Consider the following 83,919-nt stretch of genomic DNA (forward strand, 5'->3'; position numbering starts at 1 on the left):
CGCCGTAGTAGCCGGAGCCGTAATAGCCGTAAGGGGCGCTCGCCGCGGCGCCGAGCGCGAGGCCGGTAGCCAGGCCAGCGACGCCCAACCCCACTCCAGCGCCGCCATAGCCCCAGCGACCCCAGCCCGGGCGCCGCCAACCGCCATAGCCCCAGTAGCCGGCGCCGCCCCATCCCGGACCCCAACCCCAACGGTGCCACGCAGAGGCGGGAGTGGAGACTGACAAGGCGCCGACAAGCATGGTTGCGGCGAGCGCCGTGGTGAGCAGCTTGCGTGAGCTTTTCATTTCGAAATCTCCAGGTTGCTGACAAGGCCCCCGGCCACCCCGTCTAACGCGAGCGTGATTTCCTTGTTCCGTCGACCGCTAAGCCGCGAAAGGGCGCGCTCCAGGTGTTTGCTTTGCAGTGGGAGAGACCGGCCGCCCGCCCGCGACACGGCATGGCCGGGAGTCGACGGCCCCTTGTCGGCTCAAAAAGCTGAGTGAATTCGCACAGACGCCGAAACGACAAAGGTTTTTTGAACTCAATCAGAAATTCAATTCGGAAAAAACAGCCAAGAACAAAATGCTCTCGTTCAGGGACAAAATAAAAAAGCGCCCAAGTCGCGATTTGTAGAGATTTCTCGATTTACGGGATGGCGAGAGAGAGGGGACTTGAACCCGCGACCTCCGGCGTGACAGTCCGGCGCATCGAAGGCCGCTTTTTCAACATAATCCAAGAACTACAATGCCCCTCCCAGAGCGCATGCGCCCAAGGAATGCCTGGATCGCTATGCCCAGCCGATGCAATCGCCGTTTGCGTTGCCTCTTCACGATCGCGCTTACTTGCCTTTACCTGTTCGTGGCGGCGGGCGTTTCGATCAATGGAGCGCACGCCCGCGTGCAAAGCGCCTGTCACGGTTATGGCGACGGCGTCGCCCGATTAACGAGCCTTCCCGACTCCGCGACGCCCGGACCCTCGAACAGCGCCGCAGTGCAAAGCCCTGATGGCGGCGCGGCTGACCACTTTGATTTTGGCTGCCAATTTTGTTCAGCGATCGTGAATCACACGAATGCGGTCGCGCCGCGTTTATTTATCGTCAGCACCCTCTTCCAAGACCGTAACTCTAGTTTGTTCGGTCAGTCTCGAGCGCGTCCCCCGCGACCTCCACAATCTTTTATCGCGTTCTAGTAGCTCGCCATCCCCGACGAATGTTCGTCGTGGCGCGTAATGCCGCCTCGCGATAAGGGTTGATTATGTTTATGGATTTATTCGCGCGCACCGCCATTTTCTGGCGGTTGCGAGCGACCCGAATAGCGCCGTGGGTGGCGCTCGCGTTTTTAGGCGCCTGCGCGCCGGGATCTGCGCCTGGCGTCGGGCCTGACCCGGTCGATCCAGCTGCGCCGGCGTCGAGAATGAAAGCGCATTCGTTCCTCGACTCCTATGTCTCGCGGCGCCCGGTCGAACCTTCGACGCGTTGGTCCAATGCGGCGCCGACGACTCTGCGTGGCTCGGAACAACCGCGATGACGCGGGTTCTCTCGCCAGCGCATCTCCACCTCGCGGCGGCTGCGGGGTTGAGCGTGCTGCTGTCGTCATGCGCGAGCTTTTCGCCTGACGGCGGGGTGACTGTCGCTGCGCAAGCGGCTCGCCACGAGTTTGGGATGGATGTCGTTGCGCTGAGAAGCGACGAGGACGTTGATTGGGCCAAGTCTCGCATGGCGCAGCTGCTGAGGCGCCCCTTAACGATCGACTCTGCTGTAGAGATCGCGCTCCTCAATAATCGAGGTCTGCAGTCTGCCTTCAACCGCCTTGGCGTCGCCGAAGCGATCATGGCGCGCGAGAAATTGCCGCCCAATCCGACTTTCTCTTTCTCGCGCCTTGCCGGCCCTCTGGGGTCGGAAGTTGAAGGCGCGATCGTCGCGAATATTTTGGCGCTCGCGACCTGGCCTGCTCGCGCCGAAATCGCTGAGGACAGGTTTCGTGCGGCGCAATTTGAGGCTGCCGCAGAAACATTACGCCTCGGCTATGAGGCGCGCCGGGCCTATTTCCGCGCGGTCGGCGCGCGCGAGATCGCCAACTCGATCGGCGAGGTCAACCAATCGACCCAAGCCGTCGCCGCGCTCGCACGGCGGCTTGGCGAGACTGGCGCGGCGAGCCGCCTCGATCAAGCCAAAGAGCAACTTTCCTCGGCGGAAACAGCGACGCGGCTGGCGAGCGCAAGGTTGCAGGCCAGCAACGAACGCGAACACTTGATCCGAGTTCTTGGACTCTGGGGAATGGAAGTCAATTTCGTTTTGCCAAATGCGCTTTCGCCGCCGCCGTCACGGCCGCGTAGCCTGCCATATTTGGAACAGGACGCCATCGACCGCCGTATTGAGCTAAGAACCGCACATGCGGAGTTGAGCGCTCTTGCAAAAACGCTTGGCCTCATCGAGGCGACTCGTTTCATCAACCTCTTCGAGTTGTCGGGCGGGCATAAGGTTAAGACCGAAAGCCTCCCTAATCCGGAGAGCGGACTGACGGAAACGACGCGCTTTCGCTTTTCAGGCGGCGCCGCGGCGATCCAAATACCGATTTTCGATTTCGGAGAGACGAAGGTCAGGCAAGCCGAACAAAGCTGGCTAGAAGCCGTCAATAGATTGACAAAAAAGGCGGTAGACGTCCGCTCGCAGGCGCGTCAGACGTATCGAAATTACCGCTATGCGCATGAGATCGCCCAATTCCGAAAACGGGAAATTCTGGCGCTCCAGGCAATCGTCTCCGAAGAGATGCTGCGCCGCTATAATGGCATGTTGGTCGACGCCTTCCCGCTGCTGGAGAATGCGCGCAAACGCGTATTGTTGCAGGCCGCCGCGATCGAAGCAAAGCGCGACTATTGGCTCGCCGAGACGGACCTGCGGGCGGCGATATCCGGACCCGCTGAGGCGATCGTCGGAATGGTCGGAGACGGCGCTGCTGAATTGGGAGTCGAACGCCCATGATCACGCATCATCGGTTGAGCCAGACGCTCATATCGAGACGCAATTTTCTAACGTCGTCGCTCGCCGCGGCAAGCGTCAGTCTCATCAGCGGACGCGCGCAGACGGCGTCGCTTCCTGAAGTGGTTCGCATGACGAGCGCGACGACCCAGCCGCCGCAGCATCCGACCAGCGGACCGCACTATCGACCGGTCGTCACGCTCAACGGATGGTCTCTGCCGTTTCGGATGAATGGCGATTGGAAGGAATTTCACCTTGTCGCCGAGCCCGTCGAGCGCGAAATCGCGCCCGGGATGAAGGCCCGGCTCTGGGGGTATAACGGCCAATCGCCCGGCCCAACGATTGAAGTTGTCGAAGGCGACAAAGTTCGCATCTTTGTAACGAACAATTTGCCGGAGCACACCTCGGTGCATTGGCATGGCGTTTTGCTGCCCGCGGGCATGGATGGCGTGGGCGGGGTCACCCAGCCTCATATCCCGCCGGGCCGGACATTTGTTTATGAATTCCAGCTCAAGGGAAGCGGGACATTCATGTATCACCCGCATTCCGATGAAATGGTTCAGTTGGCGATGGGCATGATGGGAATGTTCATCTCACATCCTCGCGACCCGCATGAACGCCACGCCGATCGCGACTACGCATTCGTTATGAGCGCTTATCGTTTCGATCCGGGAACATATCTTCCCAAGATATCGGAGATGACCGACTTCAACATCTGGGCATGGAACAGCAGGGTATTTCCCGGCATCGATCCGATGGTGGCGCGTATTAGCGACCGGGTCCGCATTCGCATGGCCAATCTGACGATGACCAATCACCCGATTCATATGCACGGCCATCATTTCTCGGTGACAGGCACGGACGCTGGCTGGATTCCAGAGATGGCCCGATGGCCGGAGTCGACGACGGACGTTGCGGTCGGCGTCACCCGAACGATCGAATTTGACGCCGCCTATCCCGGCGATTGGCCGATCCACTGCCACAAGTCGCATCACACGATGAACCCCATGGGACATGACGTGCGGAATTTTATCGGCGTAAAGACCGACCCGCGCTTGGCGAAGGCCATCCGCAAATTGGCGCCGGGCTATATGCCAATGGGCGCAACCGGCATGGCGGAGATGAGCGCGATGAAAATGCCGCTTCCCCCTAACACGTTGCCGATGATGACGGGCGAAGGCGCTTTCGGCCCCGCCGAGATGGGCGGCATGTTCAGCCTCGTTAAAATCCGCGAACAACTCGCGGATAACGATTATCGCGACCCGGGCCCCTATGATTATCCGCCCGGCACGGTCGCGCATGATGTTGAAGCGGCGCCGGTCAAAGGCCCAGCGCCGAAAGATTCGACGCCGCTAGCGCCAACAGGGGGAGGCAACGAACCTCATCACCATTGACAAACGAGGATTAGCACGATGGTGCTGAGCAGCCCGCGCAAGCCACAAGCGCGAGGCGCGCAATTGCCAAGAGCGGCTAAGCGGCGATTCGCAAATAATGCGGTAAACATTTGATTTTATGGCGAGAGAGACGGGACTTGAACCCGCGACCTCCGGCGTGACAGGCCGGCGCTCTAACCAACTGAGCTACTCCCCCGCGGCGCGCTTGCGAACGCGAGAGGCGCCAGATAGCGCAGGCGCATCTTGAGGTCAAGGAAGTTCGCTTCCTGGATCGCGAAAAGGCTTGACAGTCTAAGCGTTCAGACGCGTCTAAGCCGGGTAACGCGAGCGCCCAGCTACTTGGCGTCATCCCCTGACGTTCCTTTGCCTTTCCTTTGCGCCTGCATTAAGCCTCGCGCCATATAAGGAGACAGACGTTGGACGACGACATGCGCAGGCGGCGCATCCGGGTGCGCGCCTGGCGGCGAGGCATGCGCGAGATGGACATCCTGTTGGGAGGCTTCGTCGACGCGCGCGTCGAGACGCTTCCCGCGGAGGCGCTGGACGAACTCGAGGCGCTGCTCGACCTGCCCGACGCCGCGGTGTTCCGATGGCTGTCGGGGGCTGAACAGCCTCCAGCCGAGCATGACACGTTGGTTCTGCGGCAGATCATCGCCTTTCACCAACACGACGGGCCGATCCATTGAGCGCGGCTGCGACAAAGCTCAAGAAAGCGGCGGCGGGACTTCAAGCGGCGCGTAGCGGTCTCGTCAAAGGCCAAAGGCTGATTTTCGCCCATGCGCCGGACGGCTTCGACGCTTTCATCAGCGCCGATCTTGCGCGCGCGCTCGCGCGGGAGGCGGAAGGACACGCAGCGGTCTTCGTGCATGTCGCGCGTGACGGCGCGCGGTCGGCGGCCTTTCGCAACGCCCTGCGTTTCGCCAATCCCGACGTCGAAATCCTCGACATTCCAGGATGGGACTGCCAGCCCTACGATCGCGTGTCGCCGCACGCCGGCGTGGTGGCGCGGCGCATGACGGCGCTTTCGCGCCTAACGCGCGCAAAATCCTCGTTTGAGCGTCCGCGCGTCGTCACGACGACCGTCGACTGCCTGTTGCAGCGCGTTCCGCCGCAAAAGATGGTGGCCGCGGAAAGCTTCGCCGCAGCGCCGGGCAATGTGGTGAAGCTCGACGAATTGGCGCTTTGGCTCGAGTCGAACGGGTATTTACGCGCCAGCACGGTGCGTGAAACCGGCGAATATGCGCAACGCGGCGGCATTGTCGATCTTTATCCGCCGGGTCTGCCGGCCCCGATCCGTCTCGATTTCTTCGGCGAAACGCTCGAGTCGATCCGCTCGTTCGATCCCGATACGCAACGCGCCACGGGGCAGCTCCGTTCGCTCGACCTGACGCCCATGAGCGAATTGCGGCTGACGAGCGAGACGATGCGCCGCTTCCGGCAGTCCTACGCCGCGCGCTTTGGCGGGCAGACGCGCGGCGACGCGCTTTATGAGACTGTCAGCGAAGGCCGGCGCTTCCACGGCATGGAGCATTGGTTGCCGCTCTTCTACGAGCGGATGGATACGCTCTTCGATTATCTGGGCGAGGCGCCTGTCGTGCTCGATCCGCTTGTCGAGGACGCTGCGGCCGAGCGCGTCAAGCAGATCGAGGATTATTACGACGCACGCAAATATGCGCATGATCTCGATCCCGCCGCCTCAAACTATAAGCCGCTCGAACCGCGCGCGCTCTATCTGTCGCTTGACGAATGGCGCGCCGCCATCGAGGGACGCGCGGCGGCGCAATTCACGCCTTTCACGGCGCATGAGGGCCAGAAAGCCATCGACTGCGGCGCGCGGCCTGGTCGCGACTTTGCGCCCGAGCGCAACACGCCCGACGTCAACGTATTCCAGGCGGCCGCGGACCATGTCGAGGCGCTGCGCGACGCGGGCCGAACCGTCATCGTCACCGGCTGGTCCGAGGGCTCCTGCGAGCGGCTCGGCCATGTGCTCGTGGAACACGGCTTGCCCGACTTGCCGCGTGTCGCGTCGCTTCCGCAGGCGTTGTCGAAGGCCGTCTCCATAGCCGTTCTCGGGATCGAACACGGCTTCGAGACGGATGCTTACGCGGTTCTGGGCGAGCAGGACATTCTTGGCGATCGCTTCGTTCGTCGCCGCCGCAAACGCAAGCCCAACGAAAATCTCCTCGGCGAAGTCGCCGCGCTCGCCGCCGGCGATCTTGTCGTGCATGTCGATCACGGCATCGGCCGTTTCATCGGCCTCGAAACGATCTCCGCCGCCGGCGCGCCGCATGATTGCCTCGAGCTCCACTACGCTGGCGGCGACAAGCTCTATCTGCCGGTCGAAAACATCGAGCTCTTGACGCGCTATGGCGGCGAGGACGCCGAAGCGCAGCTCGATCGCCTCGGCGGCGCCGGCTGGCAGTCGCGCAAGTCGCGGATGAAGAATCGCATCCGCGAAATGGCGAAAGGGCTCATCGAAATTGCGGCGCAGCGGCAGCTGCGCGAGGCGCCCAAGCTCGCCCCGCCGGAAGGACTCTACGACGAATTCTGCGCGCGCTTTCCTTATGATGAAACCGAGGATCAGCTCGCCGCCATCGATGCGACGCTCGATGATCTCGCCGCCGGTCGGCCGATGGATCGACTCGTTTGCGGCGACGTTGGTTTTGGCAAAACCGAGGTCGCGCTGCGCGCCGCCTTCTGCGCCGCCATCAACGGCAAGCAGGTGGCCGTCGTCGCGCCGACTACTTTGCTCGCGCGTCAGCATTACAAGACCTTCACCGAGCGCTTTGCGGGCCTGCCGGTGCGCATCGGACGATTGTCGCGAATGGTCGGCGCCGCGGAAACGCGCGAGACCAAGAAGGACCTCGCCGAGGGCCGAATCGAAATCTTGGTCGGCACGCATGCCGTGCTCGGCAAGACCGTGAGCTTCAAGGATCTTGGACTCGTCATCATCGATGAGGAGCAGCATTTCGGCGTCGGCCATAAGGAGCGGCTGAAGGAGTTGCGCGCCGAGGTGCATGTTCTGACGCTCTCGGCGACGCCCATACCGCGCACGCTGCAGCTCGCGATGACGGGCGTGCGCGAGCTTTCGATCATCGCCACGCCGCCGATCGACCGGCTGGCGGTGCGCAGTTTCGTCTCGCCCTTCGATTCTCTCATCGTGCGTGAAGCGCTGCTGCGCGAGCGCTATCGCGGCGGCCAGGCCTTCTTCGTCTGTCCGCGCATCGAGGACCTCGAGGAAGCTGCTGCGTTTCTGCGCGAAAATGTGCCTGAGTCGAAATTTGTCCTGGCGCATGGGCAGATGAGCGCCAGCGAACTCGAGGACAAGATGTCGGCCTTCTGCGACGGCAAATTCGACATTCTGCTGTCGACGACGATCGTCGAGTCGGGCCTCGACATCCCACGCGCCAATACGCTGATCGTCTGGCGCGCCGATATGTTCGGCCTCGCGCAGCTCTATCAGCTGCGTGGCCGCGTCGGGCGCGCCAAATTGCGCGCTTATGCGCTGTTCACGACGCCCGCCAACCGCACGATCACGCCTCAGGCGCAAAAGCGTCTGGACGTGCTGCAGTCGCTGGATACGCTCGGCGCGGGCTTCCAACTCGCCAGTCACGATCTCGACATTCGCGGCGCCGGCAATCTGCTTGGCGAGGAGCAGTCGGGGCATATCAAGGAGGTGGGCTACGAGCTGTATCAGCAGATGCTCGCCGACGCGATCACGCTGCTGAAGGCTGGAGTCGAGGAGCCGCAGGAGGAAGCCTGGTCGCCGACGATCGCCATCGGCGCGCCGGTGACGATACCGGAAGACTATGTCGCCGACCTCACCCTGCGCCTGCAGCTCTATCGCCGTCTGTCGACGCTCGAAACGGATCAAGACATCGAAGCGTTCGCCGCCGAGATGATCGACCGTTTCGGTCCGATCCCGCCGGAAGTGGAGCAGCTCTTGGAGATCGTCGCGATCAAGGCGCTCTGCCGGCGGGCGCATGTCGAGAAGATCGACGCGGGCCCCAAGGGCGTCATCGTTGCGTTCCGTGAAGATAAATTCGCAAATCCCGCCGGGCTCGTGCGCTATGTCGCGGAGCAGAGGTCAAGCGCCAAAGTGCGTCCCGACATGCGCATCGTCTTCATCCGCGAATTCGAGAACACGAAACAGCGCCTCGCCGGCACGCGCCGAATTCTGCGCGCGCTCGTCGAGATCGCGGAGAAGAAGGCGGTTTAGCCTTGCCGAATTTCCTTCGCTGCGGCGCATTCTTTCGCAGCTGCGAAAACAAAACTGCGGCAAAACGGCGCAAACATTTACTGTAGAAATTGCGACACGAAAACCTAGCATTTTATACGCGCGCGTGAACGCGCGCCTTGCGTCGCCTGTTGGAGGAACGGACGACGGGAGAACTGCATCATCAGGGAGAGGAAACATGGCTTATAAGCTTTTTGCCGTCGTCGCCCTCGCTTTGGCAGCGGCCCTGACGAACCACGCCTTTGCCGGCGAGCAAACATCCACGGTCGAATGGAAGGCGCCTCAGGTAGTGGGCCAGCCTGGATACAAGGAAGAGGCAGCCAAACCTCGCGAGGCCGCGGCGCCGCGCCCCATTGGTCAGGATCCTTATGCGGCGCGCAATCTGAACCAATCGTCGCAGAATCGGTAGGAACCAAAACCTACTGATATTTAAGTGTCCTAAGGGCTGAACTCACCAGCGGCGGGCGCGAGTCCGCCGCGTTTTGCTGTGCAGTATCGCTTTGTAGAGTCGCAGGATCCTTTTTTGAATTTCATGCGCCCGCGTGACGATTCGTCCATCGCCTCACGGCTTGATCTGTGACAAAGTTGCAGACGTTCAACGGCGCCTGATGCTCGGTTAGGCGCTCAACATGCGCGAAACTCCACAATGATTCGTCGCGCCAGCGACGAGAGGAGCGCTCGCGACAAACATTTCAAGGGAGGGCGCCATGACGACGCGAAAACAAACATCGCGCGGAAAATTGCTTGCGGCGAGCGCCGCCGCTTTGCTCCTCGCAGCTGGACTCTCCATGGCGCAGGCGCAGCAGGGCGGCATGGACCATAGCAAGATGGACGGCGCCATGGACCACGGCGGCGCCAACGCCCCAGCGCAATGGGCGGACCCCGGCAAGGCGCAAGCAGGCGGCGCTGAGTCCGGCAAGACCGACGTGCAGAAGAGCGAAGCGGGCAAGGGCGACGAAGGTCACGCAGGCCATCACGGCATGTCGGGCATGGGCCAAGGCGGCGGCCAGAGCGGCGGCATGGGCGGGATGATGGGCGGCATGTCGGGCATGGGCCAGGGTGGCGGCCAAAGCGGCGGCATGGGCGGCGGCATGATGGGCGGCATGTCGGGCATGGGCCACGGCGGCGGCAAGGACGGCGGCAAGGGCGGCGACGGCATGAGCGGCATGTCGCATGCCGCCGGCGGGATGATGAACAAAATGGTCTGCGGCTTCGCCGATCATCTTGAGGGACGCCTCGCCTATCTCAGGGCCGAGTTGAAACTGACCGACGCGCAAACCGGCCCCTGGAACGCCTTCGCCGAGGCGTGGCGCGCCGCAGGGCAAAAGGCGAAACAAAAATGTGACGCCGCCGATATGCGCGCGGACCATTCCAAGCCGGAAGTTTTGAATAAGCTCACGATGATGGAGAACCATATGGTCGACCATCTCGAAGTGGTGCGCGCACAGAAGGCGGCGATCGAATCGCTCTTCACCAGTTTGAGCGAGGATCAGAAGAAGACCGCAAATGAGACGCTGACCGGCATCATGAAGGTCGGCAAGTCGATGGGCGATATGATGGGCGGCGGCATGATGGGCGGCGGCATGTCGCATTCCGGCGGCGGCATGGGCGGCATGGGCGGCATGCAGCACTAGTTTCGCGCAACAGCGCTCCCGGCGGGCGAAGGCCCGACCGGGAGCGCATTTAGACGAATTGCTTTCCAGATCTATTGCGCTTCACGGACGCCGCGCGTCTTGAGCCGCTCTACTCCACCGAGAACTCGCGCATCATGCCGGCGTCCTCATGTTCGAGGTTGTGGCAGTGATACATGAAGCGTCCCTTGAAATCGCCGAACGGCTTGATGATTCGCAGGCGCTCGCCCGGCGCAACGAGCACCGTGTCCTTTAGGCCGCTGTCGATGAAGCCGTCGCGGACCGAGGCGTAGGCGTCCTCGTCGCCTTCAAAGCGGCGCTCGATAATCTCGAAGGGCTGGCCGTGCAGATGGATGGGATGCGCCATCGACATCATTCCCATCATGCCCATGCCTCCCATTCCCATTCCCATTCCCATGCCGCCCATTCCCATGCCGCCCATTCCCATGCCGCCCATTCGGCCGCGCATCCTGCCGCCGCCCATCATGCCCATGCCGCCCATGCCGCCGTGCTCATGGAAAATTTCGATGAGCTGGGTCGTGTCGACGGGAATGCGCTCGCGCCGCTGTATGTCGTTGTGGCCATAGGGGCGACCGTTGAGGAACATCGCCATGTGCGCCATGGTGATGGCGATCGGAATGGGATCGTCCGAATTGGCGATCTCTTCCTTGCGGAAGCGTCTGATGGTCGAGAGCGTCTCCGGAAGCCTCCATGACTCGTTTGAAGCTTTCGTCACCCTGGCCGTAAACAACGGGAATTCCTCGCCCATCGCGAGATCGCTTCCCATCATGCGCTGCGCCATCGGCGGAATGAGACCGTAGAATTCTCCGCTCAACATCGTGCGCTTCGAGCCTTGCGGGCGGCCGCTGAAATCGACGATGAGATCGACGCGCTCGGCGGGCGCGAGCATCACATAGGGCCGCGTCTCCGCCTTCTCCAACAGCCCGCCGTCGACGCCGATCACGGTCAGCGGAGTCCGGTCGTCCCAGCACAGTTTGTAGATGCGCGCATTCGAGCCGTTGAGGATCCGCAGACGATAGGCGCGGCTGGCGACGTCGATCGTGAAGTCGCTTCGTCCATTAACGAGCACGCGGTCGCCATAAAAACCGAACATGCTCGTATGCATGTCATCGCCGTAGGCGAGCTGATTGTCGTCGTCGAACGAGCGATCCTGGATGACGAGCGGAATTTCGAATTCGCCGGACGGCAGTCCGAGCGCGCGCTCTTCCTCGTCCTCAACGATCATCGCGCCGGCCAGGCCGCGATAGACCTGCGTCGCGGTCTTCTCGTGCGTATGCGGATGATAGAAATACATGCCGGCGCGATTGCGGATCTCGAATTCGTAAACGTAAGTCTCGCCCGGATCGATCGCCGCCGTCGGATGGCCGTCCATCAGCATCGGCACATGCAGGCCGTGCCAATGCGTGATGGTTTCCTCCGGCAAGTCGTTGCGAAGCCGGATGCGAACCTTTTGTCCCTTGGTGAAACGCAGCAGGGGGCCGAGGTAAGCGTCGGGCAGCGCCGTCAGCGCATTCGGCGGACCTTTGATCAGATTGCCGACGTAGCGCCACACGCGCGTCGGCTTTCCCGTCAAAATCGGCGTCTCGTCGCGCTTGCACATCAATTCGAGTTCGACGTCCGGCGTGAAGGCGTCGGACGCGCGGTTGGGCGCGGTCCGGCGCATCGCATGGCCCTGGCCGAAGGCCGGAGCGCCGATCATCGCCGTTGCGCCCGCGCCGAGGAGAAGTCCCCGGCGCGACAAGGGCCTAAAGCGTTTCATGCATCCCCCCAAGCGGCGTTCGGCGCCCCTTAAATTAGATGCTTCTTATATATGTGTGCTCAAGCCGTTGATAACTGCGGCAAAAGGCGTCATGTTTTTCCGGGGGGCGCGTTTTTGCCCAAAGGCGGCTATAACTTTAAAGTGTCGCCCCCCGATCACCGACCTAGATCGATTATGCAAGCAGCGGCGGCGCTGGAGCGCGGCTTTCCATCGCAATGAATGACAGCAGCCAACAACGCGCCTTTAGCGCGACCTTGGCCGTGGACGCCCTTCGGCGGCGCCGCGCGCTCGTCGTGCGCCCGCGCTTCCTCATGTTTCTTTTGCTGTGCCTGCTGGCGCATCTCTGCGTCTTGGCATTCCTGCTCTTGGAAGACTGGCGCTCCGCCCGCGAAGCGCCGCACATCGAGGAAACTCCGGTCGAGGTGATCACCGAACCGCCTCCGCCCAAGCAGGAAGAGCCTCCTGCGCCCGAGCCAGAGAAGCCGCCGGAGCAGCAAAAACAGCAGCAGAAGCCGCCGCCTCCGCCGCCGCTGGAAGAGGAAAAGCCGGCTTTCGACGCCCCCGAGGCCGAGAGCAAGACCAAGTCCGACGTCAACGCGCCGGAGGAGAAGGATCTCAAGACGCCGAAGAACGCGCAGGAGAAGGACGCGCCCAAGGACGACAAGCCTCAGGGCATGAAGGACGGCGAGGACGAAGACGGCAAGGCGAAGGCGCCGGAAGAGACCAAGGACACGCCGATCGAGGACAAGAGCGACGCCGAGATCATCGAGAAGGCCGCGCCCGACAAGCAGCCGCAGGAAAAGCCCGACCCGAACGAAAAGGGGCCGGTGAAGAAAGGCGAGGCGAACTCGATCGCCGATCAGCTCGCGGCGCTCGCGCCGATACCTGACTACAAGCTTGCGGCGCCGCGCAAGTTCTCGCCGGTCGGCGGCGGCCATGCGAAGACGACCTATCTGACGATCCTCTATGGCCTCATCATGCCTCACATGCACATCCCGCCGCGCGTGCGGGGGAGCGGCGCGATCGGCAGGGGCGCGGTTGTCTTCTACATCGACGAAATGGGCAATCTCACCCATCAGGCTGTGCACCAGCCGAGCGGCGCGCCCGATCTCGACGCTGCCGCTCTCGCCGCCGTGCGCCGCGCCGCGCCTTTCCCCGCGCCGCCGCGCGGCCTGCCGCACTCGATGATCTTCAGCTACGCGACGAAGTAGGCCTGTCGTCCGGTTGATCCTTGGTGGTCATTCCCGGCGCGCTTTTTACGTGATCGGAAAACCAGAGCAACATTCAGGATTCTTGTCGTGCTCTGATTCCCGGTCAGGCCTTCGCCTGTTCACGCGGACCGCTCAATTCAATCAGTATCAGACGAGCGCAATCGCCGAGACGAGCCGTCCGTAATCCGGCTCGCGGCGATGGACGCTGCGGCGGTAGCTGAAACAGCGCGCTTCATCCGCATAAGTGTCGACGCCGAGGTCTTCGAAAGAGGCGACGTCCAGCGCCTCGACGCGGGAGGCGATGAAGCCCGGCAGATCGAAGGTCGCATGGCCTTCGCGCGCCGTCGGCGTAAAAAAGCGCGAAAAGGACTCGTCGGCTTCCCGAAACTGGTCGATGAATTCCGGCCCGACTTCATAGCTCGTCGCCCCGATCGCCGGGCCAAGCGCGACATGGATGTCGGCGCGGCGCGCGCCATGCGCCTCCATCTCTCTGACGGTCGCTTCGATGACGCCGCCGAGCGCGCCCTTCCAGCCGGCGTGGCAGGCGCCGATGACGGCCGCCTTTGCGTCGGCGAAAAGCAACATGCCGCAGTCGGCGCCGGTGACGCCGAGCGCGAGCGAGACTTCCGCCGTCACCACGCCGTCGCATCGCGGCCGCGCGTCAGCGCTCCACGGTTCGCGCACGGCGCGCGCCTCCGCGGAATGGATCTGGAACGGCACCATCAGGCGCTCGGCCGCCACTCCGAGACGCGCCGCCATGCGGGCGCGATTCTCCTCGACATGCGGCGGCGCGTCGCGCGATCCGACGCCGCCATTGAGCGATGCGTAGACGCCTTCCGACACGCCGCCGTCGCGGGTGAAAAAGGCGTGGCGCAGGCCGGGCAGGCTGAGATTTCGCGCGGTCAGCGCAGGCGTTTCGAACGTCATCGCGTCGATGCTACACCAAAAATCCCGGCAGGTCGGGCATGTCGGGATGGGTCACCGCCATCACCTTGAATAGTTGGCCCATCTGACGGCGCGCATCGTCGACGCCGGTAAGGCGTTCAAAGGCGTCGATGATCGACTGCGCCTGTTCGGGCGTCGCCTTTTTTGACAAGGTCTCGGCGCGGCGTTCGATGCCAAGCTGCAGCAGAAATTGCGCTTGCGTGACCGGGCCCATCACCTTGGCGCCGCGCGCGCGCGCGGCGCGCGCCAGAGCCGCGAAATCGACGTGAGCGGTCAGGTCCGCTTCGCCTGGGGTAGCGAGGGGATCGACATAGGCGTGGCGCGACACCGCCTGCAGACTTTCGCCAAGCGACGTCTGCTCATAGCCATAGTCGATGAGCAGTAGCGCGCCGCCTTGGGCGACGAGCCGTGCGGCGATGTCGCCGATAAGCTTTTGGCTCGCGGCGCTGACTTCGATGATCGATCCTTCGCGCGCCGGGACGTTGAGCGTCGTCTCGATCTGATCGGACAGTCCGAAGGCGAGTTCGCCTTGAGCGTCGAGCCCGACGAGCTGTTCGCGCCAGCCGCCGGCGGTTTTGACGAAGTGCCTGACGGGCAGCGCGTCGAAAAACTCATTGGCGAGGATGAAGGCCGGACCGGGCGGCGTCTCGGCAAAATCCAGATGCCACTGCGCCGGCTTCGCGGCCCTGGCCAGCGTCTGGCGCTGCGCCTCGCGCAGAACCGGACTGGTTTCGACGAGATGCACGGTGACGGCGGAAAAGAAGTTGGGCGCGATCGGCGTCACCCGCAGCACGTCCGACATCAGCGTGCCGCGGCCGGGTCCGAGCTCGACGAGCCTTGCCTCAGTCGGCGCGCCCGCAGCGCGCCAGGCTTCGGTGACCCAAACGCCGAGCAATTCGCCAAACATCTGGCTGATCTCTGGCGCGGTGACGAAATCTCCGCCCGCGCCGAATGGGTCGCGCGTCATGTAATAGCCGTAGCGCGGATGCGTCAGGCAGAGCGACATGAATCGCTCGAGCGTCATCGGACCGTCATGAGCGATCGTCTCGACGATCTCTCTTTTCAAGGCGCTCATGCCGTTGCGCTCCTCGGGCGCAGCGCGAACATGATCGCCGCCGCGCCAATTAAAACAAGCGGCGCAGAAAGGACCATGCCCATGGTCAATCCGTTGGGCAGCGCTTCCTGAACCGGATCTGGTTCGCGAAAAAACTCGCAGAAAATGCGCGCCAGCCCGTAGCCGACGCCAAAAAAGCCGGTGGCGAGACCCGGGTGTTTGAGCGCGCCGTGGCGCGCAGCGAACCACAGCAGCAGGCCCAGCGCCACGCCTTCGAGCCCCGCCTCATAAAGCTGGCTGGGATGGCGCGGGACGTCGCCCGCGCCTGGAAACGCCATCGCCCAGGGCACGTCGGTTTCGCGCCCCCACATCTCCGGCTTGATGAAATTGGCGAGGCGGCCGAAGAAAAGTCCGATCGGCGCGACAGTGGCGCAAATGTCGCTCACGGTGAGCAGCGGCACGCCGCTGCGACGGGCGTAGAGGGCCATGCCGATGATCGCCCCGACGAGGCCGCCATGAAAGGCCATGCCGCCCTTCCAGGTCTGAAAAATTTCCAGCGGGTGCGCGAAATAGAACGCCGGATCATAGATCAGCACATGCCCGAGTCGTCCGCCGATGACGACGCCGAAGGCGACGAAAACGAGAAGATCATCGAGAGACTCTCGGCTCGGTCGCGGTTGGCCGCGCCTCCAGAGCGCGTCGTTTGCGGCGAGCGCGCGCAAGCCAAGCCAGCCGAAGATGAAGCCGCCGATATAAGCGAGCGCATACCACCGCAGCGGCACGGGCCCGATGTTGACGGCGACAGGATCGATCACTGGAAAGGGAAGCACAAAAATCGGCATCAACCAGGTCCGGGCGCGGGCGCGCGTTTGAAACCTACACGCCCAGCCTGTCTTTTACCCGCCAGCATGACGGATGTCATGTCCGGTCTGAAGCGCTTCAAAACGCGCGCGAGACGCAGATCACGCCGCCAATTTCCGAGGCATGAAGCGTCCGTAGAAGCTCTCGTCCTTCGCCGCCATGTCGCGCAGCAGTTGCGGCGGCTCGAAACGCGGACCGAATTTTGCGGCGAGCGTGTCGCACAGGGCGACGAAGGCCTTCGCGCCCATGCCGTCGATGTAGGAGATGACGCCGCCGGTGAAGGGCGCGAAGCCGAAGCCGAGAATGGAGCCGACGTCGGCCTCGCGCGGATCGGTGACGACGCCCTCGGCCATGGCGCGCGCCGCTTCGACCGCCTGGGTGACGAGAAAGCGCTGCTTCATTTCCATGACGTCGAGCGTATCGGGATCGAGTTCATTCTGGGCCAGGGCCGAGAGGCCGGGCCAGAGGCTTTTCGTTCCATTGGCGTGATAGTCGTAAAAGCCCTTGCCGTTCTTGCGGCCGAAGCGGCTGTTTTCCTCGACCATGAAACGCAGCACGCGCTCCTGCGCGGGATCGACGGAGCCTTCGCCGAGATCCTTCTTCGTCGCCTGGAGGATTTTCCACCCGAGATCGAGCGCGACTTCGTCATTGAGCGAGAGCGGCCCCACCGGCATGCCGGCCATGCGGGCGACATTCTCGATCATCGCCGGCGGCACGCCGTCGACCAGCATGATCTGCCCTTCGCGAACATAATTGAGCACGCAGCGATTGGCGAAGAATCCGCGCGAGTCGTTGACGACGATCGGCGTCTTCTTGATGATGCGGACGAAGTCGAGCGCGGTCGCGAGCGCGCGGTCGCCGGTTTTCTTGCCCAGGATCACTTCGACGAGCAGCATCTTCTCGACGGGCGAGAAGAAATGGATGCCGATGAAGTTCTCGGGCTGTTGCGTGGTTTCCGCGAGCGAGGTGATCGGCAGCGTCGACGTGTTCGAGGCGAAGATCACGTCGGCGCCCACAACCTCCTGCGCGCGCTTGGTGACGTCCGCCTTGACGGCGCGATCCTCGAATACGGCTTCGAGCACGAGATCGCATCCCTTGAGCGCGCCGTAATCGGCAGTCGCAATTACCCGCGCCATCAGCGCGTCCTTGTCGGCGGCGGTGGCGCGGCCCTTGCTGACCGAACTCGAGATGAGTTTGTCGATCGTCGCGACGCCCTTGTCGGCGCTTTCCTGATCGCGGTCGATCAAGACCACGTCGAGGCCGTTCAAGGCGCTGATATAGCCGACGCCCGCGCCCATGAAGCCCGCGCCGATAATGCCGATCTTCTTGAGATTGGTGGGACCGACGTCCTTTGGTCGATGCGCGCCCTTGTCCAATTCGTTCTTCGAGAGAAACAGCGAGCGGATCATCGCCGCCGCCTCCTTTGAGCGCAGAATATGCGCGAACCAGCGCGACTCGACGGTCAACGCCTGGTCCATCGGCAATTGCAGCCCTTCATAGACGGCGTGCAGAATGGCCTTGGCGGCGGGGTAATTGTCGTAGGTCTCGCGACGATAGATGGCGTTGGCGGCGGGCCAGATCATCATGCCCGTGGGCGAGAACACCCTGCCGGAGGGTGTCTTGAAGTCCTTGACGTCCCATGGCGCCTGCGCCTTGCCGCCGCTGACGATGAAGGCGCGGGCGCGGTCGATGATCTCGGCTTTCGGCGCGATTTCATGCACGAGCTTGGCGCCGAGCGCGGCTCTCGGCTTGATCTGATCGCCCCTGAACAGGAATTGCAGCGCGTCGCCGGTCTGCATGATGCGCGACACGCGCTGCGTGCCGCCGGCGCCCGGAAAGAGCCCCACCTTGATTTCCGGCAGGCCGACTTTGGTTTTCTCGTCATCGGCCATCACGCGATAATGGCAGGCGAGCGCAAGTTCGAAGGCGCCGCCAAGGCAGACGCCGTGAATGGCGACGGCGAAAGGTTTGCCGCAGGTTTCCAGCTTGCGATAGAGCAGCGACAGTCGGCGCGAGAAGTCGAAGAACTGCTTGTTGGCCGCGTCTTCGCCTTGCTCCTTGAGCGCCTTGGCGTATTGCGCGGCGCCATGCTGCAGCATGGAAAGATCGGCGCCGCCGGAAAAGGCGCTCTTGCCCGAGGCGATCACGCAGCCCTTGACCTCGGGTTCGGCGACGACCGTGTCGATGATCGTCTCCAACTCGTCCATCACGTCCGGCGTGATGACGTTCATCGTGCGCTCGGGCATGTCCCAGGTCGCAAGCGCGACGCCGTCGGCGCCAGTCTCGAAGCGGAAATTGACGAGGTTCATTATTTCGCCTCCGATAAGTTTTCAGCTGTTTTGAACCTCGTCCTTCGAGACGCCCGCTGCGCGGGCTCCTCAGGATGAGGTTCAAAAAGTTTCCTCACCCTGAGGAGCGAGCGAAGCTCGCGTCTCGAAGGGCGAGGAAACGTTGCAAACCTTCACACCCGCTCCACGATCGTCGCCGTGCCCATGCCGGCGCCGATGCAGAGCGTCACGAGCGCGGTTGATTTTCCCGTGCGCTCTAATTCGTCGATCGCAATTCCCACCAGCATGGCGCCCGTCGCGCCGAGCGGGTGACCCATGGCGATGGCGCCGCCATTGACGTTGACCTTGGCGGGATCGAGGTCGAAGGCTTCGAGGTAGCGCAGCACGACGGCGGCGAAGGCTTCGTTCACTTCGAACAGATCAATGTCGCCGATGCTCATGCCGGCGCGGTGCAGCACTTTCTTCGTCACGTCGACAGGTCCCGTCAGCATCAGGGCCGGGTCCGAGCCGATATTGGCGTAGGCGCGAATCTTCACGCGAGGTTTCAGTCCGTGTCTCTCGCCCGCCTCTTTCGAGCCGACGAGCACCGCCGCCGCGCCGTCAACGATGCCTGAAGAATTGCCGGCATGATGCACGTAATTCAATTTCTCGACTTCGGGATGCGCCTGAATCGCCACGGCGTCGAAGCCGCCTTGTTCCGCGTAAAAGGCGAAGGACGGCTTCAAGGCGGCGAGCGACTGCATGTCGGTTCCCGGCCGCATATGTTCGTCGCGGTCGAGCAGGGTGATGCCGTTGACGTCCTTCACCGGCACGATCGAATGTTTGAAGCGGCCTTCTTCCCACGCCTTCGCCGCGCGCTTTTGCGATTCGACGGCATAGGCGTCGACGTCATCGCGCGAGAAGCCGTATTTGGTGGCGATGAGATCCGCCGACACGCCCTGCGGCATGAAATAGGAGGGAATGGCGATCGTCGGGTCGACGGGCCAGGCGCCGCCGGACGCGCCGATGCCGACCCGGCTCATGCTCTCGACGCCGCCGCCGATCGCAAGATCATGCTGGCCGGACATGATCTCGCCGGCGGCGAAATTCACCGAGTCCAATCCGGAGGCGCAGAAGCGGTTGATCTGCACGCCGGGCACTTTGTAGGAGTAGCCCGATGAAATCGCCGCGGCGCGCGCGATGTCGCCGCCAGCTTCCCCAACCGGATCGACGCAGCCGAGGATGACGTCGTCGATTTCGGGACCTTCGAGCTTGTTGCGTTTCCTGACCGCCTGCAGCGCCGTGACGGCGAGGCCGAGTGAAGAGACTTCATGCAGCGAGCCGTCCGGCTTGCCGCGACCGCGCGGCGTGCGAACGGCGTCATAGATAAAAGCGTCGGCCATGAAGAGTTCCTCTTCTCGAATCTTTCCAGCGCGTCCCTCTCCCGCGAGCGGGAGAGGGAGGGCGCCCTTAAAACATCTCCTCGGGGAGCGACATCATCGTGTCGGCGCCCGTTGAAATGCGCGTCAGGCGCAGGCGCGTTTCCGGCAGCATGCGCTCCATATAAAAGCGCGCGGTCAACAGCTTCGCATCCATCAGTCCGGCCCGCTCAGGCTCTTGCGCCTTTATCGCCATCGCCGCCTGCGCGATCTTCACCCACATCACGCCGAGCGCGACGCGGCCGAAGAGATGCATATAGTCGTAAGAAGCGGCGCCGGCATTGTCGGGCTTCGCCATGGCGTTCTGCATCAGCCACATCGTCGCCTTTTGCAGATCGTCGAGCGCCGCCTTCACCGGGGCGGCGAAGGATTTCATCGCTTCGTCCGATTCGAGCGGCGCCAACAGGTCCGCGGTGTCCTTGAAATAGGCCATGATCGCTCGGCCGCCGTCGCGCGGCAGCTTGCGGCCGACGAGGTCGAGCGCCTGGATGCCATTGGCGCCCTCGTAGATCATGCTGATGCGCGCATCGCGAACGAACTGCTCCATGCCCCATTCGCGAATATAGCCGTGTCCGCCGAACACCTGCTGGGCCTTGACGGTGTTTTCGAACCCCAGGTCGGTGAGCACGCCCTTGAGCACGGGCGTGAGCAGGCCGAGCCGGTCTTCCGCCGCCTGGCGCGAGGCGGCGTCGTCGGAACGATGCGCGATATCGCTGTCGAGCGCCGCCGACAGCGCAAAGCCGCGCGCCGCTTCGTTGAAGGCCTTCATCTCGAGCAGCATCCGCCGCACGTCCGGATGCACGATGATCGGGTCGGCCGGCTTTCCGGGGTCTTTCGGACCGGAGAGCGCGCGGCCTTGCAGACGCTCCTTGGCGTATTGCGCCGCGTTCTGGTAGGCGACCTCGGACTGGGCGAGGCCTTGCATGGCTACGCCGAGCCGCGCCTCGTTCATCATCACGAACATGGCGTTCAGTCCGCGATTGGCTTCGCCGACGAGAAAGCCTTGCGCGCCGTCGTAATTCATGACGCAGGTGGCGTTGCCGTGGATGCCCATCTTTTCTTCGATGGAGCCGCAGCTGACGCCGTTGCGCGGTCCAAGCGCGCCGTCGCCGTCAACCAGGAACTTCGGCACGACAAAGAGCGAAATGCCTTTCACGCCGGCGGGCGCGCCCTCGATGCGCGCGAGCACGAGATGCACAATGTTTTCGGTCAGATCGTGCTCGCCGGCGGAGATGAAGATCTTTTGCCCGGTGATCGAATAGGAGCCGTCTCCGCGCGGCGTCGCCTTGGTCGTCAGCAATCCGAGATCGGTGCCGCATTGCGGCTCAGTCAAATTCATGGTGCCCGACCAGCGGCCTTCCGCCATCTTCGGCACATAAAGCTTCTTCTGCTCGTCGTCGCCATGGCGCAGCAGAGCGGCGAGCGCGCCTTGCGTCAGACCCGGATACATGGCGAAGGACATATTCGCCGAGGAGGCGAACTCGTTCATCGCCATCGACAGCGTATAGGGCAGGCCCTGTCCGCCATATTCCTCGGGCACCGCGAGACTGATCCAGCCGCCTTGAGCGAAAGCGTCATGCGCCGCCTTGAAGCCCGGCGGGGTGGAGACGGAGGCGTCGTCGTGACGCTTGCAGCCCTTTTCGTCGCCAATCTGGTTGAGCGGCGCGAGCGCCTCCTCGCAGAGCTTCCCCGCTTCCAGGAGGATTTGCGACATGACGTCCGGCGTGACGTCCGCGAAGCCTGGCAAATTGCCGAAACGCTGAAAATTCAAGACATCATTTAGCAGGAAGAGGGTGTCGTCTACAGGCGCCTTGTAGCTCGGCATCAACGCCTCCTTGCACGCCGGCGCTTGGGGCCGAGCCGTCGCGCCGCGATTCTCTCGGGCTGCGTCATAGGTAGAGAGGCGCCGGCGCGGGCGCAAGCGAGCCGCTCGGCGACAATCGTGAACGCGACCGCTCTTTAGAGCCCGTTTCTTAACGGCTTCTTTACTTCGATCGACGGAAAGTCACGGCGGTTGGCGGCCCGCGCCGACCGTAGCGCGCGATTCGGGCGTTCGCGTCGGCTTCCCACCGCGTTTTGTCCCAATTTCCCCGGGTCGATCCCGCCGGACAGCCACATGACCAAGGCGCAATTTCCTGATCAGGGTCGTCCGAATTCCGAGCCGCCCGAAGATAAGCGCGAGGCTGGGCATCGGGAGGAAAGTCTTCCTAACGCGGAAGGGCCACGCGACGAGAACCGGGGCGTCGACGATGACTCCATCTGGCGGTCGATTGCCGCGCTCTCCAAAAGCCGTATCGAGGGTCAGCTCGGCGAGCAGCCTTCCGCGAATGCGCGGCCGATTCGGAACGCGCTCGCGGAGCTCGAATCGCGGCTCGCGCGGCTGTCGGGCGAACATCGCGGCGCTGACGTCGAGAAGACGTTGCGCGGCCTTGACCAGCATCTCGCCGAAATTGCAGGACGCCTGGACGAAAATGCGGCGCGCGGGCGCTTAATGAAGCCGGCGGCGCCGTCGGACGCCTCCGCCGGATCGCGTTTTGAGGCGCTGCAGCGCTCGATCGATTCCGTCACGCAGGGTTTAGACAGCTTTCGCGAGGACGCCGCCGAGCGCGGCGACCAGCAGCTCGTGATGATGCGACAAATCGAAAACGTCCGTCGCGAACTCCAGGACGTGGCGCAAGCGATCGGCGAACTCGCGCCGCGCGCCTCGGTCGCCGCGATCGAAACGGCGATGGGCGATCTCCGCCAGGGCATCGAGTCGCAACGCGGCCGCGGAGTTCCAGACGAGACGCTCGCGCCTGCCGAAAGAATTATCGGCGAATTGCGCGCCGTGATCGAAGATCTCGATCCGGCTCCCATTGTGCGCAACTTGCGCGCCGACGTCGAAACGATCGGCATCAGGCTGGAGAAGCTGCAGAATGGAGACGTTGCGAACGCTTCGGCTGTGCGCGACCTCGCGCGAGAAACTCATGAAATCAAGGATCAGCTGACGGCGCTCATGGCGCGTCCGCTGCCGCTTGAGAGGATTGAGACACGCATCATTGACGTCACGCAGCGTGTCGACGCTCTCACGCTTTCCCGCAGCGCGCCTGGGGCGGATCTTGGCGAAGTCGTCAAGGCGATCCGATCCATCGTCGCTGCGGAAACTGGAAAGGGACTGGAGACCTTCAACAAGCGGCTCGAACGGCTCGCGCGCAAGCTCGACATCGTCGCCGAACAATCTGCGGCGGCGCGGTTCGACGAAATCGGCGAGCGCATCGACGAACTCGGCAAGACGCTGACGCAGCGCATCGATCGCGGCGCCGCCGCGAATATGGCCCCCCTCGAAGCGCTCATCACATCGCTCGCAAAAAAAATCGATACGGCGCTGGACAGCGACAGTCACGCCTCGGCGTTCGAGGAGATCGGCCGCAGGTTCGATCGGTTCGAGTCCCGCGTCGTGGACAGCGCGCCGACGGAATCGCTCGCGCGCATCGAGACTATGCTTGCCGAGCAGAACGCCGAACGTCAGTTCGCCGATCTGGCGCAGCGCATCGATGAGCTTCGACAGACGATTGCCGCGCGGTTGGAAAACCCCGCGGGCGCCGGCGATTCCAAAAATTTCGCAGCGCTCGAGAATTTGGTGCGCGGCCTCGACAGAAAGGTGGATGCAGCCTTCGCCGCCGACGCGCGGGATCTCGATCTGCAGGCTGTCGAGCGTCAGCTCGCGCAGCTCTCGTTCAAGATCGACCGGCTCGACGACCCGTTCTCAGCGCCGAGATTTGGCGAACAGAACGCTCGGCTCGATGAAATCGTCGAGCGCCTCGACCGTATGCACGCCACATTCGCGCAGCGGGTCGAAGACGGCGCGCGCATCGAGAAACGAGAAGTCGAGTTGGCGGCTCTCGTCGAGTCGCTTGCCGACCGCATGAAGCAGTCGGCTGATCCCACAGCCGATGTCGGCGCGCTCAAATCGCTTGAAACTCAGATCGGCGCACTGGCGCAACGGCTCGAACGACTCGACGCAGGGAGCGGCGCGCTCATCGGCTTTGAGTCGAAGATCAACGATCTTTTCGCGCGCCTGGAGGACACGCGGTCCGCAACAACGCAGGCGGCGGAGGCGGCGGTTCGTCGGGCCGCCACGGAGGTTCTCCGAGATGCGGCGGGCGCTCAGCCGGCGGCCGTGCGCGTCGCCGTGCAGCGCGAGTTGAACGACATCCTTAAGACGCAAGACGCGAGCGGCCAGCGCACGAATGAGACGTTGACCGCAGTCCATCAAATGCTCGAGCGCGTCGTCAAACGTCTAGGTGAATTTGATGACGAATTGACCGAGAACCGCGGCGTCGCGCGGCGTTCGACCAATGCAGAACTCGGCGTCGAACTTTGCGGCGATGATACGCGCGAGCGCGTCGGCGCGCCGGCCGCCGCTGGCGCCAAAGACGCTGAAAGCGAAGCCCTGGCGCCGATTGATCCGATGGAGTTCTTGCTGCCGGTCGGCGAAGTCGTGGAGCGGCGCGAGCCTTTCATTGCGCCGCCGGGGTCCGAGGCGGATCAGGCCGCGCATCGTAGCTCGATTCAGTCAGACTTCATCGCCGCCGCGCGCCGCGCCGCGCAAACGCCTTCGGCTGAGGCCGACGCTCAGTCGGCCGAGGCGGCGCGCCAGGCGGGAGAGGCTCAGGAAAAGCCGCAAGGCGCCGCCGTGGTCAAACTCAGCGCCCTCATTCAGGACCGCAAACGTCCGCTGCTCTTAAGCCTTGCCGCGGTCCTGCTGCTGATCGGCGCCTATCATATTGCGCGCATGGAGGGGCAGGGCGGCTTGACGGTTGGGCCGTCGCCGAGACAGCAGGAGGCAAAGGCGCCAGCCAAGGCGGTTCGGCCGGCTCTGTCGCCAGAAAAGCGGCTCGCCGCTAACAGCGCCTCGTCGCCGGCGGTGGCCGCGCGCCCGGCTACGCCTGGGCCGGTCCTCAATGAGCCGCCCTCGGCGGCGCCGTCGGCGCCCGCCGAACGACCCCTCGCGCAGCGGAACATCGATCCGACCCCCACGGGAACGATCGAGGCGCCGGCGCTGTCGCCCGGCGACGCCTTGGCGAGGATCGAGCGCCTCGCTGTCGAGGGCAATCCGGCCGCCCAGTATGAAATGGGCGCGCGTCTTGTCGAGGGACGCGGCGCCGCGCGCGACGCCAAGGCGGCCGCGCATTGGTTCGAAAAAGCTGCTGAAATGGGCCTGGCGCTCGCCCAATACCGGCTGGGTTCAATGTATGAGAGGGGCGTCGGGGTCGGGCGCGACTACGCCCGCGCCAGGCTCTGGTACGAGCGCGCGGCCGAGTCCGGCAACGCCCGCGCCATGCATAATGTCGCCGTGCTGCTCGCCGAGGGCGGCGACGGCAAGCCGGATTACGCCGCGGCTGCAGAGTGGTTCCGTCGGGCCGCCGAATACGGCATCCGTGACAGCCAGTTCAATCTCGCGATCCTCTACGCCCGCGGCCTCGGCATCAGCCGCGATCTGCAGCAATCCTACGCGTGGTTTTCCGCCGCCGCAGACCAGGGCGACGACGACGCGGCCAAAAAGCGCGACGAAATCGGGGCCCGGCTGGATTCCAAGGAGCTTGCCGCGGCCAAGGCGCTTGCCGCCGCGTTCCGCGCCAAAACCCCGACGTCGGAGGCGAATGACGCGCCGGCGCTCAGGACGGGCGGCGGCGAGGGCGCGAGGGAGCAGACCCCGGTCAAGCCGGCGCCGAAGTCGCCTTCCGGCAAGCCGCGGGTCTCGTAATCCGCAAGCTCGGCTTTCGGTCATTAACGGTTCATCTACGGGATCGCACCTATTGTCCGACTGAGCGAGCCTGCCGGCGCTGCAAGCACGGAGTGTGGCTCGTCCGCAATGGGAGAGTATGATGCGCAGAACTTTCGCGACGCTTTCGGCGGCTTTGGCTCTCGGCGCCGCAGCCCTGGCGCCGGTTGCGCCCGCGCGCGCCGATTCCGCCGGGCCCGCCATTGCGGCGGGCATTGGCGGATTTGCGCTTGGCGCCATCGCCGGCGGGGCGCTCGCCAATCCCGCGCCGCCCGTCGTTTATGCGCCCGCGCCTGTCTATGTCGCGCCGCCGCCGGTGTGCTGGGTCGAGCGCCGTCCCGTCTTCGACGAATATGGCGAGGTGATCGGCTCCCGGCCGCGCCGCGTCTGCGAGTGACGCGAAGTTTTCAAGGCCGATGCGGCTCATGAAAAAGCCGCGTCCTTGCGATAGAATTCGCAGCATGAAGGCAAATCATCTTCTGCCGGCGCTCGCCGCTCTTTTACTTGCGGCCGCGCCGGCCCGCGCCGAATGGTCGAGCTGCCTCTCCGGTCTGCGCGCCGCTGCGGCCGGCGCCGGCGTCGGCCAGCAGACGATCGCATCGGCGACGAACGGTCTCGCACCCAACGACGCCGTCAGCTTCATGGACAAGCAGCCGGAGTTTACGACGCCGGTCTGGGACTATGTCGCCGGGCTCGTCGACGAGGAGCGCGTCGAAGAAGGGCGCGCGATGCTGCATCAGCATGCCCGCGCGCTGCACGCGGCGGAAAGCCGCTACGGCGTCGACCCCCCGACCATCGTCGCCGTGTGGGGCGTTGAATCCGACTTCGGCAAGAGTTTCGGCAAGCGCCCCGTGGTGCAGAGCCTCGCGACGCTCGCCTGCGAAGCGCCGCGCCGCAATGACTATTGGCGCAAGGAATTCATCGCCGCGCTCAAAGTCCTCGACCATGGCGATATCGCGCCGGAGGAGTTCTACGGCTCCTGGGCGGGCGCCTTCGGCCACACGCAATTCATGCCGTCGACCTTTCTCGGCATGGCGGTCGATCTCGACGGCGACGGCAGGCGCAATATCGCCAGTTCGGCGGCCGACTCGCTCGGCTCGACGGCGAATTATCTGCGCAAGAGCGGCTGGCGCGCCGGCATGCCCTGGGGCTTCGAGGTGCGCTTGCCGGAAGGCTATTCCGGACCTTCCGGACGCAAGGGCCGCCAATCGATGGGCTTCTGGCAGTCGCGCGGCGTGACGCGCCTCGACGGCAGCGGGCTTGGCGAGGGAACTGCGGCGCTGCTGCTGCCGGCGGGGCGCAACGGACCCGCGTTCCTGGTGACGAAAAATTTCGATGCGGTCTACGCCTATAACGCCTCCGAATCTTACGCGCTGGCGATCTGCGTGCTGTCAGACAGGCTGCGCGGCCGGCCGGGCATTCGGACGCCATGGCCGACCGACGATCCGGGGCTCTCGCGCGCCGAGCGCCGCGAATTGCAAGCGCTTCTGACCCGCAACGGCTATGAGGTCGGCGAGTCCGACGGGGTGATCGGCACGAAGACCAAAGAGGCGATCGCCGATTTCCAGTCGCGCGCCGGCTTGCAGCGCAATGGCCGCGCCGGCCTAAAGGTTCTTAACGCCTTGCGCGGACGGTAGCGCCCGCGACGTCTCCACGTTGAAGTCGGGCTCGGCCGTCTCGTTGACCAATTTGAGGTCGTCGGCGATCCAGGCCTTCGCCAGCTCCCAAACGACGGCGAGCACGACCGGTCCGGCAAACAGGCCGGCGATCCCATGCGCGAGAACGCCGCCGATCACGCCCACGAAAATCACCGGTATCGGCGTCGACAGCCCATGCGCGAAAATGAAGGGCTTCAGCACGTTATCGACGTAATTGACGCTGAGCATGCAGACCGTCAGCGCCAGCGCCGGCCCGGTCGCCAAGGTCGTCCACGCCCAGAAGATGACAGGCGCCACGACGATCAACGGCCCGATCTGAATAATGCCGAGCACCAGAATGGCGATCGTCAGCAGGCTCGCGCCCGGCACGTCGGCGAGATACATGCCGGCGCCGCCAACGACGGCCTGCAACAGCGACAGCCCCATGACGCCGCGCGAAACCGCGTTGATCGTCGCGCCGGCGAGATCGACGAACTTCTCGCCGCTTGAAGGATCGATGCGCCGCGACAGCGCGCGCGCCCCCGCGAGCAATTGCGGCGCGGCGGCGAGAATGAAGCCCATGAGCAGGACGGAGACGAGAAATTTGAGCGTGCCCGCGCCGGCGCTCTTCGCCATGTCGAGCAAGAATTCCCCGGCGGGCTTCAGCTGCGGCAAAACTTGGGTGAAGGCGCTGCGCAGATTGGTCGAGGCCAGCAGCCAGAAGGAATAGAGCTGCTCGCCGACGAACGGCCAATCCTTGATCGAGGCGGGCGGCGGCGGCACCGCGATATCGCCGGTTTCAATGCCCGCCATCACCGCCTTGATGGGGTCGATGGCGCCGACCGCCATCCAGGTGACGGGCCCGATGATCAGCACCAGGCCGGCAATCGTCATCAAAATGGCGGCTGTTATTGGCCGGCCGCCCAATATTTCGGCCACCACGCGAAAGATCGGATAGAGCGCCACGGCGAGCACGACGCTCCACAGAATAATCGCCGCGAAAGGCAGGACGATGATGAAGGTCCAGTAGATCAGCGCGCCGATCGCGAACAGGCGGATCGCCAGTTCGATGACCAGCGTGTTGAAGCGGCGGTCGGAGCCGTTAAGACCGTTGGTTTGATCGTTCACCGGCGTTCTCTCGCCATCCCGCGAATTTTGCATAGCGATAGAGTGAAGACTTGGCGGGCGTCTGACAAGAGGAGCGGTTTGCGCGTTATCGGGCGGGTCGATTCCATGTGAAGCGCAACTCGCCGAACGCTAGCCAAAGCCCTGCGGCGTCACCCCTAATAGTCGCCGCTTCCAACCAAAGGATGGATGCCGCCGGCGCCGCCGCGATCGGCGTTCTGCCGATTGCGCTTGCCGGTTTTTGTCGCCTGGTCCGATTTTGAGGCCGAAACGGATTTGCCGGCGGATTTCGAGGATGCCGCGGAGGCGGGCGGCGCAGCAATCGCGCAAGCGAGAAACAATGCAAGAATGTAACGCATGGGGTTACTCCCTGGGCCAGGAGGCGCATCGACCAGGGCCCAGCCATTAGGTAGCACAATTCGCCGCGCAGGCGAGCGAGTCGGGCGCGACCCCGCAACGCTTCGACAAGCCTTGCGCATTCTGCGATAGACTGTCCGCTCCACATCGAAAGATTCGAGCCGCATGACCATCCGCCTCCACCAGGGCGATCTCCCCGAGGGGATCGGCGCTGGCGCCATTGTCGCGATCGACACCGAGACTCTGGGCCTCAATCCGCATCGTGACCGTCTGTGCCTGGCGCAGCTCTCCTTCGGCGACGGCGACGCCGAGCTTGTCCAGTTCGGGCGCGGTCAGACGCGCGCGCCGCGTCTCGAACGCCTGCTCGCCGATCCGTCCGTTCTGAAGCTCTTCCACTTCGCCCGGTTCGACATCGGCATATTGGCCAAGACCTTCGGCTTCGTTCCGGCGCCGGTCTATTGCACCAAGATCGCCTCCAAGCTCGCCCGCACCTATACGGACCGGCATGGCCTCAAGGATCTCGTGCGCGAGCTTCTTGGCGTCGAGATTTCGAAGCAGCAGCAGTCGTCGGACTGGGGCGCGCCGGTTCTTTCCGACGCGCAGCAGGCCTATGCGGCGTCGGACGTTCTCTATCTGCATCAGCTCAAGGACAAGCTCGACGCCATGCTCGCCCGCGAGGGCCGCGCCGAACTGGCGCAGGCCTGTTTCGACTTTCTGCCGGCCCGCGCCCGGCTCGACCTCGCCGGCTGGCCGGAAACCGACATTTTTGCCCATGAGTAAGGTCGTTGAGTAAGGCGTTGAGTCAGGCTTTGGCTTTGCCTCGAATTCGCCACCTGCCCGCCTCATGATCACGGCATGACCGACGTCTTGCCGGCGCCCAGCCCTCGCGATCGCCTGGGCGGCCTTGCTGTTCCGCGCCAGAGCGCCTTTCCGGAGGCGCTGCGCCACACGACGCGCGTTGCGCGCCTGCGCCGCTGGATCCTTTGGGGGGCGGGCGGCGTCGTTGGAATCGTCGGCCTCGGCCTGCTGATCAGCTCGCTGCGCTTTCTGCCCGCGGATCTGAGCCTGGCGCGCGTCGCGCTCAAGGGCTCCCGCATCGTTATCGAAAGCCCCAAGCTCGTCGGCTATCGCAAGGACGGGCGTCCCTATGAAGTGCGCGCGCTCGTCGGCACGCAAGATCTGGCGAAGCCTGATGTCTTCGAACTCGATCAGCTCGAGGTGCGGGTCGAGAACGCCAAGGACAATTCCATAGTCCTGTCGGCGGCGAAGGGCGTCTACAACAGGAAAGCCGATCGGGCTGATATGACCGGCGGCGTCAATATCCACGAAGACAAAAACTTCGACATGCGGCTCGAGTCGGCAGTAATGGACTTCAAGGACAGCGTGATGACGTCCGACAAGCCCGTGCTCTTGAAAATCGACGGCGGCGAGGTCACCGCGCAGTCTGTGGAATTTTCCCAAAAGGAGCGTCACGCGTCCTTCGCGGGACGCGTCCATTCGGTGCTATACGGGGAGGGCGATACGCCCCCGCCAACTTCGGGCGCCGCGACCAAGGACTAAATGCGCCGCCACCCTTTCGTTCTTCTCCTTGCTGCGCTCGTCGCCGCGACGCCGGCAGGCGCCGCAGGCCGCTCGGGCGGCATTCTGCCGGGCGCCTCCGCCAAGGATCCGCTCAACATCGACGCGGGCAAGCTCGACTATTTCGAGAAGGAGCAGAAGCTCATCTACTCCGGCAGCGTCATCGTCACGAACGGGCCCTCGACGCTCAAGGCCTCGCGCCTCATCATTTTCCTCGAAGGAAAGGGCAGCGGACAACCCGCCGCGACGTCCAATGACCGCGTCAAACATATCGACGTCGAAGGGCCGGTGACGCTGGTTTCAAAGGACCAGATCGGGACGGGCGATCGGGGCAGCTACGACAAGGCCGAAAACAAGGTTTATCTCTTCGGCAACGTCACGCTCACCCAGGCCGAGAACATCGTGAAAGGCGACAAGCTCGTCTATGACGTGGCGACCGGCATGGCGACCGTGCAAGGCGGCGCGGCGCAGGGGGGCCGGGTGCGCAGCACCTTCACGCCGAAAAACCAATAACGCTTGGGGCATTCACTGCGAGGCTGACGTCACCAGCTTGTCGAGCATCCGCTTGCGCTTCGCCTCATAATAGTAGCCGCCGGCGTAAAGCTTGATCGCCCGACCTTCGTCGCCGCCGCTGACCTTATAGGCGTTGGCGAGATAAGGCACCGCGAACGCAAGATTGGTGTCGGCGTCGAGAAGGCCGCTCGCCGGCCCGTCGTAGCCCATGTGCCGCGCCGTGTCGTGGCGGATCTGCATCAGTCCCCAATAGGGCCCATGGCGAGCCGCGGGATTGTAGTTGCTCTCGCGGCGGATCGAGCGATGAATAAGCGATTCCGGAATGTCGTAGATGCGGGCGTAATGGGAGATTCGCGCATGCAGCGCGTCCTGGCCGGTGAGCTCGGTCGCCTTAGCGGCCTCGTCATAGGCGGCGGGAGCCGAAGCGACGGGCGACTCCTGCGGCGCGCAGCCTGCGAGCGGCAGAGCGCCGATGGCGACAAAGGCGGCGGCCCGGCGGAATAGTCTCATCTAAATTTCCCTCATTGGCCGCCCAGGACCCAGCCGGCAAATGCGCCACGCACAAATGGCAAATTCGTGGCGGTCACGCTTCAGCAACGTTGATTTCTGTGGGCGGCCGACTACCTGCCCAAGGACTCCTGACGAGTGCTCCTGACAAGCGCTCCTGAGACGAGGCGGATGATGGCGCAAAGGCAGCCGAAAAGCCGCGCGCCGGCAAAACATTCAAAAACGGCGACCAACTACTGGTCGGGCGAGGTCACGCGCCACAGCAACGCGCTCGATCTCGACGCGGGGGTGTTCACATGGGACGACCCCGTGAAGATCGCCCGCTCCCTCAAGCGGTCGGCGGAGGTGAGCGAGCGGCGCAAAGCGGACCCGTTCCGTTCCGCCATGTCGATGCTGACCTTCTACATCAACAGGGCCGGCAAGGATTTGCCCGACGCGCGCCGACAGGTGCTGGAGCAGGCGAAGGACGAGCTGCGGAAGGCGTTTGGGCGGACGGCCGGTTAAACGCCTTGTCCGCAGTTTGACGCTTTTTCGATCGGGTATTACTGTTCTTCGATTGGTATTACCCTGTGTGGGCATGAGCACAAAAGTCACCGTTAAAGGCCAAGTCACCTTGCCAAAGGCTGTCCGTGAGGCGGCCGGCATCCGTCCCGGCGACAGGGTGAGCGTGCGTGCGCGGCCGGAAGGCGGCGTATTGGTGGAGCGCGAAGCCAACGCACGAGAGCAAAGCGACTTTCGCCGCACGCTTACAGCAATGGCGCGCCGAAGGCCGTTTAAGGGCTTCTCGACTGAAGAAGTCATGAAGCTCACGCGAGGCGAGGAGTGATCCTTGTCGACACCAATATTTTGATCGACATTGCAAGCGGCGACGAGAATTGGGCGGAGTGGTCGATCAACGCTTTGGCGGATGCGATGTCGCGCGGCCCGCTGGCGATCAACGCGATCATCTATTCGGAATTTTCGCTCGGCTTTTCCACCGAGGCCGCCTGCGACGCCGAAATCGCGCGCTTCGATCTGCTCTTTCTGGATTTGCCGAGGGCAGCCGGCTTTCGCGCTGGTCGAGCCTTTCGCGACTATCGGCGACGGGGCGGCGCGCGCAGCAGCGCGCTGCCCGATTTCTTCATTGGCGCGCAGGCGAGCGTGCTTGGCGTGCCGATTTTGACGCGGGATTTGGGGCGGTATCGGACATATTTTCCGGAGGTCGAACTGGTGGCGCCGTAGCGTTGTGTCGCCGGAAATTAGGTCCTATTTTTCGAAAAATGACCATTTTAGAGGCGGCCATGTCGTCCTACCCCATCGCCAAGGCGAAAGAACAATTGTCCCGGCTGATCGACGAGGCGCTGGCGGGGGAGACGGTGACGATCACCCGCCACGGCAAACCCGTCGTCGAACTGCGCCCGAGCACGCCCGATGAAGCGCCCAAACGAATGACGAAGGCCGACCTCGAATGGCTGCGCAAGCGCCGAGACGAGCGACCGCCGCTCGGCGAGGACGCGGTCGCTCTCATCCGCAGGATGCGGGACGAAGAAGAATGAGCGTTTATCTTGATGCGAGCGCAATCGTTCCACTGATTCTGCGCGACGCGCATACGATGAACATGGAGCAATGGCTTGCCAATGCGCGCGAAGGGCTCGTCGTCAGCGACTTCGCCGCACTTGAAGTTGCAGCAGTAATTTCTCGGCAGATCCGTATGGCGCGCATGTCCGAACAGCAGGCGTCGCTCGCGCTAATTCCGACTGCGCTCGAGTTGGCCAAGCATGTTGTTAAACGTACGCAGCATCGATAGGCATTCCTCCAAAACGCTTTCGTTAGAGTGTTGGCCTATAAAAAGCGCATTGATACGTTCCTGCACGCTTCCGCACTGTGCGGCAATGCTAGCCGCAATGGTCGCGGCAAAATTTGGATCAACACGGATCATTTGTAACGTCCAAGTGGAGACGTGCGAAGCATCGAGAGCTATTTGAGATACCAGTTCTCGATAACGATCAAAGGTCTGGGGGTCGAAATAGGCGCGCCCGGCCCCAAATCGAAAGTCTGCACGTAAAGGCTCAACGTCATCGCCGCCAGCGCGAGACAGAACACGTATTAGGCCTTCAACGTGCTGAACGGCTGTCTGAATAGAATCCTGCAATTTTTCAAAAACCAACATAGTATGCGGATTGCCAAGACCGCTTGTGGCATTCTGCTTCGCTTGTAATTTGAGACAGGCAAGCTGAGCGAACATCGCAACCGTAGAAACGACCAAATTCGCAACTACCCATACATCAGGATCATTGTCATTATATTCGGGGTTCTTCTGCTCTTCCATATCTACTCCTGAAACTTCGTAGCCGTTTTGCGACATACAATATACACTTCCACGGGATCGGCGCGCCCGGCGAGCTGCCGTCGGCGGTTCAGCGGGAACTGGTCAAACTCTGTCATGATCAAAATCGACATAGCTTACGCGATCAACTATGATTTTAAGCTTATACGACAGCGATTCTCTTAACTGTTTAATCGTAGCCTTCAAATGGATCCATAAACTTACTTGGGCACGCAAAAAACAGGGATTCATCTACCAGAGTAAATGACCAGAGGAAGCCTGCTCATTATTTGATCGCTCTCCTAGCTAACGTCTCCTCGTCACCGCGCGAACTTCTTATATTTCAGCCGGTGCGGAATGACGCTGTCGATCCCGAGGCGCCGCTTCTTATCCTCTTCGTAATCGGCGAAATTGCCTTCGAACCATTCGACGTGGCTGTCGCCCTCATAGGCGAGAATATGCGTCGCGATGCGGTCGAGGAAAAAACGATCATGCGAGATGATGACGGCGCAGCCGGCGAAATCGACGAGCGCCTCTTCGAGCGCGCGCAGCGTGTCGACGTCGAGATCGTTGGTCGGCTCGTCGAGCAGCAGCACATTGGCGCCGCTCTTCAGCATCTTGGCGAGATGCACGCGGTTGCGTTCGCCGCCTGAAAGCTGCCCGACCTTCTTTTGCTGATCGGCGCCTTTGAAATTGAAGGCCGAACAATAGGCGCGGCTGTTGATCTCGCGCTTGCCGAGATAGATCACCTCATTGCCGTCCGAGATTTCCTCCCAGACGGTCTTGTTGGCGTGCAGCGCGTCGCGCGACTGGTCGACATAGCCGAGCTGCACGCTGTCGCCGATCTCGATCGTCCCGTTGTCGGGTTTCTCTTGTCCGGTGATCATGCGAAACAGCGTCGTCTTGCCGGCGCCGTTCGGCCCGATCACGCCGACGATGCCGCCGGGCGGCAACTTAAAGGAGAGATCGTCGATCAGGAGCGTGTCGCCATAGCCTTTCGACAGATGGTCGAAATCGATGACATTGTCGCCGAGACGCTCGGCCACGGGAATGATGATCTGCGCGGTCGTCGGGGCCTTGTCGTTCTGCTTGGCGACGAGTTCCTCATAGCGCTGAATGCGGGCCTTGCTTTTCGCCTGCCGCGCCTTCGGCGAAGCGGCGATCCACTCGCTCTCGGCTTCGAGCGCGCGTTGGCGCGCCTTGTCCTCGGAAGATTCTTGAGCGAGTCGCTTCTGCTTCTGCTTCAGCCAGCTGGTGTAATTGCCCTCGTAGGGAATGCCGCGGCCGCGATCGAGCTCCAATATCCAGCCCGTGACATTGTCCAAGAAATAGCGGTCGTGGGTGACGATCAGGATTGCGCCGGGATACTGTCGCAGATGTCCTTCGAGCCAGTTGACGGTTTCAGCGTCGAGATGGTTCGTCGGTTCGTCGAGGAGCAGCATTTCCGGCTGTTCGAGCAGCAATTTGCACAGCGCGACGCGACGCCGCTCGCCGCCCGAAAGCTTAGTGACGTCAGCGTCGTCCGGCGGACAGCCCAGCGCGTCCATCGCCTGGTCTACCTGGCTGTCCAAGTCCCACAGGCCCTTGGCCTCAATCTCGTCCTGGAGCTTCGTCATCTCATCGGCGGTCTCGTCCGAATAATTCATGGCGAGATCGTTGTAGCGATCGAGAATGGCTTTCTTCTCCGCGACGCCGAGCATGACATTGCCGCGTACGTCGAGCGTCGGGTCGAGCTGCGGCTCCTGCGGCAGATAGCCGACCCGCGCGCCCTCGGCGACGAAGCCTTCGCCAGAATAATCCTTGTCGACGCCCGCCATGATGCGCAGCAGCGTCGATTTGCCGGAGCCGTTGACGCCGAGAACGCCGATCTTGGCGTCGGGGTAGAAGGACAGATTGATGTTCTCCAAGACCTTCTTGCCGCCCGGATAGGTCTTGGTCAGGCCCTGCATGTGGTAAATGAACTGGCGCGCCATATCGCCTCGCAAAGAGAGATTGCGCCGTCTTTAGAGCATTTTCACTCCGGGAGGGAAGCTGTTTGGCCTTCCGCGAGGGATAAAAATACCCCCGGTGGGAGCCGGGGGCATTTGTTCCGCTGGCGTTGCGCTCAGGTTCGCATAAAGCTCAGAACCGTGGCGCTAAGGGTGCTGCCCGTGAGCACAATCGTGGAGCCGAGCGCGAGGAGCGCCACCAGGTTCAAGGTCAAATCGGCGGTGTTGCCGGCAAGCGCAAGAATGCCGAGGACGATTGCCGCCAGTCCTGCGAGGGCCTGAATGCCCGCTGAACCCGACGCCATTTCGCTCGCGAGCATCTCGGCGCCAACATATTGCGATTGTCCGACTACGGTCTCCATCTGGGCGGAGGCGCGCCGCAGCACATAGAGGCGCCATACGGCGTTGCTGCTCAGCAACAGAGCGGTGCCATAGCCGATGACGGCGACCGGTGTCAGGACCGCCGCGCTGATTCCAAGGAGCGACAAAACGCCGAGCACAATGCCGGCCGCGCCAACGAGAAAGACGAGCGCAAGACTATTGCCGCCCATCTGCTCGATGGAAGCGGTTCGAACGCCGCCGGGAAACACGACCTGCGTATATTCCGACAGCATAGCTCCGCCTTGAATTAACAATGCGACGCCGAACACGATCGTCGCGATCGCGACCATCATGGGGGGCGCTATGCCAACTAAACCGCAAATCACAAGGACGATGGTGGCGACGCCGCCTATAGCGTCAATGAGGCCGCCATAGGCGACCGCATTATCATGCGTTGCGATATCTCGGGTAATGGACATTGTGGGACACTCCAGCCGCTAGCCCCCGGTCCGATAGCTAGCGGCGCTTATGCAACGGGCAAGCCTAGCATTTTAGCGGCGGATTGCCTTTTGGCGTCCGCGCGCTCTAGAAGCGGAAACGAAGCAACCGGGCGAGCGTTAATGAATGTTCTTTTGATCGGATCGGGCGGTCGCGAGCATGCGATCGCCAATGCGCTAACGAAAAGCCCGCTGCTGACGCGGCTCTATATCGCGCCAGGCAATCCGGGGACGGCTCGTGTGGGAGATAACGTCGATCTCGACGTCGCCAACCACCCCGCCGTGATCGATTTTTGTCGGGAGGCGGGAATTGCGCTCGTCGTTGTCGGGCCCGAGCAGCCGCTGATCGGCGGTCTCGTCGACGAACTGGAGAAGCACGGGATCCTCGCCTTCGGGCCGACGCAGGCGGCGGCTCAGCTCGAAGGGTCCAAGGGTTTCACCAAGGACTTGTGTCGCGACTACCAGATTCCGACCGCGAGCTATGCGCGGTTTGCTGCGCTTGAGCCGGCGCTAAACTATCTGCGGGAACGCGGCGCGCCGATCGTCGTCAAGGCGGACGGGCTCGCCGCCGGCAAAGGCGTCGTCGTGGCCCGGGCGCTAGATGAGGCGGAACGCGCCGCGCAAGCGATGTTCGCGGGCGCTTTCGGCCTCTCGGGCGCGGAGGTCGTCATCGAGGAATGTCTCGAAGGCGAAGAGGCGTCGTTTTTTGCAATCTGCGACGGCGTTCGCGCGCTGCCTTTCGCGACGGCGCAGGATCATAAGCGGGTCGGCGAGGGCGACGCCGGGCCGAACACAGGCGGCATGGGCGCCTATTCGCCGGCTTCCGTCGTCACGCCCGAAATAGAAGCGCGCGTGATGGCCGAAATTATCGAGCCGACGATGCGCGCCATGCGCGACAAGGGCGCGCCCTTTACGGGCGTGCTCTACGCCGGACTCATGCTGACGCAGGAGGGTCCAAAGCTCATCGAATACAATTGCCGTTTCGGCGACCCCGAGGCGCAAGTCATTCTGCCTCGTCTCGAGGGCGATCTTCTCGAGCTGATGCTTGACGCCGCGCGGGGCGAATTGCCTCAAGAGCGACTGCGGTTTTCGCCGCTCGCGGCGCTGACGGTGGTGCTGGCGGCGAAAAACTATCCGGGAACGCCGATGACCGGCTCGGAAATTCGCAACGTCGAATGCGCCGAAGCCGTCGAGGGCGTCACCATCACCCACGCCGGCACGCGCGAGGAAGGCGGACGCCTGCTCGCCGCCGGCGGGCGCGTGCTGAATGTCACGGCGTTAGGCGAAAGCGTTGCAAAAGCCCAGGCGCGCGCTTACGCGGCGGTCGACCTTATTGATTGGCCGGGCGGATTTTGCCGCCGCGACATCGGCTGGCGGGAAGTCGCGCGCGAACGAAAGTCCTCCTGAGCGCGGGAGAGGGACAGGCCGCCCGGCTAAGAGGCCCGCTACAGCACATAGATCTTGTCCGGCAGTTCGTCGCCGTGCGCTCCAGGCGGCGCATGTTTCGCCAGCAGTCGCGCGCATTCCTCGATCGCCGCGACAAAGCCGTCCGCCACTCTCTCGCGCCGTATGTCTTCCAGCAGCAGATCCAGCGCGCCCTGCCATTCGTCATTAGCGATCTTTGCGGCGATGGCCTCGTCGGCGACGATGCGCGCATAACGCTCGGCGAAAGAGACGAATATGAGCACGCCCATGCGCGCCTTGGTTGCCGAAACGCCGCGCGAGAAAAATTGCTCGATCGCCTCGCGCGCGGCGCGGGCGCGTTTAACAGCGCGCGGCGTCAGGAAATAGCGCGCCGGTCCCCATGAAACGACGAGCGTCGCAACGATAAAGATGGCGATCTGCGCGGCAAAAATCTCGCGAGGCGAAAGATCGGTGAAAAGCAGCATGGGCCAAGGCGACGCCAACGCGATAAATGCGCCCCACAGCGGCGGAACGAAAGCATAATCCGATGAGCGGCGGGCCAGCACGCAGACGATCTCGCCGGAGGTTTTTTCTTCGGCCCGACGAATAGCCTCCGCGATGCGCTCGAAGTCGTCCGCCGTGAGCTGCATCACCAATCCCCCGAAGCGCCGCCGCCGCCGGACGAGCCGCCGCCGCCAGAGAATCCGCCGCCGTCTCCGAAGCTGCCTCCCCCTCTCCACCCGCCGCTAGAATCATCCCCCCAGAAGCCGCCGCTCGGGGGCAATACGATGAAGGGCGGACCGCCGCGCCTGTAAAGCCGCTCGTACCGTTGCCTGCCGCGCGCGCTACGCGCCATCCAGACCACGATGAACAGAAACAGAGCGAAGAAAATGAGCGGCGAAAGCTCATCGAAGGTCGTGGACTGCGGCCCCCGCGCGCGTTTGGTCCATTCGGCGGAATCGCCGGAGAGCACCTCGATGATCCCCTCGACGCCGCGTTCGATTCCCGCGCCGTAGTCTCGCGCTTTGAATCGCGGCGCCACCGCGCTCGTCAAAATGATCTTCGACAGCGCGTCGGTGAGCGTTCCTTCCAGTCCATAGCCGACTTCGATGCGCATTTTGCGCTCGTTCGGCGCGACCAAAAAGAGAACGCCATTGTTCTTTTTTGCTTCGCCGAGCTTCCAGGCGCGAAACAGGCCATTGGCGTAGGTTTCGACGTCCAGGCCGTCCAGCGAATTGACCGAGGCGACGACGAGCTGAATGCCGGATTTCTCCTCGAGATCACTCAGCTTTGTCTCGATCGCGCTTTTCGTCGATGGGGCGATGATATCGGCTTGATCGACCACGCGACCGGTAAGCGGCGGATAATTCGCCGCCGCAAAGGCCAGCGAGGCCATAAGAAAGAAGAACGGCGCGAGCCAGCGCGTGGCGCCGGCCATTGCTATTTGCCTTCGCATCGGGCGCAGCGCCCGGCGATTTCAACGACGCGCGTGCGGGCGCTGAAATGCGCGGCCCCGACGAGAGCCGCAAGTTCGCGGGCAAATCCTGGCGACGTCGCCTCTTTCACCTCGCCGCATTGCTCACAAATGATGAAAACCACGGGCTCTTCGGCTTCATGCGGGTGGCCGCAGACGATATAGGCGTTTTTTGACGCAAGCCGATGCGCGAGGCCGTTGTCCATGAGATAGCCGAGCGCGCGATAGACGGAGACGGGCGCGGGTCGCTTGCCCTCTTCGTCGGCCATGAGGTCGATCATCTCATAAGCGCCGACCGGCCGGCTCGCTTGCGTGAGAATGTCGAGCGCCCGACGGCGCGCGGGGGTCAGGCCGGCGATCTTGGGCCGTGTGGGGTTTTTCGTCGAACGGCTGCTCATTGCGTCAATTTAGGGGGCTCCGTCGTAAAAAACGAGGCTTTAGCGCTTGGCGCAGGCCGCGGCGAATTTCTTGAATTTCTCGGCCGCGTCGGCGAGGGGCGCCGATCGCTTTGTTCCGCCAACGGCGATGTCGAGCGTTTCACCGCCGGCCATCGCCGCGAAGATCGGGTCTTTCGCCGGCAGGCTCCCTTCTAAGCTCGGCACGCCCGCTTCTTCATTGGGCACGAGCTTGCCGGCGACCTTCGCCGTCTTTTCGCCGACGGAAAGGATCGCCGTCGTCTTGCCTCCCGGTTTAAGCTTGTCGCTTGTTTCGGCGATCCAGATTTTGACCAAGCCGCTCCCTGGCGCGCAGGTGAAGCTCCCAAGGCTGTCGTCGCTTTCCGGCACCCCATAGCCAAGATAGATGCTGTCGGCGTTTTTCTCCTCCAGTCCGCCAAGCGTCCAGACGCGCTGGTCGGGTTGCGCGCAGAGACCTGATAGCCCCAGAAAAGAAAGGACGCCCGCCAGGGCGAATGTTCGCTTCACGCCGTTTCTCCTGCGCCGACGTGGGCCGCGTCGCGCCGCCTTGCGCTCGGGCCCGCGGCGCCTATAGTCCGCGCGCAAATCGCCTCCCGCCGAGCCAGAGCCAAAATGACCCGCCAGAAAAAAGAAATCAAACGCGTCGTCCTCGCCTATTCCGGAGGGCTCGACACCTCGATCATTCTGAAATGGCTGCAGACGACCTATGGCGCGGAAGTCATCACCTTCACCGCCGATCTCGGTCAGGGCGAGGAGCTCGAGCCCGCGCGCGAGAAGGCGCTGCTTCTGGGCGTCAAGCCTGAAAACATCTTCATCGAAGATTTGCGCGAAGAATTCGTGCGCGATTACGTCTTCCCGATGTTCCGCGCCAACGCCCAATATGAGGGGCTTTATCTGCTTGGCACCTCGATCGCGCGCCCGCTCATCGCCAAGAAACAGATCGAGATCGCGCGCAAAATGGGCGCCGATGCGGTCTGCCATGGCGCGACCGGCAAGGGCAACGACCAGGTGCGATTCGAACTCGGCTATTACGCGCTCGAGCCCGATATCACCGTGATCGCGCCCTGGCGCGAATGGGACTTCGTTTCGCGCGCGGATCTCATCGCCTTCGCCGAAAAGAACCAGATCCCGATCGCCAAGGACAAGCGCGGCGAAGCGCCGTTCTCGACCGACGCCAATCTTCTGCACACGTCTTCGGAAGGGAAGGTGCTCGAAGATCCGACTCAGGAGACGCCCGATTACGTCTATTCGCGCACCGGCAATCCCGAGGATGCGCCGAATACGCCGCAATATGTCACGATCGACTTCGAGAAGGGCGACGCGGTCGCGGTGGACGGCGTCAAGCTTTCGCCTGCGGCGCTTCTCGCCCAGCTCAATGAGCTGGGGCGTCTTCACGGGATCGGGCGACTCGATCTTGTCGAAAATCGCTTCGTCGGCATGAAATCGCGCGGCATGTATGAGACGCCCGGCGGCGCGATTCTGCTCGTCGCGCACCGCGGCATCGAGAGCCTGACGCTCGACCGTGGCGCCGCGCATCTCAAAGACGAGCTGATGCCGCGCTACGCCGAACTGATCTATAACGGCTTCTGGTTCGCGCCGGAGCGCGAGATGCTGCAGGCGGCGATCGACAAGAGCCAGGAGCATGTCACGGGCCGCGTGCGCATCAAGCTCTACAAGGGGTCGGCGACGCTCGTGGGCCGTGAAAGCCCCTGGTCGCTCTACGATCAGGATCTTGTCACGTTCGAAGAAGGCGGAACCTACGATCAGCGCGACGCGGAAGGCTTCATCAAGCTCAACGCCCTGCGGCTGCGCACCCTGGCGAAACGCGCCGCGCGCGGGGCGAAGCAATAACGGACCGCGCGGACGATTTTTTCGCGGAACGCTTGACGCCTCCCTCTGCCGCGCAGCGGGGGAAGGTAAGGGAGGGGGAATATATTCGAGCCGAACGCAAACCGCATCGCCCCCTCTCCAACTCTCCCCCGCTTCGCGGGAGAGAGAGCGATTGCGCGGCGGAGAAACGCTTGCCGCTGGATCAAGACGTAGCTGCGCGAATGCGCGCGCCGTCGCGCACGCTTGCCTCGCTGGCCGATCTGGTTGACGCGCGCCTCATGAGCGAGATCAATGGTCTCGATCAGGTGGCGCAGCGCTACAGCATCGCCGTCACGCCGGAAATCGCAGCGCTGATCGACCGCGCCGATCCGAATGATCCGATCGCGCGACAATTTATCCCCGATCTTCGCGAGGCCGCGTCGACGCCGCAGGAACGCGCCGATCCGATCGGCGACGAAGCGCATTCGCCGCTTCCAGGGCTCGTGCATCGCTATCCCGACCGCGTGCTCCTAAAACTGCTGTCCGTCTGTCCCGTCTACTGCCGCTTTTGCTTCCGGCGCGAGACCGTGGGGCGTGGCAAAGGCGATCTGCTGCCCGAGCGTCATGTCGCGGCGGCGCTCGACTATATCGCCCGGCGACCGCAGATCTTTGAGGTGATCCTCACTGGCGGCGATCCCTTGATGCTGTCGGCGCGTCGGCTTGGCGCCGTATCGCGTCGGCTTGCCGAGATCCGGCATGTGCGGCTGCTACGCGTCCATACGCGCGCGCCGACGGTCGCGCCCGATCTCGTGACGAGCGATCGGCTTGCCGCGCTTCGCGAAAGCGGCAAGACGCTTTTCGTCGCCTTGCATGTCAATCATGCGCGCGAATTGACCGAGCCGGCGCGCGCGGCGATCGCTCGGTTGCGCGAGGCAGGCGCAGTCCTTCTCTCCCAGACCGTGCTGCTCAAGGGCGTCAATGACAACGTCGACGTCTTGGAGCGGCTGATGCGCGATTTGGCAGGTTTGGGCATTCGGCCCTATTATCTGCACCATCCAGATCTCGCGCCGGGGACCGCGCATTTTCGGCTCAGCCTCGCGGCGGGCAGGCGAATCTACGCAGAGCTCTCGCGCCGCGTGACCAGCGTTGCGCTGCCGGCCTATGTGCTCGACATTCCCGGCGGGTTCGGCAAGGCGCGGGTCGCCGAGGGCGCCGCCGCGCCGGACGGGCAGGGGGGATGGACCGTGGTCGACCGGAACGGCGACAAGCGGTCCTACCACGACGAACTCGAACCGCCGCTTGATTGATCTTTCGCCCGCGTGCTCGAAACCGATTTGATCGGCTCGCTCCACTCAAGGAACGCATGTGCGCATACTGACGCTCCTGATCGCCATACTGATTGCGACGCTCGCCCCTACAGGACCGCGCGCCGACGAAGCCCCTGGCTCGATCGAACAGTTCAACGCGCGTCTCGATCGTGCGCGCGACACGCTGGACGAGGTGCAGAAGGCGCTCGAGCAGCCCGAGCTTTCCGACGCCATGCTGCGCAGTCTGCGCGCGCGTATCGAACCCTTGCCGCACGAACTGGAAGAAACAATCGAAAAGCTGACGCCGCGACTTGCCGCGATCGATGCGCGGTTGAAGGAGCTTGCGCCCGCCGCCGCAAAACCCCAGGAGCCGCCAAAAGAGGCTCCGAAGGCGACCGAGAAGCCGGCGGAGCCCAAGCCGCCCGGCAAACCCGCTGTAAAGAACGGCGTCGCGAAGCCGCCGCCGGCGACAGGGCCGCCGGTCCCGGCGCCCGAAGCGACGCCGAACGGACCCGACTCCGCCGACGCGGCGGCGCGCGTCAGCGCCAACGCCGAACTCGAAGATCAGCGTCGTCTTTACGACGCGGTCGACGCGACTCTGAAACGGGCGCGCGCCATGTTGCTCGAGACGCGGCAAGTCGCCGTAACGATTGTCGCGCGCCAGCGCGGGCTTTTTGCGAAGAATCTATTTCTGCGCACGGACGGTCTATTCTCGCCTTCGCTGTGGCGCGCCGCGCTCGATGGCGCGCCCGCCGTGATCAGCGATTCTGCGAGCTTTCTTTCCGACCGGGCGGCGAATGTCATAGGTCGCCTCAACAACGGCCGACGCGCCCAGTTCTTCGCCGTCATTTTTCTCATCGCGGCGAGCGTCGCCTTGGCGCTCTTCATGGCGCGACGAGTCGCCCGTCGTTCGGAAAACGAGTCTGCTCCGACGCCGTTGCGCAAGGCCGCCGCCGCCGGATGGACGGCGCTCGTTATCGCGGCCGCGCCGGTCGCGGCGGTCGGCGCGTTAAGCCTCGCCTTCGACGCCTACGACCTTATCGACGCCACGCTCGAACCGATCTGGCGACGCTTTGTCGAGGGCGTGGCGCGCATCGCCTTCGCCTACGCCATCGCGCGCGCGGTGCTTGCTCCCGCGCATCCGAACTGGCGGCTGATCGATCCGGGCGATCGGCTTGCGAAACGTCTTACGCACCTCGTCACGCTGGCTGCGGCGACACTTTCCGCGACGCGTTTCCTGGAGCAGTTGGAAGAGTCCGTGCAAGGGGGGCTTCCTCTCGTGATCGTGACGCGCGGCATCGGCGTTATGGCCGTCGCGGCGCTCATCGCCATCGCCCTCTTCAGTCTGCCAAGCCGAGTCGAAATCGAGGAGGGCGCCGCTGTCGCCACCCCCGAGGGTCGCGACTGGATGAGCGCCGCGCGTTTCTTCGGCGCTCTTATCGTGCTCGTGCTCGTGGGGGCGTGCGCGGCCGGCTATGTCACTTTCGCCAATTTCGTCATCCTGCAGATCGGCTGGACGGCGGCGGTCCTGGCCATTCTGTATGTCGTCGTCATCCTTTCGCGCGGCGGCATTGAGGCGGCGCTTGCGCCGACGAGTTTCCTCGGTCGGAGAATGATCACTGGTGTTGGCGTGCGCCGCGAGCAGCTCGCGCCGCTCGCCGTGCTCCTGTCGGGCATTGTCACGCTGCTCTGTTTCCTCGCCGCGGCGTTGGTGGCGCTCGCGCCGCTCGGCTACGAGTCGGGCGATTTCCTGGGCAATATTCGCTCGGCGTTCGTTTCCTTCAAGATCGGCGACGTCACGATCTCTCCTTCGAGCGCGCTTGTGGCGATGCTGCTCTTCGCCGCGGCGCTTGCCGCGACGCAAGGTCTGCGGCGCTGGCTCGACACGCGTTTTCTGCCGCTCACCCGGCTTGATCTCGGTTTGCGCAACTCCATCAGCGCGACGCTCGGCTACGCCGGCTTCATTTTCGCCGCGGCGCTCGCGCTGTCCTATGTCGGGCTCGGGTTCGAAAAACTCGCGATCGTCGCCGGCGCGCTCTCGGTCGGCATCGGTTTTGGCCTGCAATCGATCGTCAACAATTTCGTCTCCGGCCTCATCCTGCTCTGGGAGCGCGCCATTCGCGTCGGCGACTGGGTCGTGGTCGGCGACGAGCAGGGCTATGTCAAACGCATCAATGTCCGCTCCACCGAGATCGAGACCTTCGACCGCGCGACGATGATCGTGCCCAATTCGAATCTCGTCGCGGGCGTGGTGAAGAACTGGCTGCGCGGCGACAAGGTCGGCCGCATCAAGATCGCCATTTCGCCGCATGTCGGCGTCGATCCGGAAAGAATGCGCGACATTCTTCTTGGGGCGGCGCGCGCGCAGGAAGGCGTTTTGCGGATACCCGCGCCGCAGGTGATGTTCCTCGGCATGGAGGCGAACATCTTTAAATTCGAGCTTTGGTGCTACGTTGAGGATGTCGAGCAGTCCGCGCGCGTGCGCAGCGACCTGCACTTCGATCTTTACCAGCGCCTCAACGACGCTGGAATCTCGATCGGTCCAGCGGCTTCGCCGCCGCCGCCGACAATCGTCAACATCCCCGAACTCGACAAGCTGGCCGCAGCGGCCGTCGCGAGCGCGCTGGCGATCGAAGCCAATCTCGCGGGCGGCAAAAGCGAAAATGAGCAAACCGAACGGTCCGAGGCGTCTAACGAGGACGCCGCAACGTCGGACGAGGCGCAAGCGAAGTAACTCCCGCCATTCACTGTTTCTCAAACAATGAGGAGCGAGATGCGCTTAATGTTTCCGTCGCCCCTTCCTCGCGTCGCCATTCTGCTGGCGTTCGGCGCGCTTGCCGGCTGCAATGCCACGCCCGAGCCGGCGAGCCCGGCGGCGGAGTCGGAGCCGCCGATGTATCGCTCTCTGGCGTCGGCCGGCGCGCGCGTCGATCCGGCGACGGCGCGCGACATGATCTCGCTTTATCGACGCAACAGCGGGCTCGGCGCGCTGACGCTGGATGACGGGCTGCAGCGCGTCGCGGAGACGCAGGCGCGGGACATGGCGCGAAGCGGTGATCTTGCGGCGCGCGGCGAACTCGGCGACCGCCTCGCGGGCGCGGGCGTTCAAACGCCGGCCGCCGTTGAGAATGTATCGGCGGGCTATCGCACGCTGGCGGAAGCTTTTTCCGGCTGGCGCGATTCCGCGCCGCATAATGCGCGCATGCTGGATAAGCGCGTGAAGCGGATGGGCATCGCGACGGCATACGCGGCCGGCGCGAAATATAAGGTCTATTGGGCGCTCGTTCTTGCCGACTGAGGTCAGGCGCGGACCCGGCGCCTGCGCTTGCCGCCGCCCGGCGCCGCGCCGCATGATTCCGGAGCGGGCTTCGCTGCGTCATTGACGAGAGCGTCGTCCACCCGCACATAGCGCACGCCGAGAAAGAATAGGATCTGCGCGTCGTGTTGCTGCACGACGTTGCGTATCGCCGCCCCCTTCGTGCGCGGCTGGAAGGCGATGACCTTCCCCATGGCGATTTCTCCAAGCTCGTTCCGCCGACGATGAATCAGCCGTCCCTGACGATTAGGAATTGGCGAGGGTTAATGCTCCGTCAACGACCGGATGCTAAATTTTCTGGGAGATTGCGTAAGAGTTTGAGTGGTGAAGCGATGGGCGCCGATAGGGAACAGCGTCGGATGGTCGACGCGTCGCTGCTTCGAGCGGTCGTCGATCAGTTTGTCGAGCGATCGATGCATCCGACGGCCGACCTCCGGCAGTTCGAACAGCTCGCGCTTGGGCTCATCGACATTGTCGATGCAGAAACAGTGGCCCGCGTGGCGCTGCCGCTCTGCTTTCATCCCGAAACGCCTGCCTCGATTTTTGCGCGTCTTTTCGACAAGGGCGGCGCCGCGGCCGCGCTTGCCTTTCAGTTTGCGCCTAAGCTCGCGCAGCGGGACATGATCGCCACCGCCGAGCAGGGGCCGGCCCAATTCGCGGCGGCCGTCGCCCGCCGACGCGGCCTCGATCGGGAGACGATGCTGGCGCTTGCCTCGCGCCGCGAGGTCGAAGTGCTGCGGGCGCTCGCCGGCAACCTCGCCGCGCATTTCGATTCGGCGTCCAGGCGCGCACTGGTCCTAGCGGCGCGCGATGATCTGACGCTCGCGCGCATGTTGCTCGATCGCGATGACCTGGATCTCGATCCAGAACCGCTCTTCCTTGCGGCGAACCGGCTCGAGCGCACGGCCATCGTGCTCAACGCCTGTCGCCAAATCTTGGCGAGCGGCGCGACCGAAGCGCCGCTTCGCGCCGACGGCGCTTTCGTCGAGAAACTGGAAGCCGCGGCGCAACGCCATGATCGCAAGGAGATGGCCGCTCTCCTCTCCGAGGCGCTCGAGTGCCGAAAGGATCGGGCGCGCGCGCTCGTCGTCGATCATCTCGGGGAAGCGCTCGCTCTGGCCCTCAACGCGATCGGCGTCCCGCTCGAATCGGCGACGCGCATCCTTCTTTGCGCGGAGCCTGGCATTGCCCATGACGTCGAGGTCGTGCGGGCGTTGCTCGGCGTGATGCGTTCGACGCCGCAGCGGGCGGCGGCGCGCATCGTGGGCGCAATGACCGGCGCGGCGCGATCGGAGCGCGAGAATTCTCGCCGCGCGGCGCGAGAGGATCCGGGCGCGCTGACGCGCCGCCGCGCGTCGCCGCAGCAGTCATTGGCGCGGCCATCGCGCAAATTCGATCAATCAGCTTAGCGCTTCCCGATCGCACGGAATCATGTGATCGATAAGGAATCGCTCAAAATCAAAATGTTGGAGCAGGTTCCGAAAAAGTCCGTCAACTTTTTCGGAACCTGCGCTAAGCGGCGAGGTCGACGAATACGCGGCCGTCGGGATCCTCGATCTCGACAATCCAAAGGTCCGGGTCGAACATGATCTCGCGCTTAAGCCTCTGCTCGGCCTCCGCCGGATCAAGCCAGTCGCCTGCGTGGACGCGCGCGAACAGCCGATCGACTCCCTCCGGCGGCTCTTCGCTCTGCGGGGCAGGGCCATAGACCGCGGCGCGCCCGTCAAGCCGATCGAGCTTTACAAAGATAGCGCCGGCCTCGGCGGCGCCGCGCCGGCGCAGCATGGCGACCGCGCCTTGCACCTCGGCCCGGCGGATTAGCGCGGAGACGAATATGTCGGACCTCAGTCGCATGGGCGCAAACTAGCGCTTGAGCGGCATGATTGTCGAACGCGCGCGCCTTAAGGGAGCGGGAGGCGGGAGCGCGCCGCGAGCTGCTGCAGCAATTTCGGCGTGATCCGGCCTTTGACCGGAAGGCCGGCGTCGCCCTCGAACTTCTCCAAAGCCTGGCGCGTCGCGCCGCTGAGAACGCCGTCGGCGCGCACAACGTAGCCGAGCTTCAGGAGCGCGCGCTGCGCATAAAGAACGTTTTTGTCGACAGGCGCAGTCTTGTCGGCGCTGGCCGCCTTGTCGGCTTTGTTGGCCTTGTCGGCGCTTGGCTTAGCCGGCGGCGGATCGCCGACGATCAGCAGGCCGATCGCATCCCGCTTCTTGTCCGCGGCGTGCGGCGGATCCGCTTTCGCCGGCGCGTTCTTGCCCCAGTCGGGGCTTTTGGCGACGTCAAGCTTTTCGATTTTGCTGGCGATGGGATCTTTCAAGGAGGGGCGCGCCGGAAGGTCTGCGTCTCGCTCGATCCGTGCGGATTCCATCACGGCTGGTCGTCGCGCCGGCGGCGTCGGCGCGCCAACGACCGCGTTCGAAGGCTGAGACGAGAAGAGCGGCGCCGGATGTCTTCCGTCCTGGAGGAACAGCGCGTTCATGGGCACGCCGATCGCCGCCACGGCGGCGATGCCGAGGATAAGCGTGACGCCGATTCGCTTCGCGCCAAACACGCGCGCAAGGACTGAGCGACGACCATTGCGCCGTCCGTCGCGCGGCGGGGCGCGATCCGCGGGAGAAGCCTGAAAGCGAGAGGCGTAGAGCGAGGCGTCACGCAATTTTCTTCACCGTTGCTGGTTCTAAGCCGACGGCGACGGCCGCGCTTGGCGGCGCGCTGAGTCGCGCGATCGTTGCGATTCTTGCCGGACCGCCGGTAGCGCCGCTGTTACGGCAGTCGAGCGGCAGGCGCACGGAAACCGTCGTGCCGGCCTGCAGTCCGCTTTCGATCGTGATCGAGCCGCCGTGCAGACCCACGAGTCCGCGCACCACGGAAAGTCCGAGGCCCGTCCCCTCATGCCCGCGTTCAAGCGACGCGCGCGCCTGAAAGAAGGGATCGCCGAGCCGCGCAAGATCGCCTGCGGCGATTCCTTCCCCATCGTCGGCGACGGTGATGACGAGGTGATTTCCTTCGGCCTGAAGCAACAGCTTGACCGTGCCGCCGCGCGGCGTGAATTTCACCGCGTTAGAGAGCAGATTGATCATTATCTGCCTGCAGCCGCGTTTGTCGCCGGCGATCTCGCCAGGGGCTTCAGCATATTCGCGCGCGAGCGTCACGCCCGACTGATCGGCCTGCAGCTGCATCATGTCGCAGCACTGATCGGCGAGGGTCCGCAGAGCGAAGGATTCAAGCGCGATTTGCATGGCGCCGGATTCGATCTTGGACATGTCCAGGATGGAGTTGACGATCTCGAGCAGATGGTGGCCGGAGTCGCTAATGATTGACGCATATTCCCGCTGTTTGGCGGGTTCGGAAGGCGCAATCTCGTCGGTCGCCAACATTTGGGAGAAGCCGATGATGGCGTTGAGCGGCGTGCGCAGCTCGTGGCTGACATTGGCGAGAAGGCGCACATTGCTGGTTGCAGCGCGCTCGGCGGCCGCGTGAGCCGCCGCAAGCGCGATATCGGCTTCGAGCGTGGCGTTTACGTCTCGCAGGGCGCAGAGGACGGCCTCCGCCGCGCATTCCTCGCCGTTTGATTGAGCGCGGCGCACGCGCGCCTCGAAAGAGTTGAAAACGGGCGCGACGAATTCGCTGGAAGCATTGCGCGCAACGCCAACCTGAACGCGAACGGCTGCGGTCGCCATCACCTTGCCGTCGATTGCGTCTGAGACCGCCTTGAGGAAGCTCGGCCGGTCGGCGACGTGAATGCGCTGGAAGAATTCGCGGCCGATCAGATCGCGCTTGAGATCAAAGACGTGGCGCCCGTCGCCCAGGACCGCGTTGACGAAGCCGGCGCGATCAAGGCGCAGCAGGATGTCGCCAACGGCGCCTGTCAGGAGCATGAGATCGCGATCGTTGCGCGCTTCGGCGCGGACGCGAGCCCGCTCGACCCGGACGGCGCCGAAGACGAGAGCGGCGATATAGAGAAACAGCGGCGCTCCGAGAAGGATCGTCGTCGTTACATGTTCGGTCAGCAGTTCGCGCGGCGCCCGCAGATTGAGGCCGGCTGTCAGCGCAAGGGCGGCGATGGCGACCACTTCTATGATGATGATCGCGCTGACGTCGGGCATCAGGGCAGCCTCTACGAGCGCAACGAGCAGCAGCGCGACTGAAAAGGCGTCGAAGCCCGGCATTAGCGCGTGAATGGCCGTCGCCATCGCGAGCCAACCGCTGATCGAGAGGCTCCGCGCAAGGCGCAAATCTCCCGTGCGCGACAACACGATCACGGAAGCGAGAGGGATCTGCGCAAGCAGGAAAAGGATGCAGTCGCTTGTCGTCGGCGCGCCGTGGAAGAAGAGAATCAGCGGCGCCGAGAGCAGGACACAGGCGGCGACGACGAGCCGAGCAATGATGAACGCCCGATGACGCGCCTCATCCACCGGTCGTCCGGCGACCCGCTCATGCAATGCGGCGTCCACGCAAGACGGGTAGTGGCTGTCCTCGGCGATGCTACTCAAGGCGTACGCTCCTTATCGCCAACAGCGATAGCAGGGCGTCCTTAAGCAGCCGCTAAGCCGATGCGAAAGCTTCAACCGTTGCTCGGCGACGCATCGACATGGTTTGCATTTTATTGCCGTAACTTTCAGGGAAAGAATCGATGGAGCGTTTACGAAGGCTCAACCTAGCGGCCACATCACTTACACAGAAAACCGCTTCCCTGATGGAGACGAATGTTGGTTTTTCTCGCCAAATGCGCGATTTGCATTCTCCTCGTCTGCGTCGCCCTGCAATGGCGCGCCGATCACGCGCCAGTTGCGCCGAAAAGCGCAGCCGTCCGCGCTTCAGCGCCGCAGCACGCGGCTGGCCTCGTGCAGGACGCCATCGAGAAGGTGTCCGCGCTTATTCGCGCCGGCGGCGACGCGCTCGCCAGCGCAGCGCGGGATAAATGTCTGGCGGCGCCGCGCGACTGCCTCTCGGCGGCGCAGCGCGCACAGTCCGCCGGCCACGCGCAGTAACAGCCAATCCACGAGGGCATAGCGTGCAATAGCCGCCGCTGCGCCGGTTTTGCAGAATCAGTTTTTTGACACTAAACATGGTCGCGCTTGGCGCGCGATTTTGAGGCCGAACCGCCACCGAGGCCATTCCGTTTTTGCTCGCGCGACCCGTTCGCACATCGCGAGCCATCCTCTCCCTAAAGGAGGCGGCCATGTCCGAAGAAACTTCAACGCAACCCGAAGATACGGTTTCCCGCTCCGAACTGACCAATCTGCAGGAGCAGCTCAAAGCGACGCGCATGGAGCGCGACCGGCAGATTTTCGAGAAGTCCGAGATCGTCGCGAAGGCGAACGCCTACGCAAAGGAGCGCGACGACGTTCGCGACAGCCTGGCGGCGATGACCGCGGAGCGCGACCGCCTCGCCGCTGAGAACGCCGGGGCGTCGACGAAACTGCTTGAGACCTCCCGGCAGCTCGAAGCCGCCAATCGCCGGGCCGACGAGGCTGCGGCGGAGGTCGTGCGGCTGCGTCACGCGATCGCCACCGCGCCCTCATCCGATCCCGCCGTCGTGCTGTGGAGCCTCATCTCGGAAAAGACCAGGGATGGCGTCGCCTGGGTAAGGGGCAAGATTCCCGCCGACAGCGCGGCTTTGCCCTGGTTCGACAAGACGGTCTCGCTCGTGACCCAGGTCGGCTGCATGGCCGTGAAGGCGGCGGACGCCTTCATTCGCTGGGCCGTGCCCAAAGCCATTGAGCTTTTTAACAAGGGCAAGGCGGAGCTCGAGGCGCGAATGGAGAAGAAATAGCCTTCCCAAAGGCTCCGGCGCGCCCCCTGGGGCGCCCTGCGCTCGAAATGGCGCCGGGCGCGGGCGGACGCGCCCTTTCATTCCTTGGCGGGCGCTGCTATCCCCGCGCACATGACCGCCCACAAGATCGAAAACATCCGCAATTTCTCGATTGTCGCGCATATCGACCACGGCAAATCGACCCTGGCCGACAGGCTCATTCAGGAGACCGGGACGGTCGCCGCGCGCGACATGGTCGAGCAGGTGCTCGATTCGATGGATATCGAGCGCGAGCGCGGCATCACGATCAAGGCGCAGACCGTGCGCCTCAACTACAAGGCCAAGGACGGCAAGGATTACGTCCTCAATCTGATGGACACGCCCGGCCACGTCGACTTCGCCTATGAGGTGTCCCGCTCGCTGAAGGCCTGCGAGGGCTCGCTGTTGGTCGTCGACGCCTCTCAGGGCGTCGAAGCGCAGACGCTGGCCAACGTCTATCAGGCGATCGACGCCGGCCATGAGATCGTTCCCGTCCTGAACAAGATCGATCTGCCGGCGGCCGAGCCCGACCGCATCAAGGAGCAGATCGAGGAGGTCATTGGGCTCGACGCCTCGGGCGCGGTGCTCATTTCGGCCAAGACCGGCATCGGCATTCCCGACGTGCTCGAGGCGATTGTCACGCGCCTGCCGCCGCCAAATGGCGACGAGAAGGCGCCTTTGAAGGCGCTGCTCGTCGACAGCTGGTACGACGCTTATCTCGGCGTCGTTGTGCTGGTGCGAATCTTCGACGGAACCCTGAAGAAGGGCCAGAAGATCAAGATGATGGCGACCGACGCCCATTACGAAGTGGATAAGATTGGCGTCTTTCGTCCCAAAATGCAGGATGTCGCGTCGCTTGGTCCCGGCGAAGTCGGCTTCATCACGGCGCAGATCAAGCAGGTGGCGGATACGCGCGTCGGCGATACGATCACCGACGACAAAAAGCCCACGGCCGAGGCGCTGCCGGGCTTCAAGCCGGCGCAGCCCGTGGTGTTCTGCGGACTTTTCCCCGTGGACGCCGCCGACTTCGAGGATTTGCGCGCGGCGATCGGCAAGCTGCGCCTCAATGACGCCAGCTTCTCCTACGAAATGGAGACCTCCGCCGCGCTCGGCTTCGGATTCCGCTGCGGTTTCCTGGGCTTGCTCCATCTCGAAATCATTCAGGAGCGGCTGCAGCGGGAATTCAATCTCGACCTCATCGCGACGGCGCCGTCGGTCATCTACAAGATCACCTTGACGAACGGCGACGAGATCGAGCTGCACAACCCCGCCGACATGCCCGACGTCGTGAAGATCGAGGAGATCAAGGAGCCTTGGATCCGGGCTACGATCCTAACGCCCGACGACTATCTCGGCTCGGTGCTGAAACTCTGTCAGGACCGGCGCGGCGTGCAGGTCGATCTCAACTATGTCGGCAAGCGCGCCATGGCTGTGTACGATCTGCCGCTCAACGAGGTGGTGTTTGATTTCTATGACCGGCTGAAGTCGATCTCGAAGGGCTATGCGTCCTTTGATTATCAGATCACCGACTATCGCGCCGGCGATCTCGTCAAGATGAGCATTCTCGTCAACGCCGAGCCGGTCGACGCGCTCTCCATGCTCGTGCATCGCACGCGCGCCGACGGACGTGGCCGGCAGATGTGCGAGAAATTAAAAGAGCTCATCCCGCCGCATATGTTCCAGGTGCCGATTCAGGCGGCGATCGGCGGCAAGATCATTGCGCGCGAGACGGTGCGCGCCTTCCGCAAGGATGTCACCGCAAAATGCTATGGCGGCGACGTGACCCGCAAGCGCAAGCTCCTGGAGAAGCAGAAGGAAGGCAAGAAGAAGATGCGCCAGTTCGGCCGCGTCGAGATTCCGCAGGAAGCGTTCATCGCCGCGCTGAAAATGGAGGAGTAATGACGGCCGCCGATCCGACGGCTCTGGATCTATTGCAAGCGGATTTCTCAGAGCTTTTCATCCAGCTTTCGGAGATCGAGCGGCGCATTCGCGAACGCATCACGGAGCATGCCGTCGGCAATAGATTAAAGGGCAATGAGCGCGTCGGTTGGCTCGGCGAAGTATATGGAAAGACGCTCTTCGGCGGTTCATTGGTCGGCGATGAGCACGAGCACGATTTCGAGACCCCTGCCGGCTGGCGCGTTTCGGTCAAGACAAGAAAAGGTTGGGGTAAAGGCTGGAAGCAAACAAGCCCTATTCCGACCTACGACGGCGATCAGTGCCCCACTCATCTGCTGTTCGTCCATCTCGACGACCATTATGCGATCGATCGCATTTGGCTTTTTTGTTGGAAAGAGTTAGTTGCCGCGAAACGATTCAAGGTGCACAAAGTTCGTGGGATGCATCGTTCTTACGTGTTTAGACTGGCCGAAAGGCGAGATGCTCCGAACATCGTATATCCGCGATCTTCGATCAGCGGCTTTTCGGAGACGAATCATCTTCTGAACAGCCCGTGCAACGCCGAGCGCCTGCGCGCTGCCATCCAGGAACTCGACGCGGGGCGTGGAAAAGAGCGCAAGCTCGTTGAATGAAGTTCGTCTTCTCCGAGCAGGCTTGGGCCGATTATTTCTATAGGCAGACACAGGATAAAAAGACTCCCGAACGCATCAATACGCTCATCAACTCGAAGACGGCGCCTTGCTGATTGCTCAGTGTCGCTATCATTATTGACGTCTTACTCCCTTGCCAGCGCGATCATCACCGCGCCGATCAGCATCACCGCCGCGCCAAGCAGCCGGCCGCTCGACTCCTCCTTCAGCACACGTCCGCTCGCGACCACGGTAAAGAGCGCCGACAATCGCTTGATGGCGATCACGTAAGGCGTGAACAGCACGGTGAGCGCCCACATCTGCAAAGTATTGCCGAAGGCCATCGCCGAACCCGCGCCGATGGCGTAACGCAAATCGAACGCGCTTGGCGCGGCGCGCCGCGCGGCAAGCCAGTAGAGCAGGGCGCAGAGCGAGATGACGATCGTCACCGCCGCGATCCAGATGAGCGGCGTCGACGCCCTGACGCCGAGCTTGTCGATGTTGGCGGTGACGCTCCAGATCAATGCGGTGCCGATCATCATCCGCGCGCCTTTGTCGCGCACGAAGACATGGAAGTTGAAGCGGCGCCCATTTGCCCGGTCTGCGTCGAGCAAGCCGACGCCCAGCACGGTAAACAGCACGCCGAAGACGCCCATTGGCGGGGCATGCTCGCCGGTCATGATCGGCGAGGTGAACAGCATCAGCACGGGCGTGAGCAGAACGAGCGGCGCCACCAGCGACGCGTCGGACAGTCGAAAGGCGCGGATGTACAGCACATAGGCGACGACATTTAGCGCGCCTGACCAGGTCAGCAGAGTCCAGAAACCAGGCGTCGTCAGCGATGCGAGCGTTTCGCGCGGCGCACTGAGCAGGCCCGGATAGTAAATGAGGCAAGCAAGGCTCAGCAGGACAGCGCCCGCGCACCATTGCGCGGCGAGAATGGCGCGATCGTCGGCCGTTCGCGTCGCGGCCTTTGTGCCGAGATCGGTGACGGATTGGCAAATGGCGGTGACGAGGGAGGCGAAGAGAGCAAGAAGCGCGATGTCCATGGCGCGCTATAGCGCATGATCAGCGAGAGTGGGAGTTGGCTTTGCCTGAGATATCGAGCGCGCGGCAAACCCTCTCCCGACGGGAGAGGGTTGCGCGCCTCGTCTTGAAAGAGAAGCGCGCGTCGCCTCAGGCGCCGGGCTTCGCCGCGGTCACCAGCGTGTCCACGCCGTCGCGGAATTCGACCGCGACCGGCGCGAAGCCCGCAGCGCGCAACTGCTCCATAGCAGGCTCGAAATACATGATGTGCTGGGGCGATTCGTCGCTCAAGAGGTGCAGGATCCAGTCTTCGAGCAGATCGAGTCGGTTCATCTTCGTGAATATCTTGAACCAATCCCGCACCACGGCTTGCGTATCGGCCAGATGCGCCGCCAGGTCGTCCATCGCGTAGCGGTCGCCGTTGACGAAAATTCCGCCCGGCTTCAGGACACGGAAAATTTCCGAAACGACGGCCTGACGGTAGTCCTCAGGAAAATTATGGATCGCGTAATTCGAAATGACGACATCCATGCGCGCATCCGGCAGCGTGCGGAGCGCCGTCAGCGCATCGGCTTCGATAAATTTGACGCGGCCCGCCAAGGCGTAATCGGCAAGATTGGTTCGCGCCTGATTCAGCATTTCGCCGGCGCTGTCGATCGCGGTGAGCCTGAGGTCGTCCCGCGCCGAGAGCGCCGCCAGCGTGCTGATCCCCGTTCCGCAGCCGATCTCGAAGCCATCGATCGGCCCTGCGTCGGAACGCCACTCCGCGACCCGGTCGCCGATCTTTTTGGCGAGCGTGGCGGCGTTTGGACACATCAGCCGCAGCACGTCATATTCAGCCGCAATGGGCCCAGTGAAAGGATTCTCTTGAAGCGCGGACATGCGGCTTTTTTTCATATCGCGAGAGGCCTCGCAAGGGCGGCTTTTCTTGCCGGGGCCGCCATGTTAGCGAAACTCCAGATCCGTTGAGAAAGCTATGACGCAGGCATTACGCAGCGAGCCGCAGGCAGGCGGCGCAGACGCGACGCTGAGCGACTCATTTGTCGCGCTCGGGCGCGCCGCGCGCGCTGCGGCGCGGGCGGCGGCGCTCGCCTCCACCGACGCCAAGAACAATGCGCTGCGCGAAGCCGCCGGCGAAATTCGCCGCCAGAGCAACGCCATACTCGCCGCCAATGCGCTCGACGTCGCTGACGCCAAGGCGCGCGGAACGGCGGCGTCCTTTCTCGATCGGCTGACGCTCGATCCCGCCCGCGTCGAGGCGATCGCCCGTGGACTGGAGGAGATCGCCGATCTCCCGGATCCTGTCGGCCGCATTCTGGCGAGTTTCGATCGCCCGAACGGCCTGAAGATCGAGCGCGTCTCGACGCCGCTCGGCGTCATCGGCGTGATTTACGAAAGCCGGCCCAATGTCACCGCCGACGCTGGCGCTCTGTGTCTCAAGGCCGGCAACGCCGTGATCCTGCGCGGCGGCTCTGAGAGCCTGCGCTCCTCGGCCGCCATCCACGCCTGCCTTGTCGCGGGGCTGAAGGCCGCGGGGCTTCCAGAAGCGGCGATCTCGCTTGTCGCGACCGCGGACCGCGCCGCCGTCGGCGCGATGCTGGCGGGCCTCGACGGCAATATCGACGTGATCGTGCCGCGCGGCGGCAAGAGTCTGGTCGCCCGCGTGCAGCATGAGGCGCGCGTGCCGGTTTTTGCGCATCTTGAAGGCATCGTGCATGTCTTCGTGCATAGGGACGCCGATCTCGAAATGGCGAAACGCGTGTTGCTGAACGCCAAGATGCGGCGCACTGGCATTTGCGGCGCGGCGGAGACGCTGCTCGTCGACAAGGCCTGCGCCGCGACCCACCTTCAGCCGCTCGTCTCGATGCTGATCGATACAGGCTGTGAAGTGCGCGGCGACGCCGCAACACAAGCCGCGGACGCGCGCGTGAAGCCGGCGAGCGAAGACGACTGGCGCGCTGAATATCTCGACGCGATCATCGCGGCGCGGGTCGTCGACGGGCTAGCGGGCGCGATTGATCATATTGAGACCTATGGCTCGCATCACACCGATTGCATCATCACGCGCGACGTGGAAGCGGCGCAGCGCTTCATGAACGAGGTTGATTCCGCGATCGTGCTGCACAACGCCTCGACGCAATTCGCCGACGGCGGCGAATTCGGCTTTGGCGCCGAGATCGGCATCGCCACGGGCCGCATGCATGCGCGCGGACCCGTCGGCGTCGAGCAGCTGACCTCGTTCAAATATCGCGTCTACGGCGACGGTCAGGTGCGGGGGTGAGTGGTCTCTTGGGTGGCGCGCTGCGCGAGCCCTTGAAGCGTCCCTTCTTCCGCTTGCGGGAGAAGGCGCCGCGCGAAGGCGCGACGGATGAGGGCCCTCACTCGGCTCGACTTCCTCGAGTCACCCGATCCCGCAAGCGGGAGAGGGAATGATCCCCCGTCTCCCGCCCAACGCTCCCGGCATGCGCATTGGCCTTTTCGGCGGCTCGTTCGATCCGCCGCATGAAGGCCATGCGCTCGTTTCGCGCGTCGCGCTGACGCGGCTAAAACTCGATCGGCTGTGGTGGGTTGTCTCGCCCGGCAATCCGCTTAAGGACGCGCGCCAACTGCCGTCAATCGAAGCGCGAATAGCGGCGGCGAAAAAGATCCTGCGCGATCCACGGGTCGCCTTCACCGGATTCGAGGCTGAGATCGGCGCACGCTACACTTGCGACACGCTCGAATTCCTGCACGCGCATTGTCCGGGCGTGCGCTTCGTCTGGATTATGGGCGCGGATAATCTTTTGCAGTTCCATCGCTGGCGACGATGGAAAGAGATTGCGCAAAGCATGCCCATCGCCGTCATCGACCGGCCGGGCGCGACGCTCAAAGCCGCCAACGCCAAGGCGGCGGTCTATTTCAAGAGCGCGAGGATTCCCGAGAGCGAGGCCGGTAGGCTCGCCGTGACGCCACCGCCGGCGATCGTCTACCTGCACGGGCCGAGACTCGAGCGTTCGTCGACCGAACTGCGCGCCGGGACGCGTTCATGAACGCGCTCCGGTTTGGTGAGGTGCGCTGAATCCGCGTCGGCTTTGGCGGAAAATGCTTTGGCTATTTGCGCTCGAAGAGCGGCAATATCCAGCGCTTATAGGCCCAGAAGCTCAGAGGAATGCCGACGAAGATCGCGACCCACATCAGAGCCGAATTGTCCGTGCCGTGCTCGTAGAAGCCGCCACCTTCGGTCACGGACTGCGTATAGGGATTGCGCACAAAGAGCGTAATCGCGAATGAGCCGATGACGATCAGCGCCGTGGCGATGTAGAGGCTGCGCGGAATTACGAACTTCGGCAGCTGCGGCTGCGCCGGCGCCTCTTCAGGCCTGGGCGGCGGGGTTTCCTGTGGCTTATTCTGAGGCTTGCCCTCGTCGTGGGGTTCTTCGGTCATGGGGCTTCTCTCCCGATATTTTGTGCTTGGCCCCAATATAGGGCTGCTTTAGGTCGCCGCGCCATAGACGTCATAGGCCTCCGCGCGTTCGATTTTCGCCGTGACGATGTCGCCCGCGCGCAGCGGGCGCCGCGATGCGACAAAGGCCGCGCCGTCAATCTGCGGCGCGTCGGCCTTGGTGCGGCCCTTGGCGAGCGCGCCCGATGGTCCGCCGCCCGGTTCGTCAATGATGACTGAAAGGCGCTTGCCGATCTTGCGTTTCATCAGCCGCGCGCTGATCGCGTGCTGTTTCTCCATAAAGCGCCGCCAGCGCGTCTCCTTCACGTCGTCCGGGACGGCGGGTAGGCCAAGCGCCTCGGCCGGCGCGCCGGCGACAGGCTCATATTTGAAGGCGCCGGCGCGGTCGATCTCAGCCTCCTCCAGCCAATCGAGAAGATAATCGAAATCCGCGTCGGTCTCGCCCGGGAAGCCGACGATGAACGTCGATCGCAGCGCGAGGTCTGGACACGCCTCGCGCCAGGCACGAATGCGCGCCAGGGTCTTTTCATCATTCGCGGGGCGCTTCATGGCCTTCAGCACGTTCGGCGCGGCATGCTGAAAAGGAATGTCGAGATAGGGAAGGATTTTCCCCTGGGCCATCAATGGCATCACCTCGTCGACATGGGGATAGGGATAGACGTAGTGCAGGCGGACCCAAAGGCCGAGATCGCCAAGTTCGCGCGCCAGATCGAGAAAGCGCGCGCGCACGCTACGGTCGCCGAACATGCTCTCGGCGTAGCGAATGTCGCGGCCGTAGGCGCTCGTGTCCTGCGAAATGACGAGCAGTTCCTTGACGCCTGCGCGCGCGAGCTTTTCCGCTTCGCGCAGCACATCGGCCGCCGGCCGCGAGACGAGCGGCCCGCGCAAATGCGGGATGATGCAGAAGGAGCAGCTGTTGTCGCAGCCTTCCGAGATTTTCAAATAGGCGTAGTGGCGCGGCGTGAGCTTCACGCCTTGTTCGGGGAGAAGATCGACAAACGGATCATGCGCGGGCGCAGCGGCGCGATGTACGGCGTCGACGACGCTCTCATATTGCTGCGGGCCGGTGATCGCCAGCACTTGCGGGAAGCGCGCCGTAATCGCTTCGGGTTCGGCGCCCATGCAGCCGGTGACAATTACCTTGCCGTTTTCGTTCAGCGCAGCGCCAATCGCTTCGAGCGACTCCGCCTTGGCGCTATCGAGGAAGCCGCATGTGTTGACGATGACGACGTCGGCCCCGGCGTGGGTGCGCGAGAGCTCGTAACCTTCGGCCCGCAGCCGCGTGACGATGCGTTCGCTGTCGACGAGGGCCTTCGGACAGCCAAGCGAGACGAAGGAGACGCGCGGGGCGGCGCTCAGCGGCCTCTGTTGATCCTGCATGGCGCCCCTTGCCATGCGGCGGCGGACTTTGCAATCGCGGGCTCAGCGTTACGCGGTCAGCGCGCCAATGAGAGCGAAGAGCGCGATGGCGGCAAAGATGATAGCGTGGACCATAAACCAACTCCGACGAGCCCCGAGCTTGTCTAGTTGCGCGCACTTTAAGAAAGAATTGAGGCCCGTGTTCTGGGAGATGTTTCTGCGCTGGCGCAAAAAAGCCAATAAGTCAGCGACGATGAGGGCCTTTGCCGGAGCTCAAAAATAAAAATTTGCGCTCGGCCTGAGCCGCTCTTAATGAATAGCGCCTCGCTACGAGCTTCAGCCACGCCGTCTCAGAAGGAAGCGCCACGTCTTGACGAATTCGATAGTTCTTGGAACTGGGTCTTATGCGCCGCAGCGCGTCATCTCCAATGCCGACCTCGAGAAAATCGTCAAGACGAACAATGAGTGGATCGTCAGCCGCACCGGCATCAAAGAGCGCCGAGTGGCCGCAGAGCATGAGGCCACATCGGATCTGGCCGCGGCCGCAGGGCGCGAGGCGCTGCAGTTCGCTGGCGTAAAGCCGGACGACGTCGACATGATCGTCGTGTGCACGGTGACAGGCGACACGCCGACGCCGTCCTGCGCGTCGTTTGTTCAGGCGCAGCTCGGCGCGAAGAACGCCTTCGCTTTCGACGTCGGCGCGGCCTGCGCCGGTTCTCTTTACGGGCTGTCCATCGCCGACCAGTTCATCAGAAGCGGCAAGGTGAAGCGCGCGCTGGTGATTGGCGCCGAGACTCTCAGCCGCTTCGTCGATTGGACCAATCGCGAGACATGCGTGCTGTTCGGCGACGCCGCTGGCGCGATTTTGCTCGGCGCCAGCGAAGAAGAAGGGCGCGGCCTGCTCGCCGCGAGCCTGCGGACGGACGGTTCAATGACGGGGATTCTCGGCATCTATGGCGGCGGCAGCCGTCGCCCGCCATCTGCCGAAATGCTTGAAGAAAAGGCCGGAAAAATCAAGATGCGCGGGCGCGAGGTCTATAAGGTGGCGACGCGCCTGTTGCCTGAAGTGGTCGGCGACACGCTTGAAGCCGCCGGTCTGACCGCCGCCGACGTCAATCACGTGATCGCCCACCAAGCGAATAAGCGCATCATCGAATCCGCGATGCAGAATCTCGGCGTTCCCTTCGAGAAATGCTGGATCAACATTGACCGCTACGGCAATACGTCGAGCGCCTCGATGCCGATCACGCTCGATGAGGCGAATCGCGCCGGAAAGCTGAAAAAGGGCGACGTTATCGCCATGATGGCGATCGGCGCGGGAATGACCTGGGGCGGCGCAGTGCTGCGCTGGTAGGCTTTCCTTCGCGGCCGTCCAACTCCAAATTTCGCTGACGCCAAACAGGCCAGCTTGACGCGGGCTTTTTCGCCTTGCCCCATCAATCTACTCATGCTAGCGTTTTTATAGACTACTGGAGGGCGTCACCATGAGCGAGAGATTGCAGAAGAGTCTGGGTCTGGGAATTTTAGGGGGCTTGGTTGCGCTCACGATGCTGGCGAGCGCGCATTCTCAAGCGGGCCAGACGTTCCTGAACGTCTCCTATGACCCGACGCGCGAGCTCTACAAGGCGATCAACCCCGCCTTCGCAGCGGACTGGAAAGCCCGGACCGGCGAAACCATCGAAATTCAGGCATCGCATGGCGGCTCGGGCGCGCAGGCGCGCGCGGTGATCGAGGGGCTGAACGCCGATGTCGTGACGCTGGCGCTCGCCGCCGACATCGACGCGATCGCCAGCAAGAGCGGCAAAATTCCGGTCGATTGGCAAAAGCGCCGACCGAATAACTCGTCGCCCTATACGTCGACGATCGTGTTTCTCGTCCGCAAGGGCAATCCGAAAGCCGTCAAGGATTGGGACGATCTGGCCAAGCCCGGCGTGGCGGTGATCACGCCCAACCCCAAAACCTCCGGCGGCGCGCGCTGGAATTATCTTGCGGCCTGGGGCTATGGGCTGAAGAAGTTCGGCGGCGATGAAGCCAAGACCAAAGATTTCGTGAAGGCGATCTACAGGAACGCGCCGGTCATGGACACGGGCGCCCGAGGCTCGACGATCACTTTCGCCCAGCGCGGCATCGGCGACGTGCTCCTTGCATGGGAGAACGAAGCCTTTCTTGCGCTGAAGGAATTTGGCGCTGACAAGTTCGAGATCGTGACGCCGCCGCAGTCCATTCTAGCCGAGCCGCCGGTCGCCGTCGTTGACGCCAACGCTGACGCCAAAGGCAACAGGCAGCTCGCCGAAAGCTATCTCGACTTCCTCTATTCGCCGCCGGCGCAGGCGATCATCGCACGCAATTTCTATCGTCCCGTTCATCCCGAATATGCGGCGAAGGACGACGTAAAGAAATTCGCCAAGATCGATTTCATCACCGTCGATAAAACGTTCGGCGGCTGGGCGGCGGCGCAAAAGAAACATTTCGCCGACGGCGGCATTTTCGACGACATCCAGAAACAAGAGCTGACAAGGTGACCTCCCCGAGCCTTGTCGGCAAAAACGCTCGGCGCTTCACGGCGCCGAGCGTCATTCCAGGCTTCGGCCTGACCTTCGGCTATACGCTGATCTATCTTGGCGTGATCGTCCTCTTTCCGCTCGCCACGCTCATCTGGCAGTCATCGGGACTGGGACTTTCCGGCCTCTATGCGATCGCCTCGGAGCCGCGCGTCGCCGCTTCGCTGCGTACGACATTCTTCATTTCCTTCGCGGCCGCGGTCGTCGACCTGTTCTTTGGCCTCATCGTCGCCTGGGTGCTCACGCGATACGATTTTCCCGGCCGTCGGCTGCTCGACGCATTCGTCGATCTGCCCTTCGCGTTGCCGACGGCCGTCGCCGGCATTTCGCTTGCGGCGCTCTATTCGCCAAACGGATGGTTCGGCGCGCCGCTCGCCGATTACGATATCAAGATCGCCTTCACCCGCTGGGGCATTCTGGTCGCGCTCATCTTCATTGGCTTGCCCTTCGTTGTGCGCACGGTGCAGCCGATTATTTCGGAACTCGAAGTGGAGTTGGAGGAGGCTTCCGCCACTCTTGGCGCGGGTCGGCTGCAAACCGTCATCCGTGTGATGCTGCCGCCTTTGGCGCCGGCGCTGCTTACCGGCTTCGCGCTCGCCTTCGCCAGAGCCATTGGGGAATATGGATCCGTGATCTTCATCGCCGGCAATATCGCATATGTCTCTGAGATCGCGCCGCTGCTCATCGTCGTGAAGCTTGAACAATATGATGTCCCCGGCGCGACCGGAATCGCGACGATCATGCTGGCGATTTCCTTCGCCGCGCTGCTTCTCATCAATCTGGTCCAGGCTTGGAGCCGCAGGAGATTTGGCCATGTCTGAGATCGCAGTCACGTCCAGCGGCAGCCGACGCGGCGTCAATTTTCGGCCGGTCACGCAGGACTCGTCGTTTGCGCGCTACGCCCTCATTGCGACCGCGGTGCTGTTTCTCGCCATCTTCCTTCTGGCGCCGCTTGCAATCGTCTTCGTTGAAGCCTTCAGCAAAGGGATCGGACCCTTTCTTACAGCGTTCGACGATCCAGACGCGCGCGCGGCGATCCGTCTGACGCTTCTTGTCGCGGCGATCGCCGTGCCGGCCAATCTTGTGTTTGGACTCGCGGCGTCCTGGTCAATCGCCAAATTTTCCTTTCCCGGCAAGAGCGTTCTCATCACGCTGATTGATCTTCCGTTCTCCGTATCGCCGGTCGTCGCCGGCCTCGTCTATGTGCTGGTGTTCGGCGGCCAGGGCCTCTTCGGCCCATGGCTCGCGGCTCATGGCGTGCAGATCATCTTTGCCGTGCCCGGCATCGTGCTGGCGACGATCTTCGTCACCTTTCCTTTCGTTGCGCGCGAACTCATTCCGTTGATGGAGGAGCAGGGCAAGATTGAGGAGGAGGCGGCGCTCACGCTCGGCGCTTCCGGCTTCAAGACTTTTCTGACCGTAACGCTGCCCAACATTAAATGGGGCCTGCTGTACGGCGTGCTGCTCTGTAACGCCCGCGCCATGGGCGAGTTCGGCGCCGTTTCGGTCGTATCGGGTCACATACGCGGCTTGACCAACACAATTCCGCTTCAGGTGGAGATACTCTACAATGAGTACAATAATGTCGCCGCTTTCGCGCTCGCGGTTCTTCTTGCAGGCTTGGCGCTTGTCACACTCGGGCTCAAGACGTTCCTCGAATGGCGTCACGCCGACGCGCTCTCCGGACGCGCTCGCCGCCACTGAAGCGAGCAAGCGCGGAGCTTCCATTCGCATTGAGGGAGTCGAGCAGGATTTCGGCGCCTTTCCGGCCTTGCGCGACGTCAGCCTTGACATTCAGCCTGGCGAACTTGTCGCTCTGCTCGGCCCTTCGGGCTCGGGCAAGACGACGCTGTTGCGCGTGATCGCGGGCCTCAATTCTCCCGATCGCGGGCGCGTTCTGTTCGACGGCGAGAACGCGACCAATCTCCCCGTGCAGGACCGCCATGTGGGCATGGTGTTTCAGAACTATGCGCTCTTCAAACATATGACCGTCGCCGACAATATCGGCTACGGTCTGCGAGTTCGTCCAAGGCGAACGCGTCCATCGCGGGCGGCGATCAAGGCGCGCGTCACGGAGCTTCTACAGTTCGTGCAGCTTGACGGACTTGGCGGCCGCTATCCGGCGCAGCTCTCCGGCGGCCAACGTCAGCGCGTCGCGCTCGCGCGCGCGCTCGCCATCGAGCCGCGCGTGCTGCTGCTCGATGAACCTTTTGGCGCGCTTGACGCGCGCGTGCGCAAGGATTTGCGCCGCTGGCTGCGCGACATCCATAAGCAGACGGGATTGACGACGGTCTTCGTCACGCATGATCAGGATGAAGCGATGGAGCTTGCCGATCGCGTCGTCGTGCTCAACGAAGGCCGCATCGAACAGATTGGCACGCCTGAAGAGCTTTACGACCGTCCGGCTTCGCCGTTCGTCATTTCCTTCGTTGGCGAAGCGGTCGCGTTGCCCGTCACCATCGCCGACGGCCATGTGACGTTCGGCGGCCGCGAATTGCATATCGACACCCACGGCCTGCGCAGCGGGCCGGCGAGGGTCTTCTTCCGACCGGCCGATATCGCCGTCGCCGCTGAAGGGAGCGGCGACCTTGAAGGTCGCGTCGAGAGCCTGCGGCGCACGCCTGCCGGCGTTCGCGCCACGATCGCCATCGACGGCTATGATCAAACGCTTGAGATCGACTCGCCGCTCGAACGTTCGGCTTCGCTCGGCGGCCGCGTTCCGCTCTCGCTGGCGAAGGCCCGCATCTTTCCGGCGGACGAGAACGGCGACTATGTCAACGCCGGAGACGGCATTTGAGTCCCGCGCTTGCTGACGGGATCGATGAAAGGCGCGCGACAAACGACTGGAATTCGGCGCTCTATCTGAAATTCGAAGCGGAGCGCACGCGCGCCGCCCGCGACCTGCTTGCGCACGTGCCTTATTGCGACACGCGAGCGGTTTTTGACCTCGGATGCGGACCCGGAAACAGCACGCAGCTCCTCGCGATGAGCTTTCCCGACGCCGACATCATCGGGATCGACAAATCCGACAATATGCTATCGGTCGCCCGCGCGCGCACGCCCACCGCAACTTTTATTAAGCAGGACATCGCGCATTGGCGGCCTTCGCAGCCCGCCGATCTTATCTTCGCCAATGCGGCGCTGCATTTCCTTCCCGATCATCGAGCGTTGATGACAAGGCTTTTGAGTTATTTGCGGCCCGGGGGACGCCTCGCCGTCCAAATGCCAAACAATACGCATGAGCTTTCGCACGCGGCGATGCGCATGGTGGCGGCGGACGGCCCCTGGGCGCCGCGACTGCTTCCAATCGCCAAGTCGATTATGGTGCTCGGGCCGCTCGAGGAATATTACAATCTGCTCGCGCCGCTCTGCAGCACGATCGACATTTGGCAGACGGTCTATGTCCACCCGCTCGACGGCCCTGACGGCGTGGTCGAGTGGTTCGAAGGATCGGGCCTTCGTCCCTTCCTCGACTTGCTCGATGCAAATGAGCGCGTCGAATTTCTTGCGCGGTACAGAGCGAGGCTTGCACAGGCCTATCCGCGGCAACCGGACGGCAAAGTGCTTCTGCGGTATCCGCGCCTCTTCTTCACCCTGCAGAAATAGGCGGCGGTCTGGCCGCTGTCGCTATGCGGCGTCCAATCAGCCAGACTGTGACATTACGGCAACGGTTCCGCTCGATATAGCTAGTGGTCTACTAAATCTATAGACAAAAAGACACGCTTTCGCTTTACTGCCTCTTGCGGCGTAGACGGAAAATAGTTCGCAGAGGACACTACCTTCGCGGACGAGAGAGAGCGGGAATGTCGAAGCGAAAATTAAGGCGCGGGCTGCAGTTGCGGCGTTTACTGTGGCTCTGTCGCAACAGCGCAAGTCGAAAAATCGAGTTGACTAAAACATGAGCTTAACAGATCGGCCGCGACGGCATATCCGATATGTATACGGTTTACATATCGGTCCGTCGCCCAAGGCGCGCCAATCGGAGTTGGGTTAAGCGATACGGGACAAAAGTCGATGTCGACGAGCAAAAACAGAAAGAAGTTAAGGTTAGCTGCGTTTGGCGCCGTTGTCGGCGCTGCCCTTAGCGTTCCCGAAATAGCGGACGCCGAAGACAAAGCGCCCTCTCAGGAAGTTTCGGGAAAAGGGGGGCAATCGGATAGCGGCGCAAAAACAGCCGCGCTGGAAAAAGGGTCAGTGAAGGCGAAGACCAATGGCGCGGGTGTCGCTGCTGGTCCCGGGGCGCCGGCGGCGCCGCTGGTGAAGAAGAGCTACTACGTGCCGACCCGCGGCTATCGTTTGGAGCCGCAACCCGACATTCCGCCCTATGTGCGCAATCTGGCTAAGACCTACAAGGAATTCGAAGGTATTGACTGGCTGAACGTCGGTCTCGATTCGCGCGTGCGTTTCGAATATCGCAAGGACGACTATCGGCCTTGGACGAATACGACGACCAATCCGCCGACGTCGCAGCGAAGATATTTCCCCAACTCGCTATGGTTGTCGCGGACGCGCGCCTATTTGGGCGTGCAGAATATTCTCGATCCGTTTCGTTTCGTCCTCGAGCTCCAGGACTCGCGCGCCTATAACAGCATCTATCAGTTGCAGGGACAGGAGATTAATCAGACGGAGCTCATTTCCGGCTATGGCGAACTTTATTTCAAGGACGCCTTCGGCAAGGACGATCTCGGCAATGATCGGCCGCTGACCCTTCGCGCCGGACGCTTCCACTTCGAGCTGCTCGACAGACGATTGATCGCCGAGAACGAGTTCCGCAACACGACCAACAACTTTGACGGCTTCCGGATCAAAATCGGCAAGAAGGATAATGACTGGGATATCGACAGTTTCCTGATGCGGCCGGTTATTCGTTATCCAGATCAGTTCGACCGACCTGACTGGCAGAACTGGATCTACGGCAGCGTGTTCAGTATCCGCCGCTGGTCGGAATATGCGACGATCCAGCCTTATTTCTTGGGCCGCAAGCAATATGGGGATCCGCTCAACGTCTCGAACGCGCTGAAGTTTCATCGCGACACTTATGCGCCCGGCCTGCGCGTCTATGGCGTGATCAACGACTTTGATTACGACTTCGACATCAACAAGCAGTTTGGCGAAACCGGCGAATTCCGCGATCTCGGCGCGCGTCGCAACGCCATCCAAACGACCGTCCAGCACGACGCCATCGCCTATGCATTCGAGGCTGGCTATACGTTTTCAGACCATCCGTGGAAACCGCGGATCAGCGCCAACTACGCCTATGGCTCGGGCAATAAGAGTCCTTTCGACAGCGTCAATCAGACCTTCGATATCTTCTATGGCTTCAACCAGCCTTTCTCACGCAACGATTATATCGCGTGGAATAACGTCAAAGCGCCCAAGGCTCGGCTGGAATTTTCGCCTTTCAAAGATCTCCGGATCGATACGGCGTTCAGCGCCTATTGGCTGGCGAGCGCGGCGGCGGCCTGGGATCGCGCCAATCTCTTTGCTCCGCTCGGCAACAGAGGCACGTTTATGGGCACGGAATATGATTTGCGCATTCGCTATAAACTGAATCAGTTCATCAATCTGACAGCGAGCTACGCGCGCTTCTGGCCGGGTTCGTTTACGTCGAGCTTCGCGCCGCCGGTCGCATTGCAGCCGTTCTTCCCGCAATCTTTTTCCGGACAGACAACGACCACGAATGGCCTGACCGGGCGCCCGACCGACTTCTTCTATCTGGAGGTCTCAGCCAATGCCTTTGGCGACGGCAATCCGATCACCAAGCCGCCGGGCTCGGATTTTCTCGCTCTCTTTTCGCCCGAGGGGCCTCCGCCGCCGCCTGCGCCGCCGCCAAGCTGGTCTGACGTTTACGTCGGTCTCAATGGCGGTGGAGCTTGGTCGAGCCCGCGGTCGATCGTGCAGCCTTGGCCATTCGGCGCCGCCGCCGCGAGTCCAGCCGTGGCCGCCAGCGCGACGCCGATCGACCAGACGAACCATCTCGCCGGCTTCATCGGCGGTTTCCAGATCGGCGCCAATTGGAAGTTCGCCGACAGCTTCTTAGCCGGCGCCGAGGCGGATCTGCACGGCGTTTCGGGCAACACCGACACGCGGTGGCAAGCGACCCTCGCGCAGGGAGGCGGCAATAGCTTCGCCACTTATGCGCAGCACACCGCGACCCTCAATTATTTGGGAACGATCCGCGGCCGCTTGGGCTATCTCGTCACCCCGACGCTCGCCCTCTATGGCACGGGCGGCATGGCCTATGGCGGCGTCATTTCCAACGCTGCGATTTTCACTCGCCGCATTGGCGGCACGAACCAGACGCTGGTCAATCCCGCCTATCAGGACAGCTTGATCGGTTGGACGGCGGGCGGCGGCGTCGAATGGATGTTCACGCCAAATTGGAGCGTCAAAGTCGATTACCTTCGCTACGATCTCGGGGCTGCTCAAGGGTTCAATTACGCGGCCCAGTCGAACGGCCTTTACGCCTATGGCGCATCAAGCTCGACGCGCTTCAATGGCAACCTCATCCATGCCGGCGTCAACCGCCACTTCGATCTCATCGGCCTCGCCCAAGCAAAATAGGCTCGAGCTGGAGTGCGAGCCGCGTCAGTTACGGCAGCGCTAGTTCGCGACTGAAGCGTGCTCAAGGCTCGCTTCAGTCGCGCTCTCGCCTTCAATTTCGAGCTGGAGCCGAGACATGCGAGTGCGACGCTCGCGTCCAATTGAAAATTGCTGCCACAGTCTGCGAGCTGTGCATTTCGTTCCTTCATAGGAACATTTCTCAAGTTCCAGAGTTTTCCTTCGGCCGTGACAGGCCTGTACGCCGCCGCTGCGCGTCGGCATGGCTGCGTTGTTCGCAGCCAAAAATGCGAAAGCTGAGCAGGTTAGCCTCGGTTGGAATTTTCCGTCGCCACGTCTTTTGGTGAAAGGATTGACCGATGGCTCCAGACCCCCATCCAGTTCCCAAAGGACAAGATCGGCCTCCATCCACAATCGAAGAGCTTGACGTGCTCTGGCTTACGGCGGGACTGAGTTGCGACGGCGACTCGGTCTCAATTACCGCCGCCAGCGAACCGAGCATAGAGGACGTTATCCTCGGAGCGATCCCCGGCCTACCGAAGGTGCGCTTGCACAATGCAGTGCTCTCCTACGAAGTGGGCGACGACTTCATGAAGGCCTTCCATCAAGGCGCGCGGGGCGAACTCGAAAACTTCGTGCTTGTCGTCGAAGGCTCCATCCCGAACGAGAAGCTGAGCGGCGATGGGTATTGGGCGGCGGTTGGAACGGATGCGGCGACCGGACAGCCAATTAGAACCACCGAATGGATCGACCGATTAGCGCCAAAGGCGCTTGCCGTGATTGGCGCCGGAACATGCGCGACATTTGGCGGCATCCACGCGATGAAAGGCAATCCAACCGGTTGCATGGGCCTTCAGGACTATCTGGGCGCCGAGTGGAAATCGAAAGCCGGTCTCCCGATCGTCAATGTTCCAGGCTGTCCTGTCCAGCCCGACAATTTCATGGAGACATTTCTCTATCTGCTGCGCCAGCTCGCCGGTCTGGCGCCGATGATTCCCGTCGACAGACTCGGCCGCCCGCGCTGGCTGTTTGGTCCCACGGTTCATGAGGGATGTGACCGCGGCGCTTATTACGAAGAAGCCGATTTCGCGCAAGAATACGGCTCGCGGAAATGCTTGGTGAAGATCGGCTGCTGGGGACCTGTCGTTCAGTGCAATGTGCCCAAGCGTGGTTGGATCGCGGGTCTTGGAGGGTGCCCCAATGTCGGCGGCATCTGTATCGGCTGCACCATGCCGGGCTTTCCCGACAAGTTCATGCCGTTCATGGACGAACCGCCCGGCGCGCGCATTTCATCGGTGCTGGTCAAGCCCTACGGCGTGCTCATCCGCAATCTGCGCAAAATCACCAATCACACGCTCAACAAGGAGCCGAAGTGGCGCAATAAGGAGCCGTCCTACACCACCGGGTACGATCCTGATCGGCCGAACAAAACTCATCCACTCTAATGTAAGGGACTGCGATCATGGTCGACCTTGCAACGCGTCGCTCCGCGTCTCCGAGCCCCCATAAAGCGTCGCCCAATCTTGTCGAGATGAATTGGGATCCGATTACCCGGATTGTTGGCAGTCTCGGAATTTTTACAAAGATTGATTTCGAGAACCGGCGGGTTGCCGAATGTCACAGCACGTCGTCGATCTTTCGCGGCTACGCCATTTTCATGAAGGGGAAAGATCCCCGTGATTCCCACTTCATCACCAGCCGCATCTGCGGAATCTGCGGCGACAATCACGCGACGTGCTCTGTCTATGCGCAGAATATGGCTTATGGAATTAAGCCGCCGCCGCTCGCCGATTGGATCATCAATCTCGGCGAAGCCGCGGAGTATATGTTCGACCACAACATCTTTCAGGACAATCTGGTCGGGGTCGATTTCTGCGAACAGATGGTCAAGGAAACCAATCCAAGCGTCTGGATAAAGGCGCAACGGACGCCGGCGCGGAACGCGGGTGCTCATGGATATCGCACGATCGCCGAGATCATGACCGCGCTCAATCCATTTTCAGGCGAATTCTATCGTGAGACATTGATTGTAAGCCGATACACGCGTGAGATGTTCAGCCTGATGGAGGGGCGCCATGTGCACCCCTCCACTCTTTATCCGGGCGGCGTCGGCACCGTGCCGTCGAACCAGCTCTTTACCGAATATCTGACACGCCTCGTGCGCTACGCCGAATTTATGAAAAAATGCGTGCCGCTGCACGATGATTTGTTCGACTTCTTTTACGATGCGCTGCCCGGCTACGAGGAGGTCGGACGTCGGCGAATTCTTCTAGGGTGCTGGGGCGCGTTCCAGGATCCAAACCACTGCGACTATAACTACAAGCACATGACAGACTGGGGACGGAAGATGTTCGTCACCCCGGGCGTTGTCGTCGACGGCAAGCTTGTCACGACCGACCTCGTCGACATTAATTTGCAGATTCGCATATTGCGCGGGCAGTCCTACTATGACGACTGGGACAATTGTGAAACCTTCGTCAAGACGGATCCGCTGGGCAATCCGGTCGACCAAAAGCACCCATGGAATCAGACGACCATCCCGCGGCCGCAGAAGCGGGATTTCGACAAGAACTACTCCTGGGTGATGTGCCCGCGCTGGCTCGACAAGAACAGCGGAGATCATTTGCCGCTCGACACCGGCGGCGGCGCCTTTGCGCGCCTGGTCTCGACGGCGCTGGCAGGGCTTGTCGACATGAACGGCTATGTCAAAGCCACGGGCGACAGCGTGAAGATCAATCTCCCCAAGACGGCGCTCAAGCCTGCAGTGGAGTTTGAATGGAAGGTTCCAAAGTGGAGCAACGCCATCGAACGCGATCGGGCGCGCACCTATTTTCAAGCCTACTGCGCCGCCGCGGCATATTACTTCCTGGAGCAGGCCTTCGGAGAGATTCAGGCGGGCCGAACAAAGACCTTTACGCCATTCGAAGTTCCCGATGAGGCGATCGGCTGTGGCTTCCACGAGGCGGTGCGCGGCGTGCTGTCGCATCATCTCGTCATAAAAAACAAAAAGATCGCCAACTATCATCCCTATCCGCCGACGCCGTGGAACGCGACGCCGCGAGACGATTTCGGAACGCCCGGGCCCTACGAGGACGCGGTTCAAAACACGCCAATCTTCGAAGAGAATGGTCCGGACAAGTTTAAGGGCATCGACATCATGCGCGCGGTGCGCAGTTTCGATCCCTGTCTGCCATGCGGCGTGCATATGTATGTGGGCGGCGGCAAGACCGTTAAGACCACGCATTCGCCCATGTTCGGCGCATCGCGAAAGCAATCGCCATGAGTGGAGAGGCGCGCGAGTCGGAAACGCTTGAGCAGTCGCTGGCGCGTCTGGAAAAGCTGATGGCGACGCTGGAGAGCATCGCCGACGCGACGGGGCGCGAAACGGCGCGTGAGTTGCTGGCGCTCGTAATTGACCTGCACGCCCGTTCGCTGGCGCGGCTCAGCGCTATCATCGCAGCATCGGACGATGGCGTCGCCTTACTCGAGAAGATCGTCGAGGACCGTGACCTTCGGGCAATATTACTCCTCCACGGGCTACATCCGCAGAGCGTGGAGGATCGCCTACAGGGTGTCATCGCGCGCATGCAGCCGCAATGGAGCGCGCGAGGCCTCCATGTGAGCCTCATGAGCACGAGTAAGGCCTTTGCAATGGTTCAGCTGCAAAGGAATGGCGTTGCTGAACCTACCGACCAGTTGCGGCTGGAAATCGAGAACGCGCTCACCGACGCGGCGCCCGACCTCGACGATATTTTGATCGAATTGGACATGACCACGCTCTACGCCGAAACCGCCGCCTAGAAAGAGGGAGGCGCGACAGCATGGAAAGAGTCGAATCGGGGAATTGGGCGTCTCGGCTGCGGCGCTTCGTGCGCGCGACGGAAGAAGAGCATTGCGAGTTCTGCTCGAAGACAATCGATTCTCGGCACGCGCATTTGGTCGAGCGCGCGACACGCAAGTTCTTTTGCGCTTGTCCCCAATGTGCGTTCCTCTTGGGAGGGGGAGAGCGTTTTGCCGCCTTGCGGGCACGCGCCGATGCGCTGCACGACTTCGATCTCAGCGACGACGAATGGGAGGGTTTGCGCATCCCAATTGATCTCGCCTTCGTGTTCCGCAGCACGCCGGCCCAGGGTCCTGTGGCGATCTATCCAGGTCCGGCCGGAGCGATCGAGTCTCCTTTTGCCGCCGATGGCTGGTCGCGGCTGATCGCGGCTAATCCGATGTTGGCCCACCTTGATCCGGACGTCGAGGCGTTGCTCGTCAATCGAATGAATGGCGCACGGGAATACTATCTCGTTTCGATTGATCGCTGCTACGCGCTCATCGGGCTGATCCGTAAGCATTGGCGCGGATTGTCGGGCGGCGCAGAGGTCTGGGAGGCTGTCCGCGACTATCTTACCAATCTGCAAGACGACGTCGAGACGAAGGACGCCGTTCATGGTTGATCTCGACTTTCGCATCGAAGACGTCAAAGTCGAGAAATATTCGGCGGCGCCGCTGCTGCTGTTTGCATTGCATGTCGTAAACAAGACGCCTGATCTGCCCGTTCTCAATGTGATGTTGAACTGCCAGATCCGCATCCAGCCTGCGCGGCGGCGCTATGAGGGCGATGAGCATGATCGGCTTTCCGATCTTTTCGGTCAGCCGTCGCGCTGGGGCGAGACCATGCGGAGTCTTCTTTGGACGCATGCGAGCGTTTCTATTCCCGCCGTCGACCATGAGCGCAAGGTCGATCTGCCGGCGCCATGCAGCTATGACTTCAATATCGCAGCGACGAAATATTTTCATGGCCTGGAGCAGGGCGACGTTCCGCTCAATTTTCTGTTCAGCGGTTCGATTTTTTACCGCGACAGCGAAGGCAGATTGCAGATCGAGCAAGTTGATTGGAGCAAGGAGTGCGCGTATCGCCTGCCGTTAGGCGCATGGCGCGCGATGATGGAGCATTATTATCCGCAGAGCATGTGGCTCCGTTTGCATCGCGACGCTTTTGACGATTTGGACCGTTACCGGCGCCGGCAAGGACTTCCGACATTTGAACTTGCCTTGCAGGCGCTACTCGAAGCCAAAGCGGCGGAGGCGACATGAAACTCGACTCCGTCAGAGCGATCGCCAACGCCGTTCTTTACGAGGGCTACATCCTTTATCCCTATCGGCCGTCGTCAATAAAGAATCGTCAGCGCTGGACGATCGGGGGCGTCTTTCCGAAGGCGTTCGATCAACAAAGGGACGCCTCGCGCATGGAGACGCAAGTTCTCTTGCGGGGCGCAGAGCACGCGGCATTCAACGTCCATTTTCGATTCTTGCAGGTCATGACGCGCGAGGTCGGACAGCTGACGACGTCGGCGCAAGAGCTTCCGGAGGAAGGCGAACCGGCGCTGAAGCGCGTTCCGAGCCTCAGTGTCGACGGTCGGGAGTTGCTGGCCTGGGAGGAGGCGGTCGAACGGGAGATCGCCTTAGGGCCGCTGCGGCCGGCCGATGTCCAAGAGGTAGCCGCTGTCTTGCCGTTCCGCTTCGAAGGCGCGCGCGAAATTGAGCCGGTGCGACGCGCGCAGGACGGCTGCATCGCCGCCGTTCTCATTCGTACGTCACATGAGATCCAGGGCGTGGTTGAGGCGAGGGCGGAAAGGCTGGCGCCCGATTTGTGGAAGCTGACGATAGGAATCGACAACGTCACGCCGCTTGCGGGCGCGGATCGTGAGGAACGCGCAGCGGCGCAACTTCGCGCCTTTGCCTCAACGCATGCAATCCTCACCGTTCAAGATGGCGCGTTCGTCTCGTTGCTCGATCCTCCGGACGATCTGCGGGAGGCTGCGGCGCAGTGCCGAAATGTCGGCGCTTTCCCGGTGCTGGTCGGGGGACAGGACAATAGCGCCATGCTCGCTTCGCCGATCATCCTCTATGATCATCCGGCGATCGCGCCGGAAAGTCCCGGCGACCTCTTCGACGGCACTGAGATCGACGAAATCTTGACGCTTCGCATCCTCGCGATGACCGACGCCGAGAAACGCGAGATGGCGTCCGTCGACGCCCGTGCGCGCGCGCTTCTGGAGCGCACACATGCTCTGACCGCTGAGGACATGGCGCGGCTTCATGGCGTCATGCGCGATCACCCCTCTCAGGCCAGCCAAATTGAACCGCCGCCGATGGGTAGGGACCATGAGAAGCTTCGCCTCGTCTCGCTGCTCGATAGCGGACGCAGCCTATGTGTCGGCGCTCGCGTGCGGCTACGTCCAAAATCGGGCGGCGACATCATGGATATCGCGCTCACAGACAAGATCGCGGTCGTCGAGGCGATCGAGCGCGATTTCGAGGACCGGATCCATGTCGCGGTGACGTTGATCGATGATCCGGGCCGGGATCTCGGCGCAGCGGGCTTTCCCGGGCATCGTTTCTTTTTCAGTCAGGAGGAGATTGAGCCGATTGCTGCGGGGGATGGGCCATGACGTCGATCCTCGTCGCTTGCGTCGGCAACATCTTTAATGGCGATGACGCCTTCGGCGTAGAGGTGGCGCGCCGGCTCTCAGGGGTCACGCTCCCGGACGGGGTAAGAGTGATCGATTTCGGCATTCGCGGAATCGATCTCACTTATGCGCTGATGGATGGCTATGACGCCGTGATACTCGTTGACGCGGCGCAGAGGGGGCAAGCGCCGGGCGTCGTCTCAGTGGTCGAACCCGACCTCAACGAGGCGGGAGACTCGACCACACCCGAGGATCTGGCGCTTTCGCCGCATGAACTCGATCCGACGAAAGTTCTTCGTCTGGCGTCGGCGCTCGGCGGAAGTTGCCGGCGCGTGCTCCTGGTCGCGTGCGAACCGCTGACGCTTGGCGGCGAGGAAGGCGTCATGGGTTTGAGCGAGCCTGTCACGGCGGCGGTGGCCGTCGCCGCCGAGACGGTAGAAGAGCTGATCGATGGAATGATGGCGGCGTAACATGGCGCAATTTGCGCTAGCGCCGGATATCGGAAAAGGGAGAAACGTCATGAGCGGATGGGAGATTGCAGGCATTGTCCTGGGGCTTATCGTCCTCGGACTGCTGATCATGAATGCGAAGGACCTCTATCGCTATATCAAGATCAGCAACATGTGAGGCCGACGGCAATCATGAGTTTCGCGGCGGTAGAGCCATCGCAGGCGCTCGAATTTCGGGTGCGCGGCCGCGTTCAGGGCGTCGGCTTTCGCCCGACCGTCTGGCGCATGGCGCGCGAACTTGGGCTTGCCGGCGAGGTTCTCAATGACGGCGAGGGCGTATTGGTGCGCGTCAGCGGCGCTCAGTCGCGGATCGCTGCGCTGCTTCGACGAATCGAACGAGATCCGCCGCCGCTGGCGCATATCGACAGCATCGAAAGGCGGCGCTACAGCAGCATTCTGCCGCTAGATTTCCGTATCGCCGAGAGCATCGGCGGCTCCGCCCGCACCCAGGTCGCGCCGGATGCGGCGCTCTGCGGCGCATGCGCAGCGGAGCTACGCGATCCCGGCCAGCGCCGCTATCGCTATCCGTTCACCAACTGCACCCATTGCGGACCGCGCCTCAGCATCGTGAAGGCAATTCCCTACGACCGCGCGACGACAACGATGGCGCCCTTCGTCTTGTGCGCGGCGTGTGCGGCGGAATATTGCAATCCGAATGATCGCCGTTTTCACGCAGAAGCGGTGGCCTGCCAGTCCTGCGGGCCGACCGCGTCGGTTGTTGCTTTCGGGCAAGCAAAAATTCCGCGCGACGGCGACGCAGACGCGGTCAAACTTGCGGCTGGGCTTATCGCCCAGGGCGAGATCATCGCCGTCAAGGGACTTGGCGGCTATCATCTCGCGTGCGACGCGACCAGTCCGGAAGCGGTGGCGCGCCTGCGGCGGCTCAAGCGTCGTGACGCAAAGCCCTTCGCGCTGATGGCGCGCGATCTCGATGTCATGCGGCGCTACTGCGCAATCGACGCGCTCGAGGAACGCGAGCTCACAAGCGTCAAGGTGCCGATCGTGCTGCTACGCGCAACAGGTCCGGAGCGTCTGCCCGAGGCCGTTGCGCCCGGGCTCGACACGCTCGGCTTCATGTTGCCGACGACGCCGCTGCATCTCCTGCTCGTCGATCAGTTCGAACATCCGCTCGTGATGACAAGCGGCAACATCTCGGACGAACCCGCAGTCGTCGACGACGCGGAGGCGTATCGACAGCTTGCCGATATCGCGTCTTTTGCGTTGACGCATAATCGCGCCATCGCCAATCGCGTTGACGACTCGGTCGTACGGGTCATGAGCGGGAGATCGCGCGTTCTTCGCCGCGCCCGCGGCTACGCGCCCGCGCCGCTGCGCTTGCCCAGCGGCTTCGAGAATGCGCCCGATTTGTTGGCGATGGGCGGAGAGTTGAAGGCGACCTTCTGCCTGGTCAAGGACGCTCAGGCGATCCTGTCGCAGCATCAGGGCGATCTCGAGAACGCGGTGACGTTAGATGATTACATAAAGAATTTGGCGCTCTATCGGAGCCTGTTCGATCACGCGCCGTCGGCGATCGTCGTCGACCGGCATCCGGAATATCTGTCATCGAAACTCGGACGCGCCGAGGCCGAAAAACTCGGCGCGCAGCTGATTGAGGTTCAACACCATCATGCCCATATCGCCGCCTGTCTTGCTGAGAATGGCCGACCGTTTGACGCGCCGCCGGCGCTCGGCATCGTGCTCGATGGATTGGGTTTTGGCGACGACGGAGCGATATGGGGCGGCGAGTTCCTGCTCGCCGACTATCTTGGCTACGAGCGACTGGCGCGTTTGAAGCCGGTCGCCATGCCCGGCGGCGCACAGGCGGTGCGCGAACCGTGGCGAAACCTCTATGCGCATCTTGTGGCTGCGGCCGCGTTCGATGCGACGCTTTCTGCGTCCTGCAATTGGAGCGCCTTGAACGGCAAACCGCTTGCCACGATCGACCGGATGATCGCGAAAGGCCTCAATTCGCCGCTCGCCTCCTCGTGCGGACGGCTGTTCGATGCGGTCGCCGCCGCGCTCGGCGTCTGCGCCGAGCGTCAGGCCTACGAGGGTGAAGCAGGAGCGCGACTTGAGGCTCTTGCGGCGGCGGCGCCAAACGAGACGCGCGGCTATGCGCTTGGGATTTCCGAGTCCGAACTCATCGACGTCGATGCGGCGCCGATGTGGCGCGCAATTCTCGATGACCTGCGGCAGGGCGTTTCGGCGCAGATCATTGCGCGCCGTTTTCACCTTGGTCTGGCTCAGTCAATCACTGAAGTCGCCATGCGACTGGCGGCTGCGCGACATTTTGAAACGGTGGCGCTGTCGGGCGGCTGCTTTCAAAACCGGCTGCTTTTCGAAGGCGTCTATGACGGTTTGTGCGAGGCTGGCTTCTCGGTGCTCGCACATGCTGGCGCGCCCGCCAATGATGGCGGGCTCTCGCTGGGCCAGGCCGCCATCGGCGCCGCGCACCTAATGAGAACCGACACGACAAGAGATGGAAAGGACGGCGCATGTGTCTCGGCATCCCCGGCTGCATCGTTAGCATAGACAATGCCGACGATCTCGTCGCGACCGTCGACGTGAGCGGGGTGCGCCGGCAGATCAACATCAGCTGCATCGTGGATGAAACCCATCCTGTCGAGTCCTGCGTCGGCGATTGGGTTCTCGTCCATGTCGGTTTCGCGATGAGCCGGATCAACGAAGCGGAGGCGGCGGAGACGCTCAGATTGTTGCGAGAGCTCGGCGAGTTTCAAGCCGAACTTGAGACTATGCAAACGCTCACCGACGCAGTCGCGGCGGAGGAATAGGGATCATGACCAGTAAGAGCGCATTGGAGGTCCTTTATCCGTTTTTGCATGGCAAGGAGCAGGATCCTGCCGCCGTCGACACGGGCTTGATGCAGTCGATCGTAGAAAAGGCGCGCGAGTCGCGCGAGACGAATGCGCGTTTCTTCGTCGAGCAGGCGCCGGTCCTACTCGACGCGGCGAAGGCGCTCGCCGCCGTTTATCGCCGCGGCGGCCGATTGTTCACCATGGGCAATGGCGGCTCGAGCTGCGACGCATCCCATGTCGCCGTCGAGTTCCTCCATCCGATCACCGCAGGCCGGCCGGCGCTTGCGGCGATCAATCTCACCGCTGACGTTGCGATGACGTCCGCCGTGGGGAACGACGTAGGCTTCGAGCACATTTTCGTGCGCCAGATCATCGCTCATGGCCGGGCGGGAGACGGGCTAATCGGCCTCTCCACCAGCGGCAATTCGGCAAATCTGATCGCCGCCTTCGTGAAGGCGAGGGAAATGGGTCTGACGACCCTTGGCTTTAGCGGCGGCGACGGCGGGAGGATGGCTTCCGGTGTCTGCGATCATTGTCTTGTCGTGCCCACGACGTCTGTCCATCGCATTCAGGAGTGTCACATCGCCGCCTATCACATTCTTTGGGACCTCGTTCACACGCTGCTCGCCGACGATCGCGGCTCGGCCATAAGCAAGGACGTCGCGGCATGAGATATGTCGATGAATTTCGCGATCGGACGAAGGCGGAGGTTTTGGTCAAGGAGATCGAGCGGCTGCTTGCTCACATCGGGCGTGATCAAAGTCGGCCGCTGCAGATCATGGAAGTCTGCGGCGGACACACGCATTCGATTTTCCGCTATGGCGTCGAAGGCATGCTGCCGAAATCCATTGAGTTAGTGCATGGACCCGGCTGTCCTGTTTGCGTGCTGCCGATGGGACGCGTCGATGATTGCGTCGCCATCGCCGAGCGTCCGGAGGTGATCTTCACCACCTTCGGCGACGCCATGCGCGTGCCGGGCTCACGCAAGAGTCTGTTGCAGGCGAAGGCTGACGGCTGTGACGTGCGCATGGTCTATTCGCCGATGGATGCGCTGGCGCTTGCGCGTAAATATCCCACGCGCGAGGTCGTCTTCTTCGGCATCGGCTTCGAGACCACCATGCCGTCGACGGCGTTGACCGTGTTGCAGGCGGAGCGCGAAGGGATCAGGAACTTTTCGATCTTCTGCAATCACATCACCATCGTCCCAACGATCAAAGCAATTCTCGACAGCCCTGATCTGCGACTCGATGGGTTTCTGGGGCCGGGCCATGTCTCCATGGTGATCGGCGACGCGCCCTACGAATTTATCGCGCGCTACTACAAAAAGCCGATGGTGATCGCGGGATTCGAGCCTCTCGACATCCTGCAGTCGATCTGGATGTTGCTGAGGCAAATCGACCAGGGACGCTGCGAGATCGAAAATCAATATGCGCGTGTCGCGCCGGCGGGAGGCAACGCCGTCGCGCTGCAGGCGGTTGCGAAGGTGTATGAACTGCGCGAATTCTTCGAATGGCGCGGGCTCGGCTCCATCGATCACTCGGGCGTCAAAGTGCGCGACGCCTATGCAGGCTTTGACGCCGAGCGCAAATTCGCGGTGCCGAATGCAAAAATAGCCGATCCCAAATCCTGCCAGTGCGGCGAAGTCCTCAAAGGCGTCATCAAGCCCTGGCAGTGCAAGGTTTTCGGCCGCGCCTGCTCGCCGGAGACGCCGCTCGGCGCGCTGATGGTGTCGTCCGAGGGCGCATGTGCGGCCTATTACCAATATGGCGGCATAAAGCGGGGCCGCGACGACGAGGCGAGCGCCGCATGAACATGATTTCCATCCCGCCCCGACGTGCGCGCGGCAAGGTGCATGTGCCGACCGTCACGCTGGCGCATGGCGGCGGCGGCAAGGCGATGAAGGATTTGATCGACGACGTGTTCGTCGAAGCCTTCGACAATCCGCTGCTGACGCCGCTCGACGATTCTGCGCGGATCGATCTCCTGGACCTCGCCCAATATGGCGACCGGCTGGCCTTCACGACGGATTCGTTCGTCGTCGACCCATTGGTCTTCCCCGGCGGCGACATCGGCAAGCTTGCGGTCTGCGGCACGGTGAACGATCTCGCGGTAGGCGGCGCGCTTCCGCTCTATCTTTCCTGCGCAGTCATCATCGAAGAGGGCGTTTCGATCGATTTTCTGCTGCAGATCGCCAGGTCCATGGCGGCGACGGCGCAGGAGGCCGGGGTGAAGATCGTCACCGGCGACACCAAGGTCGTGAACAAGGGCGCCTGCGACCGGATGTTCATCACCACGACCGGCGTTGGCGTCGTCGCCGCCGGCGTTGAGCTTGGCGCGCACCGCGCGCGACTGGGCGACGCCGTGCTCGTCAATGGACTTCTCGGCGATCACGGCGCGGCGATTCTTGGCGCGCGCGGCGACATGGCGTTGCAGTCGCCGATCGAGAGCGATTGCGCGCCGCTGCAGGGTCTTATCGCAAGCCTGCTCAATGCGGCGCCGAATATCCGATTCATGCGCGATCCGACGCGCGGCGGCGTGGCGACCGTGCTCAATGAAATCGCCGAAGCCGCACAGGTCGCCATCGAAATTGACGAGGCCGCCACGCCGCTGCGCAACGAGGTGCGCGGTTTTTGTGAAATTCTCGGACTTGATCCGCTCTATCTCGCCAACGAAGGCAAGATCGTCACAATTGTACCGCCCGACGAGGCCGAACAGGCGCTCGAGGCCATGCGCGCGCATCCGCTGGGCCGACAGTCGGCCATCATCGGCAGCGTCGTCGCGGGCGAACCGGGCCGCGTCACCATGCGCACGATTTTCGGTGGCCGCCGCATCGTCGACATGCTGGTCGGCGAGCAACTGCCGCGCATCTGCTAAAGGAGCCGCCGTGCACGAGCTCTCAATCGTCTGCAGCATCGTCGAATTGGCGTCTGAGGCCGCCGAGGGCCGGGCGGTGCGCCGCGTGACGCTCGAGATCGGCACATTGTCGGGCGTCGAGCCGGAAGCTGTCGCCTTCTGTTTTCCGGAAGTCGCCCGCGGCACCCCGGTTGAAAACGCGACGTTGGACATCCGTAAAGTCGACGCCGAGGCGCGCTGCGAGGTCTGCGACGCGGAGTTTCCCACGCCCGATATGCTGACGGCGTGTCCGTGCGGCTCTCGTCAATTCCAGCGTCTACGCGGCGAAGAGCTGAACATCAAAAGCATCGAAGTTGAAGAGCCTGTATAATGTGCGCGAGCTGCGGCTGCCAAGGGCAGGGGACCACGATGACCAATCTGCAGACCGGCGCGCGCGCGGAGATCGCGGCGCTGCACGAGCATGACGGCGTGGCCCATTCACATGGGGACCATGGCCACGGTCATTTTCATGGCGAACATCATCACGAGCATCATGATTATGCGCACAGGCATGACCATGCGCATGCGCACGACCACAGCCATGAAGATCACGCGCACGATCACTCCCATCATCGAGTCGACCTGGAAACGCGCATTCTCGCGAAGAACGACGCGATCGCCGCCAAATGTCGGGCCTGGCTCGCGGGTCGCGAGATCGTGGCGCTCAATCTCGTCAGCTCGCCTGGCGCCGGGAAGACGACGCTCCTCGAGCGCGCCATCGCGGACCTCTCAGGCGAGCTGCCGCTGTTCGTCATCGAGGGCGATCAGGCGACGTCAAATGACGGCGAGCGTATTCGCGCGGCGGGCGCGCCGGTGGTTCAGGTCAACACCGGCGCCGGCTGCCATCTCGACGCGGAGATGATCGCGCGCGCGCTTTCCGAACTCAAGCCGAGCGTCGGTTCGCTCCTGTTCATCGAAAATGTCGGCAATCTCGTCTGTCCCGCGCTGTTCGACCTCGGCGAGCGCGCCAAGGCGGTCATTTTTTCGACGACCGAAGGCGAAGACAAGCCGCTCAAATATCCGCATATGTTCAGCGCCGCGAAGCTCGTCATCTTCAACAAGATCGATCTTTTGCCGCATCTTGATTTTTCGATGGAGCAGGCGCGGGAGAATATTCTCCGCGTCAATCCGGACGCTGTGATCGTTGAAGTCTCCGCCAAGACCGGCGCGGGCATGCAGTCACTCTATGGCTGGATTCGCGCGCAACGTATGGTGGTGAAGGAACAGGCGCTTCTTTAAAGAAGCGGTAAGGCGTTCTTCCTAAATCGCCGCTTCCTTGACGTCGACGCTGACATCCAGATCTTGGTCGCCGGCGCCGATAATCACGCCGTCGATCGGCGAAACATCCGCATAGTCGCGTCCGATGGCGATGGCGATATGGTCGTTTCCAACCACAATGGCGTTTGTGGGATCAAGGTCGAAGAAGCCAAATTCCGGGCCGCACCACACCGAAACCCACGCATGGGTCGAATCCGCGCCTTCCAGCCGCGCCTGGCCTGGGGCTGCGTAGGTTCGAAGATAGCCGCTGACATAGGACGCCGCCAATCCGAGACCGCGTAAAGCCGCGATCATAATATGCGCGAAATCCTGGCAGACGCCGCGGCGGCGTTCGAACGCCTGCGCGATCGGCGTCGCAATATGCGTCGCATCGGGATCATAGGCGAAGTCGGCGTGGATGCGCTGCGTCAGTTCAATGGCGCCTTCGAGGATCGGCCGCCCCGGCGAAAAGCTTTCGCGCGCATAATGCGTTGCCGCATCGAACAGCGGCGCAAAGCGGCTTGCATAAATGTAATGGGCGGGAGAGGAGGCTGCGAGCGAGTCGGACGCATAGGCGGCGTTCCTCACGATTTCCCATGCCGGCGTCAGCGCCGGCGC

78 protein-coding genes, 1 tRNA gene and 1 pseudogene are annotated in these 83,919 nt (G+C 62.8%); 52 read left to right on the plus strand and 28 right to left on the minus strand.

Annotation, left to right across the window (positions count from 1 at the left end; genetic code table 11):
* Nucleotides 1-286: pseudogene (locus NEI07_RS07595) on the minus strand (hypothetical protein); the annotation flags it as partial.
* A 1,217-nt stretch (nucleotides 287-1,503) separates the two neighbouring features.
* Between NEI07_RS07595 and NEI07_RS07600 the strand changes: the two are divergent.
* Both NEI07_RS07600 and NEI07_RS07605 read left to right on the plus strand, forming a co-directional pair.
* Nucleotides 1,504-2,961, plus strand: coding sequence for a TolC family protein (locus tag NEI07_RS07600; RefSeq protein ID WP_256033785.1), 1,458 nt, complete (start codon nucleotides 1,504-1,506; stop codon nucleotides 2,959-2,961).
* Nucleotides 2,958-4,352 carry a multicopper oxidase family protein gene (locus NEI07_RS07605; protein WP_256033786.1) on the plus strand — a complete coding sequence of 465 codons (1,395 nt, stop codon included), beginning with the start codon at nucleotides 2,958-2,960 and terminating at the stop codon, nucleotides 4,350-4,352. Before NEI07_RS07600 ends, NEI07_RS07605 begins: the two co-directional genes overlap by 4 nt.
* A gap of 119 nt (nucleotides 4,353-4,471) precedes the next feature.
* Here NEI07_RS07605 and NEI07_RS07610 read toward each other — a convergent pair.
* Nucleotides 4,472-4,548 (minus strand) — tRNA-Asp (locus tag NEI07_RS07610).
* Between the two features lie 220 nt (nucleotides 4,549-4,768).
* On the opposite strand from NEI07_RS07610, the gene NEI07_RS07615 reads away from it, so the two are divergent.
* From NEI07_RS07615 to NEI07_RS07630, 4 genes are all read left to right on the plus strand, one after another.
* On the plus strand, nucleotides 4,769-5,038 hold the full coding sequence (locus NEI07_RS07615) for an FAD assembly factor SdhE (protein ID WP_407659864.1): 270 nt from the start codon (nucleotides 4,769-4,771) through the stop codon (nucleotides 5,036-5,038).
* Nucleotides 5,035-8,571: a transcription-repair coupling factor gene (mfd, locus tag NEI07_RS07620; RefSeq protein WP_256033787.1), complete on the plus strand. Its 3,537-nt coding sequence runs from the start codon at nucleotides 5,035-5,037 to the stop codon at nucleotides 8,569-8,571. Before NEI07_RS07615 ends, mfd begins: the two co-directional genes overlap by 4 nt.
* A 196-nt stretch (nucleotides 8,572-8,767) precedes the next feature.
* Nucleotides 8,768-8,998 (plus strand): hypothetical protein, encoded by a 231-nt coding sequence (locus NEI07_RS07625; protein WP_256033788.1) that lies wholly within the window; start codon nucleotides 8,768-8,770, stop codon nucleotides 8,996-8,998.
* A 298-nt stretch (nucleotides 8,999-9,296) separates the two neighbouring features.
* The gene (locus tag NEI07_RS07630) at nucleotides 9,297-10,223 is read left to right on the plus strand and encodes a Spy/CpxP family protein refolding chaperone (RefSeq protein ID WP_256033789.1); all 927 of its coding nucleotides are present in this window, start codon (nucleotides 9,297-9,299) and stop codon (nucleotides 10,221-10,223) included.
* 109 nt (nucleotides 10,224-10,332) lie between these two features.
* Here NEI07_RS07630 and NEI07_RS07635 read toward each other — a convergent pair whose 3' ends face one another.
* Nucleotides 10,333-12,000 (minus strand): multicopper oxidase family protein, encoded by a 1,668-nt coding sequence (locus NEI07_RS07635; RefSeq protein WP_256033790.1) that lies wholly within the window; start codon nucleotides 11,998-12,000, stop codon nucleotides 10,333-10,335.
* 215 nt (nucleotides 12,001-12,215) lie between these two features.
* Between NEI07_RS07635 and NEI07_RS07640 the strand changes: the two genes are divergently transcribed.
* Nucleotides 12,216-13,211 carry a TonB family protein gene (locus tag NEI07_RS07640; protein ID WP_256033792.1) on the plus strand — a complete coding sequence of 332 codons (996 nt, stop codon included), beginning with the start codon at nucleotides 12,216-12,218 and terminating at the stop codon, nucleotides 13,209-13,211.
* Between the two features lie 147 nt (nucleotides 13,212-13,358).
* Here NEI07_RS07640 and pgeF read toward each other — a convergent pair whose 3' ends face one another.
* From pgeF to NEI07_RS07670, 6 genes are all read right to left on the minus strand, one after another.
* Nucleotides 13,359-14,138, minus strand: coding sequence for a peptidoglycan editing factor PgeF (pgeF, locus tag NEI07_RS07645; protein ID WP_256033794.1), 780 nt, complete (start codon nucleotides 14,136-14,138; stop codon nucleotides 13,359-13,361).
* 10 nt (nucleotides 14,139-14,148) lie between these two features.
* Nucleotides 14,149-15,231 carry a class I SAM-dependent methyltransferase gene (locus tag NEI07_RS07650; protein WP_256033795.1) on the minus strand — a complete coding sequence of 361 codons (1,083 nt, stop codon included), beginning with the start codon at nucleotides 15,229-15,231 and terminating at the stop codon, nucleotides 14,149-14,151.
* On the minus strand, nucleotides 15,228-16,052 hold the full coding sequence (gene lgt, locus NEI07_RS07655) for a prolipoprotein diacylglyceryl transferase (protein ID WP_256033797.1): 825 nt from the start codon (nucleotides 16,050-16,052) through the stop codon (nucleotides 15,228-15,230). Before lgt ends, NEI07_RS07650 begins: the two co-directional genes overlap by 4 nt.
* A gap of 120 nt (nucleotides 16,053-16,172) precedes the next feature.
* Nucleotides 16,173-18,380 carry a 3-hydroxyacyl-CoA dehydrogenase NAD-binding domain-containing protein gene (locus NEI07_RS07660; RefSeq protein WP_256033798.1) on the minus strand — a complete coding sequence of 736 codons (2,208 nt, stop codon included), beginning with the start codon at nucleotides 18,378-18,380 and terminating at the stop codon, nucleotides 16,173-16,175.
* 152 nt (nucleotides 18,381-18,532) lie between these two features.
* The gene (locus NEI07_RS07665; RefSeq protein WP_256033799.1) at nucleotides 18,533-19,741 is read right to left on the minus strand and encodes an acetyl-CoA C-acetyltransferase; all 1,209 of its coding nucleotides are present in this window, start codon (nucleotides 19,739-19,741) and stop codon (nucleotides 18,533-18,535) included.
* A 67-nt stretch (nucleotides 19,742-19,808) separates the two neighbouring features.
* The gene (locus NEI07_RS07670) at nucleotides 19,809-21,602 is read right to left on the minus strand and encodes an acyl-CoA dehydrogenase C-terminal domain-containing protein (protein WP_256033800.1); all 1,794 of its coding nucleotides are present in this window, start codon (nucleotides 21,600-21,602) and stop codon (nucleotides 19,809-19,811) included.
* A 291-nt stretch (nucleotides 21,603-21,893) separates the two neighbouring features.
* On the opposite strand from NEI07_RS07670, the gene NEI07_RS07675 reads away from it, so the two are divergent.
* The 3 genes from NEI07_RS07675 to NEI07_RS07685 all read left to right on the plus strand — a co-directional run bounded on the left by NEI07_RS07675 (nucleotide 21,894) and on the right by NEI07_RS07685 (nucleotide 27,178).
* A complete protein-coding gene (locus NEI07_RS07675) occupies nucleotides 21,894-25,523 on the plus strand; it encodes a peptidoglycan-binding protein (protein WP_256033801.1) in 3,630 nt (1,209 codons plus the stop codon).
* Nucleotides 25,524-25,644: 121 nt separating this feature from the next.
* On the plus strand, nucleotides 25,645-25,938 hold the full coding sequence (locus NEI07_RS07680; protein ID WP_256033802.1) for a hypothetical protein: 294 nt from the start codon (nucleotides 25,645-25,647) through the stop codon (nucleotides 25,936-25,938).
* 64 nt (nucleotides 25,939-26,002) lie between these two features.
* A complete protein-coding gene (locus tag NEI07_RS07685; protein WP_256033803.1) occupies nucleotides 26,003-27,178 on the plus strand; it encodes a lytic murein transglycosylase in 1,176 nt (391 codons plus the stop codon).
* Here the strand turns inward: NEI07_RS07685 and NEI07_RS07690 are convergent.
* Both NEI07_RS07690 and NEI07_RS07695 read right to left on the minus strand, forming a co-directional pair.
* Nucleotides 27,146-28,306 (minus strand): AI-2E family transporter, encoded by a 1,161-nt coding sequence (locus NEI07_RS07690; RefSeq protein ID WP_256033806.1) that lies wholly within the window; start codon nucleotides 28,304-28,306, stop codon nucleotides 27,146-27,148. The genes NEI07_RS07685 and NEI07_RS07690 overlap by 33 nt on opposite strands.
* A gap of 155 nt (nucleotides 28,307-28,461) precedes the next feature.
* Nucleotides 28,462-28,662: a hypothetical protein gene (locus NEI07_RS07695; RefSeq protein ID WP_256033808.1), complete on the minus strand. Its 201-nt coding sequence runs from the start codon at nucleotides 28,660-28,662 to the stop codon at nucleotides 28,462-28,464.
* A gap of 163 nt (nucleotides 28,663-28,825) precedes the next feature.
* Here NEI07_RS07695 and NEI07_RS07700 point away from each other — a divergent pair, with 163 nt between their 5' ends.
* The 3 genes from NEI07_RS07700 to lptA all read left to right on the plus strand — a co-directional run bounded on the left by NEI07_RS07700 (nucleotide 28,826) and on the right by lptA (nucleotide 30,751).
* Complete coding sequence (locus NEI07_RS07700) at nucleotides 28,826-29,440, plus strand: ribonuclease D (protein ID WP_256033809.1); 615 nt, start codon at nucleotides 28,826-28,828, stop codon at nucleotides 29,438-29,440.
* A gap of 75 nt (nucleotides 29,441-29,515) precedes the next feature.
* Nucleotides 29,516-30,220 carry an LPS export ABC transporter periplasmic protein LptC gene (gene lptC, locus NEI07_RS07705; RefSeq protein ID WP_256033810.1) on the plus strand — a complete coding sequence of 235 codons (705 nt, stop codon included), beginning with the start codon at nucleotides 29,516-29,518 and terminating at the stop codon, nucleotides 30,218-30,220.
* On the plus strand, nucleotides 30,221-30,751 hold the full coding sequence (lptA, locus tag NEI07_RS07710; protein WP_256033811.1) for a lipopolysaccharide transport periplasmic protein LptA: 531 nt from the start codon (nucleotides 30,221-30,223) through the stop codon (nucleotides 30,749-30,751).
* A gap of 12 nt (nucleotides 30,752-30,763) precedes the next feature.
* Here lptA and NEI07_RS07715 read toward each other — a convergent pair whose 3' ends face one another.
* Nucleotides 30,764-31,261: a transglycosylase SLT domain-containing protein gene (locus tag NEI07_RS07715; RefSeq protein ID WP_256033812.1), complete on the minus strand. Its 498-nt coding sequence runs from the start codon at nucleotides 31,259-31,261 to the stop codon at nucleotides 30,764-30,766.
* Between the two features lie 171 nt (nucleotides 31,262-31,432).
* On the opposite strand from NEI07_RS07715, the gene NEI07_RS07720 reads away from it, so the two are divergent.
* The 5 genes from NEI07_RS07720 (at nucleotide 31,433) to NEI07_RS07740 (ending at nucleotide 33,044) form a co-directional block, all read left to right on the plus strand.
* Nucleotides 31,433-31,762 carry a DUF3175 domain-containing protein gene (locus tag NEI07_RS07720; protein WP_256033813.1) on the plus strand — a complete coding sequence of 110 codons (330 nt, stop codon included), beginning with the start codon at nucleotides 31,433-31,435 and terminating at the stop codon, nucleotides 31,760-31,762.
* Nucleotides 31,763-31,835: 73 nt separating this feature from the next.
* The gene (locus tag NEI07_RS07725) at nucleotides 31,836-32,084 is read left to right on the plus strand and encodes an AbrB/MazE/SpoVT family DNA-binding domain-containing protein (RefSeq protein ID WP_123175584.1); all 249 of its coding nucleotides are present in this window, start codon (nucleotides 31,836-31,838) and stop codon (nucleotides 32,082-32,084) included.
* Nucleotides 32,081-32,479 (plus strand): type II toxin-antitoxin system VapC family toxin, encoded by a 399-nt coding sequence (locus NEI07_RS07730; RefSeq protein ID WP_256033814.1) that lies wholly within the window; start codon nucleotides 32,081-32,083, stop codon nucleotides 32,477-32,479. Before NEI07_RS07725 ends, NEI07_RS07730 begins: the two co-directional genes overlap by 4 nt.
* A 59-nt stretch (nucleotides 32,480-32,538) precedes the next feature.
* Complete coding sequence (locus NEI07_RS07735) at nucleotides 32,539-32,793, plus strand: type II toxin-antitoxin system Phd/YefM family antitoxin (RefSeq protein ID WP_256033815.1); 255 nt, start codon at nucleotides 32,539-32,541, stop codon at nucleotides 32,791-32,793.
* Nucleotides 32,790-33,044 (plus strand): PIN domain-containing protein, encoded by a 255-nt coding sequence (locus tag NEI07_RS07740; protein ID WP_256033818.1) that lies wholly within the window; start codon nucleotides 32,790-32,792, stop codon nucleotides 33,042-33,044. The genes NEI07_RS07735 and NEI07_RS07740 overlap by 4 nt, the downstream gene beginning before the upstream one ends.
* Here NEI07_RS07740 and NEI07_RS07745 read toward each other — a convergent pair.
* The 3 genes from NEI07_RS07745 to NEI07_RS07755 form a co-directional block, all read right to left on the minus strand.
* Complete coding sequence (locus NEI07_RS07745) at nucleotides 32,985-33,566, minus strand: hypothetical protein (RefSeq protein WP_256033820.1); 582 nt, start codon at nucleotides 33,564-33,566, stop codon at nucleotides 32,985-32,987. The two genes, NEI07_RS07740 and NEI07_RS07745, sit on opposite strands and share 60 nt — an antisense overlap.
* A 317-nt stretch (nucleotides 33,567-33,883) precedes the next feature.
* On the minus strand, nucleotides 33,884-35,536 hold the full coding sequence (gene ettA, locus NEI07_RS07750) for an energy-dependent translational throttle protein EttA (RefSeq protein ID WP_256033821.1): 1,653 nt from the start codon (nucleotides 35,534-35,536) through the stop codon (nucleotides 33,884-33,886).
* A gap of 131 nt (nucleotides 35,537-35,667) precedes the next feature.
* On the minus strand, nucleotides 35,668-36,351 hold the full coding sequence (locus NEI07_RS07755; protein WP_256033822.1) for a hypothetical protein: 684 nt from the start codon (nucleotides 36,349-36,351) through the stop codon (nucleotides 35,668-35,670).
* A gap of 141 nt (nucleotides 36,352-36,492) precedes the next feature.
* Here NEI07_RS07755 and purD point away from each other — a divergent pair, with 141 nt between their 5' ends.
* On the plus strand, nucleotides 36,493-37,776 hold the full coding sequence (gene purD / locus NEI07_RS07760; RefSeq protein WP_256033823.1) for a phosphoribosylamine--glycine ligase: 1,284 nt from the start codon (nucleotides 36,493-36,495) through the stop codon (nucleotides 37,774-37,776).
* A 38-nt stretch (nucleotides 37,777-37,814) separates the two neighbouring features.
* On the opposite strand, the gene NEI07_RS07765 is transcribed toward purD, so the two are convergent.
* The 4 genes from NEI07_RS07765 to NEI07_RS07780 are packed head-to-tail and all read right to left on the minus strand — an operon-like array spanning nucleotide 37,815 to nucleotide 40,170.
* Nucleotides 37,815-38,423 (minus strand): TPM domain-containing protein, encoded by a 609-nt coding sequence (locus tag NEI07_RS07765; protein WP_256033824.1) that lies wholly within the window; start codon nucleotides 38,421-38,423, stop codon nucleotides 37,815-37,817.
* Nucleotides 38,423-39,211 (minus strand): TPM domain-containing protein, encoded by a 789-nt coding sequence (locus tag NEI07_RS07770; protein ID WP_256033826.1) that lies wholly within the window; start codon nucleotides 39,209-39,211, stop codon nucleotides 38,423-38,425. The genes NEI07_RS07765 and NEI07_RS07770 overlap by 1 nt, the downstream gene beginning before the upstream one ends.
* A gap of 2 nt (nucleotides 39,212-39,213) precedes the next feature.
* Nucleotides 39,214-39,645, minus strand: a complete 432-nt coding sequence (locus tag NEI07_RS07775) for a transcriptional repressor (protein WP_256033828.1) — start codon at nucleotides 39,643-39,645, stop codon at nucleotides 39,214-39,216.
* A 39-nt stretch (nucleotides 39,646-39,684) separates the two neighbouring features.
* A complete protein-coding gene (locus NEI07_RS07780) occupies nucleotides 39,685-40,170 on the minus strand; it encodes a hypothetical protein (protein ID WP_256033830.1) in 486 nt (161 codons plus the stop codon).
* A gap of 105 nt (nucleotides 40,171-40,275) precedes the next feature.
* Between NEI07_RS07780 and NEI07_RS07785 the strand changes: the two genes are divergently transcribed.
* From NEI07_RS07785 to NEI07_RS07800, 4 genes are all read left to right on the plus strand, one after another.
* On the plus strand, nucleotides 40,276-41,514 hold the full coding sequence (locus NEI07_RS07785; RefSeq protein ID WP_256033832.1) for an argininosuccinate synthase: 1,239 nt from the start codon (nucleotides 40,276-40,278) through the stop codon (nucleotides 41,512-41,514).
* Between the two features lie 200 nt (nucleotides 41,515-41,714).
* Nucleotides 41,715-42,779: a lysine-2,3-aminomutase-like protein gene (locus NEI07_RS07790; RefSeq protein ID WP_407659868.1), complete on the plus strand. Its 1,065-nt coding sequence runs from the start codon at nucleotides 41,715-41,717 to the stop codon at nucleotides 42,777-42,779.
* 58 nt (nucleotides 42,780-42,837) lie between these two features.
* Entirely contained in the window at nucleotides 42,838-45,513 is a 2,676-nt protein-coding gene (locus NEI07_RS07795; RefSeq protein WP_256033836.1) for a DUF3772 domain-containing protein, read from the plus strand.
* Nucleotides 45,514-45,552: 39 nt separating this feature from the next.
* On the plus strand, nucleotides 45,553-46,077 hold the full coding sequence (locus NEI07_RS07800; protein ID WP_407659866.1) for a CAP domain-containing protein: 525 nt from the start codon (nucleotides 45,553-45,555) through the stop codon (nucleotides 46,075-46,077).
* Nucleotides 46,078-46,079: 2 nt separating this feature from the next.
* Here NEI07_RS07800 and NEI07_RS07805 read toward each other — a convergent pair whose 3' ends face one another.
* Entirely contained in the window at nucleotides 46,080-46,289 is a 210-nt protein-coding gene (locus NEI07_RS07805) for a hypothetical protein (protein WP_256033838.1), read from the minus strand.
* Nucleotides 46,290-46,454: 165 nt separating this feature from the next.
* On the opposite strand from NEI07_RS07805, the gene NEI07_RS07810 reads away from it, so the two are divergent.
* Nucleotides 46,455-47,504: a DUF2336 domain-containing protein gene (locus NEI07_RS07810; protein WP_256033839.1), complete on the plus strand. Its 1,050-nt coding sequence runs from the start codon at nucleotides 46,455-46,457 to the stop codon at nucleotides 47,502-47,504.
* A 103-nt stretch (nucleotides 47,505-47,607) separates the two neighbouring features.
* On the opposite strand, the gene NEI07_RS07815 is transcribed toward NEI07_RS07810, so the two are convergent.
* From NEI07_RS07815 to NEI07_RS07825, 3 genes are read right to left on the minus strand one after another with little or no spacing between them, the layout of a single operon-like run.
* Nucleotides 47,608-47,949: a DUF1491 family protein gene (locus NEI07_RS07815; RefSeq protein ID WP_175092558.1), complete on the minus strand. Its 342-nt coding sequence runs from the start codon at nucleotides 47,947-47,949 to the stop codon at nucleotides 47,608-47,610.
* A gap of 47 nt (nucleotides 47,950-47,996) precedes the next feature.
* Nucleotides 47,997-48,752 (minus strand): peptidoglycan-binding domain-containing protein, encoded by a 756-nt coding sequence (locus NEI07_RS07820; RefSeq protein WP_256033840.1) that lies wholly within the window; start codon nucleotides 48,750-48,752, stop codon nucleotides 47,997-47,999.
* Nucleotides 48,745-50,589 (minus strand): sensor histidine kinase, encoded by a 1,845-nt coding sequence (locus tag NEI07_RS07825; RefSeq protein WP_256033843.1) that lies wholly within the window; start codon nucleotides 50,587-50,589, stop codon nucleotides 48,745-48,747. Before NEI07_RS07825 ends, NEI07_RS07820 begins: the two co-directional genes overlap by 8 nt.
* A 213-nt stretch (nucleotides 50,590-50,802) precedes the next feature.
* Between NEI07_RS07825 and NEI07_RS07830 the strand changes: the two genes are divergently transcribed.
* The 5 genes from NEI07_RS07830 (at nucleotide 50,803) to NEI07_RS07850 (ending at nucleotide 54,534) form a co-directional block, all read left to right on the plus strand.
* Nucleotides 50,803-51,087 carry a hypothetical protein gene (locus tag NEI07_RS07830; protein ID WP_256033844.1) on the plus strand — a complete coding sequence of 95 codons (285 nt, stop codon included), beginning with the start codon at nucleotides 50,803-50,805 and terminating at the stop codon, nucleotides 51,085-51,087.
* A 191-nt stretch (nucleotides 51,088-51,278) separates the two neighbouring features.
* The gene (locus NEI07_RS07835) at nucleotides 51,279-51,872 is read left to right on the plus strand and encodes a hypothetical protein (protein ID WP_256033845.1); all 594 of its coding nucleotides are present in this window, start codon (nucleotides 51,279-51,281) and stop codon (nucleotides 51,870-51,872) included.
* Nucleotides 51,873-51,983: 111 nt separating this feature from the next.
* Entirely contained in the window at nucleotides 51,984-53,789 is a 1,806-nt protein-coding gene (gene lepA, locus NEI07_RS07840; RefSeq protein WP_256033846.1) for a translation elongation factor 4, read from the plus strand.
* Complete coding sequence (locus tag NEI07_RS07845) at nucleotides 53,789-54,421, plus strand: type II toxin-antitoxin system Phd/YefM family antitoxin (protein ID WP_256033847.1); 633 nt, start codon at nucleotides 53,789-53,791, stop codon at nucleotides 54,419-54,421. Before lepA ends, NEI07_RS07845 begins: the two co-directional genes overlap by 1 nt.
* Nucleotides 54,418-54,534: a type II toxin-antitoxin system YoeB family toxin gene (locus NEI07_RS07850; protein WP_256033848.1), complete on the plus strand. Its 117-nt coding sequence runs from the start codon at nucleotides 54,418-54,420 to the stop codon at nucleotides 54,532-54,534. Before NEI07_RS07845 ends, NEI07_RS07850 begins: the two co-directional genes overlap by 4 nt.
* Before the next feature lie 30 nt (nucleotides 54,535-54,564).
* On the opposite strand, the gene NEI07_RS07855 is transcribed toward NEI07_RS07850, so the two are convergent.
* Nucleotides 54,565-55,467: a DMT family transporter gene (locus NEI07_RS07855; RefSeq protein WP_256033849.1), complete on the minus strand. Its 903-nt coding sequence runs from the start codon at nucleotides 55,465-55,467 to the stop codon at nucleotides 54,565-54,567.
* A gap of 127 nt (nucleotides 55,468-55,594) precedes the next feature.
* Complete coding sequence (locus tag NEI07_RS07860) at nucleotides 55,595-56,326, minus strand: class I SAM-dependent methyltransferase (RefSeq protein WP_256033850.1); 732 nt, start codon at nucleotides 56,324-56,326, stop codon at nucleotides 55,595-55,597.
* Nucleotides 56,327-56,420: 94 nt separating this feature from the next.
* Between NEI07_RS07860 and NEI07_RS07865 the strand changes: the two genes are divergently transcribed.
* Nucleotides 56,421-57,725 carry a glutamate-5-semialdehyde dehydrogenase gene (locus NEI07_RS07865; RefSeq protein WP_256033852.1) on the plus strand — a complete coding sequence of 435 codons (1,305 nt, stop codon included), beginning with the start codon at nucleotides 56,421-56,423 and terminating at the stop codon, nucleotides 57,723-57,725.
* Nucleotides 57,726-57,873: 148 nt separating this feature from the next.
* The gene (locus NEI07_RS07870) at nucleotides 57,874-58,473 is read left to right on the plus strand and encodes a nicotinate-nucleotide adenylyltransferase (RefSeq protein WP_256033853.1); all 600 of its coding nucleotides are present in this window, start codon (nucleotides 57,874-57,876) and stop codon (nucleotides 58,471-58,473) included.
* Between the two features lie 61 nt (nucleotides 58,474-58,534).
* Here the strand turns inward: NEI07_RS07870 and NEI07_RS07875 are convergent, their stop codons facing one another.
* Both NEI07_RS07875 and rimO read right to left on the minus strand, forming a co-directional pair.
* Nucleotides 58,535-58,867, minus strand: coding sequence for a hypothetical protein (locus tag NEI07_RS07875; protein WP_256033854.1), 333 nt, complete (start codon nucleotides 58,865-58,867; stop codon nucleotides 58,535-58,537).
* Between the two features lie 48 nt (nucleotides 58,868-58,915).
* A complete protein-coding gene (rimO, locus tag NEI07_RS07880; RefSeq protein ID WP_256033855.1) occupies nucleotides 58,916-60,265 on the minus strand; it encodes a 30S ribosomal protein S12 methylthiotransferase RimO in 1,350 nt (449 codons plus the stop codon).
* 349 nt (nucleotides 60,266-60,614) lie between these two features.
* On the opposite strand from rimO, the gene NEI07_RS07885 reads away from it, so the two are divergent.
* The 21 genes from NEI07_RS07885 (at nucleotide 60,615) to hypB (ending at nucleotide 83,283) form a co-directional block, all read left to right on the plus strand.
* Nucleotides 60,615-61,598, plus strand: coding sequence for a beta-ketoacyl-ACP synthase III (locus tag NEI07_RS07885; RefSeq protein ID WP_256033856.1), 984 nt, complete (start codon nucleotides 60,615-60,617; stop codon nucleotides 61,596-61,598).
* 130 nt (nucleotides 61,599-61,728) lie between these two features.
* Entirely contained in the window at nucleotides 61,729-62,766 is a 1,038-nt protein-coding gene (locus tag NEI07_RS07890; RefSeq protein WP_256033857.1) for a sulfate ABC transporter substrate-binding protein, read from the plus strand.
* Complete coding sequence (gene cysT / locus NEI07_RS07895) at nucleotides 62,763-63,626, plus strand: sulfate ABC transporter permease subunit CysT (protein WP_256033858.1); 864 nt, start codon at nucleotides 62,763-62,765, stop codon at nucleotides 63,624-63,626. Before NEI07_RS07890 ends, cysT begins: the two co-directional genes overlap by 4 nt.
* Nucleotides 63,619-64,509, plus strand: coding sequence for a sulfate ABC transporter permease subunit CysW (cysW, locus tag NEI07_RS07900; RefSeq protein ID WP_256033859.1), 891 nt, complete (start codon nucleotides 63,619-63,621; stop codon nucleotides 64,507-64,509). Before cysT ends, cysW begins: the two co-directional genes overlap by 8 nt.
* Complete coding sequence (locus tag NEI07_RS07905) at nucleotides 64,433-65,602, plus strand: sulfate/molybdate ABC transporter ATP-binding protein (RefSeq protein ID WP_305123660.1); 1,170 nt, start codon at nucleotides 64,433-64,435, stop codon at nucleotides 65,600-65,602. Before cysW ends, NEI07_RS07905 begins: the two co-directional genes overlap by 77 nt.
* On the plus strand, nucleotides 65,599-66,411 hold the full coding sequence (gene tam / locus NEI07_RS07910; RefSeq protein ID WP_256033860.1) for a trans-aconitate 2-methyltransferase: 813 nt from the start codon (nucleotides 65,599-65,601) through the stop codon (nucleotides 66,409-66,411). Before NEI07_RS07905 ends, tam begins: the two co-directional genes overlap by 4 nt.
* A gap of 588 nt (nucleotides 66,412-66,999) precedes the next feature.
* On the plus strand, nucleotides 67,000-69,369 hold the full coding sequence (locus NEI07_RS07915) for an alginate export family protein (protein ID WP_256033861.1): 2,370 nt from the start codon (nucleotides 67,000-67,002) through the stop codon (nucleotides 69,367-69,369).
* A 356-nt stretch (nucleotides 69,370-69,725) separates the two neighbouring features.
* On the plus strand, nucleotides 69,726-70,811 hold the full coding sequence (locus NEI07_RS07920; protein ID WP_256033862.1) for an NADH-quinone oxidoreductase subunit B family protein: 1,086 nt from the start codon (nucleotides 69,726-69,728) through the stop codon (nucleotides 70,809-70,811).
* Nucleotides 70,812-70,897: 86 nt separating this feature from the next.
* Entirely contained in the window at nucleotides 70,898-72,649 is a 1,752-nt protein-coding gene (locus tag NEI07_RS07925) for a nickel-dependent hydrogenase large subunit (RefSeq protein WP_256033885.1), read from the plus strand.
* Between the two features lie 59 nt (nucleotides 72,650-72,708).
* A complete protein-coding gene (locus tag NEI07_RS07930) occupies nucleotides 72,709-73,167 on the plus strand; it encodes a nitrogen fixation protein NifU (RefSeq protein ID WP_256033865.1) in 459 nt (152 codons plus the stop codon).
* Between the two features lie 20 nt (nucleotides 73,168-73,187).
* Nucleotides 73,188-73,811, plus strand: a complete 624-nt coding sequence (locus NEI07_RS07935) for a DUF5947 family protein (RefSeq protein ID WP_256033866.1) — start codon at nucleotides 73,188-73,190, stop codon at nucleotides 73,809-73,811.
* Nucleotides 73,804-74,451: a DUF6084 family protein gene (locus tag NEI07_RS07940; RefSeq protein WP_256033867.1), complete on the plus strand. Its 648-nt coding sequence runs from the start codon at nucleotides 73,804-73,806 to the stop codon at nucleotides 74,449-74,451. The genes NEI07_RS07935 and NEI07_RS07940 overlap by 8 nt, the downstream gene beginning before the upstream one ends.
* Entirely contained in the window at nucleotides 74,448-75,809 is a 1,362-nt protein-coding gene (locus tag NEI07_RS07945) for a hypothetical protein (protein WP_256033868.1), read from the plus strand. The genes NEI07_RS07940 and NEI07_RS07945 overlap by 4 nt, the downstream gene beginning before the upstream one ends.
* Nucleotides 75,806-76,297, plus strand: coding sequence for a hydrogenase maturation protease (locus NEI07_RS07950; RefSeq protein WP_256033869.1), 492 nt, complete (start codon nucleotides 75,806-75,808; stop codon nucleotides 76,295-76,297). The genes NEI07_RS07945 and NEI07_RS07950 overlap by 4 nt, the downstream gene beginning before the upstream one ends.
* Before the next feature lie 171 nt (nucleotides 76,298-76,468).
* Nucleotides 76,469-78,868 carry a carbamoyltransferase HypF gene (gene hypF, locus NEI07_RS07955; RefSeq protein WP_256033870.1) on the plus strand — a complete coding sequence of 800 codons (2,400 nt, stop codon included), beginning with the start codon at nucleotides 76,469-76,471 and terminating at the stop codon, nucleotides 78,866-78,868.
* A complete protein-coding gene (locus NEI07_RS07960) occupies nucleotides 78,832-79,128 on the plus strand; it encodes a HypC/HybG/HupF family hydrogenase formation chaperone (RefSeq protein ID WP_256033872.1) in 297 nt (98 codons plus the stop codon). Before hypF ends, NEI07_RS07960 begins: the two co-directional genes overlap by 37 nt.
* A 5-nt stretch (nucleotides 79,129-79,133) precedes the next feature.
* Nucleotides 79,134-79,823, plus strand: coding sequence for a D-sedoheptulose-7-phosphate isomerase (locus NEI07_RS07965; RefSeq protein WP_256033873.1), 690 nt, complete (start codon nucleotides 79,134-79,136; stop codon nucleotides 79,821-79,823).
* Nucleotides 79,820-80,962, plus strand: a complete 1,143-nt coding sequence (gene hypD, locus NEI07_RS07970) for a hydrogenase formation protein HypD (RefSeq protein ID WP_256033876.1) — start codon at nucleotides 79,820-79,822, stop codon at nucleotides 80,960-80,962. The genes NEI07_RS07965 and hypD overlap by 4 nt, the downstream gene beginning before the upstream one ends.
* Nucleotides 80,959-82,026, plus strand: coding sequence for a hydrogenase expression/formation protein HypE (gene hypE, locus NEI07_RS07975; protein WP_256033878.1), 1,068 nt, complete (start codon nucleotides 80,959-80,961; stop codon nucleotides 82,024-82,026). Before hypD ends, hypE begins: the two co-directional genes overlap by 4 nt.
* A gap of 10 nt (nucleotides 82,027-82,036) precedes the next feature.
* Nucleotides 82,037-82,375 carry a hydrogenase maturation nickel metallochaperone HypA gene (gene hypA, locus NEI07_RS07980; protein WP_256033880.1) on the plus strand — a complete coding sequence of 113 codons (339 nt, stop codon included), beginning with the start codon at nucleotides 82,037-82,039 and terminating at the stop codon, nucleotides 82,373-82,375.
* Nucleotides 82,375-83,283: a hydrogenase nickel incorporation protein HypB gene (gene hypB, locus NEI07_RS07985; protein WP_256033881.1), complete on the plus strand. Its 909-nt coding sequence runs from the start codon at nucleotides 82,375-82,377 to the stop codon at nucleotides 83,281-83,283. The genes hypA and hypB overlap by 1 nt, the downstream gene beginning before the upstream one ends.
* A 21-nt stretch (nucleotides 83,284-83,304) precedes the next feature.
* Here hypB and NEI07_RS07990 read toward each other — a convergent pair.
* On the minus strand, nucleotides 83,305-83,919 hold a 615-nt coding region (locus tag NEI07_RS07990; RefSeq protein WP_256033882.1), incomplete at its 5' end, for a transglutaminase-like domain-containing protein.

It is taken from the genome of Methylocystis suflitae, assembly GCF_024448135.1.
Taxonomy (GTDB): domain Bacteria; phylum Pseudomonadota; class Alphaproteobacteria; order Rhizobiales; family Beijerinckiaceae; genus Methylocystis; species Methylocystis suflitae.

Coding starts and splice junctions, on each gene's coding strand:
- NEI07_RS07600 (WP_256033785.1), top strand. CDS start 1,504: ATGACGCGGGTTCTCTCGCCAGCGCATCTCCACCTCGCGGCGGCTGCG.
- NEI07_RS07740 (WP_256033818.1), top strand. CDS start 32,790: ATGAGCGTTTATCTTGATGCGAGCGCAATCGTTCCACTGATTCTGCGC.
- NEI07_RS07755 (WP_256033822.1), bottom strand. CDS start 36,351: ATGTCCATTACCCGAGATATCGCAACGCATGATAATGCGGTCGCCTAT.
- NEI07_RS07765 (WP_256033824.1), bottom strand. CDS start 38,423: ATGCAGCTCACGGCGGACGACTTCGAGCGCATCGCGGAGGCTATTCGT.
- pgeF (WP_256033794.1), bottom strand. CDS start 14,138: ATGACGTTCGAAACGCCTGCGCTGACCGCGCGAAATCTCAGCCTGCCC.
- NEI07_RS07960 (WP_256033872.1), top strand. CDS start 78,832: ATGTGTCTCGGCATCCCCGGCTGCATCGTTAGCATAGACAATGCCGAC.
- NEI07_RS07670 (WP_256033800.1), bottom strand. CDS start 21,602: ATGCCGAGCTACAAGGCGCCTGTAGACGACACCCTCTTCCTGCTAAAT.
- NEI07_RS07665 (WP_256033799.1), bottom strand. CDS start 19,741: ATGGCCGACGCTTTTATCTATGACGCCGTTCGCACGCCGCGCGGTCGC.
- NEI07_RS07660 (WP_256033798.1), bottom strand. CDS start 18,380: ATGAACCTCGTCAATTTCCGCTTCGAGACTGGCGCCGACGGCGTCGCG.
- NEI07_RS07650 (WP_256033795.1), bottom strand. CDS start 15,231: ATGAGCGCCTTGAAAAGAGAGATCGTCGAGACGATCGCTCATGACGGT.
- hypF (WP_256033870.1), top strand. CDS start 76,469: ATGAGTTTCGCGGCGGTAGAGCCATCGCAGGCGCTCGAATTTCGGGTG.
- NEI07_RS07735 (WP_256033815.1), top strand. CDS start 32,539: ATGTCGTCCTACCCCATCGCCAAGGCGAAAGAACAATTGTCCCGGCTG.
- NEI07_RS07835 (WP_256033845.1), top strand. CDS start 51,279: ATGTCCGAAGAAACTTCAACGCAACCCGAAGATACGGTTTCCCGCTCC.
- purD (WP_256033823.1), top strand. CDS start 36,493: ATGAATGTTCTTTTGATCGGATCGGGCGGTCGCGAGCATGCGATCGCC.
- NEI07_RS07605 (WP_256033786.1), top strand. CDS start 2,958: ATGATCACGCATCATCGGTTGAGCCAGACGCTCATATCGAGACGCAAT.
- NEI07_RS07770 (WP_256033826.1), bottom strand. CDS start 39,211: ATGGCCGGCGCCACGCGCTGGCTCGCGCCGTTCTTCTTTCTTATGGCC.
- NEI07_RS07925 (WP_256033885.1), top strand. CDS start 70,898: ATGAATTGGGATCCGATTACCCGGATTGTTGGCAGTCTCGGAATTTTT.
- NEI07_RS07630 (WP_256033789.1), top strand. CDS start 9,297: ATGACGACGCGAAAACAAACATCGCGCGGAAAATTGCTTGCGGCGAGC.
- NEI07_RS07805 (WP_256033838.1), bottom strand. CDS start 46,289: ATGGGGAAGGTCATCGCCTTCCAGCCGCGCACGAAGGGGGCGGCGATA.
- NEI07_RS07725 (WP_123175584.1), top strand. CDS start 31,836: ATGAGCACAAAAGTCACCGTTAAAGGCCAAGTCACCTTGCCAAAGGCT.
- NEI07_RS07695 (WP_256033808.1), bottom strand. CDS start 28,662: ATGCGTTACATTCTTGCATTGTTTCTCGCTTGCGCGATTGCTGCGCCG.
- NEI07_RS07775 (WP_256033828.1), bottom strand. CDS start 39,645: ATGAGCAGCCGTTCGACGAAAAACCCCACACGGCCCAAGATCGCCGGC.
- lgt (WP_256033797.1), bottom strand. CDS start 16,052: ATGCCGATTTTTGTGCTTCCCTTTCCAGTGATCGATCCTGTCGCCGTC.
- NEI07_RS07930 (WP_256033865.1), top strand. CDS start 72,709: ATGGCGACGCTGGAGAGCATCGCCGACGCGACGGGGCGCGAAACGGCG.
- NEI07_RS07685 (WP_256033803.1), top strand. CDS start 26,003: ATGAAGGCAAATCATCTTCTGCCGGCGCTCGCCGCTCTTTTACTTGCG.
- lepA (WP_256033846.1), top strand. CDS start 51,984: ATGACCGCCCACAAGATCGAAAACATCCGCAATTTCTCGATTGTCGCG.
- NEI07_RS07810 (WP_256033839.1), top strand. CDS start 46,455: ATGGTCGACGCGTCGCTGCTTCGAGCGGTCGTCGATCAGTTTGTCGAG.
- NEI07_RS07945 (WP_256033868.1), top strand. CDS start 74,448: ATGAAACTCGACTCCGTCAGAGCGATCGCCAACGCCGTTCTTTACGAG.
- NEI07_RS07920 (WP_256033862.1), top strand. CDS start 69,726: ATGGCTCCAGACCCCCATCCAGTTCCCAAAGGACAAGATCGGCCTCCA.
- rimO (WP_256033855.1), bottom strand. CDS start 60,265: ATGCAGGATCAACAGAGGCCGCTGAGCGCCGCCCCGCGCGTCTCCTTC.
- NEI07_RS07700 (WP_256033809.1), top strand. CDS start 28,826: ATGACCATCCGCCTCCACCAGGGCGATCTCCCCGAGGGGATCGGCGCT.
- NEI07_RS07790 (WP_407659868.1), top strand. CDS start 41,715: ATGCGCGCGCCGTCGCGCACGCTTGCCTCGCTGGCCGATCTGGTTGAC.
- NEI07_RS07875 (WP_256033854.1), bottom strand. CDS start 58,867: ATGACCGAAGAACCCCACGACGAGGGCAAGCCTCAGAATAAGCCACAG.
- NEI07_RS07675 (WP_256033801.1), top strand. CDS start 21,894: ATGACCAAGGCGCAATTTCCTGATCAGGGTCGTCCGAATTCCGAGCCG.
- NEI07_RS07850 (WP_256033848.1), top strand. CDS start 54,418: ATGAAGTTCGTCTTCTCCGAGCAGGCTTGGGCCGATTATTTCTATAGG.
- cysW (WP_256033859.1), top strand. CDS start 63,619: ATGTCTGAGATCGCAGTCACGTCCAGCGGCAGCCGACGCGGCGTCAAT.
- NEI07_RS07830 (WP_256033844.1), top strand. CDS start 50,803: ATGTTGGTTTTTCTCGCCAAATGCGCGATTTGCATTCTCCTCGTCTGC.
- NEI07_RS07625 (WP_256033788.1), top strand. CDS start 8,768: ATGGCTTATAAGCTTTTTGCCGTCGTCGCCCTCGCTTTGGCAGCGGCC.
- NEI07_RS07715 (WP_256033812.1), bottom strand. CDS start 31,261: ATGAGACTATTCCGCCGGGCCGCCGCCTTTGTCGCCATCGGCGCTCTG.
- NEI07_RS07745 (WP_256033820.1), bottom strand. CDS start 33,566: ATGGAAGAGCAGAAGAACCCCGAATATAATGACAATGATCCTGATGTA.
- NEI07_RS07815 (WP_175092558.1), bottom strand. CDS start 47,949: ATGCGACTGAGGTCCGACATATTCGTCTCCGCGCTAATCCGCCGGGCC.
- NEI07_RS07965 (WP_256033873.1), top strand. CDS start 79,134: ATGACCAGTAAGAGCGCATTGGAGGTCCTTTATCCGTTTTTGCATGGC.
- hypB (WP_256033881.1), top strand. CDS start 82,375: ATGTGCGCGAGCTGCGGCTGCCAAGGGCAGGGGACCACGATGACCAAT.
- NEI07_RS07855 (WP_256033849.1), bottom strand. CDS start 55,467: ATGGACATCGCGCTTCTTGCTCTCTTCGCCTCCCTCGTCACCGCCATT.
- lptA (WP_256033811.1), top strand. CDS start 30,221: ATGCGCCGCCACCCTTTCGTTCTTCTCCTTGCTGCGCTCGTCGCCGCG.
- ettA (WP_256033821.1), bottom strand. CDS start 35,536: ATGGCGCGCCAGTTCATTTACCACATGCAGGGCCTGACCAAGACCTAT.
- NEI07_RS07870 (WP_256033853.1), top strand. CDS start 57,874: ATGATCCCCCGTCTCCCGCCCAACGCTCCCGGCATGCGCATTGGCCTT.
- NEI07_RS07720 (WP_256033813.1), top strand. CDS start 31,433: ATGGCGCAAAGGCAGCCGAAAAGCCGCGCGCCGGCAAAACATTCAAAA.
- NEI07_RS07950 (WP_256033869.1), top strand. CDS start 75,806: ATGACGTCGATCCTCGTCGCTTGCGTCGGCAACATCTTTAATGGCGAT.
- NEI07_RS07680 (WP_256033802.1), top strand. CDS start 25,645: ATGCGCAGAACTTTCGCGACGCTTTCGGCGGCTTTGGCTCTCGGCGCC.
- NEI07_RS07800 (WP_407659866.1), top strand. CDS start 45,553: ATGCGCTTAATGTTTCCGTCGCCCCTTCCTCGCGTCGCCATTCTGCTG.
- NEI07_RS07845 (WP_256033847.1), top strand. CDS start 53,789: ATGACGGCCGCCGATCCGACGGCTCTGGATCTATTGCAAGCGGATTTC.
- lptC (WP_256033810.1), top strand. CDS start 29,516: ATGACCGACGTCTTGCCGGCGCCCAGCCCTCGCGATCGCCTGGGCGGC.
- NEI07_RS07890 (WP_256033857.1), top strand. CDS start 61,729: ATGAGCGAGAGATTGCAGAAGAGTCTGGGTCTGGGAATTTTAGGGGGC.
- NEI07_RS07635 (WP_256033790.1), bottom strand. CDS start 12,000: ATGAAACGCTTTAGGCCCTTGTCGCGCCGGGGACTTCTCCTCGGCGCG.
- NEI07_RS07940 (WP_256033867.1), top strand. CDS start 73,804: ATGGTTGATCTCGACTTTCGCATCGAAGACGTCAAAGTCGAGAAATAT.
- NEI07_RS07640 (WP_256033792.1), top strand. CDS start 12,216: ATGAATGACAGCAGCCAACAACGCGCCTTTAGCGCGACCTTGGCCGTG.
- NEI07_RS07785 (WP_256033832.1), top strand. CDS start 40,276: ATGACCCGCCAGAAAAAAGAAATCAAACGCGTCGTCCTCGCCTATTCC.
- hypE (WP_256033878.1), top strand. CDS start 80,959: ATGAACATGATTTCCATCCCGCCCCGACGTGCGCGCGGCAAGGTGCAT.
- hypD (WP_256033876.1), top strand. CDS start 79,820: ATGAGATATGTCGATGAATTTCGCGATCGGACGAAGGCGGAGGTTTTG.
- NEI07_RS07860 (WP_256033850.1), bottom strand. CDS start 56,326: ATGTCCGCGCTTCAAGAGAATCCTTTCACTGGGCCCATTGCGGCTGAA.
- NEI07_RS07865 (WP_256033852.1), top strand. CDS start 56,421: ATGACGCAGGCATTACGCAGCGAGCCGCAGGCAGGCGGCGCAGACGCG.
- NEI07_RS07935 (WP_256033866.1), top strand. CDS start 73,188: ATGGAAAGAGTCGAATCGGGGAATTGGGCGTCTCGGCTGCGGCGCTTC.